Origin of the sequence: Mesorhizobium sp. M7A.F.Ce.TU.012.03.2.1 (genome assembly GCF_004006095.1) — a bacterium.
Lineage (GTDB): Bacteria > Pseudomonadota > Alphaproteobacteria > Rhizobiales > Rhizobiaceae > Mesorhizobium.
The window spans coordinates 194,110-309,452 of sequence record NZ_CP034779.1; the positions used below are offsets into that span (position 1 = coordinate 194,110).

Annotated in this window: 101 protein-coding genes, 1 tRNA gene and 4 pseudogenes (2 of these 106 only partly in view); 49 read left to right on the forward strand and 57 right to left on the reverse strand. The window is 61.1% G+C overall.

Annotated features, from left to right (window positions below):
• The 5 genes from EJ079_RS01000 to EJ079_RS01020 all read right to left on the reverse strand — a co-directional run.
• Positions 1-715, reverse strand: the 5' portion of a protein-coding gene (locus EJ079_RS01000) for an alpha/beta hydrolase (protein WP_127811247.1). Its footprint begins 113 nt before the window's first position; 715 of the gene's 828 nt are visible here — the first part of the coding sequence; its start codon is at positions 713-715; the stop codon falls past the left edge of the window.
• Positions 716-717: 2 nt separating this feature from the next.
• Positions 718-1,794 carry an LLM class flavin-dependent oxidoreductase gene (locus EJ079_RS01005; protein WP_127807824.1) on the reverse strand — a complete coding sequence of 359 codons (1,077 nt, stop codon included), beginning with the start codon at positions 1,792-1,794 and terminating at the stop codon, positions 718-720.
• Positions 1,795-1,821: 27 nt separating this feature from the next.
• Positions 1,822-3,333: an aldehyde dehydrogenase gene (locus tag EJ079_RS01010; RefSeq protein WP_127807825.1), complete on the reverse strand. Its 1,512-nt coding sequence runs from the start codon at positions 3,331-3,333 to the stop codon at positions 1,822-1,824.
• A gap of 22 nt (positions 3,334-3,355) precedes the next feature.
• On the reverse strand, positions 3,356-4,333 hold the full coding sequence (locus EJ079_RS01015) for a flavin reductase family protein (protein WP_127807826.1): 978 nt from the start codon (positions 4,331-4,333) through the stop codon (positions 3,356-3,358).
• A 176-nt stretch (positions 4,334-4,509) separates the two neighbouring features.
• Positions 4,510-6,303, reverse strand: coding sequence for a helix-turn-helix domain-containing protein (locus EJ079_RS01020; RefSeq protein ID WP_127807827.1), 1,794 nt, complete (start codon positions 6,301-6,303; stop codon positions 4,510-4,512).
• Between the two features lie 163 nt (positions 6,304-6,466).
• On the opposite strand from EJ079_RS01020, the gene EJ079_RS01025 reads away from it, so the two are divergent.
• Both EJ079_RS01025 and EJ079_RS01030 read left to right on the forward strand, forming a co-directional pair.
• A complete protein-coding gene (locus tag EJ079_RS01025) occupies positions 6,467-7,048 on the forward strand; it encodes an amino acid synthesis family protein (protein WP_127807828.1) in 582 nt (193 codons plus the stop codon).
• Positions 7,049-7,847: 799 nt separating this feature from the next.
• Complete coding sequence (locus EJ079_RS01030; RefSeq protein WP_164873700.1) at positions 7,848-8,165, forward strand: metalloregulator ArsR/SmtB family transcription factor; 318 nt, start codon at positions 7,848-7,850, stop codon at positions 8,163-8,165.
• 188 nt (positions 8,166-8,353) lie between these two features.
• Here the strand turns inward: EJ079_RS01030 and EJ079_RS01035 are convergent, their stop codons facing one another.
• Entirely contained in the window at positions 8,354-8,653 is a 300-nt protein-coding gene (locus tag EJ079_RS01035) for a DUF1236 domain-containing protein (protein WP_127807829.1), read from the reverse strand.
• A gap of 510 nt (positions 8,654-9,163) precedes the next feature.
• On the opposite strand from EJ079_RS01035, the gene EJ079_RS01045 reads away from it, so the two are divergent.
• The 3 genes from EJ079_RS01045 to EJ079_RS01055 all read left to right on the forward strand — a co-directional run bounded on the left by EJ079_RS01045 (position 9,164) and on the right by EJ079_RS01055 (position 11,707).
• On the forward strand, positions 9,164-9,541 hold the full coding sequence (locus EJ079_RS01045) for a low affinity iron permease family protein (RefSeq protein WP_127320400.1): 378 nt from the start codon (positions 9,164-9,166) through the stop codon (positions 9,539-9,541).
• 803 nt (positions 9,542-10,344) lie between these two features.
• Positions 10,345-11,088: a DUF4142 domain-containing protein gene (locus EJ079_RS01050; RefSeq protein ID WP_127807831.1), complete on the forward strand. Its 744-nt coding sequence runs from the start codon at positions 10,345-10,347 to the stop codon at positions 11,086-11,088.
• A gap of 22 nt (positions 11,089-11,110) precedes the next feature.
• On the forward strand, positions 11,111-11,707 hold the full coding sequence (locus EJ079_RS01055; protein ID WP_127811249.1) for a hypothetical protein: 597 nt from the start codon (positions 11,111-11,113) through the stop codon (positions 11,705-11,707).
• A gap of 297 nt (positions 11,708-12,004) precedes the next feature.
• Here the strand turns inward: EJ079_RS01055 and EJ079_RS01060 are convergent, their stop codons facing one another.
• From EJ079_RS01060 to EJ079_RS01100, 9 genes and pseudogenes are all read right to left on the reverse strand, one after another.
• Complete coding sequence (locus tag EJ079_RS01060) at positions 12,005-13,777, reverse strand: SLC13 family permease (RefSeq protein WP_127807832.1); 1,773 nt, start codon at positions 13,775-13,777, stop codon at positions 12,005-12,007.
• Between the two features lie 313 nt (positions 13,778-14,090).
• The gene (locus EJ079_RS01065) at positions 14,091-15,167 is read right to left on the reverse strand and encodes an ABC transporter ATP-binding protein (RefSeq protein WP_127807833.1); all 1,077 of its coding nucleotides are present in this window, start codon (positions 15,165-15,167) and stop codon (positions 14,091-14,093) included.
• Positions 15,164-15,965, reverse strand: a pseudogene (locus EJ079_RS01070) (ABC transporter permease). Before EJ079_RS01070 ends, EJ079_RS01065 begins: the two are co-directional and overlap by 4 nt.
• A gap of 1 nt (position 15,966) precedes the next feature.
• Positions 15,967-16,827, reverse strand: a complete 861-nt coding sequence (locus tag EJ079_RS01075; protein WP_127807834.1) for an ABC transporter permease — start codon at positions 16,825-16,827, stop codon at positions 15,967-15,969.
• A gap of 59 nt (positions 16,828-16,886) precedes the next feature.
• Positions 16,887-17,891 (reverse strand): ABC transporter substrate-binding protein, encoded by a 1,005-nt coding sequence (locus tag EJ079_RS01080; RefSeq protein ID WP_127397116.1) that lies wholly within the window; start codon positions 17,889-17,891, stop codon positions 16,887-16,889.
• Between the two features lie 59 nt (positions 17,892-17,950).
• A complete protein-coding gene (locus EJ079_RS01085; protein ID WP_127397115.1) occupies positions 17,951-19,420 on the reverse strand; it encodes an aldehyde dehydrogenase in 1,470 nt (489 codons plus the stop codon).
• A 10-nt stretch (positions 19,421-19,430) separates the two neighbouring features.
• Complete coding sequence (locus EJ079_RS01090) at positions 19,431-20,468, reverse strand: LLM class flavin-dependent oxidoreductase (RefSeq protein WP_127397114.1); 1,038 nt, start codon at positions 20,466-20,468, stop codon at positions 19,431-19,433.
• On the reverse strand, positions 20,465-22,273 hold the full coding sequence (locus tag EJ079_RS34110) for an alpha/beta fold hydrolase (RefSeq protein WP_127807835.1): 1,809 nt from the start codon (positions 22,271-22,273) through the stop codon (positions 20,465-20,467). The genes EJ079_RS01090 and EJ079_RS34110 overlap by 4 nt, the downstream gene beginning before the upstream one ends.
• Complete coding sequence (locus EJ079_RS01100) at positions 22,266-22,853, reverse strand: amino acid synthesis family protein (protein ID WP_127268589.1); 588 nt, start codon at positions 22,851-22,853, stop codon at positions 22,266-22,268. Before EJ079_RS01100 ends, EJ079_RS34110 begins: the two co-directional genes overlap by 8 nt.
• A gap of 133 nt (positions 22,854-22,986) precedes the next feature.
• On the opposite strand from EJ079_RS01100, the gene EJ079_RS01105 reads away from it, so the two are divergent.
• Both EJ079_RS01105 and EJ079_RS33660 read left to right on the forward strand, forming a co-directional pair.
• Complete coding sequence (locus EJ079_RS01105; protein ID WP_127807836.1) at positions 22,987-23,664, forward strand: GntR family transcriptional regulator; 678 nt, start codon at positions 22,987-22,989, stop codon at positions 23,662-23,664.
• Between the two features lie 1,225 nt (positions 23,665-24,889).
• Positions 24,890-25,480 (forward strand): FAD-dependent oxidoreductase, encoded by a 591-nt coding sequence (locus EJ079_RS33660; protein WP_245481789.1) that lies wholly within the window; start codon positions 24,890-24,892, stop codon positions 25,478-25,480.
• Positions 25,481-25,866: 386 nt separating this feature from the next.
• Here the strand turns inward: EJ079_RS33660 and EJ079_RS01120 are convergent, their stop codons facing one another.
• Together EJ079_RS01120 and EJ079_RS01125 are read right to left on the reverse strand one after the other, a co-directional pair.
• Positions 25,867-26,202, reverse strand: a complete 336-nt coding sequence (locus EJ079_RS01120; RefSeq protein ID WP_245481790.1) for a winged helix-turn-helix domain-containing protein — start codon at positions 26,200-26,202, stop codon at positions 25,867-25,869.
• Positions 26,186-27,061, reverse strand: a complete 876-nt coding sequence (locus EJ079_RS01125; RefSeq protein ID WP_127807837.1) for a DNA ligase — start codon at positions 27,059-27,061, stop codon at positions 26,186-26,188. Before EJ079_RS01125 ends, EJ079_RS01120 begins: the two co-directional genes overlap by 17 nt.
• Before the next feature lie 1,682 nt (positions 27,062-28,743).
• Between EJ079_RS01125 and EJ079_RS01130 the strand changes: the two genes are divergently transcribed.
• Positions 28,744-29,037: a helix-turn-helix transcriptional regulator gene (locus EJ079_RS01130; RefSeq protein ID WP_127811251.1), complete on the forward strand. Its 294-nt coding sequence runs from the start codon at positions 28,744-28,746 to the stop codon at positions 29,035-29,037.
• 1,159 nt (positions 29,038-30,196) lie between these two features.
• Here EJ079_RS01130 and EJ079_RS01140 read toward each other — a convergent pair.
• Positions 30,197-31,303 carry a PAS domain-containing sensor histidine kinase gene (locus tag EJ079_RS01140; protein WP_127807838.1) on the reverse strand — a complete coding sequence of 369 codons (1,107 nt, stop codon included), beginning with the start codon at positions 31,301-31,303 and terminating at the stop codon, positions 30,197-30,199.
• A gap of 7 nt (positions 31,304-31,310) precedes the next feature.
• Complete coding sequence (locus tag EJ079_RS01145) at positions 31,311-32,099, reverse strand: alpha/beta hydrolase (protein ID WP_127807839.1); 789 nt, start codon at positions 32,097-32,099, stop codon at positions 31,311-31,313.
• A 134-nt stretch (positions 32,100-32,233) separates the two neighbouring features.
• Here EJ079_RS01145 and EJ079_RS33470 point away from each other — a divergent pair, with 134 nt between their 5' ends.
• The 3 genes from EJ079_RS33470 to EJ079_RS34115 all read left to right on the forward strand — a co-directional run bounded on the left by EJ079_RS33470 (position 32,234) and on the right by EJ079_RS34115 (position 33,103).
• Positions 32,234-32,407 carry a hypothetical protein gene (locus EJ079_RS33470; protein WP_174800297.1) on the forward strand — a complete coding sequence of 58 codons (174 nt, stop codon included), beginning with the start codon at positions 32,234-32,236 and terminating at the stop codon, positions 32,405-32,407.
• Positions 32,408-32,668: 261 nt separating this feature from the next.
• Entirely contained in the window at positions 32,669-32,854 is a 186-nt protein-coding gene (locus EJ079_RS01155; RefSeq protein ID WP_127332018.1) for a hypothetical protein, read from the forward strand.
• A 126-nt stretch (positions 32,855-32,980) separates the two neighbouring features.
• Positions 32,981-33,103 (forward strand): hypothetical protein, encoded by a 123-nt coding sequence (locus EJ079_RS34115; RefSeq protein WP_281040144.1) that lies wholly within the window; start codon positions 32,981-32,983, stop codon positions 33,101-33,103.
• A 1-nt stretch (position 33,104) separates the two neighbouring features.
• Here EJ079_RS34115 and EJ079_RS01165 read toward each other — a convergent pair whose 3' ends face one another.
• The 3 genes from EJ079_RS01165 to EJ079_RS34125 all read right to left on the reverse strand — a co-directional run bounded on the left by EJ079_RS01165 (position 33,105) and on the right by EJ079_RS34125 (position 35,106).
• The gene (locus EJ079_RS01165) at positions 33,105-34,073 is read right to left on the reverse strand and encodes a manganese catalase family protein (RefSeq protein ID WP_127807841.1); all 969 of its coding nucleotides are present in this window, start codon (positions 34,071-34,073) and stop codon (positions 33,105-33,107) included.
• A gap of 98 nt (positions 34,074-34,171) precedes the next feature.
• On the reverse strand, positions 34,172-34,726 hold the full coding sequence (locus tag EJ079_RS34120; RefSeq protein WP_281040145.1) for a M20/M25/M40 family metallo-hydrolase: 555 nt from the start codon (positions 34,724-34,726) through the stop codon (positions 34,172-34,174).
• Positions 34,727-34,737: 11 nt separating this feature from the next.
• Positions 34,738-35,106, reverse strand: coding sequence for a hypothetical protein (locus tag EJ079_RS34125; protein WP_281040146.1), 369 nt, complete (start codon positions 35,104-35,106; stop codon positions 34,738-34,740).
• Between the two features lie 581 nt (positions 35,107-35,687).
• On the opposite strand from EJ079_RS34125, the gene EJ079_RS01175 reads away from it, so the two are divergent.
• The 5 genes from EJ079_RS01175 (at position 35,688) to EJ079_RS01195 (ending at position 39,744) form a co-directional block, all read left to right on the forward strand.
• Complete coding sequence (locus EJ079_RS01175) at positions 35,688-35,861, forward strand: hypothetical protein (RefSeq protein ID WP_127395301.1); 174 nt, start codon at positions 35,688-35,690, stop codon at positions 35,859-35,861.
• 537 nt (positions 35,862-36,398) lie between these two features.
• Positions 36,399-36,923, forward strand: coding sequence for a ferritin-like domain-containing protein (locus EJ079_RS01180; RefSeq protein ID WP_127807842.1), 525 nt, complete (start codon positions 36,399-36,401; stop codon positions 36,921-36,923).
• A gap of 35 nt (positions 36,924-36,958) precedes the next feature.
• Positions 36,959-37,576: an ATP-dependent Clp protease proteolytic subunit gene (locus EJ079_RS01185; protein ID WP_127395299.1), complete on the forward strand. Its 618-nt coding sequence runs from the start codon at positions 36,959-36,961 to the stop codon at positions 37,574-37,576.
• A 402-nt stretch (positions 37,577-37,978) separates the two neighbouring features.
• Entirely contained in the window at positions 37,979-39,262 is a 1,284-nt protein-coding gene (locus tag EJ079_RS01190) for an SDR family oxidoreductase (protein WP_127395298.1), read from the forward strand.
• A complete protein-coding gene (locus EJ079_RS01195; protein WP_127807843.1) occupies positions 39,262-39,744 on the forward strand; it encodes a DUF2269 family protein in 483 nt (160 codons plus the stop codon). The genes EJ079_RS01190 and EJ079_RS01195 overlap by 1 nt, the downstream gene beginning before the upstream one ends.
• Before the next feature lie 305 nt (positions 39,745-40,049).
• Here EJ079_RS01195 and EJ079_RS01200 read toward each other — a convergent pair whose 3' ends face one another.
• The 4 genes from EJ079_RS01200 to cphA all read right to left on the reverse strand — a co-directional run bounded on the left by EJ079_RS01200 (position 40,050) and on the right by cphA (position 45,669).
• Entirely contained in the window at positions 40,050-41,039 is a 990-nt protein-coding gene (locus tag EJ079_RS01200; RefSeq protein WP_127380175.1) for an alpha/beta hydrolase, read from the reverse strand.
• Positions 41,040-41,165: 126 nt separating this feature from the next.
• On the reverse strand, positions 41,166-41,990 hold the full coding sequence (locus EJ079_RS01205) for a cyanophycinase (protein WP_127807844.1): 825 nt from the start codon (positions 41,988-41,990) through the stop codon (positions 41,166-41,168).
• Entirely contained in the window at positions 41,987-42,889 is a 903-nt protein-coding gene (locus EJ079_RS01210; protein ID WP_127807845.1) for an isoaspartyl peptidase/L-asparaginase family protein, read from the reverse strand. The genes EJ079_RS01205 and EJ079_RS01210 overlap by 4 nt, the downstream gene beginning before the upstream one ends.
• Complete coding sequence (cphA, locus tag EJ079_RS01215) at positions 42,889-45,669, reverse strand: cyanophycin synthetase (protein ID WP_245481791.1); 2,781 nt, start codon at positions 45,667-45,669, stop codon at positions 42,889-42,891. Before cphA ends, EJ079_RS01210 begins: the two co-directional genes overlap by 1 nt.
• A gap of 659 nt (positions 45,670-46,328) precedes the next feature.
• Between cphA and sdhD the strand changes: the two genes are divergently transcribed.
• The gene (gene sdhD, locus EJ079_RS01225) at positions 46,329-46,718 is read left to right on the forward strand and encodes a succinate dehydrogenase, hydrophobic membrane anchor protein (protein ID WP_127395293.1); all 390 of its coding nucleotides are present in this window, start codon (positions 46,329-46,331) and stop codon (positions 46,716-46,718) included.
• A gap of 77 nt (positions 46,719-46,795) precedes the next feature.
• Here the strand turns inward: sdhD and ctaD are convergent, their stop codons facing one another.
• Positions 46,796-48,454 carry a cytochrome c oxidase subunit I gene (gene ctaD / locus EJ079_RS01230; protein ID WP_127395292.1) on the reverse strand — a complete coding sequence of 553 codons (1,659 nt, stop codon included), beginning with the start codon at positions 48,452-48,454 and terminating at the stop codon, positions 46,796-46,798.
• A gap of 332 nt (positions 48,455-48,786) precedes the next feature.
• On the opposite strand from ctaD, the gene EJ079_RS01240 reads away from it, so the two are divergent.
• Positions 48,787-49,593 (forward strand): DUF2243 domain-containing protein, encoded by an 807-nt coding sequence (locus EJ079_RS01240; RefSeq protein ID WP_127807846.1) that lies wholly within the window; start codon positions 48,787-48,789, stop codon positions 49,591-49,593.
• 875 nt (positions 49,594-50,468) lie between these two features.
• Complete coding sequence (locus EJ079_RS33665) at positions 50,469-50,771, forward strand: hypothetical protein (RefSeq protein WP_245481911.1); 303 nt, start codon at positions 50,469-50,471, stop codon at positions 50,769-50,771.
• A gap of 154 nt (positions 50,772-50,925) precedes the next feature.
• Here EJ079_RS33665 and EJ079_RS33670 read toward each other — a convergent pair whose 3' ends face one another.
• Positions 50,926-51,075, reverse strand: coding sequence for a DUF3606 domain-containing protein (locus tag EJ079_RS33670; RefSeq protein ID WP_348629727.1), 150 nt, complete (start codon positions 51,073-51,075; stop codon positions 50,926-50,928).
• A gap of 131 nt (positions 51,076-51,206) precedes the next feature.
• Positions 51,207-51,350, reverse strand: coding sequence for a hypothetical protein (locus tag EJ079_RS33145; protein WP_164873702.1), 144 nt, complete (start codon positions 51,348-51,350; stop codon positions 51,207-51,209).
• A 179-nt stretch (positions 51,351-51,529) separates the two neighbouring features.
• Between EJ079_RS33145 and EJ079_RS01255 the strand changes: the two genes are divergently transcribed.
• The 3 genes from EJ079_RS01255 (at position 51,530) to EJ079_RS01265 (ending at position 54,055) form a co-directional block, all read left to right on the forward strand.
• Complete coding sequence (locus EJ079_RS01255; RefSeq protein ID WP_348629332.1) at positions 51,530-52,336, forward strand: ATP-dependent DNA ligase; 807 nt, start codon at positions 51,530-51,532, stop codon at positions 52,334-52,336.
• 1,133 nt (positions 52,337-53,469) lie between these two features.
• On the forward strand, positions 53,470-53,703 hold the full coding sequence (locus EJ079_RS01260; protein ID WP_127807847.1) for a hypothetical protein: 234 nt from the start codon (positions 53,470-53,472) through the stop codon (positions 53,701-53,703).
• Positions 53,704-53,851: 148 nt separating this feature from the next.
• Complete coding sequence (locus EJ079_RS01265; RefSeq protein ID WP_127807848.1) at positions 53,852-54,055, forward strand: hypothetical protein; 204 nt, start codon at positions 53,852-53,854, stop codon at positions 54,053-54,055.
• Between the two features lie 195 nt (positions 54,056-54,250).
• Here EJ079_RS01265 and EJ079_RS33475 read toward each other — a convergent pair whose 3' ends face one another.
• The 3 genes from EJ079_RS33475 to EJ079_RS01280 are packed head-to-tail and all read right to left on the reverse strand — an operon-like array spanning position 54,251 to position 55,945.
• Entirely contained in the window at positions 54,251-54,844 is a 594-nt protein-coding gene (locus EJ079_RS33475; RefSeq protein WP_174800298.1) for a LysR family transcriptional regulator substrate-binding protein, read from the reverse strand.
• Positions 54,786-55,277: a LysR family transcriptional regulator gene (locus EJ079_RS34130; RefSeq protein ID WP_281040147.1), complete on the reverse strand. Its 492-nt coding sequence runs from the start codon at positions 55,275-55,277 to the stop codon at positions 54,786-54,788. The genes EJ079_RS33475 and EJ079_RS34130 overlap by 59 nt, the downstream gene beginning before the upstream one ends.
• Positions 55,274-55,945 carry an FCD domain-containing protein gene (locus EJ079_RS01280; RefSeq protein ID WP_127807849.1) on the reverse strand — a complete coding sequence of 224 codons (672 nt, stop codon included), beginning with the start codon at positions 55,943-55,945 and terminating at the stop codon, positions 55,274-55,276. Before EJ079_RS01280 ends, EJ079_RS34130 begins: the two co-directional genes overlap by 4 nt.
• A gap of 125 nt (positions 55,946-56,070) precedes the next feature.
• Between EJ079_RS01280 and EJ079_RS01285 the strand changes: the two genes are divergently transcribed.
• From EJ079_RS01285 to EJ079_RS01345, 12 genes are all read left to right on the forward strand, one after another.
• On the forward strand, positions 56,071-57,027 hold the full coding sequence (locus EJ079_RS01285) for a fumarylacetoacetate hydrolase family protein (protein ID WP_245481794.1): 957 nt from the start codon (positions 56,071-56,073) through the stop codon (positions 57,025-57,027).
• Positions 57,024-57,803: an alpha/beta fold hydrolase gene (locus tag EJ079_RS01290; protein WP_127396928.1), complete on the forward strand. Its 780-nt coding sequence runs from the start codon at positions 57,024-57,026 to the stop codon at positions 57,801-57,803. The genes EJ079_RS01285 and EJ079_RS01290 overlap by 4 nt, the downstream gene beginning before the upstream one ends.
• A gap of 52 nt (positions 57,804-57,855) precedes the next feature.
• The gene (locus tag EJ079_RS01295; RefSeq protein WP_127807850.1) at positions 57,856-59,184 is read left to right on the forward strand and encodes an amidohydrolase family protein; all 1,329 of its coding nucleotides are present in this window, start codon (positions 57,856-57,858) and stop codon (positions 59,182-59,184) included.
• Positions 59,181-60,230: a branched-chain amino acid ABC transporter permease gene (locus EJ079_RS01300; protein WP_127807851.1), complete on the forward strand. Its 1,050-nt coding sequence runs from the start codon at positions 59,181-59,183 to the stop codon at positions 60,228-60,230. Before EJ079_RS01295 ends, EJ079_RS01300 begins: the two co-directional genes overlap by 4 nt.
• Positions 60,227-61,255: a branched-chain amino acid ABC transporter permease gene (locus tag EJ079_RS01305; protein WP_127807852.1), complete on the forward strand. Its 1,029-nt coding sequence runs from the start codon at positions 60,227-60,229 to the stop codon at positions 61,253-61,255. Before EJ079_RS01300 ends, EJ079_RS01305 begins: the two co-directional genes overlap by 4 nt.
• A gap of 49 nt (positions 61,256-61,304) precedes the next feature.
• Positions 61,305-62,552 carry an ABC transporter substrate-binding protein gene (locus EJ079_RS01310; protein WP_127807853.1) on the forward strand — a complete coding sequence of 416 codons (1,248 nt, stop codon included), beginning with the start codon at positions 61,305-61,307 and terminating at the stop codon, positions 62,550-62,552.
• 41 nt (positions 62,553-62,593) lie between these two features.
• A complete protein-coding gene (locus EJ079_RS01315) occupies positions 62,594-63,364 on the forward strand; it encodes an ABC transporter ATP-binding protein (RefSeq protein WP_127318638.1) in 771 nt (256 codons plus the stop codon).
• The gene (locus tag EJ079_RS01320) at positions 63,357-65,564 is read left to right on the forward strand and encodes an ABC transporter permease (protein WP_127807854.1); all 2,208 of its coding nucleotides are present in this window, start codon (positions 63,357-63,359) and stop codon (positions 65,562-65,564) included. The genes EJ079_RS01315 and EJ079_RS01320 overlap by 8 nt, the downstream gene beginning before the upstream one ends.
• Before the next feature lie 81 nt (positions 65,565-65,645).
• Entirely contained in the window at positions 65,646-67,835 is a 2,190-nt protein-coding gene (locus EJ079_RS01325) for a flotillin family protein (RefSeq protein WP_127395522.1), read from the forward strand.
• Positions 67,836-67,852: 17 nt separating this feature from the next.
• Entirely contained in the window at positions 67,853-68,290 is a 438-nt protein-coding gene (locus tag EJ079_RS01330; RefSeq protein WP_127395521.1) for an SRPBCC family protein, read from the forward strand.
• Between the two features lie 9 nt (positions 68,291-68,299).
• Entirely contained in the window at positions 68,300-69,814 is a 1,515-nt protein-coding gene (locus EJ079_RS01335) for a zinc-binding dehydrogenase (RefSeq protein WP_127807855.1), read from the forward strand.
• 1,132 nt (positions 69,815-70,946) lie between these two features.
• Entirely contained in the window at positions 70,947-71,477 is a 531-nt protein-coding gene (locus EJ079_RS01345; RefSeq protein WP_164873703.1) for a GNAT family N-acetyltransferase, read from the forward strand.
• A gap of 438 nt (positions 71,478-71,915) precedes the next feature.
• Here the strand turns inward: EJ079_RS01345 and EJ079_RS01350 are convergent, their stop codons facing one another.
• The 9 genes from EJ079_RS01350 to nanR form a co-directional block, all read right to left on the reverse strand.
• Positions 71,916-73,892, reverse strand: a complete 1,977-nt coding sequence (locus tag EJ079_RS01350; RefSeq protein ID WP_127807857.1) for a hypothetical protein — start codon at positions 73,890-73,892, stop codon at positions 71,916-71,918.
• Positions 73,889-74,983, reverse strand: coding sequence for a sn-glycerol-3-phosphate ABC transporter ATP-binding protein UgpC (gene ugpC, locus EJ079_RS01355; RefSeq protein WP_127807858.1), 1,095 nt, complete (start codon positions 74,981-74,983; stop codon positions 73,889-73,891). Before ugpC ends, EJ079_RS01350 begins: the two co-directional genes overlap by 4 nt.
• A 12-nt stretch (positions 74,984-74,995) precedes the next feature.
• Complete coding sequence (locus EJ079_RS01360; protein WP_245481795.1) at positions 74,996-75,802, reverse strand: carbohydrate ABC transporter permease; 807 nt, start codon at positions 75,800-75,802, stop codon at positions 74,996-74,998.
• A 41-nt stretch (positions 75,803-75,843) separates the two neighbouring features.
• On the reverse strand, positions 75,844-76,785 hold the full coding sequence (locus tag EJ079_RS01365; protein WP_127380542.1) for a sugar ABC transporter permease: 942 nt from the start codon (positions 76,783-76,785) through the stop codon (positions 75,844-75,846).
• Between the two features lie 88 nt (positions 76,786-76,873).
• Complete coding sequence (locus tag EJ079_RS01370) at positions 76,874-78,529, reverse strand: extracellular solute-binding protein (protein WP_127807859.1); 1,656 nt, start codon at positions 78,527-78,529, stop codon at positions 76,874-76,876.
• A gap of 118 nt (positions 78,530-78,647) precedes the next feature.
• Positions 78,648-79,700, reverse strand: a complete 1,053-nt coding sequence (locus EJ079_RS01375) for an NAD(P)-dependent oxidoreductase (RefSeq protein WP_127807860.1) — start codon at positions 79,698-79,700, stop codon at positions 78,648-78,650.
• Positions 79,701-79,713: 13 nt separating this feature from the next.
• Positions 79,714-80,562 carry an aldolase/citrate lyase family protein gene (locus EJ079_RS01380; RefSeq protein ID WP_245481796.1) on the reverse strand — a complete coding sequence of 283 codons (849 nt, stop codon included), beginning with the start codon at positions 80,560-80,562 and terminating at the stop codon, positions 79,714-79,716.
• Positions 80,540-80,845 (reverse strand): putative quinol monooxygenase, encoded by a 306-nt coding sequence (locus EJ079_RS01385; protein ID WP_127807862.1) that lies wholly within the window; start codon positions 80,843-80,845, stop codon positions 80,540-80,542. The genes EJ079_RS01380 and EJ079_RS01385 overlap by 23 nt, the downstream gene beginning before the upstream one ends.
• Complete coding sequence (nanR, locus tag EJ079_RS01390) at positions 80,845-81,552, reverse strand: transcriptional regulator NanR (RefSeq protein ID WP_127807863.1); 708 nt, start codon at positions 81,550-81,552, stop codon at positions 80,845-80,847. Before nanR ends, EJ079_RS01385 begins: the two co-directional genes overlap by 1 nt.
• A 223-nt stretch (positions 81,553-81,775) precedes the next feature.
• Between nanR and EJ079_RS33680 the strand changes: the two genes are divergently transcribed.
• From EJ079_RS33680 to EJ079_RS01410, 5 genes and pseudogenes are all read left to right on the forward strand, one after another.
• On the forward strand, positions 81,776-82,114 hold the full coding sequence (locus EJ079_RS33680) for a 3-keto-5-aminohexanoate cleavage protein (protein WP_245481797.1): 339 nt from the start codon (positions 81,776-81,778) through the stop codon (positions 82,112-82,114).
• Complete coding sequence (locus EJ079_RS33160; RefSeq protein WP_127395391.1) at positions 82,041-82,277, forward strand: hypothetical protein; 237 nt, start codon at positions 82,041-82,043, stop codon at positions 82,275-82,277. The genes EJ079_RS33680 and EJ079_RS33160 overlap by 74 nt, the downstream gene beginning before the upstream one ends.
• 14 nt (positions 82,278-82,291) lie before the next feature.
• Positions 82,292-82,885 carry an SOS response-associated peptidase family protein gene (locus tag EJ079_RS01400; protein WP_127395390.1) on the forward strand — a complete coding sequence of 198 codons (594 nt, stop codon included), beginning with the start codon at positions 82,292-82,294 and terminating at the stop codon, positions 82,883-82,885.
• Positions 82,886-82,890: 5 nt separating this feature from the next.
• Complete coding sequence (locus EJ079_RS01405) at positions 82,891-83,601, forward strand: hypothetical protein (RefSeq protein ID WP_174800299.1); 711 nt, start codon at positions 82,891-82,893, stop codon at positions 83,599-83,601.
• Between the two features lie 141 nt (positions 83,602-83,742).
• A pseudogene (locus tag EJ079_RS01410) lies at positions 83,743-84,625 on the forward strand (alpha/beta hydrolase).
• Positions 84,626-84,687: 62 nt separating this feature from the next.
• Here the strand turns inward: EJ079_RS01410 and EJ079_RS01415 are convergent.
• Genes EJ079_RS01415 through EJ079_RS01425 form a run of 3 tightly spaced genes read right to left on the reverse strand, consistent with a single transcriptional unit; the run spans position 84,688 to position 90,150 of the window.
• Entirely contained in the window at positions 84,688-87,954 is a 3,267-nt protein-coding gene (locus EJ079_RS01415; RefSeq protein ID WP_127807864.1) for an error-prone DNA polymerase, read from the reverse strand.
• Positions 87,951-89,474: a DNA polymerase Y family protein gene (locus tag EJ079_RS01420; protein WP_127807865.1), complete on the reverse strand. Its 1,524-nt coding sequence runs from the start codon at positions 89,472-89,474 to the stop codon at positions 87,951-87,953. Before EJ079_RS01420 ends, EJ079_RS01415 begins: the two co-directional genes overlap by 4 nt.
• Entirely contained in the window at positions 89,386-90,150 is a 765-nt protein-coding gene (locus tag EJ079_RS01425; protein WP_127807866.1) for an ImuA family protein, read from the reverse strand. Before EJ079_RS01425 ends, EJ079_RS01420 begins: the two co-directional genes overlap by 89 nt.
• Before the next feature lie 936 nt (positions 90,151-91,086).
• On the opposite strand from EJ079_RS01425, the gene EJ079_RS33685 reads away from it, so the two are divergent.
• From EJ079_RS33685 to EJ079_RS01450, 6 genes are all read left to right on the forward strand, one after another.
• Complete coding sequence (locus tag EJ079_RS33685; RefSeq protein ID WP_245481798.1) at positions 91,087-91,281, forward strand: hypothetical protein; 195 nt, start codon at positions 91,087-91,089, stop codon at positions 91,279-91,281.
• Between the two features lie 230 nt (positions 91,282-91,511).
• Entirely contained in the window at positions 91,512-91,709 is a 198-nt protein-coding gene (locus EJ079_RS01435; protein WP_127266529.1) for a hypothetical protein, read from the forward strand.
• A gap of 524 nt (positions 91,710-92,233) precedes the next feature.
• Positions 92,234-92,329 (forward strand): putative RiPP precursor, encoded by a 96-nt coding sequence (locus EJ079_RS33570; RefSeq protein ID WP_189367358.1) that lies wholly within the window; start codon positions 92,234-92,236, stop codon positions 92,327-92,329.
• 310 nt (positions 92,330-92,639) lie between these two features.
• Positions 92,640-92,780: an entericidin A/B family lipoprotein gene (locus EJ079_RS01440; protein WP_127395386.1), complete on the forward strand. Its 141-nt coding sequence runs from the start codon at positions 92,640-92,642 to the stop codon at positions 92,778-92,780.
• Entirely contained in the window at positions 92,780-92,968 is a 189-nt protein-coding gene (locus EJ079_RS01445; RefSeq protein WP_236383367.1) for a hypothetical protein, read from the forward strand. The genes EJ079_RS01440 and EJ079_RS01445 overlap by 1 nt, the downstream gene beginning before the upstream one ends.
• Positions 92,969-93,660: 692 nt before the next feature.
• Positions 93,661-93,885, forward strand: coding sequence for a KTSC domain-containing protein (locus tag EJ079_RS01450; protein WP_164873705.1), 225 nt, complete (start codon positions 93,661-93,663; stop codon positions 93,883-93,885).
• Here EJ079_RS01450 and EJ079_RS01455 read toward each other — a convergent pair.
• On the reverse strand, positions 93,810-94,079 hold the full coding sequence (locus EJ079_RS01455; protein ID WP_245481799.1) for a hypothetical protein: 270 nt from the start codon (positions 94,077-94,079) through the stop codon (positions 93,810-93,812). The two genes, EJ079_RS01450 and EJ079_RS01455, sit on opposite strands and share 76 nt — an antisense overlap.
• Before the next feature lie 41 nt (positions 94,080-94,120).
• Between EJ079_RS01455 and EJ079_RS01460 the strand changes: the two genes are divergently transcribed.
• On the forward strand, positions 94,121-94,981 hold the full coding sequence (locus EJ079_RS01460) for an ATP-dependent DNA ligase (protein ID WP_127807867.1): 861 nt from the start codon (positions 94,121-94,123) through the stop codon (positions 94,979-94,981).
• A 168-nt stretch (positions 94,982-95,149) separates the two neighbouring features.
• Positions 95,150-95,380: pseudogene (locus tag EJ079_RS01465) on the forward strand (ETC complex I subunit); the annotation flags it as partial.
• Positions 95,381-95,916: 536 nt separating this feature from the next.
• Here the strand turns inward: EJ079_RS01465 and xth are convergent.
• The 7 genes and pseudogenes from xth to EJ079_RS01505 all read right to left on the reverse strand — a co-directional run bounded on the left by xth (position 95,917) and on the right by EJ079_RS01505 (position 103,656).
• Complete coding sequence (gene xth, locus EJ079_RS01470) at positions 95,917-96,708, reverse strand: exodeoxyribonuclease III (RefSeq protein WP_127807869.1); 792 nt, start codon at positions 96,706-96,708, stop codon at positions 95,917-95,919.
• Between the two features lie 1,927 nt (positions 96,709-98,635).
• Complete coding sequence (locus EJ079_RS01485; protein ID WP_164873706.1) at positions 98,636-100,108, reverse strand: FAD-dependent oxidoreductase; 1,473 nt, start codon at positions 100,106-100,108, stop codon at positions 98,636-98,638.
• Positions 100,109-100,497: 389 nt separating this feature from the next.
• Positions 100,498-100,836, reverse strand: a pseudogene (gene dnaE2 / locus EJ079_RS33690) (error-prone DNA polymerase); the annotation flags it as partial.
• Positions 100,837-101,336: 500 nt separating this feature from the next.
• Positions 101,337-102,146: a hypothetical protein gene (locus tag EJ079_RS33695; protein WP_245481800.1), complete on the reverse strand. Its 810-nt coding sequence runs from the start codon at positions 102,144-102,146 to the stop codon at positions 101,337-101,339.
• Positions 102,125-102,583 carry a hypothetical protein gene (locus tag EJ079_RS33700; protein ID WP_245481801.1) on the reverse strand — a complete coding sequence of 153 codons (459 nt, stop codon included), beginning with the start codon at positions 102,581-102,583 and terminating at the stop codon, positions 102,125-102,127. Before EJ079_RS33700 ends, EJ079_RS33695 begins: the two co-directional genes overlap by 22 nt.
• A gap of 167 nt (positions 102,584-102,750) precedes the next feature.
• A tRNA-His gene (locus tag EJ079_RS01500) sits at positions 102,751-102,827 on the reverse strand.
• Between the two features lie 370 nt (positions 102,828-103,197).
• Positions 103,198-103,656, reverse strand: coding sequence for a phasin (locus EJ079_RS01505; RefSeq protein WP_127327947.1), 459 nt, complete (start codon positions 103,654-103,656; stop codon positions 103,198-103,200).
• A 248-nt stretch (positions 103,657-103,904) separates the two neighbouring features.
• Between EJ079_RS01505 and EJ079_RS01510 the strand changes: the two genes are divergently transcribed.
• Positions 103,905-107,669 (forward strand): PAS domain S-box protein, encoded by a 3,765-nt coding sequence (locus tag EJ079_RS01510; protein ID WP_127807872.1) that lies wholly within the window; start codon positions 103,905-103,907, stop codon positions 107,667-107,669.
• A gap of 327 nt (positions 107,670-107,996) precedes the next feature.
• Here EJ079_RS01510 and EJ079_RS01515 read toward each other — a convergent pair whose 3' ends face one another.
• Positions 107,997-109,955, reverse strand: coding sequence for an acetoacetate--CoA ligase (locus tag EJ079_RS01515; protein WP_127807873.1), 1,959 nt, complete (start codon positions 109,953-109,955; stop codon positions 107,997-107,999).
• 272 nt (positions 109,956-110,227) lie between these two features.
• On the opposite strand from EJ079_RS01515, the gene EJ079_RS01520 reads away from it, so the two are divergent.
• The gene (locus EJ079_RS01520) at positions 110,228-112,078 is read left to right on the forward strand and encodes an AsmA family protein (RefSeq protein WP_127327951.1); all 1,851 of its coding nucleotides are present in this window, start codon (positions 110,228-110,230) and stop codon (positions 112,076-112,078) included.
• A 23-nt stretch (positions 112,079-112,101) separates the two neighbouring features.
• Here the strand turns inward: EJ079_RS01520 and EJ079_RS01525 are convergent, their stop codons facing one another.
• The 4 genes from EJ079_RS01525 to EJ079_RS01540 form a co-directional block, all read right to left on the reverse strand.
• Positions 112,102-112,920, reverse strand: coding sequence for an ABC transporter permease subunit (locus EJ079_RS01525; RefSeq protein WP_013530251.1), 819 nt, complete (start codon positions 112,918-112,920; stop codon positions 112,102-112,104).
• 4 nt (positions 112,921-112,924) lie between these two features.
• Positions 112,925-113,899, reverse strand: coding sequence for an ABC transporter permease subunit (locus EJ079_RS01530; RefSeq protein WP_127397455.1), 975 nt, complete (start codon positions 113,897-113,899; stop codon positions 112,925-112,927).
• Between the two features lie 8 nt (positions 113,900-113,907).
• Complete coding sequence (locus EJ079_RS01535; RefSeq protein WP_127397456.1) at positions 113,908-115,047, reverse strand: ABC transporter ATP-binding protein; 1,140 nt, start codon at positions 115,045-115,047, stop codon at positions 113,908-113,910.
• An 84-nt stretch (positions 115,048-115,131) separates the two neighbouring features.
• Positions 115,132-115,343: the 3' end of a polyamine ABC transporter substrate-binding protein gene (locus EJ079_RS01540; protein WP_127807874.1), read on the reverse strand. 886 nt of this gene lie beyond the right edge of the window; the window shows 212 of its 1,098 coding nt (coding positions 887-1,098); the start codon falls outside the window, past its right edge; the stop codon is at positions 115,132-115,134.

Here is a 115,343-nt window from a genome sequence, read left to right on the forward strand (position 1 = left end):
GGATGGCGAGTTGCGACCCTTGCACCTGTTCGTGCATCAGCCGTGCCATCCGCGGGCTGGAGCCCTGATCGTCCTCCCCGGTCACGATCAGCGTCGGGCAGGTGATGCGGTCGAGAATGCCGCCGAAATCGGTCTCGGCCAGAACGCGATAGGCGGCCGCATAGCAGTCGCGGTCGTTTTCAGCGTCACGCCGGCGCAACTCGGCGATGACCTCCGGGTTGCTGTCCTGAAAATCCTCCGTCAGCCAGCGCGACAGCGAGGCTGCATGATGCACTGAGGCATCGCTCGCCATCAGCGCCGCCAGCCGGCCACGCACCGCGTGCCGTTCCTCGGGCGTGCGGCCGGCGACCGTCGACAGCAACACCAGTTTTTTCAGGCGCTCGGCATGCGTCAGCGACAGGCGCTGTGCGATCAGGCCACCCAGTGAAAACCCGGCCAGATGGAAGGTGGCAAACCCGACATGGTCGGCCAGCGCCAGCGTTTCCTTGACGAAATCATCGATCTCGTAACGGCCCTTGATCCGGCTGGAGCGGCCATGGCCGCGCAGGTCGAAGGTGAGAACCGAGAAGCGATCTTTCAGTTGGCCCGCCACGCCACTCCAGGCTTCGAGATAGGAGCCGACTCCATGGATGCAGACCAGCGGCAACCCACCCTCACCCTCAAGGCGCCAGTTGAGCAGTACGCCCTCGACATCGAGCTGGCCGGAGCGCGCCATGGTCACGCCCTCGCCGCCTGGCGCGCCCTTTCGCGCTCGCGCGCGGCGAAGACCGGCATCACCTCGTCGACCCACAGCTTGATCGTCTTCTTCTGCAGCTCGAACGGCAGGTTGAACGTCAGGCCGAGGCAGTACTGGTCAACGCCCGCGGCTTCATAGTCGAGCAGCTTCTCGATCACCTCGTCGGGCGTGCCGAACATCAGGTTGCGACGGATGTTCTCGGGATTGTAATTGTCTTTGCCCTTGACGCTCTCGTAGGGGATAGCTTCGGGAAAGCCGTTTTGCACGGTGCCGATGTTCTGGAACAGGTTCTCGAACGCGCGGCCATAGTCAATGGCATGCCCGACCGCGATCTCCCAGTCGTGCGCTCGTTCGTAGACGCAGGTGCGCCGCTGCATCATCAGGCGCGGGCGCGGCACCTCTGGATGATCGGCGACGGCCTTGCGGAATTTCTCGCCGAGCACGGCGATCTCGGCCGCCGGCGCCGACAAGGGCGTCGACAGGATCGAAGCGCCGATGCCGACCGCCCAGTCGAAGGTTCCCGGGTCCCGCGCGGCCACCCAGATCGGCGGATGCGGCGTCTGCAGCGGCTTCGGCACGCCGGCGGCGAGCGGGAACTTCCAGTAATCGCCGTCATGGGCATAATCCTGTGCCCACAGCTTCTTCACCGCCGGCACCAGCTCCTTCAGATAGGCAACGCCTTCCTGCTGCGGCATGCCGCCGGCCATGCGGTCGAACTCATATTGGTACGAACCGCGCGCGATGCCGAACTCCAGCCGCCCGCCGGTCAGGTGATCACAAAGTGCCGCCTCCCCTGCCAACCGGATCGGGCTCCAGTAGGGCGCGACCAGCGTCGAGGTGCCGAGGCGGATCTGCTCGGTATGCTGGGCAAGCCAGGTCAGCGTCATCAGGGGGTTGGGCGAGATCGTGCATTCGATCGTGTGATGCTCCGCCGTCCACAGCGTCTCGAAGCCACCCTCGTCGGCCAGGCGCGCCAACTCGAGGAGATTGCTCTTCACCTTCGACATCGGCATGTCGGGCGAGAAGCGTTCCATGGTCAGCGAAACGGCGAATTTCATGTCGGTCTCCCCAGTGCGTCGGGTTGGTCAGCGAAGGCGGATAATGAAGGGGTCCTGCATGGCGCCCGAGTAGTCGATGACGACGTTCTTCAGGCGCGAGAACTCCTCCATGGCGTCGAAGCCGCCGCGCCGCCCGTAGCCGCTCTCCTTGAAGCCGCCATTGGCGGACATGAAGGACGAGGCGCGGTAGGTGTTGATCCAGACGGTGCCGGCTTCGACATTCCTGGCGAAACGCAGCGCGCGGTTGATGTCCCGGGTCCAGATGCCGGAGGCGAGGCCATAGCGGGTGTCGTTGGCGAGACGGATCATCTGGTCTTCCGACGAGAACGGGATGACGCCGACGACAGGACCGAACAGCTCCTCCTGCATGAAGTCCATGCCGTTGTCGGCATCGGTCATCACGGTCGGCTCGAAGTACCAGCCGCCTGCAAGCTCATCCGCCTGCGGCCGCTTGCCGCCGGCCGCAATCCGCGCGCCCTGGCGCACGCCCGAGGCGACGTAGCCTTCCACCTTGGCGAGTTGCACCGACAGCGCCAGCGGTCCGACGTCGGTTTCCTCCAGCATCGGCAGCCCGACCCGCACGCGCCGCGTGCGTTCGACCAGCGCCTCGACGAACCGATCGTAGACGCTGGCCTCGACGAAACAGCGCGAACCGGCGACGCAGGTCTGCCCAGCCGCCGCGAACACACCGGACACGACGCCGTTGACGGCATGGTCGATGTCGACGTCGTCGAAGACGACATGTGGCGACTTGCCGCCGAGTTCCATCGAACAGGGGATGAGGTTCTCAGCCGCATTGGCGGCAATCCGCCGGCCCGTCGCCGTCGAACCGGTGAAGACGAATTTCGCGATGCCAGGGTGCCGGGTCAGCGCGTCCCCCGCCACGGCGCCGGTGCCGGTCACGACATTGACGACGCCGGCCGGGAAGCCGGCCTCCATGATCAGCTCGGCCAGCGCGAGCGTGGAGGCACTGGCATGCTCGGACGGCTTGACGACCACCGTGTTGCCGAGCGCCAGGCATGGCGCCAGCGTGCCGGTGAGCAGCATCAGCGGCGAGTTCCATGGCGTGATCATGCCGACGACGCCGATCGGCTCGCGCAGGTTGAAATTGAGCATGTCGAGCTTGTTGACCGGAATGGTGTCGCCGAGCAGCTTGTCGGCCATCCCTGCGAAATAGGTGTAGCTGTCGGGCATGGCGCGCATCTGCGCCCGCATTTCCTTGAGCAGCTTGCCGTTGTCACGGGTCTCGATCAGCGCCAACTCGTCGGCGTGCTCCAGCACCAGTTCCCCCAAACGGCGCACCAGCGTGCCGCGGTCGGTCTGGGTCATGCGTCGCCAGACTGGATTGGCAAAAGCTAGGCGCGCCGCCTCCACGGCCGCGCCGACATCCTCGGCATTGGCCTCTGCGAATTGGTACCAGGGCTTGCCGGTGGTCGGATCGAAACTGTCGATGTACTGGCTACCTTTCGGCGCCACGAACGCGCCGTTGATGAACAGGTTCTGGCGTGAGCCTTCGAGCGATTCGACCGTCGTTTTCATGCTGTCTGTCCTGGGTGAAGCATCATTCGGATGCGGCTTGCGTCCACGATTGCGACTGGCCGTCGATCATGGCGACGCGGCCGCCGTCGCCGGTGTCGATGTAAATGCCGAAGCGCTTGTCCTGGCGCTCCCGCGCATAGCGGCGCAGCATGGCGCGCAATTCATGGGTGGCGACCCGCTCATAGGGCAGCACGTCGACGGAAAAGAAGGCGTGGCCATCCGGAAGTGCTGCTTCAGCGCTCTCACGGCTCAGTTCGGCGCGGTAGATGAGATAGCCCGGGTCGCTGTCGGCGACGTCGAAGACCGAATAGAGGAAGGTGTTTTCAGGGACGAGGGTCAGCGCCTCGCCGCCATCGAGGACGAGCTGACTGTCGGCCTTGCGGCGCCGCGCCGTCGGCAGCACCCAACTTCCCTTGCCATCGGTGCGCAAGAGGATGCGGTCGCCGGCTTCGACAAGATAGCCGATGATCATGTCCTGCGAGGCCAGCCAGCCGGCAGGCAGCGGATCCTTTACGCTGGCGTAACGGCCGCGGCAAAACCCGAGCGGCGCCGATGGGCTGGTTCCGAAAGCCTGGACCTGGCCGATCAGGATGATGTGGTCGCCGGCCTCGATGCGGTTGTGAACGGTGCAGTCGAACCATGTCAGGCTGTCGGTGAGGATCGGCGCGCCGGTGTGGGCGCGGTCATAGTTGACCGACTGGAATTTGTCCGCCGCTTTGGATGCGAACACCGAAGAAACGTCGACCTGGCCTTCATGGAGGAAATTGACCGCGAAGGACCGTGTTTCGTTGAATGCGGGAAAGCTCGCCGCCGCCTTGGCGACGCAGACCAGGAGCAACGGCGGGTCAAGCGAGACCGAGGTAAAGGAGTTCGCGGTCATGCCGCGCGGATTGCCGTCGCAGTCGCGCGTGGTGATGACGGTCACGCCGGTGACGAAGGTGCCGAAGGCACGACGCAAGGCGATCGGGTCGATCGTCCTGTGTACCACCGCGTCCGCCATTGCTTTCCTCCCATAGTGTCGGATGAAAGCTAGGCAAGAGACGGCCGGCCTTCTTCCTCCGGTCTGTAGGAAAGATGTCGGGGCGTGCTGCTGCCATCCCGAGCAAGTGCAGGCGCAGCGCGCCTGCACTTGCGGCGGCTGCCGCGTCGAAACAGTGGTGGCGAGGTCAACAGAGTCTAACGGGCTGTCGGCGTGCGGCTGTCGATGATGCCGCTGAGACGGATCGCGAGTTCAACCGCGAAGCGCTGTTCGGGCGTGTCGAGACGGATGCCGAACAGGTCCTCCATGCGCGACAGGCGATAGCGTAAGGTGGTGACATGCAGGCCGATGGCGTCGGCGCAGGCCTGGCTGCGGCAGCCCTCGCGCAGATAGGCAAATAACGTCTCCAGATAGGGCGTGCCGTGCTCGCGGTCATGCGCGATCAGGGCGCCGACACTTTCGTCGACGAAGCCGCGCACGTCCGGAGCGTCGGCAGCGGCGACCAATATCGGCAACGGACCGAAATCCTGGCCGGCAAAAACGCCGGTGCGTCCGAAGGAACGGCCGATCCGGATCATGCGGCGGCACCGCTCCCAGGCGATGGGATAATCGACCAGCGCGGCACAGGCCTCGGAAAGCACAACCACCGGCTCACCTTCGAAATAGCGGCCAAGCCCGGCCGCAATCTTGTGCGGCAATTTCGCGAAGCGCGCGCCATCCTGCCCGGTATCGGCCGGGACAAGACAGACAAGCCCATCCTCCACCGCGATTGCCGTGCCGGCAATGCCGGCCTGCTGCAGCAGACGCATGACCTCATGATGCGGATCGGCAAGGCCGATGGCACCGTCCTGTTCGGCGAGGTCGACGACGATCATCTTCTGTGCAACGGTCAAGTCGAGCCCCAGCCGGCGGGCGCGATTGACGATATCGGCCTCGTCGCGCCAGCGGCGCTCCGCCACCTCCAGGAAAAGCTCGGTCAGCGAGCGCGTCTCGAAACGGAAGCGCACGAAGCTGCGCATCATCTGCACACTGAGGGCGAATTTGGTGCTGTCGAGCAGCATCTGATCGAGTTGACCAGACTCGTGAGGCGTCGGGAAAATCATCAGTGCGCCAACCACTTCGGCGTCGATGCTAAGCGGCTCGATGCGCACCGAAAGCTTGAGCTGTCGCTTGCCGTCATCGACGAACAGCGTCTCGGTGTGACGCCCGTCGGACGCGCCGCGAGCTATCTTGAAGATTTGCCGGCTGAGCGTTCCGCTCACCGCCTGCTGCCAGGAGGCGGTGTCGAAATGCGCCTCGCTCGGGGAACGGCCGGCGACAACCAGATTGGCATGGAAATCGATCACCACCACAGGATTGGGTAGCAGCTCGCTGACTTTTTCGGCGAGCGAGGCCACCGATCCGTCCGACAAGGCTTGCTGGAGAAGCGAGGTGTGCGCCGAGAGGGCGCGCTGCAGACGCTCGCCGGCCTGCTTCTCCTGGCGCAGCCGATGCTGCTTCTCGACCGCGATCTCACCCAGATGCACGATCATGCCGATGAAGGCGATATCCTGCGCCGTCACTTCGGTGATCTCGCGGGAAACGACGGTCAGCACCATCGGCCGGCCGTCTTCGTCGACGCAGTTCATCGGCATGACCAGAACACTGCGGTAGTCGCGCTCGAAGGCTTCTCGGCGGTAGCCCGGGAACTCCTCCGATACGCGCGCGTCCCTGATGTAGACCGGCTCGTTGCGGTTGAGCGCGACGATCGAGGGACTGGTGGCCAGCTCCCAACGGTCCGGCAACGTGCGGTGAATGAGCGTCGGGTCGTGGCGCACGATGACATAGGCGTGGCCGTGGGGGGCGTCGATGCCCATGATCGAGCCTAGAGTCCATTGGGCATGACGACAGGCCGCCAGCACGAGATGGCGCAGCACGGACTGGAGATCGCCGCCCGAATTGATGAGGCTGGCGGCATCCCGCAAGGAGAGAATTTGCGACTCGTGGTCCACGCCTGATCTTCCGCCGCTCGCGAAGGGCGAATTTAAGCCGTCGCGGATATACGAACGCTACACCGCTTCCAAGCGGGACGCACGCCGTTTCTTCCTACGAACCGGAGGAATACCCGATGGTTGGCGTGCATTAGCTTGAGCTTCCACCTGGAGAGGCCAAATCATGGAATTGCGAAAAGTCAGCACCTTCATCGAGGAAGTGCACATCGAAGGCGGCAAAGCGGGTGCAAGGCCGGTAACGTCGATCGTGGTGGCAGCCGTCCTGCGCAACCCATGGGCCGGGCGCGGCTTCGTCGAGGATTTGCAGCCGGAGATTGTCGCCATAGCGCCCCGGCTGGGGCAGGAACTCACGAGCCGCCTGATTGGATTGATGCAGGCGGAACGCGTCGAAAGCTACGGCAAGACGGCCGCCGTCGGAACCGCCGGCGAGATCGAGCATGCCTCCGCCATGATCCATACGCTGCGCTTCGGCAATGTCTTCCGCGACGCCGTCGGCGGCACGACCTATCTCGAATTCTGTAACACCCGCAACGCGCCGGGCGCGCTGCTATCGCTGCCGATGATGCACAAGAGCGAGAACGGTCGCCGCTCGCATTTCATCACCGCCAACTTCCAGATCGCCGACGGCCCGGCTGCCGACGAGATTGTCGTTGCCATCGGTGCTGCGGACGGCGGCCGGGTTCACCCACGGATTGCGGACCGCTTTCAGGACATGAAAGAGATGGAGCAGGAAGCAGCGATGTGAGGCTTGCGCTGGGTTCCACAACATCACCGTGGGTTCCACAACATCACCAATGTTCAGAGCCGGCGAATGCTGATGACGATCTCGCGGCCTATTTCGAAGAGCTTGCTAGGCTGCAGTGCAGGCTCTCCGGACCCGAAGGTGCTTGGCGAACTGCACAGGGGTCCTTGCCGTTCATCTCCGGCCCATCGATGCTGTCGGCATGCGGCGTTGCGATCCGGCACCTTTGATGCCGGAAGCACTGTGGCGGTACCTAGTTTGTCAGTACCCTCCAATTGCCTGCCTCTTCAAGAGCCCGCTACGCCGGTGGCGGTGTTTTGCTTTGTTGGTGCCGCAAGCGTCAGGAAGGCAGTCGCCGAATTGACGGGAACAATTTAGCGAAAAGTAAATTCAACGGTCTTCTGGTAGGAGGCCAAAGTGTCCCAGCGAAGCATCGACAAAGACCGATTGGATCGCGCAGACCGCGAGGCAAAAGTTGCTAACGCGGCCGAGAGAGAGGCGCGTTTTTTAAAAACTGCGCGACTTCGAGAACAACGCCTTGCTGCCGAAGCCAAAGGTTCCCAGGCTTCGAAGAAGGGTCGATCCAGGAGCTAAGGCGCTTAGCCGCCGACGCCGGCCGTCAGACAGCGACGCCCTTCTGATGGAACATTACGCTACGCTAATAGTTCTAACGCGCCGGAGCGCCCGACGATCCCGGCACGTCATCCTTGGCCCGCCGCTGCGGTAAATGGGAGGCGAGTTCAGAGTTCTTTACATTTCGGCCTGCGCAAGGCCCGCTCGACGCGTGAGTGAGGGAGACATCATGGATCCCGAAAACCACAGCATTTATGCGCCGTCCGCGGAGCTGCTCGCTGCCATGGCTAATGAAAAGCGCCTTCTCGCTCTAGTCATTCTTGCCAACGGAGAAATATCCGTTTCTGATCTGGCGTCGCGATTAGGGCTTAGCAACTCCGCACTCTCCCAACACCTTAGCATAATGCGAGAATTTGGGCTGGTCACGCGGAAGCAGGAGCGTCAAAAAGCGTATTACTCGTGCACTGATCGTGCCCTGAAGGTCCTTGAACTCCTGGACTGGCTTGCTGAGCGGAAAACTCTGCCTGGCCGCGACCATCATCCATAAAGCCCGAGACCTTTGGAGGGGTTTCCTCTCGGCCTTCGCTCTAACGTGCTTTCCGCATTCGTGCCGGAGAGGCGTGCCAAGAACGCTTGCGATGTCGCGACTTTAAGGCTCATCATCTTCGTCCGGACGTGGAGATTTATAGCTTCAGCCCCGCCGCCAGCGATGGCGGCGGGGTTGGATTGGTTCGTTCAGTCGTAAACCTTGATGATTTTTCGGGTGCCCGGGTCCACCAGCACCGTGCGGTTGTCGACCACCACATAGCGGTATTCGACGTTGGGGACCTCATGTATCTCAACCGTGTCTGGCAGAGCTGTCCCGACATTCAGTTCCACGCCGGGGAGCTTGACCGACGCCAGGGGCTGCTGCTTCACATATTCGCGGATGACGGTGTCTTGTTCCGGCTGGATAATGATGTCGTCCGCGGCGGCTGAGCCGATCCCAGCCAAGAGCAACATCGCTGCTGCGGTGTTCTTTAGAAGCATGTTCATATCTGCACTCCCGTGGGGACGGGCGCAACACGATCATCGTCCCGCGCCGCCCGGCAACTTGAACATGGAGCCGCCCTAAACGTTCCGCCTGAGGCACTTAGGTCTAGGCCCTTTGGGGCCTAAGTCTGGTCCTAGAACACGCATTGGTCCTGTCAGAGACAGCGACTGGAACGCCTGCCCCCCGCGGCTGTTGTCTCTCGAATTTGGGATAAACCCAGATGGATAAAAGTGCTGGCCAAGCACGCTGTTATTGGCAGCTGTCCCCTTTCTCGTGATGGCACTCGTGCTTGGCTGACATGTGGTGGATCGGCGCAGCAACGTCCCTTCCGACGCCGATAGCAGGGTTCGCGAGCCGCCCAGCTGCTCGCGAACCCTATATCTTTAACTTGGAGTAGGTGACCTGATGTTGCGCGACAAAGAGAGTCGGATCTTAGAGGCAGACTTACTGGCAGCAGTGCCTATCTGTGTGGCCATTACCGCACTGGTCGCCTTGATGACTTTGGCCCGGATATGAATCGGTTCCTTTTCGCGGCCTCCGACTTCCTATCTCGGCCGCCGGGCTTCTATGTCATTCTCATAGCAATGGTTTTGTGCACCGCCCTGGTGCCCTTTGGTCTGACAAGTGCGGTTACCTACGCCCTGTCGGTTGCCGCCATTGTGATCACTGGTGTTGTCCTTCTACAAGGCTATCGCGACACCGCCGCCATTCACGCCAAACTCGATGAGATCATCGTTTCACTGAATGAAACCAGAAATGACGTTGTCGGATTGGAGCACGCCGAGCCGGAGGAGATCCGGGACAAGCTTGTAGAACTCGAAGCAGAGGCGTCCCGAACGATCGGCGCTGCCAGGCGCGAACTTTCGAAAGCAACAGGAGAGAGATCATGAACAATATCATTTGGCTAGTCGGTCCGGTGGTCGTCGTCTTGGCGATTTTGAGTTTCTTTGGCCTTCGGTAGGGCGGCCATTTCCGCCGACAACCTGAAGGATTAGCGGGACCAAACTTGGCATCGCAAAATTGCTTATCATGAATGACAATCATCCGCCCCCCGACAAGTTGGTGTCCGATCCACCGCCAGATTGGCAGGGCGTGCTTTTTGCCACCGCTGCTTTCGTCTCATCCATATGCGCCCTGCTGCTGGCATTTTGGATGTCTGTTTGATCGCTGTCGGACAGGCCCATTGTCCTATAGAGAGCCAAAAAGGTTTGGCATCAAAGTTGCATTGACAAGTTGGGGCGGATGAAGCCCGCCGCTTCGCAAATGGGGCGGCGGGCTTTCATAATCAGAAACGAGCAGCGGCGGGTGCCTTGGCCGTTCGCGCGATCACTTGGCGGAGGTCACGCATGTCGACCTGCCTACCCGCCGGCATGCCGGTTAGGCGGAGTCTGGGGCGCGACCGACGTCTTTCCGCCTTTGTGGTGCTTTTCTGACCGGGCGCGTCTGCTTCAGGCTCTTGCCGGATCGCACACCGAACTTTTCACCGTTGGATTTTTCGCCATCAGGCTCCCTCTGCGCGCAATGGCAACTCTTCGATCGGTCTGAGGTCCCGGACAATGGGATCGGTGACGCTCCGCCAGCTTCACGACGACGGGAACGGCGCCCCGAAATGTCCGACATTTGTCAACGTCCGGAACAAAGGTAGCGCCAGGAGATTGGGGTTCATCGTCCTCCTCAACCAAGGAACCTCAGCATGAGAACCAAACTACGCATGGCATCGCTCTCGATCGCGACCGTAATGACCGCTGTACTGCCTGCCTTGTCAGCAGAGAGGGCACAGGACTTCGTCACGAAGGCCGCGATCGGCGGGATGTTCGAAGTGCAGTCCAGCAAGGTCGCTCAAGACAAGCTCCAAGATCCGACCCTTAAGGATTTCGCCCAGAGGATGATCTCCGACCATGGCACTGCGAACGCCAAGCTCGAGAGTATTGCCGGCGAACAGAAATTGCAGGTGCCCGCCGACCTCGACGCTGCCCACAAGAGCGACGTCGACAAGTTGCAGTCAGCTGCGGCGCCAGTCGATGCACCCTATGCCGACATGCAGAGGACGGCGCATGCCGACGCTGTGAGCATGTTTGAAAGTTACGCCAAGGATGGCGACAATTCCGCTCTCAAGTCGTTTGCAAGCGAGACGTTGCCGACACTTAAGATGCATCAGGAGATGATCGGCAAGGTCGCGGCTGCCGCTCCTGCCCCCGACAGTTCCGCGCCAGCCGCCTCCGATGCAGACACCACAAATTCTGCGGCGCCGGTGCCTGGTGCCAACAGCTTCACCGAGGACCAGGCCAAGAGCGCCATCGAGAAGGCGGGTTACTCGGACGTCTCCGCCCTGACGAAGGACGACAAGGGGATCTGGCGTGGAACCGCCAGCAAGGACGGCAAAGCAGCGCCCATCGCCCTCGACTTTCAAGGCAACGTCGTTGCCGGCAAGAATTGATCACCAAGCAAGGAAAAATCAGATGAAAACCGTATCAGGACTCTTCGACAATTACGATCAAGCAAGCGACGCTGTGGGTGAGCTTGAAGCCACCGGCGTTCCGCACGACGATATTAGCATCGTGGCGAGCAATTCGAGCGGCCGGCTTACGGGCGAAGCGTCGGAGGCTGGCGAGGATGCGGCGGCGGGGGCTGGTGTCGGCGCCGTTATCGGAGGGGCCGGCGGCCTGCTCACCGGCCTCGGCCTGATGGCCATACCTGGTGTCGGCCCCGTGGTTGCCGCGGGCTGGCTGGCAGCGACTGCGGTCGGCGCTGTCGGCGGTGCCGTGGTCGGTGGCGCAGCTGGTGGCATCATCGGCGCGATGACAGAGTCCGGTGTGCCGGAAAACGACGCACATGTTTATGCCGAAGGCGTTCGGCGTGGGGGAACAATGGTCACAGCCAGGGTCGAAGACGACCTAGTCCCCGACGCGGAAGAGATACTGAAGCAATATAATTCCGTCGACATCGCCCGCCGTCGAAACGAATACGAAGCAGGCGGTTGGACCGGCTTCGATCCAACGGCTGATGTCTACACAGGTGATGACCTGGAGGGGGCCAGAGGGCGTCGCAACGTGTGAGATGAAATGACTGGGCGGCTAACAGGCCGCCCTCGTCCGCCCTGCGCGATGTGCAACGCTCGTATCTCAGGTTAGCGGCAAGATCGAATGTCGTTGTGACGGCTTGCAGTTCACCATGGCCCTGCCGCTGCGCAAAACACTCCTTGTGCCGACTTTTGCTTGCTTTCCCTTCGCCCCGATAAACGGCTGGAACAAAGTGTCTATCGCCGCGGGCGGGACGAGAGGGCCACCGTTGGCGACACCAACCGGAATGTAGTGTCATGTGGGATTTCCAAGGAGGGCATCCGAATATCGATGTCAGTCCACTGGCCAAACGATCATAAGCATCGGCACGGCAACAATGACTACGAGAAAAGATAGGGGCAGTCCCAGACGGGGATAGTCGCTGAAGCGGTAGCCACCCGGCCCCATGACAAGCGTGTTGCACTGATGTCCGATCGGGGTGAGAAAGTCACAGCCGGCGCCAATGGCGACAGCCATCAAAAATGCTTCCGGCCGGTAGCCCAGATCACTAGCAAATTCGGCGGCGATAGGCGCCATGACAAGGACGGTGGCGGCATTGTTGAGGAATGGCGTAACGGCCATGGCGGCGACAAGGATGAGCATCAGTGCGCCGGACGCCGGAAGAATGGTCCCTAGTTTGGCAAGCTCGCCGGCAACTACTCCCGTCGCCCCTGTACTGCGTAGCGAATCGCTTACTGGAATGATAACGGCCAGCATCACGAGTATAGGCCCATCGAGCGATTGGTAGACGTCGCGGAGCGGAATGACCTTGAAAAGCACAACCGCGACAGCGGCCGCGAAGAAAGCGACGGAGACTGGCAGCATCCCAAACGCCGTCGCCACCATGGCGAGAGCAAGGATTACTACCGGCACGATACCCTTGCGGACGCTACCAAGAAGGATTGCCCTTTCTGCCAGTGGTAAGCAGCCGAGTTCACGAAGTATCTCAGGCATCCTGGCTGCAATGCCCCGCAAAACGACAACGTCCCCGAGCCTCAGCTCGACTTCGGCCAGCCTGCGGTCGAGGCGCTCCCCGCGACGGCTGACAGCCAGGAGGTTGACATTGAAGCGATCGTAAAGGGCAAGGCGCTGGGCGGTCCAGCCGATCAAAGAGGAGCTTTCACCGATTACGGCTTCGATAGCGACCATTTCGTTGGTGGTGTCGTCACCACCAACCCTATCCCCGGTCACGCTGAGCCTGCCCTGGGAGACAAGGCGATCCAGCGCTTCTGGGTCGCCCTCGAGCAACAGGATGTCATTCACCTTGAGGATCGCGTCGGGCAGTGGCGTCATCCGCATCGTGCGATTGCGCAGAATCGACGTCACGATTGCATCGCCGCCGGCGAGCTTCATGAGGTCTGCGACGGTTTTCCCAAGCACCGTGGAGTCGGCGACAATTCGAGCCTCCGTAAGGTAGTTCTTGATGTCGAGGGCTTCGTTCAGTGATCCGCCAAGCTTTTCGCGCACCGGCAACAACCAATAGAAAAACAGAAGGAAGATCGTTCCGGCAGCGGCTATGGCAACTCCAACGGGTGTGAAGTCGAACATTGTGAAGGCGGTTCCGGTCAGTTCCTCTCGTACTCGGGACACAACGATGTTGGGAGATGTTCCCACCTGCGTCATGAGACCGCCGAGCAGTGACCCGAACGCCATAGGCATCAGAAATATCGAGGGTGAAATGTTAGACCGGCGCGCGAACTGGAAGGCGATCGGAATCATGATAGCGAGCGCCCCGATATTCTTTACAAAGGCAGAGAGGATCGTGACCACGATCACCAGCAGCGCCAGTTGCGACCGAACTCCCGATAATTTCGGAGCAAAGCGCTTGATGGCGGCCTCCATGATACCCGAGCGCGATATCCCTGCGCTCACCAGCAGAGCGCTGCCAACAATAACCACGATATCGTCGCTGAACCCGCTGAAGGCTTCGTCAAGAGGCACAATGCCAACCGCGAGAGCAAGCAACAGTGCCGCGGCCGCGACCAGATCATAACGATAGCGACCCCACACGAACGCTGCCATCATCACGAAGGTTACGGCAAATGACAAAATTTGCTGCGTCGTCATGTCTTCGAATGCCCCAGCCGCCAATGCGACTCATCAGAACGGCCAAACCGCCCCTTTTGTTGCTTCGCTGATTGCGGCTTTGCCAGCACGATCCTGAACGCCATCGGGCGATGGCCACTGTCCCACGGCTTCCAGCGCAGTCGCCTGCGATCGTCAGCTTTCAGGCGATGGCAAAAGCGACCTTACGACCATGAGGTGCAAAGCAGTCCGGCGGCGTTGGGCAGGAGCGGATCGGCAGCGTTCAGACACGGATTTTAAGAAGCGGTTCTTCGGGCCTTCACAGACATCGACGTGACCTGACCAATCCGGCCCTTCAGGCCGGAAACAAGAAGGCCGATCCGGGATCAAAAAAGATACGCTTGCCTGATGTTGTGGCGCTGTCTGCTCCCTCCGCGTCAGAGGCTGGCCTGACATCAATTTCGTCGCCGGCGGCCGTGCGCGCCATGACGCGCCGGCGGTCGCCAAAGAACGCCGTGTCGATGATCTCGACGGCGAGCGCCGCGCTCGTGGCTCCAGGCGCGAGGCGGAAGGCTTCCGGGCGCACCATCAGCCGGACCCTCTGACCCTGGCCGAACGATGTTGTCGTTTTGATACCGGTCACGATTGAGCCGTCGGCCAGGCGGATCGTGGATGCGCCACGCGCGGTTTGCAAATGCTCAGCCGGCAGAAAATTCGAGTTGCCGATGAAGCCCGCAACAAATTCGCTCGCCGGCCGGAGGTAAAGATCCTCGCCGGTGCCGATCTGTTCGATGCGGCCTTCCCTGAACAGCGCGATCCGATCGGATAGGTGCAGCGCCTCCTCCTGGTCGTGGGTGACATAGAGGATGGTGACGCCTGTCTCCCGGTGGATGCGGCGGATCTCGGCCTGGATTTCCTGGCGCAGCTTCTTATCAAGCGCCGATAGCGGCTCGTCCATCAAAAGGATCGGCGGGTCGTAGGCGAGCGCGCGGGCAAGCGCCACGCGCTGCTGCTGGCCGCCAGACAGCGCGCCCGGATGGCGGTCGGCGAAGTTTTCGAGACGCACCAGCGCCAGCATGTCGGCAACCTTGCGCTTGATCTCAGCATCCGGCCGGCGGCGCACGCGCAGCGGAAAGGCGACATTCTCGGCGACGCTCAGATGCGGAAAAAGCGTGTAGCGCTGGAAAACCATGCCGATGTTGCGCTTGTGCGACGGCACCGAAAGCAGCGACATGTCCTCCAGAAGCACATCGCCTGAGCTCGGATCCTGGAAACCGGCAATGGCGTAGAGCGTCGTCGACTTGCCGGAGCCGGACGGGCCGAGGAACGTCAGGAATTCACCTTTGGGCACATCGATGGTGACGTCGTGGACGGCGACGAAGGCGCCGAACGTCTTTCTTAGCGCGCGTATGGACAGGAAGCATCGGGTCATCTGGACAATTTTCTGCGAAGGAGTGCGGTCACGATCATCAGGCAAAACGTCAGGCCAACGAGCAGGCTGGAGGCGGCGGCGACCACCGGGCTGAGGTCTGCGCGCAGGCTGCCCCAGATCTTAACCGGCAAGGTCTGCAAGGTCGGACTTGCCCATGAAAATCGCTACCACGACCTCATCCCACGAGGCCAGGAACGAGAAGATCGCCGCCGAGAAGATGCCGATCCTGATCGACGGCAAGGTGATCCTCAGCCGCGCCTGAAACGGACTTGCGCCGCAGACGATGGCTGCATCCTCGATGGATTTATCGAAACCTTCGAGCGCAGCGGTGATCGGGATGATGGCGAAGGGAAGCGCCAGGATGGTGTGGGCGATGACGAAGCCGACCGTGGTGCCGGCAAGGCCGATGCGCAGGAAGAAAGCGTAGATGGCGATGGCGAAAACGACGACCGGCAGCACCATCGGCGTCAACAGCAATCCGCGCAGGACCTGGCGTCCCCGGAACTCACACCTGACCAGGCTGAAGGAGGCGAACAGGCCGATGATGACGGCCAGCATAGCGGCCATGGCGGCAATTCGGGCACTGGTCAGCGCGGCATCGATCCAGGTCGGGTCACCCAGCAATTGCTGATACCATCTCAGCGTCCAGCCGGGTGGCGGAAAGGCCAGCCAGCGCGACGAACCGAACGACAGGAGCACGATGAAGACCACCGGCAGCAGCAGGAATGCCGCGACGGCCGCCGTGAAGCCGACAAGCGCCACCCGCAGCCATCCGAGCCGTTCATAGTCGAGCAGCATGTCAGATCCCTCCCCCGGCGCGCCTGGCACCAACCAGGCGAAGCTGGATCGCGTAGAGCGCCATGGTGAAGACAAGCAGGACGAAGGCGGCCGCACTGCCGAGCCCCCAGTTGAGTAGCGACTGCACCGTCTGGGCGATCATCTCTGCCAGCATCATGTTCGATGTGCCGCCGAGCAGGGCCGGCGTGACGAAGTAGCCGAGCGACATGACGAAGACCATCAGACCGCCGGCGGCGACGCCCGGAAGAGACAGCGGCAAGAGGATGCGGCGGAAGGCCTCGAACGGGCTTGCGCCGCAAAGGGCGGCGGCGCGCAGCGTCATAGGGTCGATGGCGCGCAAAGTGCCCACCAGCGGCAGGATCATGAAGGGCAGCATGATGTAGACCATGCCAATGGTGACCCCGGCCAGATTATTGATAAGCGGTAGCGGCTCGTGGATGATGCCGAGCCCCATCAGTGCCCGGTTGATCACCCCCGTACGCTGCAGCAGCACCATCCATGCATAGGTGCGGGTGAGAAGGTTGGTCCACATCGACAGCACGATGATGCCGAAGACGATCGATCCCATGGCCGGCGGCATGATCGCCAGCATCCAGGCAACGGGAAAGGCCACCAGGATGGTGACGGCGGTTACGACCGATGCGACCAGGAAAGTGTTGAGGAACACCCGCACATAGGTGCCGCTGCCGAACAGGGTCGCGTAGTTCTGCAGGCCCGGTTCAGGATCGGTTACGCTGCGCAGCAGCAGGGCCACCACCGGCATGATGAAGAACAGGCCGACCAGCAGCAGAGCCGGCAAGGCGCTGCCGCTGCCGGCCGGCAGGCCGGCGACTGAGCTGCGTCTGAAAGAAATTCCTTGCATCGAGCGGTCCTGTCCCGAAACGGGGCGCGCAAGCCGCGCGCCCGTCACCTGCAACGGCGTTACTTGGTCTGCCAGGCATACCAGCGCGTGGCGATCTCATCTCGATGCTCGGCCCAGTAGTTCATGTCGAGGTTGATCTGTCCCTCAACATGGGCATCGGGGAGTGCTTTGACGGCATCGGCGGGCATCTCAGCCTTGGCCTTGGTATTGATCGGCGCATAGCCGCTTGCCTCGGCGAATTTCGCCTGGCCGGTCGGGCTGGACGCAGCGGCAAGGAACTTCATCGCACTGCCCTTGTTCTTGGCGCCTTTCGGCACGACGAGCACGTCGGCGGCGGTGAGGTTCTGGTTCCAGGAGACTCCGACATCGGTGCCATCCTGCTGAAGGGCAAAGACGCGCCCGTTCCACAGTTGCCCGAAGGCGGCCTCCCCGGAAGCGATCAGCTGCTGTGACTCAGCACCGCCGCCCCACCAGACGATGTCGGACTTGATGGTGTCGAGTTTCTTGAAGGCACGGTCGAGGTCAAGCGGATAGAGCTTGTCCGCCGGCACGCCGTCGGCGAGCAGCGCGATCTCGATGACGCCGGGCGCCGACCATTTGTAGAAGGTCCGCTTGCCGGGAAACTTCTTGGTGTCGAACATGTCGGCCCAGCCGGTCGGTTCGCCCGTTACGGCACTCTTGTTCCACGCGAGCACGAAGGAATAATAGAAGCTGCCGACGGCATGCTCATTGCTGAAGCGCGGGTCGAGATCGGCCCTGGGCACCAGGGAATAGTCGATCGGTTCCAGCAGCCCGTCCTTGGCGGCCTTGATGGCGAAGTCCATCTCCACGTCGACGACATCCCAGGTAACGTTGCCGGCATCGACCATGGCCTTGAGCTTGCCGTAGTCGGTTGGTCCGTCTTGCAGGACCTTGATGCCGGAGTTGTCCTCGAAGGGGGCTGCCCAGGATTTCGTCTGCGCCTCTTGCGTGGTGCCACCCCAACTTGTGAAGGCCATTTCATCGGCCTTGCCAGCGGTGGCGGCGAGCAGTCCGGCCAGCAAGCCGGTCAGAAACAATTTCATGATATTCTCCTCTGTTGGTCTGTTCTTGTTTTTCTCAATGCACCTGCGCCCCACATCCCTCAGCGCATGACGAAGGGATCCGGGATCGGCTCGTCCGACGTCTTGATCCAGACGGATTTCGAGCGCGTGTAATCTCTGATGGCGTCGAGCCCGCCTTCGCGGCCGAGACCCGACAGGCCGTAACCGCCAAACGGAACGAGCGGCGATACGGCGCGATAGGTGTTGACCCAGACAACACCGGCATGGATGTCACGCGCCATGCGATGCGCCTTGCCGAGATTGCTGGTGAACACGCCCGAAGCCAGGCCAAAGGGCGTATCGTTGGCGAGCGCCAGTGCCTGCGCCTCGCTGTCGAAGGCAAGCACGCTGAGCACCGGCCCGAACAATTCCTCGCGCACGCAAGGCAGGTCGCTGCCGCCGGCGTCGATGATAGTCGGCGCGTAGTAGAAGCCGTCGCCGGTTGGCCGCGTTCCACCGGTGACCAGTCTGCCGCCCGCGGCAAGGCTCTCCGCGACCACCTTCTCGATCCAGTCTCGCTGGCGCAGCGTGGCGAGCGGCCCCATTTCTGTGGCCGGATCCTGTGGGTCGCCGATGCGGATCGCTTCGGCCTTGCGCTTCAGCCGGACGAGGAACTCATCTTTTACCGAACGCTCGATCAGCAACCGTGACCCGGCGACGCAGCTCTGGCCGGTCGCGGCGAAAATGCCGGCGACAACCGCATTGGCGGCGCTGTCGAGGTCGGCGTCGGCAAAGACGACGATCGGGCTTTTGCCGCCGAGCTCCAGCGTCGTGTAGGCAAGGTTCTCCGCCGTATTCCTGACAATGGCGCGCGCCGTCGAGGGGCCGCCGGTGAAGGCGACGCGCGAGACCAGTTTGTGGCTGGTCAGGCGCTGGCCGCACTCATGGCCGAAGCCGGTGAGGATGTTGACGACGCCGGAGGGAAAGTCGGCTTCCTCGACGAGTTCGGCAAAAGCGAGCAGCGGCGCCGGACCATCCTCGGAGGCCTTGAGCACGATTGTGCAGCCCGCGGCCAGCGCCGGGCCGAGCTTGACGGCCGAAAGGAACAGCTGCGAATTCCACGGCACGACGGCGGCAACGACGCCGATCGGCTCGCGACGAATGGTGACGTCGAGATCCGGCTTGTCGATCGGCACATGCGCGCCTTCGTGCTTGTCGGCGAGCCCGCCATAATAGCGGTAGTAGTCGCCGACATAGGCGATCTGGGCGCGCGTTTCGCGGATGATCTTGCCGGTGTCGCGTGTCTCGAGTTGGGCAAGGCTCGCGGCATTGGCGGCGACGAGGTCACCGAGCTTGACAAGCAGCTTTCCACGCTCTGTCGCTGTCATCCTTCGCCATGGGTCTGAGCGCAATGCGCGGTGCGCCGCCTCGACGGCGCGGTCGACATCGGCTTCGCTCGCCACCGGCATCCTGGCCCAGGCCGCGCCGGTCGACGGGTCGACGCTGTCGAACGTGGCTGATGGCTCGTCGAAGCGGCCGTCGATGAAGTTCCTGAAAACAGCGTCGGTCATGGGCTCGCGATCAGAGGAAAGCCGGCATTACCCGGTCGATGAACAGTTTCAGCGATTTCGTTTTGCGCTCATGCGAAAGCCCGCTGTCGATCCAGATCGAATACTGGTCGTAGCCGAGCGCCTCATAAGCCTTCAGTCGAGCGAGGACTTCGTCGGCTTCGCCGATCACCAGATTCTGCCTGATCCTGTCCGGCGCGTATTGCGGCATGGCCGCGATCTCGTCCTCCGTCAGCGGTTCCAATATGCCTTGGTGCACCGGCTTCTTGTTTTGGAACCAGGCGCCGAACTGGCAGTAAAAGGCCGACAGGTCCTGGGTGAGGCGATCGGCATCGGCTGCGTCCTCGGCGACGAAGGTGTGCATCAAAAGCATAATCTCCGGCCGTTCGATCTCGGGATGCGCGGCGCAGGCTCCGTTGAAGCGCTGCATCAGGGTCGCCACCTCGTCGTCGCCAGAAGCCAGCGGCGTCACCTGCACCTTGCATCCATGGGAAACGGCAAAATCGTGCGAGTTCGGATCGCGCGCCGCCACCCAGATCGGGGGGTAGGGTTTCTGCAGCGGCTTGGGCGAGGAGGTGGTGGGCGGGAACTGCCAGAACTCGCCTGAGAGCTCGAAGTCGCCTTCCCAGAGGCCGCGGATCGCCGGTATGATCTCACGCATGCGCTGGCCGGCGCCCCAGGCGTCGAGGCCTGGAAAAATACGCTGATATTCATAACTGTAGGCGCCGCGCGCGATGCCGATGTCGAGCCGACCACCGCTAATGACGTCGGCCATCGCCGCTTCGCCGGCAAGTTTGATCGGATGCCAGAAGGGCGCGATCACGGTTCCGGTACCGAGACGGATCCGGCTGGTTTTGGCCGCGAGATAAGCGATATTGATAAAAGGATTGGGCGAAATGGTGAATTCCATGCCGTGATGCTCGCCGATCCAGGCGGTCTCGAATCCGGCCTGTTCGGCCATCAGGACCAACTCCTCGAGCTCGGTCACGAGCTCGGAATGCGGCTTGGCGAGGTCCGACCGTTCCATATGCACGAAGAGCGAGAATTTCATCGCTGGTCACCTGTGTTGGGTGCTGTGGAACCGGCGGTCCTGGCGAGCGGCCGGACCTCGCCTTCGACATCGTTGCCGACATAGACGCCGAATGCATCCACTGAGCATTCCTTGACATAGCGTGCGAGCATCGAGCGGATCGCCGGATCGGCGATTTTCAACTCCTCGATCGCGTGGATCTCGACCAGCCTGATGCCGCGATCGCTGGAAGCGGGCACGTCGAACGTGCCGCGATAGTAGACATGTGTGCGCGAAACATCTCTGGCATCGTCCCAGACGGCGAAAAGGAAGCCCAGCTTGGCCTCGATGGCCCTCGCGGCAAGCACCCCTCGCAGGCTTTTCCCATCGCCAGCCGCACCCAGACCCCGACCGCGCGGCAGTTCAAAACCATCCGCCGTGTCCAGGAACAGGATCCGGCCGCCATTCTCGAGGATGGCGCCGACATCGGTGCCGGGCTGGGTGGCTGCCAGCGCGTCCTGGCTGAGGCCGGGCGCGACATACGCGCCGCGGCAATAGCCGAGCGGCTGCGCGGAATTGTGCTCGAAATCGCGGACGCGGCCAATGAGGATCGAATGATCACCGGCATCGACCAGCCGCTCCATGTCGCAGTCGAAGGATGCGACGGAGCCGTCCAGCACGGGGCTGCCCGTTCGTCCCGGTCGCCAGGCAACGGCGGCGAACTTGTCGGCCGCTTTCGAGGCGAATATGCCGGACGCTGCCTTCTGATCCTCGTTGAGGACGTTGATGGCGAAGCTTTTCGATGTCGCAAAGACAGGATGGCCAACCGCCTTGTGAGCGATGCAGACCAGCACCAAAGGTGGATCAAGCGACACCGAGGTGAAGGAGTTGGCGGTGAAGCCGCGCGGCTCGCCTTCGGGCCCGATGGTGGTGACGATGGTGACGCCGGTGAGGAAGGAACCCAGCGCACGGCGGAACTCGCTGCCGTCGAACCCGGTGTTCGCCGCGGCAGCGCTGTCTTGCTCGATCGCTTCGCCTTCTTTGAGGAAGTCGACGATATGGCGCGTCGTCAGGCCGGGATCCGCCACCGCCATCATATGCCGCTCGCCTGAGAGCACTGTGCAGCGGCCATGCGGCGCCAGCCGCGCCATCGCGGCCGACATTGCCGGCGAAGAATTCCTGTCCTCGGAACCGGTCATGAACAGGGCCGGTACGGCTAGCCTCGGCAGGCGGTCAGCGTGGTCGCTGTCGGCACGAGCGAACAGGCGATAGGTGCGAGCATAACCTTCCGGGTCGACGGCACCCAGTACGGCGGCCGTCTTCCGTGCAGCCGCCTCGAGCTCGACCGGCACCGGATCTCCGAACCAGCGGGCAATGGTCTGTGCCGTGCCGGTCACGTCACTCTTGCCGGTAAGCGCCACCGCGCGCTGGCGAACAGCTTCGGCCAGTTCAGGTGGCCGCCGGAACACGGCATTCAGCGAGACGATGCGGCGGACGCGCTCGGCTGCGCGTAGCGCGAGTTCCTGGGCAACGAGCGCGCCCATCGAGTGGCCGATGACGGATACTTTGTCGAGGCCGAGATGGTCGAGCAGGCGAATGGCCTGATCAGCATAGTCGGCGAGTTCTGGGTTCTGCGGCGGCAGCGGCGACTGACCGTGGCCGAGCATGTCGATGGCGATGACGTCGAAGCTATCGGACATCCGCTCGATCTGCGGCTGCCAGATCTCGGCGTTCATACCAACGCCATGAATAAAAAGCACCGGTGCGCCCGCGCCGACACGGATGAAGCCGGTGCCGTCGGGCGCCGCACCCCGTCGAACCCATGCCGATGCGGAAGCGTCAGCCATGCACGTCCCCAAGCTCTTTGAGGTCCTGGTAGCGGTCGCCGATTCGATGATGCGGGCGGCCGCCGATCGAGGCGCCGAGCGCCACAACCAGCTCGTCGGGCGCCGGTGCATCGCCGATCTGGAAATGCACGGTGAGGTAATGCGAGCGCCGCCCTTCGTCATTTTTGTCCATCAGCGGAATGATGATCGGGGTGTTCGGCCCGCCGCGCAGATTGGTGAAGGCAAGGTAGGTCTTGGCGCTTACGGCACGCCGATAGTGGTTGCCAAAGTGCAGCGTATGGATCAACGCCGACGCATGCTCGATCTCGCCCGACGTACCGCAGATGGCGGCCTTGCCATAGCCCTCGATAGCCTCGCCGGAACCGGCGGCGGCAACGATCTCGTGGGTCAGGATCTCTCCCAGCACCGGCGCACAGGCTCGGATTTGGGGCGACAGATCGTCGGTGAAGCCGCGACCGGCCCAAGGATTGGTCAGCACCGCTGCGACGCCGATAAGGCGCAGCGGCCGGGGGGCGGCCTTGCCGCCTTCGATCAGCGTGTTCTCGGTATAGGTAACGATCTTACGAATGGCGGGCTGCATGGAATTCCTCGGGTAGGTGGCGCCTCGGGACATCCAATCCCGCTATCATCTTATGGTATACCATGCTATGGAGCGCCAAGTGCCTTGTCAACCGGGCATCGAATCTGTTTTCGTAGCGGCGCAGGAGGCATACATGCTAGACGACACGCTTCGCATCGACCGCAGCTCCAAGACCTTGAGGACGCTGGCGCTGGAGCGCATGCGCGAAGCGATCATGGATTTCCATTTCCAGCCTGGCGAAAGGCTTGTCGAACGGCCGCTTTGCGACCAGCTCGGCGTCAGCCGTTCCGTCGTGCGTGAGGTACTGCGGCAGCTGGAGGCAGAGGGGCTCGTGCAGATGATCCCTGGGCATGGGCCGGCCGTCGCCAGGCCGGACCTCGGCCGTACCGACGAGATCTACGAGCTTCGGGCTCTGCTTGAAGGCATCGCGGCCCGAGCCTGTGCCCTGTCGGCCACCGGCGAGCAGTTGGCAACGCTCGAAGGGGCGCTGGCGGATTTGTTCGATGCGTGGGCGTCGGCGACGCCGCCTGCGGTGATGCGGGCGACGACCAAATTCTACGAGGCACTGTTCGAGGCCGCCGACAAGCGTGTCGCCTGGGAAATCGTCTCCGGGCTGAATGTCCGCATCAACCAGCTTCGTTCGATGACAATCGTCTCGACCAACCGGCGCGAAGCGGCGATCGCCGAGATGAACGAGATCATGGATGCGATCCGCGCACACAAGCCGGAAGCGGCGGAAGCAGCAGCGCGGCGGCATGTCGAGTCCGCCTGGAAGATCGCCCGGAACACACTACGCGTCGATTGTCCTTAGTCTCACCACCAAATTTCCAACAGAGCCGATCGCCCACGAATCGGGCTGCGTGCGGAAGCTTTACATCACCTTAAGAGTGCCGCAGCAACACCCCGCTCTATGCAGAGGGTGCCTCTGGGGCTCGTCGCGTGGAGCGAGCGGTTTTCTTCGCTACTTCGATTCTCAGGAAGCTAATCACGCGGCCTCTCTTGTGTCATCGTAGCTGACAGCAGACTTCTCGAAAGCCAGATCACTCCGTCGAGCCCAGTTCCTCTCAGCATCGAGCAGCTCATTCTCCCCACTCAAACCGTTCATGAACAGCCTGAGTACGTGCGCAGCCGTGCGCTCTCCCGCCCGCGAAGCAACAGGTACGCCGCGCTCTTTGCAGACCGTCTCACAAACACGGGCAAGCATCACAATGTCGCTCGGTTCTAAAAATCCACCTGGATACAACATACCGTCCTCTGTTGGAAAGCTACGTGAGCCTTTGATTACGCTAGGTCACCGGCAGCAACAATCAACTATGATAGTCTGCACCTCGACTGGTCAGAAAATCTGAGCGACCTTCAGACGGTGGGCATCGCGCCACTCCGAGTCGGAAGGACAGAACTATCAGGCTAGGTTTTCCCGTTAGGTCGATTCGGTCCAATCGCGTGGGCCCGGGTAATGCGAACGGTCGCTCGTCTAATGGCAAGTTGGCCGGTGAAATGCCATGTCGGCATTTTCGGGCACCTGGAATTGAAGCCTTGCAAAAGCTGGAACCCCTCGGTGTCGCAGACCGCGCAAATCAAATCGAGGCGCGCACCGCCGCCCGGTGAGAGACACCTCGACGAGTTGCCGCGAAAATCCACCTTGAAGGCCTGACCGTCAGCTACTCATCCCCCTGCCAAAGCAGGGAACAAGATCCTTTGGGCAATGTTAGGCGCAATGCCAAGTTCTTCCTCCGGTCATGTGTTTGACGTGGCGATTGTCGGCGGCGGCCCCGCAGGACTTGCGGCAGGCATGTATCTGGCGAGATTCTTGCGTTCGGTGATCTTGGTCGACGCTGGCGACGCACGAGCCAAGCTCATTCCAAAATCGCATAACTGTCCTGGCTTCCCGGACGGCGTAGGCGCGCCAGAGTTGCTCGGCCGTCTCAAAGCCCAGGCACGGTGCAGGCGTTGTGGACGGTCGTGTAGCGGGCGCCGAGAAGCGCGACGGGACCTTTCTGCTGACGACCACCTTCGGGACCATCCGAGCACAGCGCATGGTTCTTGCAACCGGGATTGTGGACAAGGCCCCGGCAATAGAAGAGCTGGAGGAGGCGGTGGCGGCCGGCACCGTCCGACTGTGTCCGGTCTGCGACGCCTACGAGCCCGTGGGCAAGCGCATCGGCGTCGTAGGCCCAGTGCATCTGGCACTCAAGGAGGCCCTGTTCTTGAAGGAGTACAGGGGTCAGGTCACCTTGCTCGCCAGCTATCCGGAGGATATTTCCGAGGACGCTCGCGGCATGGCCTCGGCAGGCGTCATCGAATCTGGGACACCGTCGAGAATCTGGTCGCTCGGGCAACCGGGTTCGACGTTGTCATGGCCGACGGTGCGCCAATGCGGGACGTGGATGTGGTGTACCCCGCAATGGGCTCTGATGTGCGCTCTGAAACTTGCCGTCGCACTCGGTGCAGGGTGTGACGCGCAAGGATATGTTCTGGTCAGCCGACACCTCGAAACGTCCACTGCGGGCCTCTATGCCATTGGAGACGTGGCTGAGGGCCTCAATCAAATTGCCGTTGCGTTTGGTCATGCCGCCACCGCAGCAAGACCTATCGACAACGCACTTCAGTCTAGGCCGGGAAGCTGACCGGCCACCCTGCCATGGGGTAGCGTCTGACCTAACGAAGGCCGGCACGGTTGCGAATTTGGGGGTGGATCACGCCGTGCCGGCCAGTGCTGGACGCCCCAGCTCAGTTACGCTACCGGCACAATAGGAATCCAGCAATTAAACCTGATGGTCTAGGTAGCCCGTCGGCCATTCCGCGATAGCGCCTCCCCTACGATCCGTCGCTGTCAAAATGTGCACTGTTGAGCGCACACGTCGTCGCGACGGGGCGCCCACGATCTGCCCCGGTTCGCGATAAGCGCGGCGTCAAATTTCAAACTGATACGCTGCCGTAATGCGCGGTCCAACTACTTGCAAACGAACAGTCGAACTCCCTTGCCACAGGCCATCACCGAACCGACTGGCTGTCACGGATTGAGGTCAGAAAGCATGTCGTTTTCTACCCATCTTTCCAAAAGCTGAATGAGCTTCAGAGCCCGGTCGGTGCACGAATAAAAGGTTGTGTTCCTTTCGTGTCTCTTGGCAACCAAATCAAATTTCCGCAACATGACAAGATGCTGAGAGAGAGCGGGTTGGCTCAGTCCAACCCGAAATGCCAGATCGCGGACCCGTATCTCGCCTTTGGCCATTATGAACAGAGACAGAAGTCGCTTCTCGTTGCCCATGGCCGCGAGGAGCCCGGCCGCGGATGCGGCATAACTGGGCAACTTTTCCGATCTGTCTTCCTCAGCCAGCGCCACCACTGTTGATCTCCCACAGATCCTGCACGGGAGCATTGCGCAGCTTGGGCTCGCCGCGTAGCGTCCGGACGCGAGCGTTGATGTCCGGCTTCACCCATTCGACCTCAGGCGTGACCTGCGCCGTGGGAACGCCATTCGGTGGCCCGGCCTTGGCCTTCTGCTCGCGTGTCCAGAGCCAGTTCTTGATTGCATCGGTTTTGGCGATCACCGCCTTGCCGACATTCTTGACGTGTCGTGCGAACAGCCTCTCTGTCCACTCGCCGGGCTGCCGCTTGATCCCAATAAGTTCAAAATCAATGTCCCAGCACTTCAGCCAGACTGCATCCTTTGCCCCGCTGCGGTAAGGGGTGACCTTGCGCTTCGAGACGATACCTTTGAGGCTCATCCGATCGGCCGCTTCGTAGATCTCGACACCGCCTTCGACATGCTGGCTGCACTGGACGATGCCTTCGGCCGGCTGGATGAGCTCCCGCAGGATTGCCTTGCGCTCGACCGCTGGCCGCCAGCGCAGATCTTCGCCACTTTTGTGCAGGATATCGAAGGCGACGAAGGCGAGCAGCTCGGCATTCCACGCCATGCGCGAATGCATCGCGTGAAAGTTCGGCCGGCCGCCCGGCTGCGGCGCGATCATCTCGCCGCCGGGAATGAAGGATTTCGCTTTCAGCTGCTCGGCGGCAGTGACGACAGGCCGGTGACGTTTCAGCCGGTCTATCCCCATGCGGGTGAAGGTGAGCGCGCCGGCCCAATCGAGAATGATCTGGGTGCAACAGCCATCATCTTTGATTTCGCACAGCCAGCCGTTGCTAACCGGCGGCTTCAGCGCCAGGACAGGCTCCTGCGGCTTGATGAACTTCAAACGCATGAACTGACTCGCAAACTGCGATTCAATTTAGCACACGCTTAATTAGTCTCGTAGCATTTTAACGAGTCATTGACCGCGCTGCCCCGTTATAGGACGGCGCGGTCAAAACCCAACCGGACTGCGCAGGCGGCTCCGGCACTGAAGCGCCCGCCCGAATGCCGGAGCCGCCACTCACACCTAATATACCAGCAATGGTTGAATCAACCGTTACCGCACGTGCTTTCCTCTGCGCTTCCCTGATCGTTACACTGTTGACCGAGCGGACCGAACGCTTCTAGACGATGAAAGTTCGATGGAGAGGACGAAGCTACCCGATCGTGGGCCCGTAATCCCGGCAAGCGGCATGCAGGATAGCTCTAACCTGCCTGACGTGCGGTGAGCAGACAATGCGAAGCTTCGCTAAGCGATCTTGCACATTGACCCTCTGAGCGGTCGATCCCCTATGGACCGCTTATACAGGGTCCGCCGCCGGCGCCTCAATAGGCGGCGGGCCGCAGGTCCCAGGGCGCTCAAATCGAACGCGAAACAGCCGTCTCGCACTCATTTGCCGATGCCGCGAGACGGGCTGCGGAAGCTTCCACCCAGTACGAGGCTTCCAGCGTTCCGAACCTTGGCTGCTGAAGATTGCTCCGTTAGCTTTTGCTGAAGCGGGTACTTGTTATGCTGCGGTGATTTTTCGTCGCCATGAAAAAACTAGCTGCCTCGGACAGGAACGGCTTGGCCCGAGCGGCTGGAGTCGCAAGACCCGTGGGAGGATAGTCCAGTTTCCGGATCCCGGAAACAGTATAAGTCGAAGCCGCGCTACTCGGAACTCCCAGGCCCCGCCAACCATTCCCGTAGATCTTCTTCGATTTTCGCCAAGACGTAGCGAATAATTGGCACTCCGCACGCAGGATCTCCCCTTCGATGGGAAATTGCTTGAACGAGATCGTCCAGGCGATCTAGATAAGGTAGGCGGCTCATCAGCCTTCACCACGCTGCACCTCACATGCGCTCTCCATGAATCAGTACCCACCACGCCACCGAGCCGTGGCGGGTACTCAGCCAACCGCCGACGAAGGGACGATGATCGACGGTCACATTTCCAAATGTAGAAAAGGCTCCGTTGTTTCAGGGTCGGACCTTTGCGAGTCCATGTCGGGCTTCAGTCGGGCCCAGACACGATAGAGTGCCTGCAAGGGTGTGTAGCAGCGCCAGCGCGAAGGCCCCGTCACTGACCAGCAATGATGGATTTCGGAAACCAGGTTGCCTGGTCCGCAAGACTCAGTGGGTCCGCCCCCACTTGCGGGTAGAGGCGGACCCGACCGAGGCTTGGGGGCCTCGACCGGCAGCGGGGGACGCTGCCGCTTTTTCAACCTGCCGCAGCATATCAGGTTCCGCTGATTCACAAAAAGCCCACCGGGAAGATGGCGGGCAGGTTCTGGAGTGTGCTGGGACCAACCAGCATAGGTCAACAAGCCGCGACAGGGTTGGTCCCGATAGCGGGCGGACGCCGCCAAGCGGCAGCCCTCGTTTCACCCGCCCGCTGCTTGTCCCACACTCTCGTCCCGGCGCCGCCTGTAGCCTGTCACATGCATCGCTGAGACATCGCTCGTAACGACCGTCCCCTCGCGGGGAAGATCGATCATCCGATGTCGCACAGATCGAAGGAACATTTTAGAGTTATCGAATGTTCACATCCTATGGACAGCCGAACCCAACTCTCAGCAGCTCAATCGAGAACAGCACGCGCCCTGCTGAACTGGTCGCGGGTGCGCCTTGCCGCAAAAGCCAGTCTCGGCGAAATGGCGATCAGAGATTTTGAGAACGGTATTCGAAATCCGCGTCCCCACAAGATCGCGGCCATGCGCCAAGCGTTTGAGGACGCGGGAATTACTTTCACCTTCGAAGGCGCTCAGTCGCTAGCCCGCCCTGAAGGTCATAGCGGTCTCGCCACCACCAATAGAATGTGGCGCCGCCGGCAGAGACAAGCATAACGATAAGGGTCCTTCATCCGCGTAGAGAGTATGTGTCTAGTGCGCGTGCCTGAGCATCGGTCTGCCGGCGACGACGCGCTCAAGCTGCTGGCACGCTTCGGCATGGTCGGCATCGCCGCCACAATTCTGTATGCCGCTTTGGTTACCGCTTTTATCGGAACGGCTCGCTGTCACCCCATCCAGCCCTCGCTTGGGGCATATGCCGCAGCCACCCTGTATTCGGACCTGGCTTACAGATCCCTGACGTTCGTGTCGGGCCCATCGCATCGAACTGAAGCTCCGCGTTTCCCGGCGATTCTTGACGCGCTCAGATAACATCGCGCCGTGTGACGGCGAGTCCTAGCCGCCTGCGCGGACGTCTCAATCGAGATGCCGGCCTTTCGCAGAATCGCCAGGAGTCTGGCAGGGGCATTGTTGTATTTGGTGGGTCATAAAGTTTTTGCGCCGGCCTTAGGAACATGCATCCGGAATCTAAGTTGTGGAACGTGCTTGGTGTGAGAACTCCCTCCCTCAAGTCCAAGCTCTGGTGCAGGGCCCGTCGCTGTGACCTCAGCGGCGGGCCAACCTGGAGAAACCCATGCAACCTTTTCGTAAGGCTGGAACCCGTTTGCAGCTCGGCTTCGGGCAGGTCTCAAAGCCAAGGCCCCCTCTAGTCGTGCCTTCAGCGGCCGGTCTACTCGTCAGACGCTCCACGGTCTCAATGATGGCCTTCGCCAGCGGCTCGGGTTGTAGTGACCAGTCAGCCCAATCCTCGGATGGTAGCACGCCAAGGGCGATATTTGCGGATCCGCGCCTGGACAGTTTGGCCTCCTACCAGAATACCGTTGAATTTACAGTTTGGTAAAAAATTTCCCATCAATCGTAGACTGACTTCGCGGCCGCCAGTGAGGAAGGAGGGTGACGGCCTTCCGGTGTCCTGCTCGGCTAGGAAAACCAAGCGCGATCCAAACTTCCATCCTGGGAGCAAGGTTGCCTTGAATCGAAAGTGGGTCCGCCCCACTGGCAGGCAGAGGCGGACTCGGCCGAGGGACCTCGACCGGCAGCGGGGACGCTGCCGCCGTTTCGAACCTGTTCCGACTATCAAGTTCCGCTAACGCACAAAAGAGCCCGTCACCTTCCGGCAGCGGGGGTGGAGAGCAGCCATGAGATAGTTGTGCGATCAATTTGCGGGGATACGGAGACTAAAGCGCGTTTGCTCCACATCGGAGACTACGTCCAAGCTTCCACCATGGGCGCGGGCAATTTCTGACGCGATGAAGAGCCCCAATCCCAGGCCCTGTTGGCGGCTCTTTGCCTCTCCTCGATAAAATGGCTGAAAGAGGCGTTGCAGCGCCGATTCCGGAATAGGCTTACCGCCGTTCGCAACCGACAGGCTAAAGAGGCCGTCCTGAACCTGCGCGGCTACCTTGATCGGAGTTTCAGGGTCGCCATGGGCGATGGCGTTTCCCATTAGGTTCGAGAAAAGCTGCGCGATCCTCGCATGATCAGCATCGATCATGCGTCCGTCCAGATTGAACGACACCTCGATCTGACGCTCCGGGTAGCTTGATCTTATCTCGTCAAGCACCTGCTGCAATGCGGGCTGGATCGGGTTATCGCGGTCCCTCGATAGTCCGAGCCCCCCTCCAAGTCGACCTCTCGCGAAATCCAAGACATTGTCGATCAAACCGCTCATCCGGGAAACGCTGGCCAGCATGAGGCGCAGGACTTGGGAGGTTTTTTCGTCGCTGGTGTCAGAGCTTCGGGCCAGCATGTGGACGCCAGCAGATATCGAAGCCAGGGGATTTCGAAGGTCGTGGCCAAGCACCGCTATGAACTGCTCGCGCAGTTCCGCAGTCTGTTGTGCGGAATTCAGGCCGATCTGCAGCTCGCGTCTGGCCTCACTCAGCTCTCGCTCGTAGCGTCGACGCTGCGTCGCGCGAAAGAGCGCCACGCGTGTCTCAATTAATTCTCCAGTGGGCGTCCGCTTTTCCCAGGCGTTGGCTAGGACTGACAGGCTCTCGCCATCCGACTTCATCACGTCCAACGCAACCTCATCAAAGGAGCCCTGCATCCTCAACAGGGGAGCGAAATGTGTCTCATAGAACATTCTTCCGGCGATATTGAGGATGTCACGGAAGCGTTTCCCGACAACTGCCTCCCTAGAAAACCCGGTCCATTTGTAGAAAGTAGTGTTTGCGTCGTCGATGCGCCCATCGGCAGCTACAACGAGGTAGCCACAAGGCGCGTTCTCAAAAAGGTCGAGGTATCTGTTACCAGCGTTCATTGTGTAGTCAGACGAACGACCGTATCGCCGCAACAACTTCGTGCGGCGAGCTGAGATTTGGGCAGTGGCCGACCGCGTCGAGGTGAACCAATTTACTGCCCGCGATGTGGTCGCGGACGTACTCACCGACTTGATCGCCGGCAATGATGTCGTCGGAACACTGCAGCACTAGCGTCCGCGCGGTGACTTTCGGCAGGTCGGCTCTGTTGTCGGATGTGAATGTGGCCCGCGCGAATTCACGAGCGATGTCGGGATCAGTTCGACAAAAGCTGTTGGTGAGCTCCTCAGCAAGTTCCGGCCGATCCGCGTTCCCCATGATTGCTGGCGCCATCGCGGCCGACCAGCCCATGTGGTTGTCGGCTAGAGATGAAAGCAGGCCCTCGACATCAGCCTCTGAAAAGCCGCCGACATAGCCGTCATCGTTTATATAGCGCGGAGACGGACCAACCAAAACAAGGGTCTCGAATATTTCGGGTGCCTTCAAGGATGCGAGCACCCCGATCATTGCGCTGACGGAATGCCCGACGAATACCGTTTTCCGCAATTCGAGAGCCCGACCGATTTCAATGAGGTCATCCGCGTAGCCGTCCAGCGAGGCGTATTTAGCGCTGTCGTACGCAGACAGGTCGGACTTCCCAGCCCCTACCTGGTCGAAAAGTACGGTGCGAAAATCGTGGCGGAATGCAGGCTCGACAAAACGCCACATGTTTTGATCACAGCCGAAGCCGTGGGCAAACACCATCGTTTTAGGTCCCGTGCCATGAGCCAGAACATTGTTGCGCTTCAGAACGTACATGTCTTCAGACCAGAGGAAATCGACACCTAAATAGCCCGTCTGAAAAAAACTTCAAATGGCAACGAAATGACGCCCGCACTCGGAGCGTATCTCTAGTCTGCACGTGGAGTTGATGAAGTTGTTCGTATAACCATATGGCGCAGCTCATTCCGGTGCTCGTTGTCGAGGACGACGAACTCATCCGGATCGATATCGTCGACTTCCTTGGGCATGAGGGGTTCGTCGATTACGAGGCAGCCGGTGCGGACGAGGATTCTGCTTCTGGAACAACATCCATCGGTCGGGAGACGATGCGAGGATACGGATAGCGGAAAATTCGCTCACGCGCATTGGTGTGGAGTTCGTCCATGGGGAAAATACCTTCTCCGCTTGAGGCACGCTTGGACATGAGGCGTGAAGCGCAAAAGAGCTGGGGATGCTATTGGTAGCGAGACGTATGCCGGTAACATATCGCTCAACAATTACCCCGCCTGCTAGGCCGGGCACTGTCTCGGTTGAAGTTTATCCGCCCTATCTGTCGCACGACGGGCCGATCTCCTATATGCTTAGCGGAAAGCATGTGAGTGCCAATGCCCTTCACTGTCATCTGGTATGGAAGACGCGGCATCGTCGACAAAGTGTCCTTCGACGCGGAGAAGGCGGCAAAAGACCATGCCATCGCGATGTTCCCGACCCGTAAGGGTGACGATGGGATCGTTTCAGTTGAAGTTCGTAAAGACAACGGCGCCGTCGTCTTTAGTCACGCGGAGAACTGAGAGAGCGAGGCCAGCGCCACAGCCGCCATCGATCCGTTCGATCTGCCGGGGGCGCGGATCGGCCGGCAATACCTCCAGCTGTGGCCTCGATCCGCGGCTGCGCCGAGAACGACTGGCCTGTCGCCGATGTCGTCGGACGGCTTGAATTGGGGCGCTGGGATCGAGCGGTCGATCGCCGAATATTCATTCGGCACTCAGGCCAAAATCGCCATTGCCGCCGCGCTGCTCGGCGCGCCATCGCTGCTCTAAACTAACGCTTACGTGCGCGTTTGACAGCAGCCTCTGCCACGGCCGGGGCCTCCTGAATGCTTGCCGCGCCGCCAAAATCCGCGTTCTTGGTTCTGCCGGCTCCCGGGCCAGCGCCCAGATCAGCGCCTGTGGTCGGATCGGAGGCCGGATCAGAAAGAGTACGGTCGGCCATCTTGGCCACCACCTTCATGTCTCTGGCGCCCATCTTGACGGTTGCCAAGCCGTCTCCGCCGTCGACGGGCATCACCTCTTCAAGGTCATCGATCCGATCCCACTCTTCGCCGGAATTCCATGGACCATTGGTATCGCCGTCACCTTGAGAGGTATTGACGTACATGCTGGCGTACTTCTCGATGCCTGGGAGCTTGCCTGACGGGAAATTGTTTTCGATGGCGTAGAGTGCTTTCTCAAACGACTTTTGGTGAGCGATCTCGCGTGTCATCAGGAAGCCGAGCGCGTCCTTGATGCCCGGATCATCGGTGATGTTGATGAGGCGTTCGTAAACGATCTTGGCGCGCGCTTCAGCGGCGATATTCGACCGCAAATCCACCGTAGGTTCACCGCGTGAGTCGACATAGGCCGCGGTCCAGGGAACGCCGGCTGAGTCGCACAGCGCGGGAGCACCGCCGAACAGGATCGATTCCTTGGCTGTTGTACCGCTGGCGCCGATCATCAGATAAAGGTCCGCTTCTTTCATCTGGCCCTCGGCAAGTTGTGCCTTGAGCCCCTTGTTCAGCATGGTGACGATCGATCCCACCACCTCAAGGTGGCTGAGTTCTTCAGTGGCTATGTCGAGCAACATGTCGCGACGGCCAAGATCATCCTCGCCAAGGCCTTGCGTGAAATACCGCATCGCCGCCGCAAGCTCACCATCGGCGCCACCGAATTGTTCCATGATCATGCAGGCCAGGCGGGGATTAGGCTCCGAAACGCGGACGGTGTATTGCAGGCGCTTGTTGTGCATGAACATCGGCAGTCCTCCAGGGGGTTGGCTTGCCCAACATCCGCCTACGAGGATTGTTCCACATTGCATCGAGTGACGCAGTGGATCCGCGAGGCCATGGCGCGCTATGGGGTGAAATCCGTGTCGGGACGCACATCGCGGCAAAACGCGCACACTAGTTCGATCGTCGCTTCGATGTCGGCGAGACACAAAACCTCGGATGGGGTATGCATGTAGCGTAGAGGCACGGACAAGAGTCCCGTGGCGGCACCTCCGCGGCTAGTTTGCAGGAGGCGGGCATCGGTCGGGCTTTTGTCTCCGTAGGCCTGCAACTGATACGGAAGACCCCTACGATCCGCGGCTCCCTTGAGAAGGTCGAACACTAAGGGGTTGGTGCTTGGGCCTTGCGAGAGTCCGGGACCTTTCCCAAGGTCCAACTTACCTTGGTCTTCTGCCCTGGCGAGCGGGTAATCCATGGCCACCCCCATGTCTACCGCTAGCGCAGCATGCGGGGCGAGATTGAAGGCTGCTGTTTGGGCGCCTCTTGATCCTATCTCCTCCTGAACCGTCCCCAACACGTATACGCCCACCTCGGGATGCAGGCCGCCATCCTGTTTGAGCCGCCTTACGATCTCCGTGCCAATAAAGAGGCCCGCCTTATTGTCGAAAGCGCGTGCCATCGCGCGATCACCTAAAGCATCGTGAAGCTTGCATTCAGAGTGACCGGGCTGCCAATTTTCACGACTTTTTCCGCCTCCTCCCGCGACCTGGCGCCAATATCGATCCACAGATCCTTCAAGCTGGGAGTCTGGCTGCTATCGGACAATTTGAATGCCTGTATGGCCTTGCGACCAATCACGCCCGCAACCCGCTCAGCACCGTGTATCCAGACCCGCTGCCCGATCTCTGTAGCGACGTCGGTGCCACCAATTGTGTTGAAGAACAGGAAGCCATTTTCATCGATGTAATGAACAATGAAGCCGATTTCATCCATGTGCCCAGCGTACATGACGCGAAAGCCGGCTTCCGGGTTCAGGATTGCGCTCACATTGCCCAGCACATCCGTCGTACCTTATCTGCAAACTCGCGGACGTTGTCCCGATAGAGCTTGGCGACGGGCTGTTCGAATCCGCTTGGGGAAGGCGTCGCAATGAGCGCCTCCAGATAGGAAAAAGACTGGGCGCGCACGTTTTCCTCCGGGTGCTGGAAAGAACATGTTGTCTGAGCTAATCCACGCCCGATGTGTTGGTTCCAATCGGAGCAGCAAGACAGATTGCACGGGCCTGGAGGAGGCGAGCCGCGCCGGCCTGGAAGGCTTGAAAAGATCTGGCGAGAGCGGCGCTGAAGGAGCGCGATTAGGCAGCAATTATTCGTCGAGGTCAGGGATGAAAGCGGCGAAAAACTGCTGAGGCTCTGAATTCGTCTGCAGGTCACAGCGATGGGATGACAGATCCCGAATGGCCACAGCTAAGTCCGGCGCCAGGCATCTCTTGAAAAGTTTTGCGATCTCGGAACAATCGCGCCAAACCACAGTTCCAGCCAGGCAGTGGAGCTGCAAGATTTGTGACCCGATCGCGCGTGGCCCTCCCACGGCGCCGGCGCTCGATCACCAGCAGGCGATATAATCGGGACGATAGCTCGATGGGCAAGAAGGCCAAGCAGAACACCGGGTCTCGGGCGGATCGCGAACGGGCCATCGAAGCGAACTACTTTGCCCGAAAGTGCGGCCTCACCAAGGACGAGGCACTCAAGATTCTCAAGAACGCGTGTCGCAGGATCGATGAACAAGCGAAACGGCGGTCAGGCGACCAGTAGAAGAAATCGTCGCTCGATCGTCGCAACCGATGGCAGCGCATGATCTACTTCACCCCCGACACACCTTTTCGACAATCCGCTTCAACGATCCGGATGCGCAGGCCGGGGTCCCGTTTAGACCGGCAGAGGCAGCCGAGCGACCATTGCGGCATGCAATATGTGCCGAAAAGCCGCGCGATCTGGTTCTCACAACAGTTGCCCACAAAGCTCTGAGCAGGTCGTTCCGGCGCCGCGGCCCCCCGACTACCGTCTTGTCAACATGATCGCCGAAAGCGTGGCCTGCAATCGACTTCGATCGTCCAGGCGAGAACGCCGTTAAGGCGCGGCAGGCGGCTTAACAAGCGGCCGCGAGGCTAGGCTGGCGCAGAGGCGACATGGCGCCGTTTGGCGCCGGTTGTGCCGACCATAACGGAGCGAGATGCCCACGGGTCCTTGCTCGTGCTTCCCACGATGTCTTTGAGGGCGAGGAACAACGGATGGCCTTGGTTGTTAGAGCCCATATGCCGCGACGCATTGAACTCGAAGTGGGAGATGGAGATGGCGACGAAAAAAAGCGCCCAGAGCAGCACAAAGGGCTTGGAAGATCTCTTTTACGAAGCCTTGAAGGACATATACTACGCCGAGCGTAAGATCTTAAGTGCCCTCAAGAAAATGGCCAGGGGTGCCGAATCGCAAGAGTTGACCGCCGCGTTCGAGAAGCACCGCGACGAGACTGAGGGCCAGGTCGAGCGGCTGCAGCAGGTGTTCGAAATTTTCGGCAAGCGCGCGCAGGGCAAGACCTGTCCGGCCATCGACGGCATTCTTGAGGAAGGCCAGGAGATTCTGGAGGAGTTCCAGGAGGCGCCGGCCCTCGACGCCGGACTTGTCGCCGCGGCCCAGGCCGTTGAGCATTATGAAATTGCCCGCTATGGCACGCTTGTGACCTGGGCAGGGCTGCTCGGCTTGAATGACGCCGTCCAACTGCTTCAGCAGACGCTCGAGGAAGAGAAGGCAACTGACGAGGCGCTGACTCAACTCGGACAAGCCGGCGTAAACGAAAGGGCGCTGCAGGAAGCCGCCTAGCTGGACCCGTTTCAGTCTGCTGGGAGACCCAGTCCATGAACATCGCCGGAAACGTGCCGCCCTCGGGCGGCACCACACCCACCGACCCGGCTCCTGAGCTGGCACGGCTGCTCTTCGAGCCGAACATCTCCATCAACGGGCCCATTGGCCAGGATACGGTGACTTTCTTCCTCGGCCGGCTGGAAGAAGTTCGTCGCAGCGGCCAGGACATGCTGATGGAGTTGAACACCAGCGGCGGCGATGCCGATGCCGCGCGTCGCATCGCGCTCGAAATCCGCCTGTTCCGCCTGCATTCAGGGCGACGCGCCTATTGTGTCGGCAAGACGCAGGTCTACTCGGCGGGAGTGACCATTTTTGCGGCGTTCGACCGGCATTGCCGCTTCCTGACGGAAGACGCGGTTCTGCTCGTGCATGAGCGGCGCATGGACACAAGCCTGGCGCTCAACGGCCCGATGCGGTCCTGCATCCAGATCGTGCGCGAAGAACTCGCCTTGCTCGAAACCGCCGAGCAGCTCGAAATGGAAGGCTTCAGGGAACTGGTCAACGGAAGCTCGCTGACCGCCGAAGAACTCTACCAACGCGCCACCAACAATTGCTATATCCATGCCGAGGACGCGTGTCGGTTGGGGCTCGTCGCCGAAGTGCTTGGCTAGGCCGATTGGTCGGTTGTGCAAAGCCCGAACCGTTTGGCTTTGCCAACTCGGACTTGCCACCCTTCAGACTTGACAGTTTTCAGACTTGCCGAGCAAAGTTTTGCAGGACAGCGTGGCAGCTTAGGATGAGCACCCGATGATGGGCACCAGAGGAACAACCAACCCGAGTCCGCGCTCGGCGCCTTTGCTCCATGACAAGGCCGCGCGAACAATGATGGGAGCTCTGGGCGCAGTTGCTTCCAGCGCCGCGCGGACGCTTGCTTCAATCAGCCCTCACCTGGGCGACCAGGTTTCGGACCGCCCGATCGAGTGGCCGGGCTGCGAAGACAGCTTTGTGGCGTCGTCCGGCTCCGCGTCCAGACAGGTCGAGGCGCGCCTGCCGTCCCAGTTAGGGCACGCGGGATGAGGGTTCTCGTCACCGGCGCGTCGGGTCTGATCGGAACTTCGCTTTGCGCGCGCCTGGCCGCCGATGGATATGAAATCGTTCGCGTGCTGCATCGTGCCGGCACCGCGCCCTTCACAGGCTTGCCGCCTGTCTTGCTCGACATGGCAAAGGCGCGGACGCAGGACTGGAGCCCGCATCTGATAGGTATCGATGCGGTCGTTAACTGCGCCGGCGTGCTGCAGGACAGCACGCAAGAAAGCACTGGCGGTGTGCATGCGGGCGGCGCATCGGCACTCTTTGCCGCCTGTGAGCAGGCGGGCGTGAGAAAAGTCATTCACTTCTCGGCAATCGGGGTCGATCGGCTGCAGCCGTCCGCCTTCTCGGCCACCAAGCTGGCTGGCGACCAGGCGTTGATGGCGCGCGATTTGGACTGGGTCATCCTGCGCCCGTCGGTCGTGCTGGGCCGGCCGGCGTTCGGCGCCAGTGCGCTGTTTCGCGGACTGGCCGCATTGCCGCTGTTGCCGGTGATGCCCAGCACGGGTCGGCTTCAGGTCGTACAGTTGGACGACGTGATCGCCACTGTCCTGCATTTTCTCCGGCCCGATAGCGCATCGAGCATCGCGCTTGACCTTGCCGGACCTGAAGCGCTGCCGATGAGCAAGGTGGTTGGCCTCTACCGCTGCTGGCTCGGGTCGAGGCCGGCTGGAGAGTTCACTCTGCCCGGAAGCGTCGCGGCCGGCCTGTACCGGATCGGCGATGCGACGGCTCTGCTCGGCTGGCGCCCGCCGATGCGCAGCAATGCGGCCAAGGAAATCGTGCGGGGCGCTGTCGGCGACCCGCACCCGTGGATCGCAGCGACAGGCATCCAACCATCCAGCCTCGAAGCAGCGCTAAAGCTCAATCCCGCGACGGTGCAGGAGCGATGGTTCGCCCGTCTCTATTTCGTCAAGCCGGCGATCTTTACTGTCCTGCCCTTCTTCTGGATCATGACGGGTGTCATTTCCCTGACCACTGGCTGGCGCCGCGGGGTCGACTTGCTGGTAGGCACTGCCATCGGTCCGCTGGCGGAACCGGCGGTCATCGCCGGAGCGCTGGCCGACATGGCGGTCGGCGCGTTGATCGCCTGGCGACCGACCAGTCGGCTGGGTCTGTTCGGGGCGATCGCGGTGGCTCTTTTCTATGCGATCGCGGGGACCATGCTGCGGCCCGAGCTGTGGAACGAGCCACTCGGCCCTTTCTTGAAGATCCTGCCGATCATTGTTCTGCATTTTGTCGCGCTGGCAGTCCTGGAGGAACGCTGATGAGCTACTTCATTCTCAAGTTCCTGCATGTCGTCGGAGCGGCGGTGCTGCTGGGCACTGGCGCCGGTATCGCCTTCTTCATGCTGCTCGCCCATCGGACCGCAAATTCCGCAACCATCGCGGCGGTCGCACGCGTCGTCGTGATCGCCGATTTCATGTTCACTGCAACCGCCGTCATCGCCCAACCTGTCACCGGTGCGTTTCTCGCGTGGCATTCCGGATATTCGCTGACCGAGGGGTGGATTGTGCTTTCGATCCTGCTCTACCTCATCACCGGCCTGTTCTGGCTTCCAGTCGTGTGGATGCAGATCGAGATGCGCAATCTCGCTATGCAGGCCGCGGCAGCGAAGCAACCTCCACCACAGCGCTATAACACCTTGTTTCGGCTCTGGTTCGCCTTTGGCTTTCCTGCTTTCGGGGCTGTGCTCGCCATCTTCTGGCTGATGATTTCGCGACCTTCGATCGATTGGTTCGCCTTGTAGCACCGGACTTCGTCTCCCTCGTCACGGTCTGCAACGTTGCGCCTAGCAAGTTGGGCGGCGATGGACGCCAGCCGCAGACTGCCTCGTTCCGTTCTTGCATTCGGGTGGCAATGGTTGCACAGGTCCCCGCTCATCGCCCGAGCACCTCTGTGGCGCTTCATGAGGCGGTTCGGCGGGTTGGTGTCGGGAGAAATCGGAATCTTTTGTAGGCTCTCAGCCTGCGGGCACCCGGCGAACCGGCTCCGCGCAAGTACCCCTGCCCTGCCCTGCCAACACGACAAACCGCAGGCTGCCCTGATCGATGTTCAGCGCGCAGCTGGCGAGAGCGCGTCGCTGCTGCCTCCGTCTTTTGGTGGACGAGGCATACAGGTGACCTTGTCGATCATTCGGAGCACCGCCTGCGGGTCACTGTGGTGAGCCATGTGCCCGGAATTCGGGATTATTTCTATCAGTGATCCATAAATTTCGGCATGCAAGCGTTCCGCTTCACGCCGAGCGTCGAACAGCCTGTCTCCTGCTCCAGCGACGATTCCGGTAGGCACGTCGATGTCCCGATAGCAAGGCTTCGTGAACAGCGCCGCGCCGAGCATCAGGGCTGTCTCCACACAGACTGAGCGCAACTGAGAGGGGCGGCTGGCGACCTCCTTTGTGCTCACCGAAAAAACGTTCGAGATCGGCCCAGGCCGGAATATCTTTCGCATGGTCGACGGCCAGCCGAGCCTTACTGCGAGCGGCAGCAAGGTGTGACGGAATGCCGAGCCCATCAGCGGTACGGCCGGTAGTGCTGCAAGAGCGAGATCCAGCCTCGGTGAGGGATAGTAATATCCAGAGACGAGGACCAGGCCGGCGACCGAGGGAGCGTGCCTGCGGGCCATCTCCAGCGCGATCCAAGCGCCCCAGGAATGTCCGAGCACGAGGTATTTGTGAATGCCTAGTTTGGCGGCGGCCTCGTGGAAGAGATCGGCCTGCTCGCACGCCGACCATCGCTTTCGAGCCGGCCGCGAGCTTCCGCCGAAGCCTGGCCGGTCGAAGGCGAGGACCCGATGCTTGGCACTCGCCAGGTCGAGCACGCCGCTGATCGCAAAATCCTCCGCAACCGAGCCATTGCCATGCAACAGGAGCAAAGGAGGCCCGCTGCCTTTCTCAAGGATGCTCAAGTCCACCCCATCGATCCTCGGAGTGCGTTCCATCGAACGGGGAGCCAAGGCCTTCCTGGCGCGTGCGTTATTGTATGCCGCCAGCGACAGGGCGGCAGCCGCAAACAGTGTGGCGAGTTTTATCCGGTTCGAAAACATACTGACTCCTGCGCTGGGTCTGCACGGTGGCCCACCGTTGAGCGCGTCGCGGTTGCGCATCGGCATCGGCGTCGCCAACTCGGTTAGCCTGTCCCGCCGTAGCTTTGCCATCCGGGTGTCAAAGCCTCACGGAACCCCGACCGGGCGTCGCATCGCGAGATCGAAGGCATCGCCGGAGCTCAGCACGTGAACCCTCAAATCATGGATGGAAAGGGCGGCATCAGGTTCACCTTCCGCGATGTTGGAATGCGTGACGCCGGCTGCATCAACCAGATAGACAGCGCCGCTGCCGATGACCTTGAACATCTCGCCATTCACCACGATCGCCGTGTCTTCATCAATGCCGATGCCCAGGACCCGTGGGTTCTGCGACACCGCTCCGATGAGCCGCCCGATGCGGCCTCGCTCCGCAAAGTGCTGGTCGATGATGACATTCGGCAGCAGGCCCAACCCCGGCGCCATGCGAATATGGCCGATCCGAAAGGACGCAGCGTTCGGCCCCTTCACCATCATGGTATCGCTCATGACCGACGCGCCCGCGGAGGTGCCGGCAATTATGCCTCCGGCTTCATAGATTTCGTGCACCCGCTCGTCGATGGGGGTGTCGCCGATCTGGCTGGTGATGCGGAGCTGGTCGCCACCGGAGAAGAACACAGCGCTCACGTTTGCGAGCGCGCTTATTTTTTTTTCATGAGCCGCCTCGAGACGGTCGTTGACGTAGAGCTCGACGACTTCCTTGATGCCCAACTCGCCGAAGGACTTCTGATACTTCTCGAGATAGCCATCCGGCTCATGCGACGCGATGGTGGCAAGCACCAGGCGGCCGTTCGGAACCAGGCTGGCGACCTCCTTCAATATGACGCGATCGCCGTCATGGTCCTCGTGGCCACCGATGATGACAAGCGTTCCGGCTTTGCCATTGGAGGGGCGCCTTTTCTTCTTGCCGGTCATCTGCCCTCGTCTTTCTTGCGCAGGAAGACATGCCGATGGTTGTCCTCGCTGGTCATGAACGCGACTGCGAACTCCCGGCTGTTGTGCGCCCACCCGGACTTCCCGGTTGGGGTAAGCACGATGGCTCCCGCTTCACGGCCGATCGCCTCAACCTCCCTGAGGGAGGGCTCCAGCACCTCCTCCACGCCCGCCATAGCTGCCCGTCCGGCGGAAAGTGCGCGCCGCGCGGAAAGCGCCTGCATGACCCGAGCGGCGAGAGCCTTTCGCGCGATATGCTCGCCGTCTCCCGAAAAGGCCACGGCGCCCAATTGGTTGTCGGCGTAGTAGCCGCAACCGGGTTGAGGAGAATCGCCCACTCGGCCCGGAGCGCTGCCGTCCAGTCCCCCGGTGGAAGTGCCCACGGCGAGATCCCCATACTGGTCAAGGGCAACGACACCGATTGTATCCTTCGCCTCCGACTTGCTGGCGAAATCGCGTTGTTGCGGCGTGACCAAGTCAGCCGGATCGCAAAGCTCCAGTTGTTTATCGGCGGCGAAACGCCTGGCGCCGTCCGACGCCAGCAGGATTGGCTCCTCATGGAGCATGGCCTTGGCGACACTGATGGGATGGCGCACGCCCTTGATCACAGCCACGGCGCCCACATTGAAGTCCCTGCCCTCCATGACGCCTGCGCACATTTCGACCTCGCCGTCCGAATTGAGGGCACTGCCATATCCTGCATTGAACGTCGGGTCCGTCTCGAGGACACGACCGGCGGCTTCCACCGCATCGACTGCAGTTCCGCCGCCGGCCAGGACGGCGCGACCGGCCTCAAGCGCCTTGATGCACCCGTTGCGATGCGCCTCCTCCTCTTCTGGATCGATCTCCTTGGCGCCGCCGTGCAGGATGAGCGACCACATCAGCCAGCCCTCAGATGGCGAATATGGCTCTGATCGGGCCCTCGCCGAGAAGGTGCTGCGCCCTCAAACCCGGTCACCTGGCTCCAGACCGCCTCGACGTCGTCGACGGTGAGCACGACAAGGTCTTTCTCCCGAGCAAGCTGGAGACACACTTCGACAGCCTCTTTTTCGGGACAGACGGCTTGTATGCGCCCTGGAGCGCAGCCGGCGTTCAAGGCGCCTTCCCGCAGCAAGCCGGCGATCGTTCCGGGGGCTCGGCCGCGCAGTTCATGTTCATCCTCCTTGAAGACGATGACGTCGAATATTCGCGAAGCCACCGCCCCCATCTCGCGTATGTCGCAATCGCGGCGGTCGCCCGGTATGGCGACAAGGCCGATCGTGCGCTGATACCCGCGCTTCATATGGGAAACGAGTTTTCCCAGCGCCTTCAACCCCTCGGGATTGTGCGCGTAGTCAACGATCGTGCGGAAACCATGCCCGTCGAAGACGTTGAGGCGACCGGGAGAATGCTCGAACGAGGTGGTGAACTCGGTCAATGCAGCGCGGATAGTTGCCGCAGGTACGTCGTGGCAATGTGCCATCGCAACGGCCGCCAAGCTGTTGGCGACGTTGAATTCAGCGGACCCCTCGAAGGTCGCGGGAATTTCGTCGACGTCCATCAGGAACATCGACTCCCCATCCTCGTGGATGACGATGTCCCAACCGTCCCTGCTGCGCTCCCGCGTCACGGCGCGGCCGCCTTCCGCCACGTGGCTGCGCAGGAAATCGGGCCAGTCGCTCCTGTTCGCCAGCGAGAAGTAGCAGATCCTGCCCCCGGCGTCGCGCGACATCGCGGAGGTGTGAATGTCGTCGGCGTTGAGGATGCTCCACCCGCTGCGGCGGACCGACTCGACGACCACCGACTTCACTTCCGCCAGGTCCTCGATAGTGTCGATGCCTCTCAGCCCCAGATGATCGCCATGGACGTTCAGCACCGCGCCAATGTCGCACGCGTCGAATGCAAGGCCTTCGCGCAGCATGCCGCCGCGTGCACATTCCAGCACAGCGACATCGACACCTGGCTCGCGCAGCACGATCCTGGCGCTTTGCGGACCCGAGCAATCGCCTGTCATGATCCGCTCGCCGTTCAGGTAGACGCCGGTGGTCGAGGTGAGCCCGACCGTTGCACCATTCGCATGCAGAATGTGCGACAGCATTCTGGCGGTGGTCGACTTGCCGTTTGTCCCTGTGATCGCGAAGATTGGAATGCGGCCGTCCTTGCCACCCTTGAAGAGCAGATCGAGCACCGGCCGTGCGACATTGCGGGCGCGGCCCGAGGACGGTTCGAGATGCATGCGAAACCCGGGACCGGCATTCACCTCTATGATGCCGCCGCTGGTCTCGCTGACCGGCCGCGAAATGTCAGGACAGACGAAGTCGATCCCCGCGATGTCGAGACCGACGATCTGTGCCGCCCGCCTGGCGATCAGCGCGTTTTCCGGATGGATTTCATCAGTCCGGTCGGTTGCCGTCCCGCCGGTCGACAGATTAGCGGTGGGTCGCAGGAGCACCATTTGACCCGGCGCTGGAACGCTCGAAAGCGTGAGCTGCGACTTTGACAGGAAATGCTCGACACATTCGTCGATCTCGATGCGGGTCAGCACCGAAGAATGGCCCTCTCCCCGTCGCGGGTCGCGGTTCGTCTGCTCGACGAGTTCGGCGACAGAGCTCCGGCCATCGCCGACGACATGTGCCGGGACCCTCTCGGCAAGCGCCACCACCTTTCCTCCGATCACCAGGATCCTGTGGTCCGAGCCGACGAAGTGCTGCTCGACGATCACGCTGCGACTGTGTTCTCGCGCCTGTTCGAAGCCCCAGCGGACTTCGTCCTCTGTTGCGAGGCCGATGTTGACGCCGCTTCCATGATTGCCGTCCAGTGGTTTGGTGACCACAGGGTATCCGAGCCGTGCCGCTGCCGCGACAGCGTCCTGCGCCGATCGCACCAGTTCCCCGCTGGGGACCGGCAGCCCGGCCTGCTGCAGCAGGAATTTTGTCAGGTCCTTGTCGGAGGCGATTTCGGTCGCGATCTCAGAAGTGAGGTCGGTGCAACTGGCGCGAATGCGCTTCTGATGCTTGCCTTGGCCGAGCAGCACCAGGCTGCTGTCATCGAGCCGCGCCGCGGGAATCCCCCGTCTCTCGGCCTCGCGCACCAGAGAGGCGGTCGTGGGGCCCAAGGCACGCTCGGCGGCGCCAGCCTTGAGCTGCTGCAGCCTCACCGCGAAATCGAATGGCCCTTCCATTTCGGCAATCTCGTCGAGCCCCTCGAGGCCATGCAGATTGCCCGGCAGGAGACTATCCACCAACTCGAGCGCAACTCGTCCGGCGAGCAGCCCCACAACCTCATCATTGTAGGAGAACATGACGTTGTAAGTGCCCGGACTGCCTTTGACCGAACGTGTCTTTCCTCGTGTCACCGGGTGGCCCAGCATGCTCTGCAGTTCCAGGGCGACGTGCTCCACGACGTGGCCGAGCCAGGTTCCTTCCTGCATACGGCGGACGAACCCGCCGGCGACGCCATAGCTGCAGCCATGGCCCGCAAGGCCGGGCAACAGGCGAACGATGTCATCGGTAAATCCGGGCAGCTTGTCTGTCGGGAACGCTTCAAGGGCTCCGAGGTCGATCTGGATCCGGACCATTGGCGTCATGCTGTAAAGATGAGGTCCGCGGAACACGCGGGCGTCCACGACACGGATGCTGGTGCGAAAACGCGCGGCGTCTTGATGAATTTCGTTGCCCGACATAGTCCGTTCTCCTGACTAGCCCCGCAAACTTCTTGAGGATCGATAAGTTCCCGGCTGTGAAACGCAAATCTTTTTGCCCGATCGAGAAACAAAAAGGGCTTTTAACATATGTTGGCCAAGAACAGATTCTGGTCATCTTACCCGCCGCAAGGGGCGGGCCATGCATTGCGCCTGCTTGTTCCTAAGCGTAGCACGGCACGCTGCGGCCCATTGAAGGCAACCCCCGACCTACCGGACTGCGCAGAGATCCCAGCTGCCGAGTGCCGGGCGCCCGGCTTGGGCTCGTGGCGACCGCTTTGAGGGCAGCATCGAGGCGTTTGAATTTTCAACGCCGGACGGCCACCAGGGAACATTTTCAAATGCACTGTGTTTGGCGCCAACATTGCACACCGGAACTACCGCCATGCAGAGTCGCGCGCTGGTCAAAGAGATCGACGCCGTCCGCCTCAGCATCTCGCTCCTTGAAAAGGAGTTGTGGACAGCTGGCAGACCCAACAAGATCCGATGGCGTTCAGGATACGAGCTAACCGCCCAAAAAGCTCGCCTTGCCAAACTGGAGAACGTGCTTGCCCACTATCCATCCGTGACGCGAGCCCGAGCATTGGACAGCAACAGCTTGAGTTACGGGCAAAGGAACCAGGTGAGTTAGGGGAAGCAAGATGGCTGACAGACACTCGATCAGAACTCCGTTAGCTCGAGTGCAGGGCCTTGGGTCGGCGAAACACGGAACCGAAACGTTCATGCTGGAACGACTGACATCTGCTGCACTTTTGATCCTCGTCATTTACATCGTCGCGGTCGTTATAAGGCTGATCGGAGAGCCTCGAGATGTCGTCATCCGCGCAGTCGGATCGGTCTATGTCGCACCCGCCCTCATCACCTTCATTCTGGTGAACTGCGTCCACATGCGGCTGGGCATGCAATCGATCATCGAAGACTACTGCCACGCCACCGTGCTGAAATCTGTCCTGCTGATCGCTAACTGGTTGTTTTGCTGGGCAGTAGCCCTCGCCAGCTTTTTCGCCGTGCTGGTGATCAGCTTCCGATAGGCGGATTCACGAACAGCGCGGCGCGGTTCCAACTCAGCGCGCCGATCCCGTTGTCTGTCGCGCACGGCGAGCCGTCTTCATTCTATTTTCGGCAGCCTGTCCCATTGATGGAAAGGCGGCGGAGAGGTCAATTCCCATTCCAACGTGGTGGCTCCCGGCCCCCAAGGGTTCATGCCGGCGGCCCTTCGCCGGTGGAAAGCCTCCACGATGCTGGCAAGGAAAATCAGGACACTCGCGGCCGACAGATAGGATCCAAAGGAGGAGACCATGTTCCAACCGGCAAAAGCGTCGGGATAGTCGATATAGCGACGCGGCATGCCGGCCATCCCGAGAAAGTGGTGGGGGAAGAAGACGAGGTTCACACCGACGAAGGTCGTCCAGAAATGGATCCCAGCCAAAACCGGATTGTACAAATATCCTGTCATCTTCGGGAACCAGTAATACCAGCCCGCGAAGATGCCGAAGATGGCACCCAACGAAAGAATGTAGTGGAAGTGTGCGACGACATAGTAGGTGTCGTGCAATTGCCGGTCGAGGCTGGCGTTCGCAAGCTGTACGCCGGTCACGCCTCCGACAGTGAACAAGAATATGAAGCCGAGCGCCCACAGCATCGGGGTGCGCAAGCTAAGGGAACCGCCCCACATGGTTGCGATCCAGGAGAACACCTTGATCCCAGTCGGCACCGCGATCACCATCGTGGCGAAGGTGAAATAGCGCTGCGTGTCCAGCCCTATTCCGCTGGTGTACATATGGTGAGCCCAAACGACGAAACCGATCGCCCCGATCGCGACGATCGCATAGACCATCCCCAGATAGCCGAAGATCGGCTTTCGCGAAAATGTCGAGATCACCTGGCTCACGATGCCGAAGGCCGGCAAGATCATGATGTAGACTTCAGGATGGCCGAAAAACCAGAAGAGATGCTGGTACAGGATAGGATCGCCGCCGCCGTCCGGCGCGAAGAATGTGGTGCCAAAATTTCTATCGGTCAGGAGCATTGTAATGGCCCCTGCTAGGACAGGCAGGGCCAGCAGCAGCAGGAATCCGGTGATGAGGATCGACCACACGAACAGAGGCATTCTATGCAACGTCATCCCTGGCGCGCGCATATTGAAGATCGTGGTGATGAAATTGATGGCGCCGAGTATCGAAGAGGCTCCCGCGATGTGCAGAGAAAGAATGACCAGATCGACGGAAGGACCGGGATGGCCGGAGGTCGAAAGGGGCGGATAGAGGAACCAGCCGGTCCCGGGACCGTAGCCGCCGGGGACACTGGGCATGAAGATCGACAATAGAAGCAGCATCAATGCCGGCGGCAGCAGCCAGAACGAGATGTTGTTCATGCGTGGGAAGGCCATGTCCGGGGCGCCGATCATGATCGGAACCATCCAGTTGGCGAAACCACCGATCAGTGCGGGCATGACGGTGAAGAAGATCATGATCAGCGCGTGCGCCGTGGTGAACACGTTATAAAGTTGCTTGCCGGCATCTATGGCCGCGTCGCCTTGGTAGCCGTAGATCATCGATGCCAACCCGGGGAAAAGCTGGATCCCGGGTTGCTGCAGTTCAATTCGCATGCCCACCGACAAGAGCATGCCGATGACCCCCGCGATGAAGGCGAAGATCAGGTAGAGGGTTCCGATATCCTTGTGGTTTGTCGAAAACAGCCAGCGGGTGATGCCCCGCGGCTTGTGGTCGTCGCGGCTGCTCGGAGCCGCCGCCGAATATTCACTCATGAGCGTTCTCCGCTTCAGCCATCCGCCAACAGGGCATCCGAACCATGATGTCAGTTGATTGTTCCCTCCCCAGAACGCCCGACGCGAGGGAACATACGGCAGAAGCCGAGGTTCGGGTCGGGCGCGGCCTGTCCCTGCGCGGTTGAAGGATCGACATTCCATGCTGGCAGTCATTGCTGGGACTTTGGTTCTGACGACAGTGGTCGGCGGGCTGATTACGGCCTTCTGGATCGAGGCCCGTCATGATCTCCACGACCCGACGGCGGACAGGGCGATGCACCTGGAGCTGCTAACCAGACTTGGCTCTCCGGCTTCGGCGGAGTCGTCCTGATATGGACACCATCACCGCGAAACTCGATCCAAGAACGCGAGTCGGCTGGCTTCTGCTCGGCTTCGCGCTGGGCGGTTTCTTCGACGGCATCGTCCTGCACCAGATTCTACAATGGCATCATCTTCTCTCGGGCCTCGCCGACCCGGCGGGTTCCGACCTGCGCTTCCAGATCATAGCCGACGGCCTCTTCCACTTGTTCATGTACGTGTTCGCCGTTGCCGGCACGGTGCTACTGGTGGCGGCGAGGGCAGCAGGCGGGCGGGCCGGAACGACGACCGAGATCCTTCGGCTAGCCTTCACCGGGTTCGGCCTCTGGCATCTGGTGGACGCCATTGTGTTCCATTGGCTGCTCGGCCTGCATCGGATCAAGATGAACAGCGACATGCCGCTCGCCTGGGATATTGCGTGGCTGGTCATCTTCGGAATCGTGCCGCTGCTGTTGGTGCTGGTGCTGCCCAACCGCGGTAGACCGGCACGCGGTGCCTCGGCGGCTCTGACCAGCATCGTCCTGCTTGCAGGACTGACTACGGGTGCCGGCCCGCTCTTCAACGGTGCCACCACTTCCGTTATCGTCTTTCGAGCTGGGATGGAACCGGCCGCGATGATGCGGGCGGTTCAAGCCGCCGACACCGACCTCAAGTGGGTCGACGCCAGCGGCACCATCTGGGCGGTCGATAGGGTCTCATGGCGCGGGTTGATGACCCTGCACGCGCGCGGCGCCCTGGTCGTCGGCACAACGCCTGTCATTGCCGGATGCCTCGCCTGGACCGATGCCGCTGGTGCGAGCAGTCGCTCCGGCCAGCAGTGAGGCATCCTAGCCCGCTTCCGGAAGTGGCGGGCTTTTTGTCGGCCGATTGCCACGCCTGGTCGAAGGCAAAGAGTGGCACATTGCGGATTGGCAAATTAGATCGAAGAAGAAGAGCTATCAGAAGCCCGCATTCACCAAAAGTGAGCGGCTGTCGTCGGTGACGGCATCGCCCAGTTCATCCGGGGTCTACGGGATCATCGATTAATCAAGAGAATTGCAGCTTGGAAGCCCGCTGCTGAATGGTGGCGGGCTTTTTAGTGCATTAGTGGAACCTGATATGTCGAGGCAGGTTGGAACCGGCGGCAGCGTCCCCCGCTGCCGGGCCGAGGCCCCAAGCCTTGGCCGGGTCCGCCTCTGCCCGCCAGTAGGGGCGGACCCACTGCAACATGGCTCCGAAATGAGTTTGGATCGCTCTCGGTTTCCCTGGCCGTGGATAACACCGGAAGGCCCGTTACTGCTCCCTCAGTGGCGGGTTTTTCAATGGCAGGTTGGCCGGTGAAGCATCACGTCCCGGTTCTCAGGAACCCGTAATGCTACCCTGAATTGCTGGATTTCGCTGCCCTTTGGCATCGCAGACCGTGCATATCAGATCGAGACGGGAGCCAGCCCCAGAACGGGCCAGCTCTGCCAGGATCTCGGTCAGTGCATCGGTGTCGGAAAGTTCGAAGCCAGTTCACTGACGGTGGAACAAAACTGCCCTGTCGAACTTTGGTCGTCGCACTGCTCCCGGTGCTTTCCCCCATGAGAACTGCCCGCTGGCTCCGGCCGGCGGGCTTTTTGCGTCATGTGCTGGGCGATTCTCGGACCCCATTCGTTGGAACCGCCGCTTCAATGCGAAGTTAGGTGCCCAGGGACATTCAAACATGGAGTTGATCATGAAACAGCTACTTTTCGCGTCCGCCATTGTGGCACTGTCAACTGGGTTGGCCTTTGCCCAATCGAGCAACACCACCGGTACTGGCGGGTCATCCACGACGACAACCAAGACCATGCCGAGCACTACGACCGACCAGGGCACGGATTCGACCACCACGAGTGGAACGAACTCGAACTCCGCCAAGGACTGCGCTCCTGGTCAGCAAACTGGCAGCGCCAACCAGGCCGCGCCAGGCCAGCAGGATACAAACGCTAACTCGGCCGCTCCTGGCCAGATGAAAAAGACCACGGACGGCTGCTGAGCGCGCTTTCGGAACCTTTGCCCCTGTCTCAGGTTGGTACAAGCGGTCGATTCCTAGGATGTAGCCGCACATATAGCCCGTCGTGCAAGGCCAGCACGGCGGGTCTTTCGCACGATACGAGCTGCCTGGTGCTTTCGCTTCGCGCTCCAGCGTCTCACGGGTCGTTGCCGTGCTTTTTGATAAGTTCCCGGACTTCAGGGATGGTAAGCTGGGATTTGCTGGCGAGATAGCCGACCTCGTATTCCTCGTCGCCCGATACGCGGTCGCGGTCACGAAAATCGCGCTTGCTTTTGTCATCTGGCATGGTTGTTCCTCCTGAGAGGAGAACAGCGAAAGTAGCGCCGGGTTCCACGTAAGGACGGGCCAGCGCTTGTCGCAGAGTTGGCCTGCGCCGGCTTGATTCTGCCTGCACGGGTTCCTTTGTTGCTCGGGAGTCTATCGATCTTGTATGGCGGCCTCGACCAAACGCCGTATCCTGCCGGAACGCTCAATGTTTTGAGCCACCATCTCTTTCGAGCGCTGAATCGCGAGCTCGGCCCGTTCCAGGCGTTGCTTGGCACTGGCGACTTCGGCCTCCATCGCGATTCCCTGGCGTTTCGGGATGTTTGTCATGAGATTGAAACACAGGGAGGACGGAATCGTTCCCTGACGCCGGCCGAAACGGGTGTGGCATGAACACCTGCCCAAGTGCCTGGTGCATTCCTTTGCAACTATTTTAGCCTATTCTAATTTAAATTCGGTCCTGTCCGAGTTCGCGTATGTTGAAGTTCATCCGGCCAATGTTCCCCACGCTTGTCGAGGTGCCGCCGACAGTGGACAACTGGATTCACGAAATCAAGTATGATGGCTACCGGACGCAAGTCATTGTCGAGGACGGCACTGCCCGAACGATCACGCGGAGGGGCTACGACTGGTCATCGACGTACAAGACGATTGTCGAGGCGGCGGCAACCATTCCGAAGTCGGCAATCATCGACGGCGAGGCAATCGTCCTTAACGAGAAAGGCGTGTCGGATTTCCATTCGCTGCGGTCGGCGATGCGATGGGCGCCGGATCGGATCATCTTCGTTGCCTTCGATCTGCTGCACCATGACGGCATCGATCTGCGTCGCGAACCGTTGCTGGCACGTCGGGAAAAGCTGCTCGAACTCGTCGGGCCTGCCAAAGGCGTGATCCAGTACAGCCACCATGTGCATGGCGGCGGGGCTGACTTTTATGCCGCGGTTGATCGGATGGGCCTAGAGGGCATGGTGTCGAAGCGGGAAGAGAGCAGCTATCGGTCAGGCGACACCGAAGCCTGGGTGAAAACGAAATGCTACGAGGAAGTCGACTTTGAAGTTGCAGGCGTGCAGCGAACGCCCGGTTCGGCTCCACTCGCCTTGATGGCAACCCGCGATGCGGAACGCCGCTACGTCGGCTCAGCAAACATCGCCCTGACCAAAGCCATGCGGGAACGCCTCTATGCCAAGGTGCAAGAGGGGAAAGGCGCGCCACCGAGGGGCGCCGACAAGCCCGACGCCGAATGGATCAAACCTGGCCTTGTCGGACGCGTGAAAGACCCTTAAGCGCGAAAATAAACTACGCCACGCCACGCTGCGGGCGATCCGGGAGGCAAAGGCATGACGGGCCGACGCGGCGACGCATCGCCCACAATGCACATCTCCGGAAGCGACCGGTGCGAGGGGTGGCCGGCGCCTGTGGCGGGTTTGTTGGGACGTTAGGCGCCGGCCGGGCGGGCGGAGGTGAGCCGCCGCAAGCTCAAGCTAATATATCCCCGACTCTCATGCCTATGGTGCTATCGCGGAAAGGCCTGACGGGCAGTCTAGGCCAACAGGATTAATTGCTGCGCTTTCATTCTGCCAGTAGCTTGCAGGCCTGGTCATTTAGCCCCAGATGAGGTCGGCACGCTCACCGTTACCGGTGCGTGGTAACTTGATCGTGCCGACCTCACCTTTGACACATGGAACCGATGCCCCTGTGGCAACCGAGCGAAGCTCTGGCCAACGCGATCATTGAGACCGTCGAGCGTCTGACGAAGGAAGCCCGCCGCTGAAGGACACGGACAGCGACGGGCCTTGCACCAGAGCTTGGACTTGAGGAGGGGACATCTCAACCAAGCACATTTCCAACTTCAATTGCGGATGCTTGTTCCAGCCCTACGAGAAAGATTTAGCGCTAGCCGACGTCTGACGAAGTAGGCCCGTCACTGGACTTCAGGGAAATCAGTGACGGGCCTCTGCTAGGGTGTTTCCACGAGTTATCCTTGCACTTGGATGAGACTGCAAGGAGCCTGTTCCGCATTCTCCGTGGGCAGTTGCTTGCCTTCTCAGGGCGCGCCAGAGCTGAGTTCCAGATACGGACGGCAAAAGTCAAGCCGCTCGGGAACGACACAGCTTGGCACATGGCCGCCCGGGCGGCGGAATGCGATGCCGAGGCGAGAGTCATCGAAGGGATCATCCATCGCCAAAAATCATGACGAACAGCATTCTTAAGTCGGTAGAGATAGAGGCCGTTTAAGGTAGTGCAGTTTGCGGCCCATCCTTGCGTGCGCTGGCGTCTCGGAACACACGCCGGCGCCTCCAAAGAAATTTGTACGATTTTTACCAAGCGCCTCCTTGTACGCAAATGATAATGACCGTTGCTGGCTTTGGAGCCATTCTTCAGCACTCAAGATCAGCATTATTCAAAGGACGTTCATATGAATTTCCCCATCGGCGGCGAGCAACCTATTTTCCCCGAGGAACTGGGCACGCTGAGGATTGTATTCTCGCAGCTTTGTGAGGAACACGAGATTCTAACCACTTCCGGTGAGGCCGGGGAACTCGCCTCAGAGTTGGTCCGACTGTTTCAAACACGCATCAAAGACGAGACTGTGCTGATGGTCTTGATGCGCGCCAGGTTGAACCACTGGCAGGCCCAGTCCGTAGGCTAGTAAAAGTGGTTCCAGTGACACGGTGGGTGGTCAGTTTTGACCACAGCCGTATGGAGGAAAATTTATGTTGTACCCTGGTCACTGCCTTGGTCCGTGCGAGATTGAAATGTTGTCTCGCATTTGCCGGACTGTGTGCGACGAGAGCAAATTGCCGCTTACTTCGCCCGATGCCGAAAAAGCGGCTTCTCACCTGCTGAAGCTCTTTACGAACGGCCTTACCCGCGAAGAGGAACTGGTTGATGCGGCCAGAAACCGTATGAAATGGCTGCCTCCAGCTCATGGTTTTCAAAAGGCGACGCTGCCGCACTTCCGAGCCGTTAATCACCCCGACATCAGCCAGGAAGTGGCTTAGCCGGTTACGAATGCGGGCAGCTCATTTTTCACGCAGGCCCTGCCAGGCCGAGTTGAGCCAGGAATTTCGAAACTCCGCTGAGCACATGGGTTCGTGGGGCCTCGAACTTGTAGCGGTACGACGATACCTAAACCGGCTGATGGATAGCCACAAACTCGTACGCTACCTCGCTCATCATTTTCCAAAGCAACTCGCTCAATTCCAAGACGGTTTGGAAACGGCTTGAGTTCCCAGTGCGGCCGCCGGCGCACGCGCCGCGCTTGGCCGCCTAGTGTCGTTCTCTAGCCGCCCTCTGAGAAATCTCACCCTTTCGCAGGGGTGGAAAAGGCCGCGATGATCGCCTCGAGCGACACGCTCAGAGGCATTCGAAAAGGTCCTGCCCTTCTGCCAAATCGCGACGTAATGATAGAGCGCTGACGGTTCCACCGGTTTTGCTTGGAGGTTAAACGCTTCGTATTCACGCGCAATGATTTCATTGGTTATGGAAATGCCCAGGCCAGCCGAAACGTATCCGGCCTCGTGACCGTTGCAATCGGATTCCACCAGTATGTCTGTCTCAACGCCGGCGAAGCGCAACGCATTGAAGTTCATCTGGTGGGCGGCGAACTGGGGATCGATATCGACGGTCGTTTCGCCTGCCAGGTCGTGAGCCTCGATACAGGCCTGTTTCGAAAAGCGGTGGTCGGGATGAAAGATGCATACGTTTTGTGCCGACCCGAGCGGCGCCCATTCAAACAGGCGTGGGTCCAGCGGCAATCTCGAGATCCCCAGATCTGCGCGACCGGCCAAGATGTGCTCGCCGATCTGGTCGTAGCTTCCAGAAAATTGACCGGACGTTCGAAGCGGTCTTTGCGTGGATCATCGCCACCACCTTGGGCATGGTCACGAAACCGAAAACAGAAGGCGCGGCAATTCCAATCCTTTGCTTTTCCTCGTGCTTCATCGCGAAGATTGACGCTTCCAGCCGATCCAGGGACGTCAGGGCAAGTTCTACGTTTCGCAGGAGCTCCCATGCTTCCTGCAAGGGGACGATGCGGTTGGCTGATCTCTTGAAGAGGGTGATGCCGAGCGTGGTCTCGAGCTGCTTCACATGTTGACTGACAGCCGGCTGGCTTATCCCGAGGGCTGCCGCTGCTCGCCTTGTCGAACCGGCCCGCAACACAGACTGAGGGGTCGAGGAGACAATCGAATGGCCAGGCACGCTGACTTTGGCCGACTTCAACGTCCCAGAAGGTTCTTCTCGACGGTTCTGAGATGAACCAGCATCGCTGTCTTGGCGCCATCGGGATCGCGACGGAGCAATGCATCTAGAAGCGCCTGATGTTCCTCGCAATACACTTGGCGGCGCTCTTCGGAGAATGACCGCTTTTTCATCTCGAACCAGGGCGACTGGTTTCGGATCGCACGCATGAGATTGTGGATTTCCTTCAAAAAATCATTGCGGCAGCATGCGAACAAACGGTGATGGAATTCCGCGTCCCAATGCTCGAAGGTGGGCATGTCTTGCGACTCGCAAGCGGTCTTGTGAGCTTCGCGAACAGCGTTGAGGTCTGCCGCACTTGCATTGGTTGCGGCAAAAGCCGCGGCAGTTGGTTCCAGCAATTGCCTGATTTCCATCATATCAGCCGGGCTGGTGCCTTCCATCCGCGCCACAGTCGAGGCAATCGACAAGGGATTTGTCGCGGTTAGAAACGTCCCACGACCGACGTGGCGAACAACCGTTCCGTCACCTTCCAGGAAACCGACGGCGCGCCGCACTGTGTTGCGCGCCACCCCAAACTCGACCGCCAGATCACGCTCAGGAGGCATCCGCCCGTCCTCAAGCCATTCGCCGGATGAAATCCGCTTCTTGAGCATCAAGGCAATATCGTTCGCAACGAGCTTCGGCATATCAAAACTTCTATCTGATCCAATTGTGGACCAATACTATCAGTCATTGGGTGTCCGGTCTAGTAGTTCGAGCCCTTAAATAGGGCGTTTTCATCAGATATGCAAAGATTCTTGCACTCAGCCCATTGCCAAGCCCAACCAATCGTGGCTATCGTGTCTTCAAAGGCCACATATTGGCTCATAAAAGGTTCAGGGAGAGAGGCATGAAAATTGCGACATTCGCGATCGCCGGAGAGCGTCGCGTCGGCATCGTCGATCTCGAGAAGCAGACCGTTTCGCCTTTTGATCTGCCCGTCGAACAGGCGCAGACAGGTCTTCTGGCGTTGATCCGTCGCAATGGCGCCGGGATGCCGCGAACGCTTTCGCCGATCCCCCTTGCGCAGGTCGAGATCGAAGCGCCAATCCCGCTGCCGGCCCGCAACATTTTCTGCGTCGGCAAGAACTATCATGAGCATGCCCACGAGTTTTCCCGCAGCGGATTTGATTCAAGCGCGGCCGCAGGGACCATCCCCAAGCACCCGATTATCTTCACCAAGGTTCCAGAGTCGGTGATACCGACCAACACCAATGTGTTGATCGACTCCTCTGTATCGACTTCCATCGACTATGAGGCAGAGCTTGCGGTCATCATCGGCAAGGGTGGGCGTGGAATTTCAAAGGAACACGCTTACGATCACGTTTGGGGCTACACGATCGTCAACGACGTCACCGCCCGCGATTTGCAGGGCAAATACAGTCAGTGGCTGATAGGCAAGTCCCAGGACACTTTCTGCCCCATGGGGCCTTGGGCCATAACCAAGGATGAACTCGACCTCGATAGTGCTTCGGTCCGCTGTTTCGTCAATGACGACCTGCGCCAGAACTCGAAGATTTCGCTGCTCATTTTCGATATCCCGACGATCATCTCGACGCTCTCGCAAGGCATCACACTGAACCCGGGCGATATCATTGCGACGGGCACACCAGCGGGAGTCGGTATCGGGTTTGACCCGCCGAGATATCTGAAGGCCGGCGACGTTGTGCGCGTCGAGATCGACGGCATTGGGTCTCTGGAGAACCGCTTCGCGGAGCGTGCGCAATGACGACCGTGACGATCGGACCGATCGTTGCCGAGGTCACCGGCGAAGGGATGCCGGTGGTGATGATCCATGGCCTCGGCGGAACATCAAATATGTTCCAGCCTCAGATGGCCGCACTTTCTGGATATCGTGTGGTCCGGCTCGATTTGCCTGGCTCGGGGCGCTCGCCAAGGCCGTTCGAGCCTCTGACGATGGAAATTATGAGCGAGGCCGTTGTCCGTGCTATGGACGGCATGGGCGTGACGCGGGCACATTTCATCGGCCATTCGATGGGCACCATCGTCTGTCAGCAGATCGCTGCCAAACATCCTGCACTGGTCGCCTCGCTGGCATTGTTCGGCGCCTTGGCCGAACCTGCCGAAGCGACACGGCTGGGCCTCGCCAAGCGAGCCCAACTGGCCAGGTCCGGCGGCATTGCCGACATTGCCGATCAGATCGTCGCCAATGCGCTGTCGGCGCATACAAGGGAGACGTCGCCTGCGGCAATCGCCTTCGTGCGCGAGTCGATAACACGTCAGGATCCGGAGTCCTATGCGCGCACTTGCGAGGCACTGGCGAAGGCGGTGGCGGTCGACCCCAGGCGCATTGCGGCCCCTACCCTGTTGGTTACCGGCGACGCCGACACGGTCAATCCGATGAGCGTCGGTCAGGCGCTTGCCGATGGGATCAAGGGAGCCGTAATCTCGTCGCTCGATCGGTGCGGACACTGGGCTACCATTGAGTGCCCCCGCGAAAGCAGCCAAAAGCTCGCCGATTTTTTGCGACGCGTTGATAGGTGAGGACCTGAACAGCGCGTAAAACTGCGCGTTCGAAAGTTTTTGGGAGGATAAGATGGCAGAAGACAGCTGGAACGGAAACGGTTCGGGCGGCACGCTCTTCACCAATGTGCGCGTGCTCGACGCGACGGGTGAGTATCCCTACACCGGGGAAGTGCTGGTGCAGGGCAACCGCATCAAGCAGATCACCAAGGGTTCGTCACGTTTTGGCTCATCATCGTCACCGTCATATGGTGGCGGTGCGACGGTCATCGACGGCATGGGCGCGACGCTGATGCCCGGCATGATCGATGCCCATTTGCACCTGTCCTGGAACAATGCGCCCGGCATCGACCCGATCCAGATGATGGAAATCGAAGAGCATATGCTGGTCACCATGGAAATGGCCAAGCTCGTGCTGGACGCGGGCTTTACAGCCGGCCGAGGTGCTGCGGCAGCCAAGCCCAGGCTGGATGTCGTGTGCAAGAAGTTCATCAATCAGGGACGGTTTCCTGGCCCGCGCTACCTTGCAGCTGGACCCGAGATCACCACGGTGGGAGGCCTCGGAGATTCGTCGCCGTCTCATATCCCCCATGAAGGTCTCAACCTCGGCATCGTCGTCTCGGGGCCGGAAGAAATCCGGCGCACCGTGCGCCAGCTGATCAAATACGGCGTCGACTCGATCAAGCTCAACCTGTCCGGTGAAAGCATCACCGGCATGGGCGCCGAAGAGACACCGATGTCCGAAGAGGAGGTCGCCATGGCGGCCTCGGAGGCACGCTGTCGCAACAAGGTGTTGTCGGCGCACGCGCGCTCATCCGGATCGGTCAAGCAGTGCATCAGGCACGGCATCCAGAACATCTACCATGCCTCTTTCGCCGACGAAGAGGCACTCGACATGCTTGAAGCAGCCAAGGACAAGCACTTCGTTGCGCCCGGCATTGCCTGGCTCATCAACACTGCTCGCCATGCCGAGCAATGGGGCATCAAGCCGGGCTCGCCACTTTCGCTCGAATATGAGCGGGAGCTCGAAATGTGCATCGATACGATGAAGAAGATGCATCGGCGCGGTATCCGCGTCTGCATCGGCGGCGACTATGGTTTTGCGTGGACGCCGCAAGGCACCAACGCCAAGGACATCCAGACGTTCGTGGAGATGCTTGGCTACTCACCGATGGAAGCGATCCAGGCCGGAACCAAGTTTGGCGGCCAGATCATGGGCATGGGCGACGAGCTCGGTCTGATCAAGGAAGGCTATCTCGCCGACCTGCTGCTGATCGACGGTGATCCGATCTCGGACGTGCGCATCCTGCAGGACAAGAACCGCATCCTCGCCATCATGAAGGACGGCAAATTCCATAAGGCGCCGCGCATCAACGAACAGCGCCGTCGGCTGACTGCATGAGTATCCTGGACCGGCCATCTTCGTCCGGGATTTCGGGCGGCGGCGTGTCGCGCCGGCAGGCGTGGGGCCTTTTCTGGCTCCTGGTCGCCGCGCTCGTCGCATGGCTGGTTTTCGCCGTCTGGCCGGATTGGCTCAACGCGATCCTGATATCGAAGAAAGCCTTTGTCAGCGCCATCCTCAATGGCATCACCCTGGCAGGTCTCTACTTTCTGGTTGCCAGCGGTTTCACATTGATCTTCGGCCTCATGCGCAACGTCAACCTGGCGCATGGCTCGCTCTATCTGCTCGGCGCCTACATCGGCTACGAAGTGGCGAGCCGCACAGGTTACTGGCTGCTGGGGGTCGCTGCCGGCTTCATCGTGCTGGCCGCGATCGGTGTCGTCATGCAGGTCGTCGTCTTCCGTCGCCTGGAGGGTGACGATCTCAGACAAACCCTGGTCAGCATCGGCATCTCCATTGTCGCTGCCGACCTGATGCTTGCCGTCTGGGCCGGCGGCACTTACCAGATCGCGGTGCCGGAATGGCTGGACGGTGCAGTGACCTTGCCGGTTATAACGGCAGTCCGATCCAACGGCGCATCGGTCTTTCTTACCTACCCATTTTATCGGATAGCCGTGCTGGCCGCCGCCATCGTCATTGGCATCGGCCTGTGGCTGATGCTGAACAAGACCCGCATCGGCATGATGATCCGCGCCGGCGTCGACGACCGCGCGATGCTCTCGGCGTCCGGCGTCAACGTGCATGCGGTCTTTGCCATCGTCTTTGCGGTCGGCGCCGGACTTGCCGGCTTTGCCGGCGTCGTTGGCGGATCGGCGCTGTCCGTCGCGCCGGGCGAAGACATTCGTTACCTGCTGGCCTCGCTCGTGGTTGTCATCGTTGGCGGGATGGGCTCGATATCAGGCGCAGCCATAGGCGCGCTTCTCATTGGTCTGGCCGAGCAACTCGGCCTCGTCTACTTCCCGACCTATGGCGTCGTGCTGACCTTCATCATCATGGTCGTGACACTTGCGATCCGGCCGCAAGGCATCATGGGCAAATCACGATGACCATAAGCCTCCAATCCACGCCCGTCGCAACCCAGCCAAACTGGCTGGACAAAATTGGCGCGGGCCACATTCTCCTCGGCATCGCGCTGGTTCTGTATCCGTTGGTGGCGTCGGATTTCTTCCTGACGCAGATCGGCGGCTACTCCTTGATCTTTGGCATGCTTGGGCTGTCGTTGATGATGCTCGCCGGCTACGGCGGCATGGTCAGCCTGGCTCAGATCACCGTTGCCGGCATCGCTGCCTATTGCATCGCGATCTTCGGCGACAACAACAGCCATCTTCTTGGCTTTGGCTGGCTGTGGTGGATTGCAGCCCCGGTTGCGATCCTGATCGCGGCGATCGCCTCGTCCCTGATCGGATGGATATCGGTCCGCACCGAAGGCATCTACACCATCATGATCACGCTGGCGATTGCCACCGCCACCTTCTACTTCGCGCAGCAGAACTACGCGATCTTCAATGGTCATTCGGGCTATGCCGGCATACGCGCCCCAGCTTTCTGGGGCGTGAACTGGCGCGATCCGAAGGCGTTCTATTATCTGTGCCTTGGGTTCTCGGTGCTCGCCTATGCCGCGATCCTCTACGGCTCCAGGTCAACGTTCGGGCTGACCCTGCAGGCGATCCGTGACAATCCGCGCCGGATGCGCGCTCTGGGCTTCAACGTCACCGCGCACAAGGTGTTCGCCTGGTTCCTGGCCGGCATCATAGGTGGCTTGGCCGGTGTGCTCCTGGTCTGGTTCAACGGCCGCGTCTCGCCCGGCACCATAGGTGTGGACGCTGCAATCGATGTTCTGATCATCGCTGTCATTGGCGGCCTGCGGCATCCGATCGGGCCGTTCCTTGGCGCCCTCGTCGTCGTCCTGATGCAGACGTTCGCGATCGATCTCGTCGGGGCCGAGCGTTTCAACACGCTGATCGGCCTGGTCTTCCTGGTGATCGTTTTCATTTCACCAGACGGAATTCTTGGGTTGTGGGCAAAGTTCAAGCCCAACTTTTCTCAGGAGTCCTTGCGCCCCGGCCTGTGACGGCCGGGCGGAATGAACTGCATAACTCTGTCAATCAAGGGAGGAAATAATGAAGATGCACAGACGCACATTACTGGCTTTGGCATTGGCGAGCGGACTGACCGCTCCGTCCTTGGCTCTCGCTGCTGACGACACCATCAAGATTGGTCTGCTTGCGACCTTCGAAGGGCCCTTCACGGTGCTTGGCGAAGATAGCGAGCGCGGCGCAATGACTGCCGTGGAAGAGGTCGCCGGCACCGTGGCCGGCAAAAAAATCGAGATCGTCAAGGGATCGTCCGATGCGTCGCCCGACAGTGCGGTGCGCGCAGCCCGCAAGCTGGTCGAACAGGATGGCGTCAAGGTCCTGATCGGTCCGCTTTCCGGCGACGAAGGTCTGGCCGTCAAGGACTACGCCAAGACCCAACCGACCGTCACGTTCCTGAATGGCGCCTCTGCTGCCCAGGACACGACTTTCCGGGATCCCGCGCCGAACTTCTTCCGCTTTGGAACCGATGGCGCGCAATGGATGGCAGGCCTCGGCACCTACGCCTTCAAGGACAAAGGCTACAAGAACGTTGCGACCGTGGCGGAGGACTACTCCTTCCCCTACACGCAGGTGTTCGGCTTCATGGCCGAGTTCTGCAAGGCAGGCGGGCACGTGCCATCGAAGTCCTGGGTGCCGATCGGCAACAAGGATTTCTCATCGGTCATCGCTGCCATCCCCGACAATGTCGACGCAATCTATGTGGCACTCGGCGGTGCAGATGCCGTCAACTTCCTCACTCAATACCAACAGTCCGGCGGTGCAGCCCCGCTAATCGGAGGCTCGATCACGGTCGATCAGACGGTGCTCACGGCCAAGGGCAAGCTGCGGGACGTGCTCGTTGGAACGCCTTCGGCCGGTCCGACGGCCGATACAAATGACACCCCTTCCTGGACCAAGTTTGTCGAGGCTTACAAAAAGCAGCCAGGTGCATTCCCGTCGCCGTCGCTGTTTGCCCATGCCTACTACATCAACATGAAAGCCGCGCTGCTTGGCCTCGACAAGGTCGGTGGCGATGTGTCGGATGGCGGTGCGAAGCTCCGCGAAACCCTTTCGTCGCTGTCTTTCGAGACGCCGACGGGCAAGGTTTCGCTCGACAAGAACCGCAATGCGATTGCCGACATCTTCCTGACGGAGGTGACTGAAAACGAAGACGGGACGCTGTTGAACAAGCTGATCAAAGTGGTTCCGCAGGTAAACCAGACACTCGGCATCGCTGAAGCGGACTTCACGGCGCTGGGCGCGGTGAGCCGCGACAATCCGAACTGCCCATAATCGGTCGAACGCAGGAGCGCGCGCCAGTGGCCGAGAATGACATGGCTTCCCGTCTGCAAGGAACCGGTGCTTACGCACTGGAACTGGACGGCGTCGCGCGTCACTTCGGTGCTCTGGTGGCGCTCTCCGGCATCAATATGAGGATCGCGGCCGGTGAACGGCGCGCGGTCCTCGGCTCCAACGGCGCCGGCAAGACGACGCTTTTCAACGCGGTGACCGGCGACTTCTTGCCAACCGCCGGGCGCATCCGTTTCTTCGGCGAAGACATAACCGATCTGCCCCCACATGAACGCATCAGGCGTGGCTTGCGGCGGACCTACCAGATTTCGCAGCTGTTCAAGGGGCTGTCGGTTCTGGATTCGATCTTCCTAGCGTGCCGTGGAGTGTCGCGCCGCCGGTTCTCATTGCTTCGGCCGCGGTTGAATGACGTCAACAGGGTTCAGGCCGAGTCGATCCTCCACGCCGTGCATCTGGACGGCGACCGCGACGCGTTGGTGGCGACGCTAAGCCATGGTCAGCAAAGACAGCTGGAGATCGCTCTGGCGCTCGCCGGCGCACCGCGTTTCATACTGTTCGACGAACCCGCAGCCGGTCTGTCCCCGACAGAGCGCCGTGATCTGGTTGCGATCCTGAACGGCCTTCCCAAGCACATCGGCTATGTCATCATCGAGCATGATCTCGACGTGGCGCTTCGTGTCTCCGAATATGTCTCGATGATGCACAATGGCCGACTGTTCAAGGAAGGCACGCCCCAGGAGATCGAGGCCGATCCTGAGGTCCAGGAAATCTACCTTGGAGGCAAGCATGGCTGAGCGCGCCGCTTCCTCAGGCAAGGCGGTTCTCAAGATCGAGGACCTTCAGGTCTACTATGGCCAAAGTCATGCGCTGCAGGGCGTCTCGCTGACTTTGGAAACCGGCGTGTTGTCGGTCGTCGGCCGCAATGGCATGGGCAAGACGACACTGTGCAACACCATCACTGGCCTGAAGCGCGCACAATCCGGTTCCATTCGAGTCAACGGTCGAGAGATATCATCGCTCGAACCGCACGAGATCCACCGCCTCGGCGTCGGCTACGTCCCGCAAGGCAGGCGAGTCTGGCCAAGCCTGTCCGTGGATGAGCATTTGCGGATATCGTCGAAACGCGACGCCAACTGGACGGTCGAGCGTGTCTACCAGACCTTTCCGCGCCTGGCGGAACGCAAGAGCAATGGCGGCTCTCAACTGTCGGGTGGCGAGCAGCAGATGCTGGCCATTTCGCGTGCGCTGCTGAGCGACCCTAAACTGCTGGTCATGGATGAGCCGACCGAAGGGCTGGCGCCGGTCATTGTCGAACAGGTCGAGCGCATGCTCGTCAGCCTGGCGGAAGAAGGCGAGATGGCGATCCTCGTCATCGAACAGAATATCGGTGTTGCAACGGCGGTGTCGGACCGCGTCGCGATCATGGTCAACGGGCGCATCAACCGGGTCATGGAAGCCTCGGCTCTTGCTGCCGATCGCGACTTGCAGCAACGCCTGCTCGGCGTTGGCCGCCACTCCGATGAACCTGCTGTTTCTCCAGCCGCAATTGCCGAAGCGCAAGAGCAACTGGCGGAGGTCTACCGCATTGATCGGGCAGGCACACGCACAGAGCCGGTGGTTCAGAATGGGGTCTTTCGTCCGGTCACTGAGCTGCCAAACCGGTGGAACGTGCCGGTTGCAGCCATGCGCCAAGCGGCAGTCGAAAAACACAATCCTCGAGACGAACTGAAAAAGGTCTTCGCCATCCCCTTCGCCGAGCGGATCGGCCGCACCGTTCTTGTCGCCGGAACGTTCGACACGAAGGCGAAGGAACTGCGGTTCGTGGCCGATCGTTTGAAATCGCTGGGGATCCCCGTTCGCACAGTCGACCTCTCCACCTCGGGAAGACCGTCGAGCGCGGACGTTCCCGCTATGCAGGTCGCAGGCATGCATGCGCGAGGATCGGCGGCGGTGTTTTCGAATGACCGCGGTAGCTCGGTCGCGGCAATGGCCGAGGCCTTTGCCCGCTGGATCGAACGCGAGCCACGCCTCGGCGGTGTGATTTCAGCCGGCGGCTCAGGTGGAACGACTATGGCCACCGCCGGTATGCGCGCCCTGCCGGTAGGCATCCCCAAACTGATGGTGTCCACTGTCGCAGCCGGCGACGTCGGCAAATATGTCGGTGGCGCCGATATCATGATGTTCCACTCGGTCGCAGATGTTCAGGGCCTCAACTCGATCACCGAGGCCGTCCTGGGCAACGCTGCGCACGCTATGGCGGGTATGGTCGCACAGTTGCCTTCCGGCGAAGCCTGGGAGGCCAAACGAAAGCTGGCACGTCCGGCTGTCGGCATCACCATGTTTGGCGTCACCACGCCCGCAGTGCAGGCCGTAACCAAACGTTTGGAAGCGGATTATGACTGCCTGGTTTTCCACGCGACAGGCATTGGTGGCCGGGCCATGGAGAACCTCGCCGATTCCCGAATGCTGTCGGCCTTCATCGACCTGACAACGACTGAAATAGCCGACATGGTGGTCGGCGGCGTGTTCCCGGCAAGCGACGATCGCTTCGGTGCGGCGATACGCACGGGCTTGCCCTATGTCGGATCCACCGGCGCGCTAGACATGGTCAATTTCGGTCCGCGCGACAGTGTGCCGGAGAAATTCAAAAGTCGGAAGTTCGTCGTCCACAATCCCAACGTCACCCTGATGCGCACCACCAGGGACGAAAACCGGCAGTTTGGCGAATGGATCGGCGCGCGGCTGAATTCCATGAACGGGCCTGTGCGCTTTCTCCTGCCCGAAGGCGGCGTCTCGATGCTCGACGCACCCGGCCAGCCATTCCACGATCCGGAAGCCGACAATGCGCTGTTCGAGGCGATCCAGAAAACCGTGCGCCAGACCTCACTGCGTGTGGTTCAGCGGGTCCGATCCAACATCAACGATGCGCCATTCATCGATGCGGTGATCACTGCATTCCATGCAATCGGACCGAAACTGCAGAGGCGCGCATGACCCGATCTGCAGTTCGACAGCTTCAAGAAAATCAAGCCGGTCGGCTTCGGTCGATCGCATCCTGTTTGGGAGGGTAGAAAAATGGCCGCGCAGACTTTTGGCACGTTCCTTTTGTGGTTGATCGTCGCCGCGATCATCGTCGTGATTGCTGTCTATATCCTGCGATGGCTGTATCGCCGCTCCACCAAGGAAACTGCGTTCGTGCGAACCGGTTTCATGGGCGAGAAAGTGGTCGTCAATGGCGGCGCTTTCGTCATACCGGTCCTGCACGAAATAACTCCCGTCAACATGAACGTGCTGCGCATCGAGGTGCGTCGCGAAGACGCTCACGCGTTGATCACCAAGAACCGGATGCGCGTCGACCTGATCGCCGAGTTCTTCGTGCGGGTCGGAGCAAGCCGCGAATTGGTCGCCGCCGCCGCGCAAACACTTGGTCGACGCACATTGCAGCCTGAAAGCCTGCGCGAATTGCTTGAGGGAAAATTCGCTGGCGCTATGCGCACGATCGCTGCGCAGATGAGCCTGGAGGAAATGCACGAGTTGCGCGGCGACTATGCGGCCAAGGTGCGCACGCTTGCCTCCGAATCGCTAGCCGCAAACGGCCTCGAACTTGAGAGTGTCGCTATCGTCGACCTCGACCAGACCAGCCTTGAGTATTTCGATCCGTCCAACGCTTTCGATGCCGAGGGTCTGACGCAACTGACGGAATCCATCGAAACTCGCCGCCGGATGCGCAACGAGATTGAACAGCGCACCCTCGTCGATATCCGCAACCAGAACCTCGATACGCAGCGCAAGGTTTTGGAGATCGACCGTGACACCGAATATGCCCGGCTCGAACAGGAGCGCGAGGTCGAAATCCGTCGTGCGTCGCAACGTTCTGAGCTGGCCATAGAGCGCGCGCTCCGCGACCAGGAATCGGAACAGGCGCAGTTGTCCTCGCGCGAAGCCGTCGAAAAATCCCGGCTGAATCAGGAAAGGAACATCACGGAAGAGCGGATCAAGAGCGAAGAGGACACACAGCGGCGCGAGATCGCCCGCCGCCGATCCCTCGATGAAACTGAGATGAAAATGCGCGAATTGACAGAGCGGGAGCAGATCGCCCTGGAACTGTCGCTGGAAAAGGCCCGCATCGAGCGCGAAGGCGCGCAGAGCGGACTGGAGATCGAGCGCAAAAAGGTGCTCGAGATCGCGGAGCTTGAGCGACAGATCGCGTTGGCAGAGAAGGCGCTGGAAGTCACGAAGGCAGAGGCTGAAAAGCGCCGCGCCGAGATTGTTGAGAACCAGGCCACGGAAACCGCGCGCATCGCGCAGGAGCGCGCCATTGACGAGGTGAGGATCGCTCGCGAGCGCCACCTTGAAGCGTTGCAGATCGCCAAGCGCCAAGCGTTCGAGGAAGCCGAGATTTCTGCCGGCGAAGAGGTGGAACGCGCCCGCATCACCACCGAGCGCGGCATTGAGGAGGCCCGCTTGATCAAGGATCGCGACATGCGCCAGCTCGGTGTCGATCGCGACCAGAAGATCGAGATCGCCGAGATCCAGAAGGCTATCGACATCGCCAAGAAAACACAGGAGCGTTCGTCCGCGATCGCCGCATCGGAAGCCGTTCGTGCAAAGGCCATTCAGGCGGAGGAACAGGCCTTCACCGCCCGTGAGCGCGAGATTGCCGAGCGCCGCAAGCTGACCGATCTCATCGGCGCCGCCCGGGAAGCCGAGCGCGATGCCCTGCGCATCACCTCGGCCGCCGACGCCGAGATGAAGGCGGCCAAGAGCCTGGCGGAAGCGCAGAAGATCGCTGCTGTCGCTTCGGCGGAAGCGGAGAAGATCCATGCCCTGGCCGCAGCCCAGCGCTACGAGGTCGACGCCGCCGGTCACAGGCAGCTCAACGAGGCCGAGAACCTGCTTTCCGACGAAGCCCGCGCGGGGCGCCTGCGCGGCAAGTTGCTGGACCATATGGAAGGCATCATCCGCGAGAGCGTCAAGCCGATGGAGAAGATCGAAGGCATCAAGATCCTGCATGTCGAGGGCATCAACGGTGGCCAGGGCGGCAGCCGCAACGTCACCGACGAGGTCATCGATTCAGCGCTGCGTTACAGGGTGCAGGCGCCGATGATCGACAATCTGATGAAGGAGATCGGCATCGAGGGCGGATCGCTCGGCCGCATGACGGACGTTTTGCGAGACGCCAAGGACATAGCCAGCCTCAGCCGCGACAAGAAAGGCAAAGCAAAGAGCGGCAAGGAAACCGACGATGACGATCGCGACCAGTGAAGCCGTAGGGTTACCCAATGCCGAAGATCTATGTGTCGTCGACGATCAATGCGCCAGCTGTGGAAGTCTGGAAACTTGTCCGAAGCTTCAATGGCTTGCCAAGCTGGACGCCGTTCGTAGCGGAGAGCCGCATCGAACAGAACGCGCATCCGGACCAGATCGGCTGCATTCGCAATTTCACGCTGAAGGACGGCGGCCGGATCAGGGAGAAACTGCTGGCTCTGTCTGACTACGACCTATCCTGCAGCTATGCGATGCTGGAAAGCCCTATGGGGATCGAGAACTACATAGCCACACTCTCCCTGACCCCTGTCACCGACGGCAACATGACGTTCGCCGAATGGCAGGCCGAGTTCGACTGTGCACCCGAGCGTGAAAGCGTATTGATGCAGCAGATCGGCACGGGCGTATTCCAGAGCGCCTTCACGGCGCTCAAACAGCGCTTCGCGCGCTGACATCGACGAATGGTCAAGGTTTGCCAGAGCACGATCATCAACGCGCCTGTCCAGGACGTCTGGTCTGTTCTGCGCGATTTTAACGGGCATGAGCGCTGGCATCCGGCAATTTCCTTCAGCGAGATCGAGGGCGGTGATGCGGCCGATGCGATCGGCGCCGTGCGCCATTTCCGGCTTGCGGATGGCAGCGAACTGCGCGAACAACTCCTGGCATTGTCCGACAAGGATCGACGGCTGAGCTACTGCCTGCTGGAAGCGCCGTTGCCCTTGATGGGGTATGTCGCGTCGATCCGGCTGAAGCCGGTAACGGACGGCAACGCCACCTTCTGGGAATGGTCCTCGGAGTTTCATCCGCCGGCGCATCGCCGTGATGAACTCGTCAAGCTGGTCACCGAAGACATCTACCAAGCCGGTTTTGAATCCGTTCGCCGGCTCTTGAACGGAAGGCCGGTTGCCGGACCAACCAGGACCACGTCAGAGCAACCAGTAGCGCGGTTGATCCCCGAGATGCGCCAGCTGGAGCCGCCTGGAGCCAGCGCCCAGGGCACACGGACCAAAGCGATCCTCGTCGAGCGCCACGGAGGACCGGAGGTTCTGCGGCTTGCGGAGATCGGCTTGGCGCCGCCATCGCGTGGCGAGGTCCAGATCCGTCACACATTCATTGGGGTCAACTTCATCGACGTCTATTGCAGGACCGGCTATTTCGATCTCCTGCAGCCGCCAGCCGTTCCAGGCATGGAAGCCGCAGGCGTCATTGCAGCGGTCGGCCCCGAAGTTTCGGGCTTTTCAGTCGGCGACCGGATTGCTTACGCATGCCCGCCGGTCGGCTCATACTGCGAACGACGCAACATGGCACCGGACCTTTTGGTTCACTTGTCGGACGATATTGCCGATGCAACTGCCGCGGCAGGTCTGTTGAAAGGCATTACCGCGAGCTTCCTGCTCCACGACGTCTATCCCGTGAAGCCCGGGTCCTTCGTGCTCATCCATGCGGCAGCTGGCGGGGTCGGCCAGTTGCTGATGCAATGGGCACGCCATCTCGGCGCGACGGTGATCGCCACCGTCTCGAGCGACGACAAGGCCCGGATCGTGGAACGCCTCGGCGCCCATCACGTGATCGTCTACTCCAGAGAGAATTTCGCCGAGGCCGTCATGCGTTTGACCGAAGGCAAGGGCGCAGATGTCGCCTATGACGCCGTCGGCAATGACACGTTCGGTGGATCGTTGGCCGCATTGGGTATCCGTGGCCATCTCGTCAGTTTCGGTCAGGCCTCGGGACCTGTGGGAAATTGGGACATCGGTAGGTTCTCTTCGAAGTCGATCACCATTTCCCGTCCGAACTACGCCCATTACACGGACAGCCCCGAAAAGCTTGGTCCTCACATCAACCGGTTTTTCGCAGCTTTGCGCCAAGGTGTGATCAAGATCGGCGCGCCCAGGCAATATGATCTGGCACGGGCTGCCGACGCTCATCGCGACCTCGAGGCTAGGAGGACAACCGGGGCACTTGTGCTGAGGGTGTGATAGTACTGCCCCCCGGTGCCTTCTGCAGGCGCTCTCAAGGTCCGCTTCTGACGAACGTCGAGTTGGGCTTTGACGACCTTTATTAGGCGCAAGGCCGCCGTTCACCTCTCCTTCTAGTCAGCGCTCCGGCCAGCAAAAAAGCGTCGAGGCCCCAACAGAGTGAAAATCGGTATTTCACATTGACGCGCAACCAGGTGATGAAGGTATGCCGCAGCTCATCATCGGCGACCGCAACAGCACCGGCCGCAGCGCCCAGCAGGAATGCAACGAGAGTTTCCTGAGCGCTCGTGCTGGGCCGTCCCGAGCGCCCAGCCAGGTGCTTGGACTTGCGGTTCGATAGCGCGCGAAGTGTGAGAAGCCGCGCGAGAAGAGCCCGGACCGCCGCGAGAATCCGGGACGCTGGCGGAAATTTCGCCGAACCGCGCCCGAAACAGACATCCGTTGCCACATTGTCGTCGTAACTTTCCGGTGGTGAGCATGAACGCCAAAGCGCGACCTCCTCCTAGGGCAAGCCCCCTCAGCTCCCTGCCGGTGGGGCTTTTCACATATTGAGACCTATATTTGTTGGCTCAAAGCATTGGTCATTGATGTGGTGGCAGCGCGCCTGGGCAGAGGAACTTGTCTTGAAGGCGAGTGAGACGCGTGCGATTAGCGAAACCCTTACGAGATGGTCACGCCGGAGATGTCGCCCAAGCACTCTTCAAGGCTGCTCGAAAGAGCATCCCAAAACGGCCAACAAGGATATCGCCAGAGCGGCGTTCTACTCGATTATGCCAATGCGGATCAGGAAACCGTCAAGGTCAGGAACCTGCAGGCATTCGCTCTCGCTGAGCGCCCCGGCCGGAGAATTAAACTAGGACAATCAGCGAATTCTGTAGGCTTGATCGTCTGCGGGAATTGGAGTGGCGCAAGCATTGGTCAACGGGGTTCCCTGCCGCGATCGCACCATAACGGCACGCCCACGAATCGGCCATTTAGGATAGGCGGCGGGCCTGAGCGTCCGCTTGGCCGGCGTCGAGACCCATAACTCCCAACCCTTGGCGCCGGCCGCCCTCTATGAACACTGCCTTGCGAACGCGTTTGCATTGCGTAATGTTCAGCCGGGGCAATGGATTTCACAGGGGTTGGGCACGTGGCGAACGCCGATATTGCACAGATCGACGCGGCAGGTCTGAACCGGGTCCGGGATCTGGCTCTGATCATCTGGCCAGCGCACTATGCGCCGTTGATCGGCGCCGACCTGATCCCACCAATGGTAGCGGACATGTATTCGCTTAACACGCTTGGCGCGGACATGCGCGAGCGAGGCCACCTGTACTGGATCGCCTCGGTTGATGGGAAAGATATTGGCTATGCGTCGGCCTACTTGAAAGACGGGCGGCTGTGGATCAAAAAGCTTTACCTGCTGCCGTCCGTTCGGGGCATGGGGCTGGGAAAGCAGCTTATCGCGACGATCAGAGACCATTACGGGAGGCAGCACCCGCAGGCCCTCTACGTAAGCGATCGCAATGAGACAGCCATCGCGTTCTACAAGTCGCAAGGCTTCACCGTCGAGAGCTTGGAGCCTGTACAGATGGGCCCTTATCATTTCGAGGATTATGTGATGGTACGCCCTGGAGAGATTGCCTTGCCCCAGTCTCGTCCGGACGTGCCGACCTACTGAATGGCGCAGTAGCCAACCCCCTTTTGACCCCGTTACCAGCTATCCGAACAAAAGGGCTACAGGTGCACTTCGCGGAGCCCGTTCGTTTTGCCGCTACTCGTGTCCGTTTCGTGCGTCGCAGAAAGTCGGACCGGCGCCCTGGTGGCCGCCTGGCGTCAGATTGACCGATGGGCAAAAAATCGTTCCACGGCCGGTCGACCGGTTCTTCCACAAGCGATCCCATAATTCCGGAGTGGTAAACCCGTGAAATGCCAGATAATTCCAGACGTACCAGTATCCATGTTATGCTACTTGTTTTTAGCAGCTATTTAGTAATGTGGATCAGCGCCCTTCCGGACTTTCCAGTATAGTCTTCAGCGAAACCTTGGCCGAGCCCGGCTTCAGCGGTTTCGGCTGCGAAGCGTCGGGCGATCAACGCCTCAATCCACCTACGCGGGGCTAAATCGAACACGAACCGTGCAGATCGACCCGCGCCACGGCGTAGGCGTCCAGAATTAATTGCTCATCCAACTGTCGTCCGAACCCTCCCATGAAGTTCGGATCGGCGGCCGCCCGCTCGAAATGGTCGGCAGAAAGAAGACAAATGCGCGCGCCGACCGGCATACCCGAAAGCCGCACGGATTGCCTCTTGGCAGTAAGGTTAGAAAGCCAAAGCGTCGTGCTCCCGTCTTTTTCGGCGGCGATCGCCGCGATGCTGTCAATTCCGGAAGTTCCCACCGACAGCAGACTGGCGCCACCGAGCTTTGATAGGCCTGCCATGATATGGAAAGCGGGATACACCATTGGGCCATCCTGTTGGTCGAACCACGGCTGCGCGAAATTGCCTCTCCTGTAGACGAAACCAAATGGGCCGGTGAAGTCACCGAAGGCGACGGCTTCGATGCCCTCGCGAGCGCAGGCCGCGAAATAGCCGATGATCCAGGCCGCATTGAACAGCCCGCGCTGGCGAGGATCGATGCGGGTGAGGCAGACGCGACCGTTCGCTTCGTTCTGCGCCGTGGAGGCTCCGTAAGGGTTCTCGCGGCAGCCGAGTTGACTGGGGCCCACACGCAGGGGCAAGCGTTCGCCCATGAAGGCACGGGCAGAGCGGATCAGATGGGGAATGGCCTCAAGCGTCTCCATCACCGACACATCGTCTGCAGCGTGCACGCTTGGACAGGTGGTGAAGGTCGCGTAGTCGAGCGCCTCGCGTGGCGGGCGCTTGCGATTGAGCTCGGTGAAGTACGCGGCCATGCCGCCGCCCAGCGTTACACCCGGGAAAGCCCGGCGCGCCGCGGAGTAGTTTTCGTGGAAGCTTGGCATCGCCGGCCATGTTGCTCCCGGCTGTACCGATTTCATGTCCTGCGTCGGAAAGACGCAGACAGCCTCTGGAGCGAGGCCGAGGCGACGGACAGCGTCCGCGACCGGCTTCAACTCGCCGAACGGATCCAGCGTTCCCCTGGTTATGATCTCCAGTACGACGCTTGCCCCGATCAACCGGGTCAGCGCTGCGTAGCGTTCAAGTTCATCGTGACCGTGGCCGAGACGGAGATCGACCTGGCAGACCATCCACTGCGGAGCCAATTGCCGAATTTGATCGGAGGTTTCAAGGGCGTGCCTGGCTTCCCCGGCGGCGACGCCGACGCCAATGCGAGGCATCCGGCCGGCCGGTCCGCCAATTGTCACGTTGATCGGTGGGTTGGGGTTTTCAGACGTCCCTCTACAAAGCGTCCCCGACACATGAAGCCGGACGGCCTGCGTGAATTTCTCACCCTTGGGCAGTCTGTATGGCCACGGGCGACGCAGGGGACGAACATAGGTCTTATAGGAGGCATCAGACCAGTTGCGTTGGTCCTCCATCTCAAAGGCATCACCATCCATGGTGCAGGTGGCCCAGATCCCAGGCGCGATCTCATGCGACAACGCGCGCACGTCAGTGAACGGACATTCAGGATCAATAACGTCTGGAAAAAGCGAAAGCCTTTCGAGACCATCCTGATGCAGCACCCTCACCGGCTTGCCGGCCAAAGCCGCGATCGGATGCAGCACGACGAAGCCGGTCCGGTTGGTCAAAAGGTCGGTCTCGGGCTCTGCTTCTGCCACAAACGACAGTGCGCCATCGCTACTGCCCGAGATCCGGGCCCGGTAAACCAGGCGGCCCGATGTTGCGGCACATGTTCCGCGGTATTCAATGGCGAACGCATCCGGCCTCTCGTCGATCCGCAGATCATCGAGAACGGGGGTACATGTTCCCCAGTTTTCGTCCCGTACAAGGAACGAGATTCCGCGCAAAACCTCGATCGTCCCAATGCGGATGTAACGCAACGCCCCATTGTCGAACGCGAGCGACAAGGAGCCGGCGCGCAGTGTGCGCAGCGGTTCCTCTAGCTGTTCGGTGCCACACAAGCGGACTGCCAGAGAAGCTGTCGAGGTCAAAGTGCCCGCTCCGTCGTGGCGTCGAAGATCGATGCCCGTTTCATGTTGATGTCGATCGCCAGCTTTTCCCCAGGACGGCTGACGTCGTGCGCCTGCAACTCCGCCATCACCGGCGCACCCGCAAGTCGGAATGTCGCGTAGCTGCGCGAGCCGGTCGGCTGCAGCAGGTCGATTGTTGCCTCATAGCGAAACGTGCCCTGCGCCGGCGTGGCAGCGTGCGCACGAGTGAGGTGCTCCGGTCTCAACCCGAGCAGCACCTTCTGTCCGTCTGCGACGCCCTGCAGCCCCCTGCCGGGCGCTAAAGGCAGCAGTGCGTCCGCGAGCCGGATGGCGGCGGTGCTTCCCTCCAAGGCAAGGGTCCCTGGCAGGAAGCTCATCCGCGGCGAACCCAGGAACCCAGCGACGAAGGTCGAGGCCGGGCGCTCGAACAACTCGAGTGGCGCGCCCTGCTGCTCTATCAGCCCGTCGCGCATCAGCACGATGCGATCAGCCAACGTCATTGCTTCGATCTGGTCATGGGTGACGTAGATCATCGTTGTGGCAATGTCCTGGTGAAGGCGTTTGATCTCGCCGCGCATTTCGTCGCGAAGCTGTGCGTCGAGATTGGACAGCGGCTCGTCGAACAAAAAGATGCGGGGGTTGCGGACTATGGCGCGGCCGATGGCGACGCGCTGGCGCTGGCCACCGGACAGTTGGCGCGGAAAACGCCCCAGCAAGGGAGTGATGCCAAGCATGCGCGCCGCCTCGGCAACGCGCATCTCCACCTCTGGCTTCGGCATCTTGCGAGCCTTGAGGCCGAAGCCAATGTTCTTGGCCACGCTCATATGCGGATAGAGCGCATAATCTTGGAACACCATTGCCACGTCGCGGTCGCGCGGCCTGAAATCATTGACCACCTCGCCGCCGATCTCGATCGTGCCTTGTGAACTCTCCTCCAGTCCGGCGATGGTCCTCAACAGGGTGCTCTTGCCGCAGCCGGACGGACCAACCAGAACGGTGAACTCGCCGTCGCGGATGTGGAGGTCAATACCGCGCACCGCATGGAAGGCGCCGTAGCGCTTGTGCAAGCCGGTGATTCTGACTTCGGCCATGCCTACCCTTCCCTATCCGCGAACGGCGCCGAGCGTCAGCCCGCGCACGAGATGTCGTTGAGCAAGCACTCCAAGGGCGATCGATGGCACGAGGGAGACGATGGCAAGGGCCGCGGCTTCACCATATTGTGCGCCCTGGAAGCCGATGAAGGCGCGGAAGACCGTTGGCAGCGTGAAGGCAGTTCGGCTTGTCAAAATCAGCGCGAAGAAGAACTCGGTCCAGCAGGCAATGAAGGCGAAGACAGCCGCCGCGACGATGCCGGGCGCGGCCAGCGGCACGGCAACGCGCCAGAAAGCCTCCCATCGCGTGCAGCCATCGACGAGGGCCGCCTCCTCCATCGACCTCGGCATGCCGCGGAAATAGGCGAACATCATCCAAACGGACACCGGCAGCGTGAAGACCGTGTAGGCTATGATCAGCCCGATATGGGTGTCGTATAGCCCGACGCCGCGGTAGATCAGGAATACCGGTAGGACGATGCCGATAGGTGGCAGGAAGCGCTGCGACAGCACCCAGAAGGACAGATGCCGGCCACCCGTGTTGTAGCGCGCCAGACTATAGGCCATCAGCGTGCCGAACAGTGCCGAAAGCACCGTGGCCGAAAGCGAAATAATCAGGCTGTTGATAAGCCCGTCGAGACCGCGATAGGTGAACAGCGCGGCTTCGTAGTGGACAAGCGTCGGCTCCGCGGGGAACCAGACAGGCGGTACGGTGAGGTAGTCGTCGCTGGGCTTGATTGAGGTGTTGAACATCCAGTAGAGCGGCCACAGCACGAACACCAGGAAGAACCCCAAAAGCAGGATTCGCCCGATCGGCAACGACCGGCGTTTCCTGCGGCGGGCGGGCGCTACGGCGGCCATCAGACCGGATCGACCTTCAAAAGCCGGCGTACCAGCAACGCCACGATGAGCGCCGTAAAGATCAGGAACAGCCAACTTCCGGCCGTTGCCTGCGACAGATGAAACTGCGTGAAGCCGACGGTATAGAGATAATAGGAGGCCGTGTACGTTTGTGTTCCCGGGCCGCCGCCTGTCATGATGAATATGGTATCGAACATACGGATGGCGTCGAGCAGACGGAAAGTCAGCGCCAGCAGCATCATCGGCCCCAGATGGGGGAGCGTGATCGCCCAGAAGACCTGCCAGGCGTTGACCCCGTCGAGTTCTGCCGCCTCATAGAGATTGGGAGGAATTGCGGTCAGGCCAGCGAGCAGGATGACGAACATGAATGGCGTCCACTGCCAGACATCGGCGATGATGAGCGAGACATAGAGCCACGGGCGCTCGGTCATCCAGCCGATCGTAACCTCCTGCCCCAACAATTGCGTCAGGATATAATTGGTCGGTCCGAAAGGCCGCTGCAAAAGCAGCGTCCAGGCCTGGCCGACGATGACTGGGCTGATGAACAGCGGCACGATCAGGATCGACATGATCACGCCGCGGCCCGGAAAGCTGCGCACCATTGTCAGCGCCACCAGGAGACCGAGCACGAATTCGATAGCGACGCTGATGCCCGACAGCCATGCCGTCAGCAACAGTGACCAACGTGCCACGGGATCGAACACGACCCGCTCGAAGTTCTTCAATCCGACAAATGCGTGGCCCGGCACCTGGAAGTCGTAGTTGATGAAGGAAACGACCAGCGAGAACAGGAGCGGATAGATCGACAGCGCCAATATCAGCAGCACCGCGGGCGCGACCAGCAGCCACTTGAAATGGCGGTCGGCCCATTGGGCGAACGCAGATAGCCGGGGCGGTGCGCCGGCGGCCTTCAAGCGGTGAATCGTGGCGGTGGGCTGCATCGGTGTATCCAAAAGGCTGCTTAGCGGTTCGGCGAGGTGTTGCGAGCCAAGCGCCCGCAACACCAATTGCTCCAGGCTCTGCCTCCCCTCAGAGGGTGACCGCCATGCCAAGTTTTTCCACCGTGTTGTCGGCGGTGGCGCCAGGCAGTTTCAGGAACTCGGTGTAGAAACCTTTCTGCGAATCTACACCCAGTCGGTCGGTCGTCTCGTTCCACTCGGCCGCCGCCGTTTCCAGCGACGCCTTCGGATCCGCACCAGCCCACACCGCCGTGCACATACGGTCGATGCTCAAGAAGTAGTCCTGCGCCCCTGGCATGATCGGGTCGAGCAGACCAACATTTGCCGAGTTGTTGAGATTGGCAAGGTACTCCTTGGCACTTGGGAAGAGCGCGCCGTAGAGTTCGGACTTGAAGTGCGAGATGCGGTACGGGTCTCGTAGCGCATAGGGCAGCATGCAACGCGCCAGCGAGACCGGTGGCGAGCATATCCATTGCATGAACAGATACGCCGCCTCGGGGTTGGGCGAGTCCGCCGACAGCGCCTTGTTGTAGCCGGTGGCATGTTCCGGATTGCCCGGAACGACGGCATAGCCGACCTTGCCAGCGATCTGGGACTGTGGGATGAAGTTGATCGCCGTGGCGGACTGCGAATAATTCGCCGCCATGCGGCCGCTGGGAGGCCAGGAATAGATCATCGCGACTTTGCCGGTCAGGAAGGCCGCCCACAGGGAGACGGCGTCGAGCTCGTTGTTGCCGGGGATCGACGCCTTGTTCGCCGCGAGCATGTTGGTCAGCGTCTTGACGCCGGCGTCCGAAACTAGGCCCGCCTTCATGTCGTCGCCGAACAGTTTGCCGCCATTGGCGCGGTACTGCTGCAGGAAGTCGAACTGGTTGCCGGGGCTGCCCGCCTTGCGGAAGTGTCCCGCGCCATAGACCTTTGGCGCCATCTGGTCGGTGATGAACTGGGCGATCTGGGCATATTCCTCCCAGGTCTTCGGCGGTCCAAGCTTGGCGTTGAACTTTGCTTGGTAGGCCTCCATCATCTTCGGATCCTCGAAAATGTCCTTGCGGTAGTAGAGAGCGAACATGTCGCCGTCGTCGAAGAACCCCCAGATCTTGCCCTTATAGGTTGGCAGCGCCTTGTACAGAGGGTGATAGTCCTCGAGGTCTGCCGGGTTCATGTATTTGGCGATGTAGTCGTCGAGAGGTGCGATGACGCCGCCATCGGCAAGCGATGGTGTCCAGGCCGGCGAGACGTCGAGGACGTCATAGGCACCTGAGCCGGCGATGTGCTCGGCGACCGCCTTGGAGTACTGGTCCGGGTTCGACAGTTCGACGACATTCGACTTCATCCCCGTAAGCTGCTCCCACATCGGCCCACTGAAATTGCGCGGATCGAGTGCCTGCAGGCCAGCCTCGTAGGTCATGTTGAGGGTGACGCCCGAATGCGCCTTGGCGGCCTCCACCGCGCGAAAGGCGGAACCGTCCGCCGGGCCTTCCTTCGATGCTTTCAGGGCTGCAGCCTGCGCTTGGCCGAGCGGCGAGGTGGCGTCCGCCAGTTCCAGCGTCTGCTGCGCCACCGCCCAATCGGTCATCATGCCCAGCATCGGGCCAGACGCAGCCAACATGCCGGTCATCTGACCGAAGCGGGTTATGAAAGTTCGGCGGGTAGTTTCGCCGCGCATGAAGGCGTCGACCTCTGCTTCGAGACCTGCCTGAAAGTCACGTTTGTCACGATCGTTCATAGTGCTTGGTCCTCCCGTTTCCATTTGCCTCACTCGTCCGCGGGCGCGGCGGTCGAGCATTCCTCCCGTAAAGTCGCCGCAAGGGGGCCGCGGCGGCGCACCAAAAATCAGCGTCCTCCTAGGTTCCGAAGCGGGCCGCGAGCCCCGAGAGCCTGGTCTTCCACAGCTCGCTCGAAAGCACCTCGCGATTGACCACGCCGCGCGGCTCGCGACCGTGTTGCACCTCGATCACCGCCTTGACGTCGGCGGCACCGTTGCCGGCAAAGCACTGGTCGGTCCAGCAAAGCGCGTGCGGCGCCAGGATGACATTGTCGAGTTTGAGGATCGCATCGTCTGCATCGGGAGGCTCCTGCTCGAGCACGTCGAGACCGGCCCCCGCGATGCGGCGCGCCTGCAGCGCTTGTGTCAGCGCTTTCTGGTCGACGATCGGGCCGCGCGCGGTGTTGATCAGGTAAGCTGTCGGCTTCATCAGGGCGATCCGCTCAGCATTGACGATGTGGTGGGTCTGCGGCGACAGCGGGCAACTCACCGACAGCACGTCGGCGCGGCGAAACAGGTCCTCCAGCCCGACCAGTTCGACGCCCAGGTCGGCAGCAACCCTCTTGTCAGCGAACGGGTCATGGGCAATGAATTGCATGTCAAAGGGCCTCGCCAAGCGGAAGACCTCGGCGCCGATGTTGCCGATGCCCAGCGACCCAAGCGTACGCCCGACGAGCCCGACGCCCATATGTTCCGAGCGCTCCTGGAAGCCATGAGGTCCCTTGCGGGTGAGCGCGTCCTTTGTCAGCAGTTTGCCGGTCAGTGCCAGTATGAAGGTGATGACGGATACGGCGACGGGCCGTCGCACGCCATCGGGCGTGATGACCAAGGCAATGCCGGCGGCGGTGCAGGCCTCAACATCGACAGTGTCGTAGCCGACCCCGAAGCGGGCAACGACGGCCAGGCGGCCGCTCCTGGGCACACTCGTGGAATCGAAGCGATGGGCGAGAAGGATCAGCGCATCGAAATCCTCAAGTTGGTCGGCGCGAAGCGGACTGTTCGATTCCAGGAACACCATCTCGACGCCTGCCGCATTGCGCAGCGGCTCCAGATCGAAATCTGGATAGATCGGCGAGCCGTCCGGCTTACGGAAATCACCCGAAAGCGCCACCCTGAATTTCACGCTGTCCATCGTCTCCTCCGCTCTATTGGCACCCGGCCCGGATTTTGGAAACCGCGTCAGCCATCGCGTCGTGCAAGACCCAAACGTCGCCCGAATAACAAATGAAATCGAAGCCTTGTGCGTAGAAGTCGTGTCCCTGCGCGACGTTGGGCACCAGGCGTCCAAGCGATTTGTTGTGCTTCTTGGCGGCTGCAACGATTTTGGCCATTGCAGCGGTGAAAGTGGGGTGGGCGAAGTCGCCCGGAATGCCGAGCGAGACGGACAGATCGAAATGTCCGACCCACAGACAATCGACCCCGTCCAGTCCCGCGATGCCGTCGATGTTCTTGACGCCGTCCGCGGTCTCGATCAGGCAGATGAACGTCGAGCGCTTGTTGGCGGCCTCGAATTTGTTAGCGACCGAACCCGGACGGTAGCGGTCGTGAGCGATCTGCAGCGCCACGCCGCGGGCGCCGGCAGGATGGTATTTCATGGATTTGATGATGTGTTGCGCCTGTTCGACCGAACTCACCATCGGTGCGATCAGCCCTTCAGCACCCATGTCCATCGCGCGGGCAAGGAAATGGTAGTCCTGCGACGGCACGCGCACCATAACCGGCAGATCGGCTGCCTCGAAATAGCGGATCGCGCTCTTCAGCGTTTCCAAGCTGAATCCCGAATGCTCCATGTCGAAAAAGACGAAATCGCAACCAGCGGACTTCAGGATGTGACCAATTCCCGGAGTGGCGAATTCGGCGACAAGCGTACCGAGCTTGACCCGCCTGTGAGAGGCTAACGCCTTGAGACTTGGTTCCGACATGACTTCCCTCCCCTTCGCCCACAAGGGGCGCATTGCCCTTACGCGTTCTTCAAGACGAAGCTTCGAGAACAAGGTCGCAGATGGTCACCAGCTTGGTGTCGACGAGCGGCGCGCTCTGCGAATTGAATTCGTCGAAATGAACCGTACGGCAGTGGTGCTCGAATGCCGCTTCGCTGTCGTAAATCTCGTAGAGCAGGACCCGGTCAGGCTCGTCGCGCGCCTGCGTCACATCAAAGCGACGGCAACCGGTTTCGCTGCGCATCGACGCGGTCGCATTGGCGTCGACAAGCTCGCGGAATCTGCCCCGGGCACCCGGCTTGAGGCGGAAATCGACCCAGACCACGAAGCCCCTCATCACTTGGCACCCGCAATTTCCAGATAGCGCCTGGACACATATTCCAGATGCCTGCGCATAGCCGCTTCGGAGGCGTCTGGATCGCGCGCTGCGACGGCGTCAAAGATTTCGCGATGAGCCTCATAGGCCTTGCGGTCTTCACCTTTGGCCAAAGTCGTGCGCCGCTGTTCGAGCAGCCATTCGGCCAACGCCGCGTGGATAGCTGTGAAGATTCGATTGCGGGTGATCACCGCCAGCACGTAGTGGAAGTCGACGTCGGTGCGCTCGAAGCGCGTCAGGTCCCCGATCGACTGCCGGTTGATTTCGAGCGCCTCCTCGAGGCTTTCGATATCCTCTGGCGTGGCATTGATGGCGGCGTTGCGGGCAAGCCCGACTTCGAAAAACAAACGCGCGCTCTGGAAGTCATGAATCCCGCCCGGCGCCGAAATCATGTGCCGCGCCGGCCCCGAGAGGGCGTCGATCACGAATTGGGGAGTTGGCCGAGTGACGCGGGCGCGCTCGCCGGATTTCACCTCGACAAGGCCCATCTTGCTCAGATGCAGCAGGGCCTCGCGGATTGAAGGGCGCCCAACCCCGAACTGCCGCATCAGTTCCCGTTCGGATGGGAGCCGGTCGGCTTCGGCCAGCTCTCCCTTGCGGATCAGCCTCTCTAGATGCGCGGCAACCTCGTCCGAGAGCTTCCGCTGTTTGATCAGAACTCCGATCATGTGGCATACCTGTTATACCAGTCAGATACGCTATGGCCCCAGAGCGCCTCTGTCAACGAGGCTTCTGCGCGGAGAACGGCACGCGTTTCGAAATCGAGTGCTACCACATCGGCAATTTCTACACTCGCCATCCGTCGAGCGGGCCTGGTCAACGCACCGTTCTTCGTACAGAGCGTGTTCGGCACACAGTGGCATCGGCACTCATCCCGAGGACGTGGCGCATATGAAGCGCACCGCCGACCCGCCGGTTCGAACAGGATCGCCATTGGTCGGTGCTGGGCGCCGGTCGCAGCCGCTGCGATCGCCACCCCAGGCGATCGCACCGGGCGGCAATGTACGCGTTGGACTGGAGGACTGGCTGTGGATCGGCAAGGGCCAATTGGCGGCCGATCTCACGTCAGGGACGGAAGCCCGTAGGGTGAAGACCGTCGCAAATTGGCGCCCACATTATAGCGCGTGTGCTTGGCTTTGGCGTCGACCGGCCCAGCATGCCGCGTGTTGCCAAGTGGTTCTTTGTCAAGGACGGCCAGGCGCTGGGCGCGGCTTTCCGCAGATGCTCTGATGAGCCTGACCTTGAGCGCATCATTGTGAGCCACGGCGATGTCATCACCGACAAACCGCGCGATGCTCAAGCAGATCGCGAGATTTCGGGCATAGCGGAAAATCTCGCGATGGTGGCGCCGCAGCCAAGCCGCGTTATTTGTTATAAGTCATCAACTGACTGAAAGCGTGGGCAGCCGTGTGCAACGACTATGAGCAGCATATCGCCTGGGCCGAATATTGCAGGATGATGCAATTGCTGGCGCTCGACATTCCCACCCAGCAAACGGAACTGGATTTGCCGCAGGCGGATGACATCCGCATCAGTGATCCCGCCCCGATCATGCGCGCCGTCGGCGACACGATCGAACTCACGCGCATGACCTTTGCCTTTCCGCCCTCCGGGCCCAAAGGCGGGCCGATCTTCAACTTCCGCTCGGAAGGACGGAGCTTCTCCAACAGCAAGCGCTGCCTTATTCCGGCGTCGGCTTTCTTCGAATTCACCGGAAAGAAGTCTCCAAAGGCTAAGCATCGCTTCACGCTCAACGGCGCCTCGTTCATGGCGATCGCCGGCCTGTGGCGCGATGGCGAAGGCAACAAGCCCCCGACGTTCGCTATGCTGACGACGGAACCCGGCCCGGACGTGGCGCCCATCCACAATCGCCAGATTGTGGTTCTGCGCCCGGACGATTGGGCGGCATGGATCTACCTCACGAAACCCGAGGTGGAGCTGTTGAAGGCCCTGCCGGCCGGGTCGCTGGCGGTAGAAACCGTGCGACAAGGAAGCGACTAGCTCAGATGCCGGTGCGTTTTGCGCAAACACGGAAGATTCTTGGCGGCATCGCTGCGGCAATTGCGGCCCCTCGGGATCGCGGCTCTCGCCAAAGCGTCAGCACCTCGTTGTCACTGATTGCCGAGTGGCCACTTCCGCCATCAGCGACGCTTGGCTCGTCGGTGCGCACGAAAGGTATCGAGCGTGAAATACGTGCCCGCCTGCCATGGGCGGTGAGGAAGTACGTCAAAGCCGAGACTGGTCGCATAGCCTTGCGGATGCGCGAAGACGATGCCGAAGAGTTCGAGGCCGCCTCGAACAAGATCGCCAAGGTCCTGGAAACCATCGAAGTACTCCCGGTCCTGCCGCGCGAGGCCGAGGACATCCTCACAATTTCTTCGCGTGAGCGTCACAAGTGGCTGAAAGACGGACGGCTGCAAAGCATTGGCACCCGCACCGTGAAGATGCGCGGTCGATCCAAGGCCGTCACCTTCCACGTGTTCGATCCCAAGCACATCGAGGACATCCTTGATCGTGATCTGCCAAGCCTTTGGCGCGAAGAAGACGCGCAGCAAGTTACGGAGAACAGGCGACGTGGCGCCGGCAAGGCTGCCCTGACGCGGGCGGGAAAGGGTAGCGAGAAGGTTCGCGGTTCCGGGAATAACCCCAGAGATGACGATCCCCGGCCTAAGTTGAAGGGCTGGGACGCGTTCGACGACGAGGGCCTGCTCCGTTAGATCCGCCTTGTAGCCATTCGCGCGTCCAGAATGGACCCTGAGGGAAAGCTAACCGGGAGAAACGATTTGCAGTCGCGATTTGCCCCGAACCATTCCATGCTCAAGGAGTTCTTAAAGCCGACAACAGCCCGTTTCCTGAGGATGGCCGATGTTCGAAAACTTCCGCTTGAAATGGTGGAAACCGAGGGCGGGCCGATAAGGCTTCGGCATGGCGGATCTGGGCCGCCTCTGCTTCTGATCCATGGCCATCCTCGCGCGCATATGACTTGGGGCCAGGTCGCGGACTTGCTGTCAGCAGATTTCAGTATCGTGTGCCCCGACGTTCCGGGCTTCGGTCGCTCCTACGCACCGGCCGATGACCCCGAGAGCAGGTTCTCGTCCAAGCGGGCAAAGGCTTCGGCGCTGGTGGAGGTGATGGAAAGGTTGGGCCACCACGCTTTCTTCGTCGCCGGGCATGATCGTGGAAGTCTGGTCGCTTTCAGAATGGCGATGGACCATCCCGACCTGGTGCGAAAGCTGATTGCCGTGGATGGGTTGCCAGTTATCGAGCATCTGGAACGGACCGACTGGAACTTTGCCCGCGATTGGTACCACTGGTTCTTCTTTGCTCAACCCGAGAAGCCGGAACGGGCCATCCTGGCAGACCCGATGGCATGGTATATTGACTTGCGGCCAGATGAGATGGGACACGATGCCTATGGCGAATTGGTTTCATTCATCCACGATCCCGCCATCGTCCATGGCATGGTCGAAGACTACCGCGCTGGCATAAGGATCGACCATCGCCACGACCGCGAAGATCGAGAGGCCCGCAGGAAGGTGCGATTGTCCGATGCTTTGTCTTTGGTCAATCGACGATGATTTGGAACAGATTTATGGCGATCCGGTTGCCATCTGGAAGCACTGGGCCGACGACGTGGGGGGCTACGGAGTCAAGAGCGGGCACCATGTCGCCGAAGAAAATCCCGCCGCTCTCGCAGCAGCGTTCAAGGCCTTTCTGAAAAATGACAGAAGCACCGATTGAGCGATCGCTCATGTGTATCGACGAACCCAGCCATTGTTCGGCAGACCCGTTCTTGCACCGCGCTATTTGAAATCCCGTGTCTTCACCTTGATCTGGTCGATGTGCAGATGGGGATCGATAACGTTCCGGGGCCTCGGCCCCTTCGGCATGCCGCGCGGATCGGGCGTCGGGCTGCCATGATGGAATTCGTCGCCGCGCCCATGCGGCAGGGGAAAGGCAGACTCCCGATCGCCGACGCAGGCCAGCTCGCCTGAGAGATCGCTCAGCCGATGAGCGACGAGATGGACCACCTCGCCTTCCCTTTGGATGCGACCATAAACGCCAATCATGCCGGCGCCGAGCACGACCCGGCGATATTTTTCGAAGACCTTGACCCACACCACCAGATTGGCGATGCCGGTCTCATCCTCGATCGTGATGAACATGACGCCCTTGGCCGAGCCAGGTCGTTGGCGGACCAGCACGAGGCCAGCCGCCTCCAGCCAGTGTCCGTCGCGCGCCTGCATGGCCTCACGACACGAGACGATGCGCTTGCGCCCCAGGTCGGCGCGCAGGAAGGAAACAGGATGGTCGCGCAGGGTCAGTCCAACATGTCCATAGTCCTCGACCACTTCGCCGCCGGCGGTCATCGCACGCAGCGCGACAAGGGGCTCCTGGATCTCCGATACCGTCCGCTGCTCGCGGCCGGAGGCCGCGGCAAACAGTGGCAGCGGTTCGTCGCGCAGTGCCTTGATCGCCCACAGGGCCTCACGCCTCGCCAGCAATAGGGATGGTTGGAAAGCGTCAGCCTGGGCGAGTTCAACCAGAGAGGCAGCAGGAACACCGGCACGGTGCCAGAGGTCATCCACCGACGCAAAGGGCTGGTCTGCGCGTGCGATGACGATGGTCGCAGCATCGGCGTTGGCAAGACCCCGGACCATGCGCAGACCAAGCCGGACAGCGAACCGACCGTCATCGGCGGTGGGCTCGAGCGTGCAATCCCAACGCGACGCGTTGATGCAGACAGGGCGCACCTCGACACCATGGTCACGTGCATCGCGAACGATCTGCGCCGGCGCGTAGAAGCCCATCGGCTGAGCATTGAGAAGAGCGGCGCAGAAGACATCGGGGTGATGGCATTTCATCCAGGACGAGGCGTAGGCGATCAGGGCGAAGCTGGCGGCATGGCTTTCGGGAAAGCCATAGCTGCCAAAGCCTTCGAGCTGCTTGAAGGTCTTTTCGGCGAACTCGCGCTCGTAGCCGTTCTTCACCATGCCGCCGATCAGCTTGGCGCCGAAGCTGGAAACGCCACCGGTGTGCTTGAATGTCGCCATGGCGCGGCGCAGTTGATCCGCTTCGCCTGGCGTGAAGCCGGCGCATTCAATCGCCACCCGCATCGCCTGCTCCTGGAACAGCGGCACGCCCAGCGTCTTTCCAAGCACCTTTTCGAGCTCAGGCTTGGGATAGACGACGTCTTCCTTGCCTTCGCGCCGGCGCAGATAGGGGTGCACCATGTCGCCCTGGATCGGACCTGGCCGAACAATCGCAACCTCGATGACAAGATCGTAGAAAGTACGCGGTTTGATGCGCGGCAGCATCGACATCTGGGCGCGGGATTCGATCTGGAAGGTGCCGAGCGTGTCGGCCTTGCGGATCATCGCATAGGTGCGTGGATCCTCGGCAGGGATCGTCGCGAGATCGAGAGTGATGCCCTTGTGCTCGGCCAGCAGATCGAAACCGCGCTTCATGCAGGACAGCATGCCGAGCGCCAGCACGTCCACCTTCATGAACTTCAACGCGTCGATGTCGTCCTTGTCCCATTCGATAACCTGACGATCCTTCATCGCGGCTGGCTCGATCGGCACCAGATCGTCGAGCCTGTCGCGGGTCAGGACGAAGCCGCCCGGATGTTGCGACAAATGCCGCGGCGCGCCGATCAACTGCCTGGCCAAGTCCAGCGCCAGACGCAGGCGACGGTCGCCGAGATTGAGGTTCAGTTCCTCGGCATGTTTCGGCTGGACGCCTTCGTCCGACCAGCCCCACACTTGCGAGGACAGCATCTTGATGAGGTCTTCGGGCAGTCCAAGCGCCTTGCCGACATCGCGCAAGGCGCCCTTCGAGCGATAGCGGATGACCGTCGAGCAGAGCGCGGCGTGTTCGCGGCCATAGGTTTCGAACACCCATTGCATGACGATTTCCCGACGCTCATGCTCGAAGTCGACATCGATGTCAGGCGGCTCACGCCGCTCCTCCGAGACGAAGCGTTCGAACAGCAGGTCATTGCGGTCGGGATCGATCGAGGTGATGCCGAGCACATAGCAGACGGCGCTGTTGGCTGCTGATCCCCTGCCCTGGCAGAGAATGCCCTGGCTGCGGGCAAAGCGAACGATCGAGTTGACCGTCAGAAAATACGGCGCGTATTGCAGCTTCTCAATGAGCTGCAACTCGTGCCTGAGCGTGCCAACGACCTTGTCCGGCACGCCCTCGGGAAAGCGCTCCGTCGCGCCCTCCCAGGTGAGTTTCTCCAGAGCTTGCTGCGGTGTCAGACCCGGCAGCATCCGCTCCTCGGGATATTGATAGGCAAGCTCGTCCAATGAGAACCGGCAGCGCTCGGCGATCTCGATCGTCCGCGCTAGCGCTTCGGGATAGCGGCTGAACAGCCGTGCCATTTCATCGGGCCGCTTCAGGTAGCGGTCGGCGTGCCGCTCGCGCCGAAACCCGGCATCATCGATCGTCACATTGTGCCGGATGCAGGTGACGACGTCCTGCAGGATGCGCCGTGACGGTTCGTGGAACAGGACATCATTGGTGACAACCGTTGGCACGTTGGCCTGTCCGGCAAGATTGGCCAGATCGTGCAGCCGCAGCGCCTCGTTGGGACGGCGCCGCAACGTCAGCGCCATATAGGCGCGATCGCCAAATGCGTCGCGCAGCCGGCGCCGCCAGAGTGGGCATGTGTCATCTGCCTGGTCGGGCACGAGCACTGCAAGGAGGCCCTCGCCATAGGCGACAACGTCAGCCCAATGAAGCACGCATTTTGCCTTGCCGCCACGCTTCTTGCCCAGCGACAGCAAGCGGCACAGCCGCGAGTAGGCCGGGCGATCGGTCGGGTAGACCAGGATGGAAATCTCTTCCACCAGATCCAGCCGGCAGCCGACGATCAGCCTGACGCCGGTTGCCTTTGCAGCCTCGTGGGCGCGGACAATGCCGGCCAGACTGTTGCGATCACAGATGGCAAGGGCGGGCATTCCCATGCTGGCTGCTTGCGCGAACAGTTCCTCACAGGAACTCGCGCCCCGCAGAAAGGAAAAATGCGAGGTGCATTGCAGCTCGACATAGCACGCGTTCATCCGAAGATGCCGTGCAGGAACCAGCGATGCGAGCCGGTCGCGGCATCCTCGCCATCGCCTGCGCGATAAATCCAGAACCGCTCGCCGGCTTCGTCCTCGACCTGGAAATAGTCGCGCACGGCAGTTAGCTCGGCGTCGCGCTTCCACCATTCGCCGAAAACCCGCTCAGGTCCATCGGCGCGCTTGATCCGTCGACGGATGCCTTTCCAGGTGAAGCTCGCCGGCGGATGGTCCGGTAGCAGCGCAATGGCCTCGATCGGCTCCGGCACGGTAAACAAGCGAGCCGGACGCGGCCAATGGTCTGGCCATGCGTCGCCGGTCTCAGCCGATGCAGCGGCTACACGCCGGAAAGATCGCTCGGGCACATCGCTGGCAACCGGGGTAAACCGATAGAGCTTTTCCTCACCGACACGGTTGCCGAGTGTGTCGGTCAAATCCGAGATGTCTGCATCCCGTTGCTCGATCAGCGACGAAACGGTCTGCCTGGGAGCGAGTGATTCTGCCAAGGGCGCGGACAACCGCATCAGCTCGATGCCGAAGCCCGGATCGACCGTCTCGATCTTGTCGCAGAGCAGCCGCGTCAGCCGCTTCACATCACGGACAGGCAAGGCCGTGCCGACGCGAATGGCTTCGACGCGGTTGTCGACGCGGTAGAGCAGCAGGTCAAGCCGCCGGGCGCCGAACCCTTTGGTCTCCAGCCCGACACACAGCGCCTGAACAAGCTTGCCGACATAGCGCGCGATTGTCTCGGCCGCACTGATGGGCTCGCCAAAGGCGCGCCTTACCTCGACCACATCGACCGGCCGCACTGGCTCTATCGGCTCGGCGAGACGTCCAGCAGCCTGGTCAAGCCGGCGGCCGAGTTCCGGCCCGAAGCGCAGCGCCAGTGGGGCGCGCGGCTGCTGCAGAAGCTCACCCACCCTGTCGAAGCCCAAAACCCGCAGACCGCTGACGATCTCATCGGGCAAACGCAATGCTGCGATGGGCAGAGGAAGGATCGCATCGCAGGTTGCGTTGACCGCGACCACGCTCACGGCTTGCCTGACATATCGCGCAAAGGCATGAGCAGCACCCCAGCTATCCGCTATGGCTGCGCGCGCCGAGAAGCCGACCTTGCCGAGACGTTCGACCATATCGGCGAGCATCAAGCGTTCACCGCCATGAAGATGATCGGCGCCCGTGGTATCCATCACCAATCCGTCGGGAGGATCTGCTGCGACAATCGGCGCGTACCGCCGCAAAGCCCACAGGGCCAACCGATCCAATGCCTGCGCGTCTGCTTCAGGTTCGGCATCCATGACCGCCAGCCCCTGGACGAGGGCCTGTGCCTTCGTCGCGGGCATTCCGACGCGCAGGCCCGCTTCTGTTGCCGCGCGATCCACCGCAGTCACCAGGCGACGATTACCGTGCCGCCCGACCAGCACCAAAGGCTTATCCGGTGGCGGCGAGACGTCGCCCAATTTCCTTCTGAGCCGGTCGGTCGACCAGCTTGGAAGGAACAGCGAGACGACCCTTTGCATCACAAGCCTCCACTTCGATATCGAGTGTTTCCCCTCCACGAGACCTGATCAGTTCAAGTTGCCATCGCGCCCGGCCAACGCCGGGCACAGGCAGCGGTCGCGACGGCAGCACGGAAACCCGCCAGCGGGTGACGGACGCCGTCGGCTGCCCGAAATCGGCGGCTTCGGTCTGGCGGCGCCAGCGGCGGATCGCGATGCCGATCGCGCCGGAGCCTTCCGATGCCAGTTGCAACCGGCGCGAGGCAGTCATGGACAGGCGCGCCACTTCCGCGACCACAGCCCCAAGTCCGACATGCCGCAGGCCTTCCTCGAAGCAGGCGAGCAAGGATTTGTCGTCACCGGCTTCGACATAGATCACCCGGTCGGGATGCAGTCCGACCTGTGCGATTGCCGGTGCAAACAGATCCTGGCGCGTCACGCACCACAGCACCTTGCCTTGCGTCCTGGCCGCAATGCCTGCAGCAAAAAGCGACGCGGCAGCGCCATCGATTGCACCATTGCCGCCGCCGGCAACTTCATGAAGTGCGCCAAGCGCCACGCCCCCGCCTGGCAGATGACTGTCGATCGAGGAGATACCGAATGGGAGCACCGCTCTTTTGCGCGCGTTACCGCCTTCGAGACGCGCAATGCGATCTCGCAGATCGGAAATAGCAGCGTTTGGCGTCGATGCACTCATCTGTCCCCTGAACGCGACATGGTGGCGGAATGTTCCTCATTTGTTCCCTTCCTAATGAAGAGTCAATGGGATGGCGAGGTGGCGCTGCGGAAGAAATGTTTGTGGCGACCGCCCGGTGGCATCGACAGAACCGTTTGCCAGCAGGACGAGGCGTCGAAGCCACCTGTCCTGTTGGGATGTTCGCGCCGGCGGCTGGCGGCGCCCAAGGAAAAACGGCGTATAAACCGCAGTCCTGCGCGCGTCCGCAATTGCGGACATTGTCGCGCGCGGGACGGAGGAAATTCGCCCCCGCCGCGGGCGGTTAACAGGACAGCCGTAGGAGCGTCAGCATAGCGCCGGCCGCAGGACGGGACGCGGGACCGACTGTCCCCGTCCGCGGTGGTCCGCGTGTAGCATCGGCCATGAATGCAGTTGCGTTGGGATTGAGCACGAAGCCTCAACCGATTGCCAGATCTCCCTATCCAATTGGAAAAAAACCATTTTTCCAAACCATCAGGAGTCTATTGACACCTTTGTTCTTATTTTGTTCACTGTTGGTGATTGATACTGGAGGCGAACCGTGGAACTTCGCTTGAACATTGAAGGTGCAACGCCCGAGGAACTGGCACGCGGGATCGCGGCAGCCGAAGCAGTCTTCTCGCGCGCCGGCATTACGGCTTTGCAAGGCGCGGAAGGTTTGTTCGCGTTGGAAGGCTGGGATATCAAGGGCTTCCCGGAAGACGACCAGCCAACCGAGGACGAGGACCAGGCTGCTTCGGTCTGGATGGAAGCCGACGAGGCTGCGACGACTGCATGTTGTGCGGGCTGGCCGGAGGATAAAGTTCCGGGCCATCAGATCATGGAGCTGATCGACGTGCCCCGAACGAGATTGCAGGCCGAGGCGCTCCCGGACACGTGGCCGGCGCGCAAACAGCTCTATCCCGATGTTGTCACCCGGTGGAGACCACGACCGGGCCGGACCGCCAGATCGATTTCGATATTGCCTTCGTTCTTGGTTGGGTGCCCGAGCGGCCGACGCTGGATCAGGTCGAGCCGCTTTCGGAAAATGGCGACCGTATCCCCTTCTTCACCAGCAACCTCGCCCAGGTGGAAGAAATGGCTCGCAAGGCACTCAAGGACTGGACGATCTAGATTGACCAGGACCCCTACGATGCCCACGTTTTCGATCCTGCAGCCAGCGAAGACGGTGAAGAATTGCGGATCGCACTGACCCTGGCGATGATGCGCGGCCAGTCGATGCATTTCGATTAGCGGTGAACGGGTTACACGGCCAACGTCGATCGATCGTGCTTGGCCACTCCAGGTCGCACGCTGGATGGCTAAAAACCTGACCAGCCCACACCGCACCCGAGGAGAGAACAATGTCAGAAAAACCACCCTATATGCCGACCGGCATTGGAACAGGCATGATGAGCGACGACGAGACCAAGGTCGGCGTTCTGATATTCGAAACGGCGCAAGGGAACTTCGACTTCGCAGTCAATCTGCAGGCAGTCGATATCCTCACCAAGGCCATCAACAAGATCGAGATGCATCTTCGCTCCGGCAAGACGCGCTGAGTGTCCGACGATGTGCCAGATCAGAGAAGCCGAAGCCAGGACCTTCGGGAGATCACGCAGGGACCAGGCATCGTGCGGCGGGTCGGCTGGGCGTCGCAAATCCGTTGTCAGTCGCCGACTGGCTCGGCTGGAGGAAACGCTCGGAAGCCAGTGCTCTCGCGCACGACTCGCGGCGCCGGGTTGACGGACTGCCGCTGCGATCGATCACGACTTGCTCACGCTGCATGCCGGCGGTCGGTGGGCCCGGCGATGTAGCGCTCTCCCGTTAACATCGTTCCCCGGATTTGGGAGGGCCGGCTAAGTCTTGGTCGACCAATTTCGACAGGACAGCCGTCAATCTGGATTGCCCGTTTGCCGTCCAACGCGACCGAAGTTCTTCGCCCGCTGGTTCGCACCGGGTCATTCTCCGTCTTCTCTGCGACGATCGCGACGCGTGGCGTGCGTCACTGGCGGCCATTTTAGCATCAGCTTGACAAGTTAATTGCCCCAAAGCAGTTTCGGTGTGTGAAAAGGGAGGAACAGCTATGAAAAAAGCCTATGAAAAGCCAGTCCTGACCAAGCGGGGAATTCTTTCCTCAATCACGGCGCAAGTCATCGAGTCGGGTCTTTCTGCGACCTGAGCAGGTCTTTGACCACTGGAAGCCCGCTGGCTCCGGCTGGCGGGCTTTTTGGTCTTCAGGGCGTGGATTAGGTCCTGACCGACAAAGGGTGCTACATGGGCGATGAAGAATGCCCGCCCAGCGTACGTTGTCTACGCACCACCGCTGATCGGCCTTCCGTTCCTGGCTGTGAATACTGGCTCTGGATGGGACGACCATCGCAACGCCCTTTGACACCGCAGATGAAGCGGCCGCCCACAACAAGGTGATGGCGGTTACAGGTGCGATACGGCAAAGCGGACTTGATAACCACAAATAGGAGAACCCGTCCATGAGACTGCTACGCATCACACCGATTGTCATTCTTGCCTGTGCCTTGGCCCTTGCGGCCTGCGCCAACACCGTCCGAGGCGTCGGCAGGGACGTCAAATCGACGGCCAACGCAGTCGACGACACGGTCAATAAACCCTGATGCAGAGGACCGTCACGGTCATCGAGAAGACAACGGGCCGCGTGATCGGAGCTCTGCCGATCGATCTTGCGCAGCAGAATCACGAGGCTTCCGATGATCAGTATTTCACCAAGGCGTTCGAAGCCGCCATGGACAGCGGCCTTATTAGTGAGGCCGACAAGCATGCGGTTGAATTCCGGCTTGAGTAAAGTTGACGTTGCGACGGCTTTCTGTCGCGTATCGGGGTTTGTGGTTGCATGGTTTTGCACCTCAGCCATCCATCAGGGGTGAATCAACACACCGTCTAGTCCAACTATCCCTAGGCACGGCCCGCCGCTGCTATGAATGGGGCGGCGGGTTTTTGACCCGGAGGCGAGCAGCAGCCGCTACTCAGACCCACTCAGTAGAGCAAGTCGGCGTATCGGTAGGCGAACACTCGGCCATTGCTCTCGTCGGTCACCTCAAAAAAGTAGTTTCCGGATCGGTGGAGCGTCAGTGGCCTTTTCGTTGCCTGTGCGGCGGCGCAATAGGATGTCGGGGCCTCAGCCCGGTATTCCGCTATCACCTGGCCCGCAAGATATTCTCGGATTTGATACGCCACGGTCAGCCCCCGGGGTCCGAATCATACATTAGAGATATCTAACATTTCCCTTTTGGCGAGACGGGGTGTACTTTAGTTACCGCTGGGTTTCCTAGCGACCTACACTGCCCGCTGCCGAGAGGTGGCGGGCCTTTTCGTTTATGTGTGGAACGCCGCAATCCAATGGGAGTTGAAATTCTGTCACCGCCCCTTCCGTGGAGGCGATAATGGCCACGGACGTACAGCCGTGCTCGGCCCGCTCCCGCTTCCTCAGTGGGCGGGCCATCTCGCGGGTCGCTCACTAGCAGCATCTGGTGCACCATGCCGTCAACCTCGATACGCAGGTTCGAATACAATCCGGACACCAGGGTTCTATCGGTGTGGTTTGTAGCGAGCGGCAGGCAGTACGACTTTCTGGACGTGCCGCCTGATACCTACGCCGATTTTAAAACTGCCTTTGCCAAGGGCCGCTATTTCAACGATCGCATCCGCAACCATTTCGCGTTCCGGCCTGTGGCAAGCTCCGGCTCCAGCGGCTCATGCTGAGGCAGATTGTGCCAAGCGACCTGGCGGAAGTCGCGCATGTCGAACTGCTGGCCGCACACCGGACAGGTCATAAAATTGTTGCGCTCGTCGGCAGGCTCGCCGCCGTGCTGCTTGCCGGGAATCGGCGGTCCAAGGTCGGATAGCTTCGTCATAACTGTCAAACATTCAATTCGTCTAAAATGTTCCGGAACCATTTTAGCGCGCGCTAATTGAATCGCACTATGCGAGTCGGCGCATGCCTCTGAAGTTCATCAAGCCCATGGAGCCCGAGCTGGTCGACACGCCACCGCAGGGCGACGAATGGCTCCATGAGATCAAATTCGACGGGTATCGCACCCAAATCATCAAGGATGAAAACGGAATCCGGCTGTTCACCAAGAATGGTTACGACTGGACCGGCCGCTACATCGAACTTGCCGGAGAGGCGGAGGCGATCGAGGCCGAAAGTTTCATCATCGATGGCGAGACTATCACGGTCGACGAGGCCGGACGGTCCGACTTCCACGCCCTGCAATCAGCCGTTACCCGCCGTAAGCCGTCGCGCGACCTGTATTTGGTGGCGTTCGATCTCCTGCACCTGAACGGGCACGATCTGCGCAACATGCCGGTGGAAGACCGCCGCGAGATCCTGCAGGCATTGATACCAGCCGTCGGCCGCATTCAGGTCAGCAAAGCTATGCCCGGCACTGGCGATGCGGTTTATCACCTAGTCGACAGGGCAGGGCTGGAGGGCATGGTCTCAAAGCGCAAGGATAGCGTCTACCGCAGCGGGCCGACGATGAACTGGCGCAAGATCAAGTGCTATGCCGAAAAGGAAATGGACATCATTGGCGTGCAGCGCGAGGCCGGAAAGCCCGCGATGGTGCTCATGGCCGACAAGGGTCGCTATGCTGGCGGCGCGTTCGTTGCCTTTAAAGCCGACAAGCGTCAGCGACTATGGGATCGCGTGCAAGGGAAGGTCGGGGGACCAGTGCCGATCGGTCTAAAGAAAGAAAAGGCCGAATGGCTCAAGCCTGGTCTGGTCGGTCGCGTGCGGTTTCTAAAGGGCGAGGAGAAGCTTCGCCATGCGAAGCTGCTGGACTACCGGGAGGAATAATTCTTGGGCTGCTGGCAATGAGTGCCCACGTTGCGGAACAGAACCGTGTGGCTGGCGTTGTGCCGACATCTGCACGTCTACGAGCAGCCTAGACACATCGGGCTTTGACCGCGACACGATAGCCAGAAGGTCACCGAATGGACCTTTAAAGTCATGGCAGCGGGAGATCCGATCGAGGTGGTGGATGACCCGGTACTCGCACCCGACGAGAAACGTGCCGTGCTCAAGAACTGGGCCTGGAACGAGTACCTGATCGACCTGGCCACCGCAGAAGGCATGCCGGAAAATGCACGTCCGACGCGACGGGACGAGGTTGAACTCGCTCTGCTGGCGTTGGAGGGCCGCACCCAGACATTCCAGACTCGGCTCAGCCCGGTATGCTCCCGGACAGCCGCATGATTGGAGGCAAGAATGGACCCACTGATCGTCTTCGACGCCCAACCGACCATCCCGAACCCCTTCGCGAGCTCACCTAGCTCGTGCGAGTTCACCCGCGGCGCGGCATGCGCCAGATGCCTGACTAATAGGCCGTGACCAGCGATCCCACGCGGCCGCTGCCGTACCGGTGACACCCGAAGCCAAGCCCATGAGCTCCAGCGGGTACCCTCGGCGCTGGCTGTCTTCACTCCTGCATCATCCTTTAGCTTGCCGACAGGAATAGTTCGTGGGGAGCGACAAAGAGATGGCCGGTCGCGCGTGATGGCGCGGCTCGGCCTGAGAAGTAATTGGATCGGGCGGCCAAAGGACTATCCCCGTGCCATCGCTTTCGGCCGCAAGCGACTTCTCGGCGCCCGCAAACTGCCTGCGCTTTTCGGCCAGTTCTGCAGTGAATGCGAAGCTTCTGCCATCACGAGATTGGTAGATCCCATGCTCGAGTGCAGAGACCAGCTTTGCAATTAGCGAAAGCCCGGCATCCTGGCGAACAACGGCACCCTTCAATGACGGCCGGGTAGGTTGAGCTCTATCCAGGCTGGCGCATGATCACTCGGTTTTTCCCAGCCGCGCAAATCAGCGTCCACCCCGGCATCACGTAACCTGGACGAAAGTGACGGGCTGACGAGGAGATGGTCCATGCGCAGGCCGGAACTCCTGTCGAAACCGCCACGATACGAAAAGTTCCAATACGTATAGATGCCCTTCTCCGGATGGAAACGGCGGACAGCATCGATCCAGCCATAACCAAGCATTTCGGCGTAAGCTTGCCGGCTCTCCGGAAAGTAGACCGCGTCGCCTAGCCAACGTCCTGGCACCGCGGCATCGATCGGCGTTGGCACGACATTATAGTCGCCGCACAGAACGCACGGGGGTCCTTCCCTGAGCAGTACCTGGCTGTAACTGATCAGACGATCGAACCATCGGAGCTTGTAGTCGAATTTCGGGCCAGGCGCTGGATTGCCGTTGGGCAGGTACAGACAGCCGATCACGATCCCATCCACCTCCGCCTCGATATACCGGCTGTGAGTATCGTCAGGATCACCCGGGAGGCCACGCCGACGCTCCAGCGGCTCTTTCCCTCGGGCGAGTACAGCTACACCGTTATAAGACTTCTGCCCATGCCAGACGGCACCGTAACCGGCGTTCCTGATGGCTTCGGCGGGAAATTTCTCATCCGAGGTCTTCAATTCCTGAAGGCATACGATGTCATAGTTGGTCTGACCTAGCCATCTGATGAGCACCGGCAGGCGACCGTTCACGCCATTCAAATTAAAGGTCGCGATGCGGGTCATTGCATTATGCCGGCGGCGGGGTTGTCAGTCTTGCAGGCAGCCTCGCCAATAACCGCCGCTCCTTTTCCATACCGGCGCATATCTCGTGCCCGGGCTGGCGACCGATGTGTCTCGATGCCATGTTTCACCTCCTGCGCCCTCCCCTCTTCTGGCACGCGACCGACCCTTTTGGGGAGGCTCGCCCGCAGCCGATCTCTCGTTTCGATTTAGACGGTGTAGTCCTCTCAGCTCCTTAACCGCGGGACGGGGGGAAAGTTTCACTACAGCTTTGGCATTTGGCATCGGTTCAGGGGTCCGGAGGCTTGCGAGGCCGATGAACCTTTAGGGCCGTCACTGCGTTCCCTGCGACAAAACGCGAACGATGCATTCCAATGGATCACAACCCACGTCCCGGGCCGCAGAAGCAGGAGGCAAGTGGCGCCGAAGCCCGCTTTTCCTTCGATCGAATGGCCGTCGAGCGGTTTCAGCAAGCTTTTCCGCGCGCAAGATGGAGTGACGAGCGCAAGAGCTGGTTCGTACCCGGCACGACGGCAGCCCGGCGGATTGAACGCTGGCTAGCGCAAGAGGCAGCGCTACGGACGCCCCACGAGGACAGCAAGGGACGAGATGCGTTCGCCTTCGATCCAATATCGAGCCAATATCTGGAGATCGCGGACGACCTGCGCATTCGTACGCCCTACTCGAGGACAGTGCTTGAAGAGTTGCGCGCCGTCCCGTGGTCGGGTTGGGACGACGAATTGCGGGCCTGGAGAGTTCCATTTCGCTCATATGACGAACTCCGGCGCCGGTGGCCAAGCATCGAAAAAGCTGCTCGCAATGCCGAGCCGGAGGAAAGGAAACGGCGACGTGTGGACGCCAGAAATACTGAAGCCTACAGAACCTCGCGCCAACTGGCTGCTGAACGCCGGCGTCACCGCCATCCGTTGCCAACTCACGATCAACCTCGCCTGGGTCGCGCTGTCGCAACCGAGCTCTACGGGGTCGTCGTCTTCACTGACATTTCCGGTGAAGTGGTCGTGCCATCAGACGCAACTGCCCTTTATCCTCACGCAATGGCTTCGAACGGCGAGTTGGTTTGGGGCAGATGGCGCTCGGCTACGCTGGGCGAACTTGTAAGGACATGGCCCGCAAGGGTGGCCGCTGGACCGACCGAACGCCTGAGGGGTTGGTGGTGGCCAACACTTGCCGAGCTTAGAGTTGCGCGTCGAAAAGCCCGCAGTCGAGAGCGTATTAGGCGAAGTCGCAGCTGGCAGATGTGACGCTCGCATCCGGCCGTGCGGCTGCCACGAAGGTCGCTAATCGGGGCTGTCCGTCGAGCGGACTTCAGGCAGGTTTACGGCAGCACGATGTCACCCGCGTTGAATCATGGGCGTGAGTTTCGACAGAGCGTCATTCGGCCCCCGCTCAAGCGTCAGCTTCACCAGTGTCACTCCGGCCGAGCTATCCCGGAAGGAACGGGGCGCCATGAAGGCCGTTGGATGCTTTTCAGCGAGAAGTCGCCATGCACCTCTTCCAAATCCTGCTTCCTCGCGCGGACAATGACGGCCGGCCATTTGAGCGGGAAGCTTTCGATCGGGTCAAGGAAGAGCTGGCTGCCCGGTTCGATGGCGTCACTACCTTCAGGCGCCAGCAGAGGGGTTGTGGCGAAAGGGTGCCGACTCCGCCATCGATGAAATTGTCATCTTCGAGGTCATGGCGGAAGAAGCCGACTTGTCCGATTGGTGCGCCCGCCGCTCCGAACTGGAGCGCCGTTTCCGGCAAGACAGGGTAATCATCCGTTACATGCCGATGGCATTGGTCTAGCGCGACACCGTCGTCGCGTTCGCGATCCTCGCGTTCAGCGAGATATTTTGAACGATGAAGTGTGTCCAGGTGGGAAAGCGCCCCGCCGGTTGAAATGTTGGTGTTCAAGACCGGACCGGGAGTTTCAGTCTGCGCCGCTGTGGGATTGTGCGTGTGATCTCTTGGACCAATCTGAGGCGGTTCCGGTCCGGCGCGACAAAGGACGGATGGCGGGACCGTTGAGAACGGCTCCATCCGGCGCGAACTGGGAGCCATGGCAGGGGCAGTCCCAGCACTGCTCGGTCGAATTCCAATGGACGATGCAGCCGAGATGCGTGCAACTGGCGGAATGCATGTGCATTCCACCGTTTTGGTCACGGCACACGGCGAGTTTTCTCAAACCATCGCGGAGAATACCGCCCTGACCGGGTTCCAGATCGGCGGCTGATTTGATCTCGCCGGGCAACAGATACTCCGCGAAATTCTTCAACGCCGTCAGATTCTCGCTAACGTAGTTCGCCAATGCCAAGGGAGGCTTGCGATCGGGGGCATAAACCTCCTCCCACACACTGGACCCACCGACGACAAGGTCCCGGATGAGCAGGCCAGCCAACGCTCCGTGGGTGATTCCTTGTCCTGAATCCCCGGTAGCGATAAAGACGTTCTTGCTGCAAGGATTGCGGCCGATGAATCCGCAATAATCGATCGTGTCGAGAACCTGGCCAGACCAACGCGCTGCTTCCTCGCCCAGTTCCGGGACAAGGGCGCGGATCCAGGCGTCCAATGCATCGAAACGCGCCGAGCCGTCATCGGCTTCGCCAGATTTATGATCACGACCGCCCGCAATTAGATAGTCGATGTCACCCTCCCCGGGTTGGAGACGAACGTAGTAGTAGGGATCGTCCATATCCCAATAGAGCGCGTCCGGAAGAGTTGCTTTGGGCAGCTCGAATGCCATCGCATAGGTCCGATAGGGCGCCATCTTGCTGTGGATGGCCACCACCGTATTGACCGGCGAGTTTGTGGCAAACACGGCGTTATCGGCTGTGATGGTTGCGCCCCCTTCGACGCGAAGGCGGATCTGTTCACCCTCCTCGGTCTCGGTGACGGCACTTTCGGCAAAAGCCTTGCCTCCGCGCTCCCGGAAATCGTCAAGCAGGGCACGAAGATATTTCAGTGGGTGAAACGTGGCCTGATCGGGATAGCGTAGCACCGGCGCCGCCTCATGGCCTTTCAACGGAACGCCGCGGCCGTGGTCTGCGATTGCACCAACCTTGCCAGCCGCTTCATACTCTTCATCACATTGCTTGGTGGCTTCATTTTCGTCCATCCAGGCTGCGGGAAAAAGAAATCCGTCGAGCCGACGAAAGTCGCAGTCTATTTCAAGATCGCTGACGTGTTCCTCGATCCGGTCGACAGCGGCTTGCTGGCTCTCTTGAAAACCTCGAGCGAGATCCTCGCCGCGGATTTTGACGAGTTCGCTTAGGCCGTCGTCGCAGATCGGGGCCAAGTGGGCGGTCGTGCGGCAAGTCATCCCACCGAGCAGCCGCCCCCTGTCAACCAGCACCACTGACTGTCCCGCCAGCGCAAGTTCGTAGGCAATAGAAACGCCGGCCATCCCNGGCCATCCCCGCCCCCACCACCGCCACATCGCATCGCACATCCTGTTCCAGTTGCGGGGCCGAGGGCAACTCCGTGTCCTTCATCCAAAAAGATTTCGTGGCTTCGTCACTGACGTTCATCGCTGCCTCCAACCTGGCTGCGCGTCTAACGGTCGGAACTGCATTTTGATCCGAAATGTGCAAACGAATCCAAATTGTTTGCTCCCTTGCGCGGAAATGGGACTACCAACGGGTAGACCGTCGCAGATCGTGATGGCCGACATCGGCTAGGACAAAGCGTCTCGTTGGCCGCGACAAGAGGTCGTTTAAGGAGCCTGACGATGTCGGGCGCTCGCTCCCAGGGGGTTCGTCGAGCCGATCATGGCTCAGGACGAAGCCACCGGGAAAGCCGCAGCCGCCGATCATCGAGATTCAGATTCAGCCCTGTGGCTCGCTGCGCGTGGACGGCTTCGACATGGCCCCAAATCTGCGAGGACAGAAGTCTGGTCATGTCTCGGGCAATCCGAGCGCCTTTCCCACATCGCGGATGGTACCCTTGGTACCCATTGCATGACGATCTCGCGCCGCTCGTTGCTCAACCTTCGAACAGGAGATTGCTGCGTTCGGGATCAATGGAGGTGATGCCGAGCACGTAACACACGGCGGAATTGGCGGCCGAGCCGCGGCCCTGGCACAGAATGTCCTGGCTGCGGGCGATACGAACGATCGAGTTCACGGCCAAAAATACGGCGCGTAGACTGGAAAAAGACGGCTGACCTGCTCGGCTTCGGGCCGGCGTTGCCTTTTCGGTTTTGCAGCAGCAAGACAGTCCATCACGCCCTACATCGTAGAAGATGCCGCAAGTCTTCCGAATGCGGGGAAAGGCGGTAGCGCTCTCCTGTACCAATCCCCGATGGGCAAAGAGCCTTTCCCATTTGCACGCCGCAGCCGCCGACTACACCCCGAGCCGAACGCAGGCCCTTCACTGCGCCAAGAAAGTCCGCCTACGCATTAGGCACGGTACATTTCTGGTCTTGCAGAAAGGCGAAGCATTGAGGCGATATTCGCCCACGCTTCAACCAATCACCGTGCACCGGATTGAGCGAGCGCTCGATCGCGTGGCCGAGATAATCGTCGGGCGCGACGACCAAGGCGAGATATGGCTCCCGCTGTACGACTATCTTGAACGCGCCCTGCAGGATTATCGAGCGAAGGAGGAACGCCTCGCCGCAGTGCGCCAGCGTGTCATACGATCCCAGGATCGAACGGCAACACGATCTTCATAAGTTCCTCTTGCCACATCTTCATGTCGCCGCCCTCGCCGTATTTCGGACGGTCGATCGTGTGGCCCATCAGCATGCGCCGAAGCTCCTCGTCCAGCCTACCGTTCTTCATGCGGTCTTCGAATGAATGGCGCAGTGAATAGACAGTGTGATTGTCAGTCGGGAACAAATTGTAGCTCTTGAAGTGCTTGTTGAGCAGGGCTGACAGCGACGCCTCGCGATCCTTGTACCGCGGGAAGCCGTTGGGATGCTTTTTGAACACCTCAAGCGCCACGCCGACCAGCGGTATCTTGCGCACCGACGAGGCGGTCTTGATCTCTCGTGGATCGTCGGGATCGTCACGCGGCTCGACTGAAATGTGCGGCACCTCGTGGTCAACATGGATGACACCGGTATGCAGGTTCGCGAGTTCGCTCGGCCGGGCTCCTGTCTCAGCGAAGGCAAGCACGATTCCCCTCGCCTCATCATTGAGTGTCGCAAGCGCGCCAGGCGCAAATATCTTGTCGCGAATCCAGTCGGTCGGGAACGGCGGTCGACTGCGTTTCGACTTGTCGGCGAATGACAGATCGGCGAACGGATTCTTCTGTTCGGGGAAACCTAGATGGCGAAAGTAGTCGGCGTAGAGGGTCCGAAGATTGCCCATGTTTCGGTTGCCTGTCGACGCTGAACGGTCTGCTCTCCCTTTCTCAGGCGCAATTCGATCCAGCCAATATTTGTGTACCACTCGCGCGTCGTCGCGCGTTATCTCGCTCATAGGCTTGTCGCCGACCATGCCGATAAACACCTCGACCTCATTTCGCGCTTTGCTTTCCAGCGCTTCTTCTGGTCAGGGCTTTTTGTGCGGATTTCGTCGCGGGCAATCTCGTTGAAGTATAGCTTCAGCGCTTCCGATATCTTGTCGTCAGGGCGAGCGACCGCCCCGCCGACCGCATCGACAGATGGTGATTTGGCAGGCTCGCCTATCGTGCTCTCTACCCGCTGCAGGATGGTATCGAGGGGCTCGGCGACCAGGATCTCGGCGAGCGGTCGATAGACGAATCCCAAGGACTCGGCGCGCTTGATGGCTTGTTGGTATCGGATACGCGCCGCCTGTGGATTTTCACCCAGCATCAACGAAGCCCATAAAGCATTGTCAGCAGCCTCATGGAGATCTCGGGCGGTGCGCGCCTTTATCCGGTCTGCGGTGTCGAGGGCGCGGCGCACGAACACGCGACGCTCGTCGAGGTCCCTGACCTCTCTGGGCAGACAACGGTAGTAATGGAAATGATCGCCTCTCCGTTGCAAAATATGTAACACAAAATAGGAAATAGCCGCAAGACCGATCCCCAGATGTTACAAATTCTATAACAGACTCAATGATTTAGCGGAAAATCCAGTGGTACCGTTGGCTGGGATCGAACCAGCGACCTCCGGATCCACAATCCGGCGCTCTAACCATCTGAGCTACAACGGCACGTTGCCTGAGCGGATCGAAACAGAAACTCATCCGCCCGCTCTGTCGTTCGGCGATGCGTCCTTACGGGCTTATGGATTCTAATTCAAGGCTTTTGGAAAGCAAAGGTCACTTCCCCACATCGACGCGGCATTTGCCCAGCAAGAAGGCGCAGGCAACGGCCGGGCGACGGACAAAGAAAAAGGCCGGCGGGAGGAGGTGCCGGCCTTTTCCTGTTACGAGCCAGCGGGAGGAGGTGCTGGCTGGTCACCCCGGGGAGCAGAGGGAGGAGGTTCCACTCACCGGGTATTCCTTGATGGCTGCTATCATACACCTGATCGTTTTTAAGAAAATGCGACCTTTTGTTGCATCTTCAGATCATGCGCAAATGTTAGGCAACCTTGATTTCCTTCATCGCCTTCTCGAAGGCGGTCTTGATCGGCTTGGAGACGTCCTCGGCCGCCTTGGAGGCAACGGCCTGGAAGTCCTTGGCCTGCTCGACGGTCGATTCGACGCGCTTGCGCAGGAAGGCGGTCTGCAGCTCGACGACTTCCGACAGCGACTTGGCGCCGATCAGGGCTTCGAGGTGGGAAAAGCCGGCCTCGGCATTGGCACGCAAAGCGGAGATGGTCTTGAGCGACAGGTCGTTGGAAACGGTCTTGGCGGTCTCGTAGGTCGACTCCAGAGCCTTCTGGGTCTCCTCGGCGCCGGTCTTCAGCTTGGCATAGGCCTCTTTCGACTGCTCAACGCCCTTTTCGGCGAAGGCGCGCATCTGGTCGGTGGCCTTGGAAGCGTCGAAGCTCGGGAATTCAACGTTTTCGATCGTCTCGGCGGTCTTGGTCCTGGACATTTTCCATCCTTTTCAGCGGCAGCGGCTTTGACAGAAAGCCGTCTCGTTCCTGTATGATGGCAATATAAAGGCAAATTTTGTGCGTTGCAATATGTTTGTTGCAGTGCACCATAAATTTCTTTTGGGCCGTTAACCAAGAGCCCAGATTCAAGCCTTTGCACGTTCTGGCTTGTGGACCTTCGCGCCTCCGGCTTTTATTAACAAAGCGTTAACTGCAAAATCGCCGCTCCGTGAGGTCCGCCAAGCGCATGCCGTCCGAATATTCCTTCCTCGATGTCGCCGTGCTCGACGCGGTCCGCCAGCGCTTTGCGGCAGGCGACGCGATCGCGATCCTGTCGGCGGATCTGGAGCAGGTGATCTGGGCCAACGGGCCAGGAGCCGCGATGTTCGGTTATCCCGACATCGAGGCGATCATCGGCGCCTCGGCGCAGTTGCCCGTGATCGCCAGGCGCCAGATCATGGCGACCAGCGGATTTCCCGAGATTGGCAGTGACCGCGCCATCATGGTGCGGCTGGCGACCGGCATGACCAGCCGCGCCGTCGGCTTCCTGGCCAGTGCGGTGACCATGCCGGACGCCGAAAAGGCGATCATGCTGGCAGTGCCGGCGGCTCAGACCGGGTCACGCAGTGCCGGCGAAATCGCCGCGCGCGCCATTAGCGGCCTCACCGAGGATGGTCATTTCATCGCCTTTGTCGATGCCGGGGGCAACGTCGAGGCGGCCTCGGAAGGATTTTCGGCACTGGGCATCCTCCCGGAGACGCTGGCGGCACTGGTCGCCGACGTCGCAGCCGAGAGCGACCGCATCGTCAAGCGCCTTGTCCCCGGCGGCACGGCCTCCTACCCGGCAGGGCTGGCAAGATTGACCGAGGAGCGGCATCTGCTGGTGGTGATCGACGAGGACCAGCTCGACGACACAGCCCCTGCGGGCGAACATCCTACGCAAACCATTGCCGAGACGGCACCTGCTGGCGACGCGGCTTCCCAGCCGGAACAGGGTCGCGAGGCACCGGCCGACGAACCGAGCGCCTCGCAGCCGGCCGGCGACATCGCCGCATCGCAGCAGCATGAGATCGCCGATGCGATCGGACAGGCGCCGACGGCGGCCAACAGCGATCGGCCGGCAGCAGAGCGCATGCCCGCGCAGCACGACCATTGGTACTTCAACGCCGGCGAAGACGGAGGGCAACAGGCGCCGCGACCTGCCGCGTCCGGACCTGAAGCGCCTCAAGAGCCGGCCGCCCTGGAAGTCCAGTCCACGGCCACGCCGACGACCGTCTCGGCGATAGACCGCGCAGCGGCGCCGGTGCGTTTCGTCTGGCGCACCGATGCCGAAGGCAAGTTCAGCGCGCTGTCGCCGGAATTCGCCGACATCGTTGGCAAGCCGGCGGCCGACGTGATCGGCCGCCGCTTCAGGGATGTCGCCGCTACATTCGGCCTCGACCCCTCCGGCGAGATATCAGGGCTCCTCGAACGGCGCGATACCTGGTCCGGGCGCTCCGTGCTGTGGCCGGTCGTCGGCACCGATCTGAAGATACCGGTCGACCTGGCGGCGCTGCCTGTCTATGGCCGCAGCCGCGCCTTCGAGGGTTTCCGCGGCTTCGGCGTCGCCCGCGCCAGCGACGCGGTCGTCGATCCGGAGGCCATCGGCATGGCGCTGGTGCCCAATAGCCAGGCGCCGGCAACGCCGGAACCGCAAATCATCCAACCCGCGCCCGAACAGCCGAACGCCGAAGAGCCCAAGACCGAGGACACGCAGGCATCGGATCCGTTCAAGGGCGAGGTGCCGGCGTTGACCATCGTGCCGAAACAGGAGCGGCGCTTTGCCGATAAGGTGATCCGGCTCGCCGAACATCGCCAGCCTGCCAACGACAAGGGCCTGTCGACCCTGGAACGCAGCGCGTTCCGCGAAATCGGCGAGCGGCTGAAGAAGGATAGCGCTCCGGTCGGGCCGCCAGAGACCGAGACTGTGGAGGCATCGGCAGCGGAGACCGAGGCTCCGGTCAATGCGTCCGACGACCCGATGCGCACCGACGGCATCCCTGCGTCAGGGCCAGAGAACGAACCGGTCGAGGCATCCGATGTCGATGCCGAAGACGAGCGGGATCTGGCACGGCTTGACGGTCACGCGGACGAAGCCCCTCGTGACGCCCGCTCGGGGGTGAATGTGACGGGCTCGTTGCTCGACTATGCCGGCCAAGATGACGAACGTGGCCCCGTGGCGGCGGAACCAGAGAACACAGCTGCCGTTTCGCCCGGCGAAGAGCCTGAAGCCACTGACGCGACACATGATAGCCTCGATGACGACAGCATGACGTCGGCGGATTTTCGCGATGCCGAAGACAATGAGGATTGGGCGCAGCCCGACGAGGAAGCCGCGTCGCCCGACGAGCAGACGGTTGGCGAGGAAACCGCAGGCGACTCTGCGGAAATACCCCTCGAGCGCCCTCGCCTGCAGGTTCCGCCGCTCAAGGCCGAAGGGTTCGTGCCGTCGGCGTTTTCCGCCGGAGATGAACACAAGGCTCCGGACACGTCGCTGCTCGGCAAGCTGCCCGTGCCGCTGCTCATCCATTCCGGGGACCGGTTGCACTATGCGAATGAGGAATTCCTCAGCCTGACGGGTTACGAGGCGCTTGACGATCTGGCGGATGCCGGCGGCCTCGGCGCGTTGTTTGCCGACCCCTATGCCGACGACGGCGTTTCCGACGGCACCGATCGCGCGCTGCGGCTGAAAACGCGTGACGGACAGGAATTCCCGATCGAGGCCATTTTGCGCTCGGTCCCCTGGCGCGACGGCAAGGCGCTGATGCTGGTCGTGCGACGCTCCGGCGAGGATGATGCGCCGGCGAGCCTGCATGTGGTTGGCGACGAGCAGACGCAGCCGGATATTTCCGAACTCAAGGCGCGCATCGCCGAGATGCGCACCATTATCGACACCGCCACCGACGGCGTCGTGTTGATCGGCCGTGACGGCACCATCCGATCGATCAGCCGGCCTGCGGAAGCGCTGTTCGGCTTCGACAGCGACGATGTGACCGGCAAGCCGTTCGCCTCGCTGTTTGCGATCGAAAGCCAGCGCGCGGCGCGCGACTATCTCAACGGACTGTCCGAGCCCGGCGTGGCGAGTGTCATGAACGACGGCCGCGAGGTGATCGGGCGCGAGTCGCAAGGCCGCTTCATTCCGCTGTTCATGACCATCGGTCGGCTGCCCAACGACAGCGGCTTCTGCGCCGTCGTTCGCGACATCACGCAGTGGAAGCGGGCCGAAGAGGACTTGACGCAGGCACGTGCGGTGGCCGAGCGCGCGTCCTCGCAGAAGACCGATTTCCTGGCCCGCATCAGCCACGAGATCCGCACCCCGCTCAATGCCATCATCGGTTTTTCGGAATTGATGGTCGACGAGAAGTTCGGACCTGTCGCCAACGATCGCTACCGCGACTATCTGCGCGATATCAACCGCTCGGGCAATCATGTGCTCGATCTGGTCAACGACCTGCTCGACATCTCCAAGATCGAGGCCGGCCAGCAGGAGATGGCCTATGAAGCGGTGTCGCTCAACGACACGCTGGCCGAGACGGTGGCGATGATGCAGCCGCAGGCCAACCGCGAACGGGTCATCATCCGCTCCAGCTTCGCTTCGCGGCTGCCGGAAGTGGTGGCGGACCTGCGCAGCGTGCGCCAGATCGCGCTCAACATCCTGTCGAATGCCATCCGTTACACCCAGGCCGGCGGCCAGGTGATCGTCTCGACCGCCTATGAGACGTCGGGCGACGTCGTCATGCGGGTGCGCGACACCGGCATCGGCATGAGCCATGCCGAGATCGAGCAGGCGCTAAAGCCGTTCAAGCAGATCAACGCGCTGAAGCGCGGACGCGGTGACGGTACCGGGCTTGGACTGCCGTTGACCAAAGCGATGGTGGAAGCCAACCGTGCCCGGTTCACCATCAATTCGACACCGGGCGAAGGCACTCTGGTCGAGGTCGCTTTTCCGTCGACCCGTGTGCTCGCGGAATAGATCAGCCCTCTCCGCGGTTCGGTCCCGATAAAAAGAAAAGGCGCCCAAAGGGCGCCTTAAGAGATGGGATTGCTGTCACAACGGGGGCTTGAGCGAATTCGGATCCTCGGGGCTGAGGAACGGGATTTCTCCCTCAAGTTACCTGCGACTATCGACGCCGGACCTTAACAACTCCTTACCGGAGTGCCGGAAAATTTACGAATGTGTACCACTCATGAAATCTAGGTAAATTCTAGCGAGATATTTCGTTAACCATGCCGGAAAGGCCTTTTTCATGCATGTCGTTGTCTCAAAACCGGACCACTTTTGAGCGACATGCAGTAGCAGCTACTCGGCCAGCTGCGGCAGGTTCTTGAACAGGTCGAGCGCTTCCGGGTTGGCGAGCGCTTCCTTGTTCTTGATGGCGCGGCCGTGCACCACGTCGCGCACCGCGAGTTCGGTGATCTTACCCGACTTGGTGCGGGGAATATCCGACACGGCAACGATCCTGGCCGGGACATGGCGGGGACTGGCGCCACTGCGGATCTTGGCGCGGATGCGTTTTTCCAGATTTTCGTCGAGCTGCGCGCCGGCGGCCAGGCGCACGAACAGGACGACGCGCACGTCGTTGTCGAAGTCCTGGCCGATGCACAGTGCTTCCAGAATCTCCGGCATCTGTTCGACCTGGTTGTAGATCTCCGCCGTGCCGATGCGCACGCCGCCCGGGTTGAGCGTGGCGTCGGAGCGGCCATGGATGATCAGGCCGCCATGCGCGGTCCATTCGGCGAAATCGCCGTGACACCAGACATTGTCGAAGCGCTCGAAATAGGCCGCCCGGTACTTCTTGCCCTCGGGGTCGTTCCAGAAGCCGATCGGCATCGCCGGAAAAGCCTTGGTGCAGACCAACTCGCCCTTCTCCTGCCGGACCGGCCTGCCGTCATCGTCCCAGACATCGACCGCAAGGCCAAGGCCGGGTCCCTGGATCTCGCCGGTCCAGACAGGCTGCGTCGGCACGCCGAGCACGAAGCAGGAGACGATGTCGGTGCCGCCGGAGACCGAGGCCAGATGCACGTCCTTCTTGATGCCGTCATAAACGAAGCGGAAATCTTCCGGCGACAGCGGCGAGCCGGTGGAGGAGATTGCCCGCACCGTGGCCAGATCATGCGTGCGGATCGGCTTGAGGCCGGCCTTGCGCACGGAATCGATGAACTTGGCCGAGGTGCCGAGGAACGTCATCTTCTCGGCATCGGCGAAATCGAACAGCACATTGCCGTCGGGGTAGAAGGGCGAACCGTCATAGAGCAGCAACGTGGCCCCCGAAGCGAGCCCCGACACCAGCCAGTTCCACATCATCCAGCCGCAGGTGGTGAAGTAGAAGAAGCGGTCGCCATCGGTGAGACCGGCATGCAGCCGGTGTTCCTTGACATGCTGGATCAGCGTGCCGCCGGCCGAATGGACGATGCATTTGGGAATGCCGGTCGTTCCCGACGAAAACAGGATGTAGAGCGGATGCGAAAACGGCAGCGGCTCGAAGGCAACGGGCTTGCCGACGAAGGGCGACAGCGCCTCTTCCAGCGCTACCGCCTTGTCGATGGCCCCGGCGACATCGCTCGATGTGCCGAGATAATCGACGACCAGAATCTTGCGGACAGTGCCGAGCTTGGCCGCGACCGCGGCGATCTTGTCGGCGACTTCGATCGCCTTGCCATTGTACCAATAGCCATCCGGCGCGATGAAGACGACGGGCTCGATCTGGCCGAACCTGTCGAGCACGCCCTGCTCGCCGAAATCGGGAGAGCAGGACGACCAAACCGCGCCGATCGAGGCGGCGGCCAGCATGGCGGCGACGGTCTCCGGCATGTTGGGCATCATGGCGGCGATGCGGTCGCCCTTCTTCACCTTGAGCGACAGGAAAAGCTGCTGCAGCCGCGAGGTCAGCGCGTGCAACGCGTTCCAGGACAGCCGGCGCTCGACCTTGTCTTCGCCGCGAAACACGATTGCGTCGCCTGAGCCGGTCTTCTTCAGCAGATTCTCGGCGAAATTCAGTGTCGCATCGGGAAAGAAAGAAGCGCCGGGCATCTTGTCGCCGTCGACGAGCAGGTTATCGCCCTTGTCGCCGACGATGCCGCAGAAATCCCAGATCAGGCTCCAGAACCCCTCACGGTCCTCGACCGACCAGGCATGAAGCTGCGAATACGAGGAAAACGCTACGCCGGCTTTCACTCCGGCGGCCTTGGTGAAGGCGGTCAAGGGTGCTGCGTCAATCTGGTCTTGCGTCGGGGTCCAGAGCGGTTGTCCGGCAGCCATGATCGTTCCTCCACGGTCGCCATCGCTTATGCATATCGCAGCGCAGCAGAGCAAGATTTTGTTCGGCTGATGCGACCAGATGTGCGCAAATGCCATCGCCGGGCCATAAAGACTTGAAATGCCTCAGCCCTAAGTCGTAGTGACAACTTGAAGTCGTGGTGACGACTGGGGGTCGTGGTGACGACTGGGGTCGTGGTGACGACTGGGGTCGTGGTGACGACCGGGGTTACACCCGCCGGGCGATTTGTCGGAATGGAAGCATACGGGGCCATATGCCATCATCTATGATCCGGCGCGGAATATGGGCGATCGGCGCTGCCGTGATCGTCGTCGCGCTGGTCGTTGCCGCCCTGCCGCTGATTGCCTCCACCCGTATCGTGCGCGACCGCATCGCCTGGGAAATGAGCGCGTGGAGCGGCTTCCGGGTCGCCATCGACGGTTCGCCGCGCATCGAGGTCTGGCCGACATTCCGGGCAATCCTGACCGATGTGACGCTTTCACAATGGACCGACACCGAGGCGCCGCCTGTGGTCGAGGCAGAACGGGTCGAGGTCGACCTTTCCGCCATGGCGGCGCTGCGCGGCGACGTGGTGTTTTCGACGGCGCGGCTGGTGCGGCCGACGATCCGGGTCCAGCGCACGCCTGCCGGCCTTTTCCTGCCCGCTGTCCCCACTGGCGGGCGCATCACGCGTTCCATCGACACGGCGCGCGGCGTGGTCAATGCCGACCCCGCCAAGCCGGACCTCGACAAGCTGCCTACCGACACCTTCGGCACGGTCGAGTTTCGCGACGGCCGAATGGTAGCGTCCATCGGCGGCAAGGACGTCGAGATCCTGAGCAGTTTAAACGGTCAGGCGAATTGGGCGGCGATGAACAGCAATGCGACGCTGTCGGCAACAGGGATCTGGCGGGGCGAAAGCGTCGCGCTGGACGTCGCCTCGGCCAGACCACTTGTGCTGTTTGCCGGCGGCACGGCGCCGCTGACGCTGTCCTTCAAGGCGGCGCCCGCCACCTTCTCGTTCGACGGCACGGCCAGCATGTCTGAAAATACCTATTTCGACGGTCAGGCGAAGTTCTCGGCACCCTCGCTGCGGCGTGTCCTGGAATGGTCGCAGGCCGGCATCGCTCCGGGTGCGGCGATCGGCTCGGTCAGCATTTCGAGCAAGATCACCGCGACGGGCGGGCGCGTCAAGTTCGACAACACGGCAATTGCACTCGACAACAATCCGGGGATGGGTGCACTGGACCTCTCGCTTGGCGCACAACCTGTGATCTCCGGTACGCTCGCCTTCGACACGCTCGACCTCAGATCGTTTCTTTCGGCCTTCACCCCGCTGGTGCCGACCGGAGGGGCGGGACCCGGCGAAATCGACACAAGTTTCGCCGACAAGATCAATCTCGATCTGAGGCTGTCGGCAGCCCACGCCACGGCGGGACCTATCCAGCTCGCCGATGTCGCCGCCACCGCCCAGGTCAAGGATGGTCTGTCGGTATTCGACATCTCCGATGCCTCGGCCTTCGGCGGCAACATCCAGACCAGCCTTCGCTTCGATCGCAAGCCGGAGGGCTCGCAGGTCGAAATCCGCCTTCTGGCGTCCGACATCGACGGCGGTGCGTTCGGCACGGCGGCAGGGATGACGCGGCTGGTGCCGGTCGGCACGGGCACCGTCTCGGTGATCCTCAAGGGGCCGGGCAGAACCTGGGATTCCATCTTCGACAATGCCGACGGCTCGGTCTCGGCGACCTTCGGGCCGGGTGCGTTGAGCAAGCTCAACCTGCCGGCCTTCCTCAAACATACCGAACAGGGCGGCTTCTTCGCGCTCGACGACGTCTCCGACGGAACATTGCCGATCGACGGCGCCGAGATCAAGGCCACCATTTCGAAGGGCGTGGCGCGGATCGACAAGGCCGAGGCCAATTCAGCGAAGTACAAGATCTGGCTGTCCGGCATCGCGTCCTACGCCGGGCGCGGACTGGCCTTGTCCGGCGGCGTCATTCAGCCTGACCAGGCGGCAACGCAGGCCAACGGCCAGCAAGGTCCCAACCAGTCATCGTTCTTCGTCGGCGGAACCTGGAGCACGCCGTTCATTTCCCCGATCAGCCGCGGCGTTTCGGGGGAATAGGCCGCCACTGCGCCTCCTGTCTTTCACCCGCGCTGCGCCGCCTGCTCGTCGAGCTGGCGCTGCACCTCACGCCGCTTGTTGGCAAGCGAGGCGATGATGACGCCAATCGCCACGACAGCGATCAGGATGGTGCAGGCAGCGTTGATTTCCGGCGTCACGCCGAGGCGAACCTGGCTGTAGATCTTCATCGGCAGCGTCGTCGCGCCCGGCCCGGAGGTGAAGCTTGCGATGACCAGATCGTCGAGCGAAAGCGTGAAAGCCAGCATCCAGCCGGAGACGATCGCCGGCATGATGACCGGCAATGTGATCTGGAAGAAGGTCTTCACCGGCGTTGCGCCAAGATCCATCGCGGCTTCTTCCAGCGAGCGGTCGAAGGTCATAAGGCGCGACTGCACGACCACGGCGACGAAGCACATGGTCAGCGTGATGTGGGCGAGCGTCACGGTGAGGAAGCCGCGGTCGAGCCCGACGGCGACAAAGAGCAGCAGCAGCGACAGGCCGGTGATGACTTCCGGCATGACCAGCGGCGCAAAGACCATGCCGGAGAACAGCACCCTGCCCTTGAAGCGCGTGTAGCGGGTCAAGGTGAGTGCCGCCAGCGTGCCGAGAACGGTCGCTACCGTGGCCGAGATCAGGCCAACGCGCGCCGTCACCCAGGTCGCGTCCATGAGGCCCTGATTGTGGAACAGCGAGACGTACCATTTGGTCGAGAAACCGCCCCAGACCGTAACCAGTTTCGACTCGTTGAACGAGAAGACGATGAGCAGCACGATCGGCAGATAGAGAAAGGCAAAGCCAAGCACGATCGAAGTGATGTTGAAGCGGCTCCAGGTGGCGTTCATGAGGTCACCTGTCCATTTCCTGAGCGCGCGCCTGGGCCCGCTGGAAGAGCATGATCGGCACGATCAGCAGCAACAGCAGGATGACGGCAACGGCCGACGATACCGGCCAGTCGCGATTGGCGAAGAACTCGTTCCACAACGTCTTGCCGATCATCAGCGTCTGCGAGCCGCCGAGCAGATCGGGAATGACGAACTCGCCGACGGCCGGAATGAACACCAGCAGACAGCCGGCGATGACGCCGGGCAGCGACAGCGGGAAGGTGATCTTCCAGAACGCACTTGTCGGCGGACAGCCGAGATCCTTGGCTGCCTCGATCAGCGAATAGTCCATCTTCTCAAGCGCGGAATAGAGCGGCAACACCATGAACGGCAGGTAGGAATAGACGATGCCGATGAAGATCGCCGTATAGGTGTTGAGGATGATCAGCGGCTGGTGGATGACGCCGGTGGCGAGCAGCAACTGATTGAGCAGCCCTTCGGGCTTGAGAATGCCGATCCAGGCGTAGACCCGGATCAGGAACGAGGTCCAGAACGGTAGGATCACCAGCATCAGCAAGGTCGGGCGGATCGTCGCCGGCGCGCGCGCCATGCCATAGGCGATGGGGTAGCCGACGAGCAATGTCAGGACCGTCGAGACCGCGGCGATGATGACGCTGGTTACATAGGCGTTGAAGTAGAGGGCGTCCTGCGTCAGCCAGGCGTAATTGTCGAGGCTGAGTTGCTTCAGCTGAGCCAGGAACCCGGAAATGCCGCCGCTGAAATCGAGCGCCGGCGTATAGGGCGGAATGGCGATCGCCGTCTGCGACAGCGAGATCTTGAAGACGATGACGAACGGAATGAGGAAGAAGAACAGCAGCCAGACATACGGGATGATGATGACCAGTCGGCCAACGAAGGCAGCACCCAGCCTGGCAAGGAGGGATCTGCCGGCATTGGATGCCGGAGAGGCTGATGAGGTGGTGACGGCAGCGCTCGACATGGTCGCCCCTACCGCGTCAGCACGACGCCGGCATCGGGCCGGAAGGAAACCCAGGCGCGGTCGTTCCAGCTCAACGGATCCTCGGTGATGCGGGCCGCATTCATGGTGCTCGCGCGCACCACCTGGCCGTCGTCCAGCCTGACATGGTAGACGGTCATGTCGCCGAGATAGGCGATGTCGTAGACCTCGCCCTCGATGGCGTTGACCGCCTCGGCCGGCTTCTTCGACGACACCTTGATCTTTTCGGGCCTGATGGCGAAGGTGACGGCCGTCCCGGCGCCGGCGGCGCCGGCATTGTCGGTGCGGATGGTGAGGCCATTGCCGGCATCGATGCTGGCGCTGCCGGCCTCGCCACGCGCAATCTTGCCCTCGAACATGTTCACATTGCCGACGAAGCCGGCGACGAAGCGCGATCCGGGCGCCTCGTAGACTTCGGCCGGCGTTGCCACCTGCATCACCTCGCCCTTGTCGATGATGGCGATGCGATCGGCCATGGTCATCGCCTCTTCCTGGTCGTGGGTGACGACGACGAAGGTCAGGCCGAGGTTCTGCTGCAAATCCATCAGTTCGAATTGCGTCTCTTCGCGCAGCTTCTTGTCCAACGCGCCGAGCGGCTCGTCGAGCAGCAGCACCTTCGGCCGCTTGGCGACCGAGCGGGCGAGCGCGACGCGCTGGCGCTGGCCGCCGGATAGTTGGTGCGGCTTGCGCTTGGCGAACTGCTCGAGTTTGACCAGCTTCAGCATCTCGGCAACGCGCGATGCGATTTCGGGCTTCGGCATGCCGTCCTGCTTGAGGCCGAAGGCGATGTTGTTCTCGACCGTCATATGCGGGAACAGCGCATAGGACTGGAACATCATGTTGACAGGCCGCCGGTAGGGCGGGATGCCACGCAGATCCTGGCCGTCAAGCAGAATGCGGCCGGCTGTCGGCTCCTCGAAGCCGGCGAGCATCCTGAGCAGCGTCGACTTTCCGCAACCGGAGGCGCCGAGCAGCGCGAAGAACTCGCGCTCGAAGATGGTCAGAGACAGATTGTTGACGGCGGTGAAGTCACCGAACTTCTTGGTGACGTTGTCGAACTGGATGTACGGCTTGGCATTCGGGTCGTTCCACGGTGCAAAATCCCTGCGGATGCTGCCAAGCGATTTCATATCCCACTCCGTCCTGATTTTCTTGCTTCTTGCCCCAGGTAGAAACGGTCCCGGCAGGTGGCTGCCGGGACCGTGTCGGATTGCTTACTGGCCAGTGACGATCTTGGTCCAGGTGCGCGTGATGACGCGCTGGGTCTTGGGATCGTATGGCGAGACGGTGTAGAGCTTCTTTATGGTCTCGGCATCGGGATAAACCGAAGGATCCTCCAACAATGCCTTGTCGACGAATTGCTGCGAAGCCTTGTTGCCGTTTGCGTAGAGCACGTAGTTCGACGACTTGGCGATGACTTCCGGCT

Bases quoted from the DNA above. Each gene is read 5' to 3' on its own strand.
- EJ079_RS01005 (WP_127807824.1), bottom strand. From the start codon at position 1,794: ATGAAATTCGCCGTTTCGCTGACCATGGAACGCTTCTCGCCCGACATG.
- EJ079_RS01010 (WP_127807825.1), bottom strand. From the start codon at position 3,333: ATGAAAACGACGGTCGAATCGCTCGAAGGCTCACGCCAGAACCTGTTC.
- EJ079_RS01015 (WP_127807826.1), bottom strand. From the start codon at position 4,333: ATGGCGGACGCGGTGGTACACAGGACGATCGACCCGATCGCCTTGCGT.
- EJ079_RS01025 (WP_127807828.1), top strand. From the start codon at position 6,467: ATGGAATTGCGAAAAGTCAGCACCTTCATCGAGGAAGTGCACATCGAA.
- EJ079_RS01030 (WP_164873700.1), top strand. From the start codon at position 7,848: ATGGATCCCGAAAACCACAGCATTTATGCGCCGTCCGCGGAGCTGCTC.
- EJ079_RS01035 (WP_127807829.1), bottom strand. From the start codon at position 8,653: ATGAACATGCTTCTAAAGAACACCGCAGCAGCGATGTTGCTCTTGGCT.
- EJ079_RS01045 (WP_127320400.1), top strand. From the start codon at position 9,164: ATGAATCGGTTCCTTTTCGCGGCCTCCGACTTCCTATCTCGGCCGCCG.
- EJ079_RS01050 (WP_127807831.1), top strand. From the start codon at position 10,345: ATGAGAACCAAACTACGCATGGCATCGCTCTCGATCGCGACCGTAATG.
- EJ079_RS01055 (WP_127811249.1), top strand. From the start codon at position 11,111: ATGAAAACCGTATCAGGACTCTTCGACAATTACGATCAAGCAAGCGAC.
- EJ079_RS01060 (WP_127807832.1), bottom strand. From the start codon at position 13,777: ATGACGACGCAGCAAATTTTGTCATTTGCCGTAACCTTCGTGATGATG.
- EJ079_RS01065 (WP_127807833.1), bottom strand. From the start codon at position 15,167: ATGACCCGATGCTTCCTGTCCATACGCGCGCTAAGAAAGACGTTCGGC.
- EJ079_RS01075 (WP_127807834.1), bottom strand. From the start codon at position 16,827: ATGCAAGGAATTTCTTTCAGACGCAGCTCAGTCGCCGGCCTGCCGGCC.
- EJ079_RS01080 (WP_127397116.1), bottom strand. From the start codon at position 17,891: ATGAAATTGTTTCTGACCGGCTTGCTGGCCGGACTGCTCGCCGCCACC.
- EJ079_RS01085 (WP_127397115.1), bottom strand. From the start codon at position 19,420: ATGACCGACGCTGTTTTCAGGAACTTCATCGACGGCCGCTTCGACGAG.
- EJ079_RS01090 (WP_127397114.1), bottom strand. From the start codon at position 20,468: ATGAAATTCTCGCTCTTCGTGCATATGGAACGGTCGGACCTCGCCAAG.
- EJ079_RS34110 (WP_127807835.1), bottom strand. From the start codon at position 22,273: ATGGCTGACGCTTCCGCATCGGCATGGGTTCGACGGGGTGCGGCGCCC.
- EJ079_RS01100 (WP_127268589.1), bottom strand. From the start codon at position 22,853: ATGCAGCCCGCCATTCGTAAGATCGTTACCTATACCGAGAACACGCTG.
- EJ079_RS01105 (WP_127807836.1), top strand. From the start codon at position 22,987: ATGCTAGACGACACGCTTCGCATCGACCGCAGCTCCAAGACCTTGAGG.
- EJ079_RS33660 (WP_245481789.1), top strand. From the start codon at position 24,890: ATGGTTCTTGCAACCGGGATTGTGGACAAGGCCCCGGCAATAGAAGAG.
- EJ079_RS01125 (WP_127807837.1), bottom strand. From the start codon at position 27,061: ATGCGTTTGAAGTTCATCAAGCCGCAGGAGCCTGTCCTGGCGCTGAAG.
- EJ079_RS01130 (WP_127811251.1), top strand. From the start codon at position 28,744: ATGGACAGCCGAACCCAACTCTCAGCAGCTCAATCGAGAACAGCACGC.
- EJ079_RS01140 (WP_127807838.1), bottom strand. From the start codon at position 31,303: ATGAACGCTGGTAACAGATACCTCGACCTTTTTGAGAACGCGCCTTGT.
- EJ079_RS01145 (WP_127807839.1), bottom strand. From the start codon at position 32,099: ATGTACGTTCTGAAGCGCAACAATGTTCTGGCTCATGGCACGGGACCT.
- EJ079_RS33470 (WP_174800297.1), top strand. From the start codon at position 32,234: ATGGCGCAGCTCATTCCGGTGCTCGTTGTCGAGGACGACGAACTCATC.
- EJ079_RS01155 (WP_127332018.1), top strand. From the start codon at position 32,669: ATGCCCTTCACTGTCATCTGGTATGGAAGACGCGGCATCGTCGACAAA.
- EJ079_RS34115 (WP_281040144.1), top strand. From the start codon at position 32,981: ATGTCGTCGGACGGCTTGAATTGGGGCGCTGGGATCGAGCGGTCGATC.
- EJ079_RS01165 (WP_127807841.1), bottom strand. From the start codon at position 34,073: ATGTTCATGCACAACAAGCGCCTGCAATACACCGTCCGCGTTTCGGAG.
- EJ079_RS34120 (WP_281040145.1), bottom strand. From the start codon at position 34,726: ATGGCACGCGCTTTCGACAATAAGGCGGGCCTCTTTATTGGCACGGAG.
- EJ079_RS01175 (WP_127395301.1), top strand. From the start codon at position 35,688: ATGGGCAAGAAGGCCAAGCAGAACACCGGGTCTCGGGCGGATCGCGAA.
- EJ079_RS01180 (WP_127807842.1), top strand. From the start codon at position 36,399: ATGGCGACGAAAAAAAGCGCCCAGAGCAGCACAAAGGGCTTGGAAGAT.
- EJ079_RS01185 (WP_127395299.1), top strand. From the start codon at position 36,959: ATGAACATCGCCGGAAACGTGCCGCCCTCGGGCGGCACCACACCCACC.
- EJ079_RS01190 (WP_127395298.1), top strand. From the start codon at position 37,979: ATGAGGGTTCTCGTCACCGGCGCGTCGGGTCTGATCGGAACTTCGCTT.
- EJ079_RS01195 (WP_127807843.1), top strand. From the start codon at position 39,262: ATGAGCTACTTCATTCTCAAGTTCCTGCATGTCGTCGGAGCGGCGGTG.
- EJ079_RS01200 (WP_127380175.1), bottom strand. From the start codon at position 41,039: ATGTTTTCGAACCGGATAAAACTCGCCACACTGTTTGCGGCTGCCGCC.
- EJ079_RS01205 (WP_127807844.1), bottom strand. From the start codon at position 41,990: ATGACCGGCAAGAAGAAAAGGCGCCCCTCCAATGGCAAAGCCGGAACG.
- EJ079_RS01210 (WP_127807845.1), bottom strand. From the start codon at position 42,889: ATGTGGTCGCTCATCCTGCACGGCGGCGCCAAGGAGATCGATCCAGAA.
- cphA (WP_245481791.1), bottom strand. From the start codon at position 45,669: ATGTCGGGCAACGAAATTCATCAAGACGCCGCGCGTTTTCGCACCAGC.
- sdhD (WP_127395293.1), top strand. From the start codon at position 46,329: ATGGCTGACAGACACTCGATCAGAACTCCGTTAGCTCGAGTGCAGGGC.
- ctaD (WP_127395292.1), bottom strand. From the start codon at position 48,454: ATGAGTGAATATTCGGCGGCGGCTCCGAGCAGCCGCGACGACCACAAG.
- EJ079_RS01240 (WP_127807846.1), top strand. From the start codon at position 48,787: ATGGACACCATCACCGCGAAACTCGATCCAAGAACGCGAGTCGGCTGG.
- EJ079_RS33665 (WP_245481911.1), top strand. From the start codon at position 50,469: ATGAAACAGCTACTTTTCGCGTCCGCCATTGTGGCACTGTCAACTGGG.
- EJ079_RS33670 (WP_348629727.1), bottom strand. From the start codon at position 51,075: ATGCCAGATGACAAAAGCAAGCGCGATTTTCGTGACCGCGACCGCGTA.
- EJ079_RS33145 (WP_164873702.1), bottom strand. From the start codon at position 51,350: ATGGAGGCCGAAGTCGCCAGTGCCAAGCAACGCCTGGAACGGGCCGAG.
- EJ079_RS01255 (WP_348629332.1), top strand. From the start codon at position 51,530: ATGTTGAAGTTCATCCGGCCAATGTTCCCCACGCTTGTCGAGGTGCCG.
- EJ079_RS01260 (WP_127807847.1), top strand. From the start codon at position 53,470: ATGAATTTCCCCATCGGCGGCGAGCAACCTATTTTCCCCGAGGAACTG.
- EJ079_RS01280 (WP_127807849.1), bottom strand. From the start codon at position 55,945: ATGCCGAAGCTCGTTGCGAACGATATTGCCTTGATGCTCAAGAAGCGG.
- EJ079_RS01290 (WP_127396928.1), top strand. From the start codon at position 57,024: ATGACGACCGTGACGATCGGACCGATCGTTGCCGAGGTCACCGGCGAA.
- EJ079_RS01295 (WP_127807850.1), top strand. From the start codon at position 57,856: ATGGCAGAAGACAGCTGGAACGGAAACGGTTCGGGCGGCACGCTCTTC.
- EJ079_RS01300 (WP_127807851.1), top strand. From the start codon at position 59,181: ATGAGTATCCTGGACCGGCCATCTTCGTCCGGGATTTCGGGCGGCGGC.
- EJ079_RS01305 (WP_127807852.1), top strand. From the start codon at position 60,227: ATGACCATAAGCCTCCAATCCACGCCCGTCGCAACCCAGCCAAACTGG.
- EJ079_RS01310 (WP_127807853.1), top strand. From the start codon at position 61,305: ATGAAGATGCACAGACGCACATTACTGGCTTTGGCATTGGCGAGCGGA.
- EJ079_RS01315 (WP_127318638.1), top strand. From the start codon at position 62,594: ATGGCTTCCCGTCTGCAAGGAACCGGTGCTTACGCACTGGAACTGGAC.
- EJ079_RS01320 (WP_127807854.1), top strand. From the start codon at position 63,357: ATGGCTGAGCGCGCCGCTTCCTCAGGCAAGGCGGTTCTCAAGATCGAG.
- EJ079_RS01325 (WP_127395522.1), top strand. From the start codon at position 65,646: ATGGCCGCGCAGACTTTTGGCACGTTCCTTTTGTGGTTGATCGTCGCC.
- EJ079_RS01330 (WP_127395521.1), top strand. From the start codon at position 67,853: ATGCCGAAGATCTATGTGTCGTCGACGATCAATGCGCCAGCTGTGGAA.
- EJ079_RS01335 (WP_127807855.1), top strand. From the start codon at position 68,300: ATGGTCAAGGTTTGCCAGAGCACGATCATCAACGCGCCTGTCCAGGAC.
- ugpC (WP_127807858.1), bottom strand. From the start codon at position 74,983: ATGGCCGAAGTCAGAATCACCGGCTTGCACAAGCGCTACGGCGCCTTC.
- EJ079_RS01365 (WP_127380542.1), bottom strand. From the start codon at position 76,785: ATGCAGCCCACCGCCACGATTCACCGCTTGAAGGCCGCCGGCGCACCG.
- EJ079_RS01370 (WP_127807859.1), bottom strand. From the start codon at position 78,529: ATGAACGATCGTGACAAACGTGACTTTCAGGCAGGTCTCGAAGCAGAG.
- EJ079_RS01375 (WP_127807860.1), bottom strand. From the start codon at position 79,700: ATGGACAGCGTGAAATTCAGGGTGGCGCTTTCGGGTGATTTCCGTAAG.
- EJ079_RS01385 (WP_127807862.1), bottom strand. From the start codon at position 80,845: ATGAGGGGCTTCGTGGTCTGGGTCGATTTCCGCCTCAAGCCGGGTGCC.
- nanR (WP_127807863.1), bottom strand. From the start codon at position 81,552: ATGATCGGAGTTCTGATCAAACAGCGGAAGCTCTCGGACGAGGTTGCC.
- EJ079_RS33680 (WP_245481797.1), top strand. From the start codon at position 81,776: ATGAAGCGCACCGCCGACCCGCCGGTTCGAACAGGATCGCCATTGGTC.
- EJ079_RS33160 (WP_127395391.1), top strand. From the start codon at position 82,041: ATGCCGCGTGTTGCCAAGTGGTTCTTTGTCAAGGACGGCCAGGCGCTG.
- EJ079_RS01405 (WP_174800299.1), top strand. From the start codon at position 82,891: ATGCCGGTGCGTTTTGCGCAAACACGGAAGATTCTTGGCGGCATCGCT.
- EJ079_RS01415 (WP_127807864.1), bottom strand. From the start codon at position 87,954: ATGAACGCGTGCTATGTCGAGCTGCAATGCACCTCGCATTTTTCCTTT.
- EJ079_RS01420 (WP_127807865.1), bottom strand. From the start codon at position 89,474: ATGCAAAGGGTCGTCTCGCTGTTCCTTCCAAGCTGGTCGACCGACCGG.
- EJ079_RS01425 (WP_127807866.1), bottom strand. From the start codon at position 90,150: ATGAGTGCATCGACGCCAAACGCTGCTATTTCCGATCTGCGAGATCGC.
- EJ079_RS01435 (WP_127266529.1), top strand. From the start codon at position 91,512: ATGTCAGAAAAACCACCCTATATGCCGACCGGCATTGGAACAGGCATG.
- EJ079_RS33570 (WP_189367358.1), top strand. From the start codon at position 92,234: ATGAAAAAAGCCTATGAAAAGCCAGTCCTGACCAAGCGGGGAATTCTT.
- EJ079_RS01440 (WP_127395386.1), top strand. From the start codon at position 92,640: ATGAGACTGCTACGCATCACACCGATTGTCATTCTTGCCTGTGCCTTG.
- EJ079_RS01445 (WP_236383367.1), top strand. From the start codon at position 92,780: ATGCAGAGGACCGTCACGGTCATCGAGAAGACAACGGGCCGCGTGATC.
- EJ079_RS01450 (WP_164873705.1), top strand. From the start codon at position 93,661: ATGCCGTCAACCTCGATACGCAGGTTCGAATACAATCCGGACACCAGG.
- EJ079_RS01455 (WP_245481799.1), bottom strand. From the start codon at position 94,079: ATGGTTCCGGAACATTTTAGACGAATTGAATGTTTGACAGTTATGACG.
- EJ079_RS01460 (WP_127807867.1), top strand. From the start codon at position 94,121: ATGCCTCTGAAGTTCATCAAGCCCATGGAGCCCGAGCTGGTCGACACG.
- xth (WP_127807869.1), bottom strand. From the start codon at position 96,708: ATGACCCGCATCGCGACCTTTAATTTGAATGGCGTGAACGGTCGCCTG.
- EJ079_RS01485 (WP_164873706.1), bottom strand. From the start codon at position 100,108: ATGGCCGGCGTTTCTATTGCCTACGAACTTGCGCTGGCGGGACAGTCA.
- EJ079_RS33695 (WP_245481800.1), bottom strand. From the start codon at position 102,146: ATGGTCGGCGACAAGCCTATGAGCGAGATAACGCGCGACGACGCGCGA.
- EJ079_RS01505 (WP_127327947.1), bottom strand. From the start codon at position 103,656: ATGTCCAGGACCAAGACCGCCGAGACGATCGAAAACGTTGAATTCCCG.
- EJ079_RS01510 (WP_127807872.1), top strand. From the start codon at position 103,905: ATGCCGTCCGAATATTCCTTCCTCGATGTCGCCGTGCTCGACGCGGTC.
- EJ079_RS01515 (WP_127807873.1), bottom strand. From the start codon at position 109,955: ATGGCTGCCGGACAACCGCTCTGGACCCCGACGCAAGACCAGATTGAC.
- EJ079_RS01520 (WP_127327951.1), top strand. From the start codon at position 110,228: ATGCCATCATCTATGATCCGGCGCGGAATATGGGCGATCGGCGCTGCC.
- EJ079_RS01525 (WP_013530251.1), bottom strand. From the start codon at position 112,920: ATGAACGCCACCTGGAGCCGCTTCAACATCACTTCGATCGTGCTTGGC.
- EJ079_RS01530 (WP_127397455.1), bottom strand. From the start codon at position 113,899: ATGTCGAGCGCTGCCGTCACCACCTCATCAGCCTCTCCGGCATCCAAT.
- EJ079_RS01535 (WP_127397456.1), bottom strand. From the start codon at position 115,047: ATGAAATCGCTTGGCAGCATCCGCAGGGATTTTGCACCGTGGAACGAC.